At 62.1% G+C, this 115,343-nt stretch carries 88 protein-coding genes and 2 tRNA genes (1 of these 90 only partly in view); 56 read left to right on the top strand and 34 right to left on the bottom strand.

What is annotated here, in order from left to right; all coding sequences use genetic code 11:
• The 12 genes in view from GSQ75_RS06340 to GSQ75_RS06285 are tightly spaced (at most 51 nt apart) and all read left to right on the top strand, a layout consistent with a single transcriptional unit that may run on beyond the window.
• Nucleotides 1-776, top strand: the 3' portion of a protein-coding gene (locus GSQ75_RS06340; protein ID WP_158753609.1) for an N-acetylornithine carbamoyltransferase. 232 nt of this gene lie to the left of the window's left edge; only the last 776 of its 1,008 coding nucleotides appear in the window; the start codon falls outside the window, past its left edge; the stop codon is at nt 774-776.
• Between the two features lie 19 nt (nt 777-795).
• Nucleotides 796-1,425 (top strand): FMN-binding negative transcriptional regulator, encoded by a 630-nt coding sequence (locus GSQ75_RS06335; RefSeq protein ID WP_158753608.1) that lies wholly within the window; start codon nt 796-798, stop codon nt 1,423-1,425.
• The gene (locus GSQ75_RS06330) at nt 1,422-1,901 is read left to right on the top strand and encodes an OsmC family protein (RefSeq protein WP_158753607.1); all 480 of its coding nucleotides are present in this window, start codon (nt 1,422-1,424) and stop codon (nt 1,899-1,901) included. Before GSQ75_RS06335 ends, GSQ75_RS06330 begins: the two co-directional genes overlap by 4 nt.
• Nucleotides 1,902-1,929: 28 nt before the next feature.
• Nucleotides 1,930-3,123, top strand: a complete 1,194-nt coding sequence (locus tag GSQ75_RS06325; RefSeq protein WP_158753606.1) for an argininosuccinate synthase — start codon at nt 1,930-1,932, stop codon at nt 3,121-3,123.
• A complete protein-coding gene (locus tag GSQ75_RS06320; RefSeq protein ID WP_158753605.1) occupies nt 3,120-4,220 on the top strand; it encodes an acetylornithine deacetylase in 1,101 nt (366 codons plus the stop codon). Before GSQ75_RS06325 ends, GSQ75_RS06320 begins: the two co-directional genes overlap by 4 nt.
• Nucleotides 4,207-5,523, top strand: a complete 1,317-nt coding sequence (locus tag GSQ75_RS06315; protein ID WP_158753604.1) for an acetylglutamate kinase — start codon at nt 4,207-4,209, stop codon at nt 5,521-5,523. The genes GSQ75_RS06320 and GSQ75_RS06315 overlap by 14 nt, the downstream gene beginning before the upstream one ends.
• Before the next feature lie 3 nt (nt 5,524-5,526).
• Nucleotides 5,527-6,498 carry an N-acetyl-gamma-glutamyl-phosphate reductase gene (gene argC / locus GSQ75_RS06310; RefSeq protein ID WP_158753603.1) on the top strand — a complete coding sequence of 324 codons (972 nt, stop codon included), beginning with the start codon at nt 5,527-5,529 and terminating at the stop codon, nt 6,496-6,498.
• 51 nt (nt 6,499-6,549) lie between these two features.
• Nucleotides 6,550-7,917 carry a proline--tRNA ligase gene (gene proS / locus GSQ75_RS06305; RefSeq protein ID WP_158753602.1) on the top strand — a complete coding sequence of 456 codons (1,368 nt, stop codon included), beginning with the start codon at nt 6,550-6,552 and terminating at the stop codon, nt 7,915-7,917.
• Nucleotides 7,910-9,205 (top strand): argininosuccinate lyase, encoded by a 1,296-nt coding sequence (gene argH / locus GSQ75_RS06300; protein ID WP_158753601.1) that lies wholly within the window; start codon nt 7,910-7,912, stop codon nt 9,203-9,205. The genes proS and argH overlap by 8 nt, the downstream gene beginning before the upstream one ends.
• Nucleotides 9,206-9,219: 14 nt before the next feature.
• Nucleotides 9,220-9,582 (top strand): cupin domain-containing protein, encoded by a 363-nt coding sequence (locus GSQ75_RS06295; protein ID WP_158753600.1) that lies wholly within the window; start codon nt 9,220-9,222, stop codon nt 9,580-9,582.
• Nucleotides 9,579-10,733, top strand: a complete 1,155-nt coding sequence (gene proB, locus GSQ75_RS06290; RefSeq protein WP_158753599.1) for a glutamate 5-kinase — start codon at nt 9,579-9,581, stop codon at nt 10,731-10,733. The genes GSQ75_RS06295 and proB overlap by 4 nt, the downstream gene beginning before the upstream one ends.
• A complete protein-coding gene (locus GSQ75_RS06285; RefSeq protein ID WP_158753598.1) occupies nt 10,730-11,992 on the top strand; it encodes a glutamate-5-semialdehyde dehydrogenase in 1,263 nt (420 codons plus the stop codon). Before proB ends, GSQ75_RS06285 begins: the two co-directional genes overlap by 4 nt.
• Nucleotides 11,993-12,035: 43 nt before the next feature.
• Here the strand turns inward: GSQ75_RS06285 and GSQ75_RS06280 are convergent, their stop codons facing one another.
• Nucleotides 12,036-12,926, bottom strand: a complete 891-nt coding sequence (locus GSQ75_RS06280) for a LysR family transcriptional regulator (RefSeq protein WP_158753597.1) — start codon at nt 12,924-12,926, stop codon at nt 12,036-12,038.
• Between the two features lie 128 nt (nt 12,927-13,054).
• Here GSQ75_RS06280 and GSQ75_RS06275 point away from each other — a divergent pair, with 128 nt between their 5' ends.
• The 4 genes from GSQ75_RS06275 (at nt 13,055) to GSQ75_RS06260 (ending at nt 16,412) form a co-directional block, all read left to right on the top strand.
• Nucleotides 13,055-14,038, top strand: coding sequence for an aldo/keto reductase (locus tag GSQ75_RS06275; RefSeq protein ID WP_158753596.1), 984 nt, complete (start codon nt 13,055-13,057; stop codon nt 14,036-14,038).
• A 26-nt stretch (nt 14,039-14,064) separates the two neighbouring features.
• Nucleotides 14,065-14,817: a carboxymuconolactone decarboxylase family protein gene (locus GSQ75_RS06270; protein WP_158753595.1), complete on the top strand. Its 753-nt coding sequence runs from the start codon at nt 14,065-14,067 to the stop codon at nt 14,815-14,817.
• 100 nt (nt 14,818-14,917) lie between these two features.
• A complete protein-coding gene (locus GSQ75_RS06265) occupies nt 14,918-15,325 on the top strand; it encodes a cupin domain-containing protein (RefSeq protein WP_158753594.1) in 408 nt (135 codons plus the stop codon).
• Between the two features lie 34 nt (nt 15,326-15,359).
• Complete coding sequence (locus tag GSQ75_RS06260) at nt 15,360-16,412, top strand: NAD(P)-dependent alcohol dehydrogenase (RefSeq protein WP_158753593.1); 1,053 nt, start codon at nt 15,360-15,362, stop codon at nt 16,410-16,412.
• Between the two features lie 128 nt (nt 16,413-16,540).
• Here the strand turns inward: GSQ75_RS06260 and GSQ75_RS19155 are convergent, their stop codons facing one another.
• The 9 genes from GSQ75_RS19155 to GSQ75_RS06215 form a co-directional block, all read right to left on the bottom strand.
• The gene (locus GSQ75_RS19155; RefSeq protein ID WP_254058457.1) at nt 16,541-16,951 is read right to left on the bottom strand and encodes a hypothetical protein; all 411 of its coding nucleotides are present in this window, start codon (nt 16,949-16,951) and stop codon (nt 16,541-16,543) included.
• Between the two features lie 129 nt (nt 16,952-17,080).
• A complete protein-coding gene (locus GSQ75_RS06250; RefSeq protein WP_158753591.1) occupies nt 17,081-18,331 on the bottom strand; it encodes an FtsX-like permease family protein in 1,251 nt (416 codons plus the stop codon).
• A gap of 10 nt (nt 18,332-18,341) precedes the next feature.
• Entirely contained in the window at nt 18,342-19,607 is a 1,266-nt protein-coding gene (locus tag GSQ75_RS06245) for an ABC transporter permease (protein WP_343160912.1), read from the bottom strand.
• Between the two features lie 643 nt (nt 19,608-20,250).
• A complete protein-coding gene (gene kynU, locus GSQ75_RS06240; protein WP_158753590.1) occupies nt 20,251-21,531 on the bottom strand; it encodes a kynureninase in 1,281 nt (426 codons plus the stop codon).
• Nucleotides 21,532-21,624: 93 nt separating this feature from the next.
• Entirely contained in the window at nt 21,625-22,149 is a 525-nt protein-coding gene (locus tag GSQ75_RS06235; RefSeq protein WP_158753589.1) for a hypothetical protein, read from the bottom strand.
• Nucleotides 22,146-23,180 (bottom strand): amidohydrolase family protein, encoded by a 1,035-nt coding sequence (locus GSQ75_RS06230; RefSeq protein ID WP_158753588.1) that lies wholly within the window; start codon nt 23,178-23,180, stop codon nt 22,146-22,148. Before GSQ75_RS06230 ends, GSQ75_RS06235 begins: the two co-directional genes overlap by 4 nt.
• Before the next feature lie 69 nt (nt 23,181-23,249).
• On the bottom strand, nt 23,250-25,355 hold the full coding sequence (locus GSQ75_RS06225) for an FUSC family protein (RefSeq protein WP_158753587.1): 2,106 nt from the start codon (nt 25,353-25,355) through the stop codon (nt 23,250-23,252).
• Nucleotides 25,356-25,460: 105 nt separating this feature from the next.
• Complete coding sequence (yeiP, locus tag GSQ75_RS06220) at nt 25,461-26,024, bottom strand: elongation factor P-like protein YeiP (protein ID WP_158753586.1); 564 nt, start codon at nt 26,022-26,024, stop codon at nt 25,461-25,463.
• An 84-nt stretch (nt 26,025-26,108) separates the two neighbouring features.
• The gene (locus tag GSQ75_RS06215; RefSeq protein ID WP_158753585.1) at nt 26,109-26,876 is read right to left on the bottom strand and encodes an SDR family NAD(P)-dependent oxidoreductase; all 768 of its coding nucleotides are present in this window, start codon (nt 26,874-26,876) and stop codon (nt 26,109-26,111) included.
• Between the two features lie 249 nt (nt 26,877-27,125).
• Here GSQ75_RS06215 and GSQ75_RS06210 point away from each other — a divergent pair, with 249 nt between their 5' ends.
• Both GSQ75_RS06210 and GSQ75_RS06205 read left to right on the top strand, forming a co-directional pair.
• Nucleotides 27,126-27,455: an RcnB family protein gene (locus tag GSQ75_RS06210; protein ID WP_158753584.1), complete on the top strand. Its 330-nt coding sequence runs from the start codon at nt 27,126-27,128 to the stop codon at nt 27,453-27,455.
• A 158-nt stretch (nt 27,456-27,613) separates the two neighbouring features.
• A complete protein-coding gene (locus GSQ75_RS06205) occupies nt 27,614-28,012 on the top strand; it encodes an RcnB family protein (protein WP_254058456.1) in 399 nt (132 codons plus the stop codon).
• Between the two features lie 76 nt (nt 28,013-28,088).
• On the opposite strand, the gene GSQ75_RS06200 is transcribed toward GSQ75_RS06205, so the two are convergent.
• The 6 genes from GSQ75_RS06200 to GSQ75_RS06175 all read right to left on the bottom strand — a co-directional run bounded on the left by GSQ75_RS06200 (nt 28,089) and on the right by GSQ75_RS06175 (nt 33,812).
• Nucleotides 28,089-28,652, bottom strand: a complete 564-nt coding sequence (locus GSQ75_RS06200) for a GNAT family N-acetyltransferase (RefSeq protein WP_158753941.1) — start codon at nt 28,650-28,652, stop codon at nt 28,089-28,091.
• A 5-nt stretch (nt 28,653-28,657) separates the two neighbouring features.
• Nucleotides 28,658-29,260: a YdeI/OmpD-associated family protein gene (locus GSQ75_RS06195; RefSeq protein WP_158753582.1), complete on the bottom strand. Its 603-nt coding sequence runs from the start codon at nt 29,258-29,260 to the stop codon at nt 28,658-28,660.
• A gap of 11 nt (nt 29,261-29,271) precedes the next feature.
• A complete protein-coding gene (locus GSQ75_RS06190) occupies nt 29,272-29,760 on the bottom strand; it encodes a GNAT family N-acetyltransferase (protein WP_158753581.1) in 489 nt (162 codons plus the stop codon).
• A gap of 32 nt (nt 29,761-29,792) precedes the next feature.
• Nucleotides 29,793-30,692, bottom strand: coding sequence for a hydroxymethylglutaryl-CoA lyase (locus GSQ75_RS06185; RefSeq protein WP_158753580.1), 900 nt, complete (start codon nt 30,690-30,692; stop codon nt 29,793-29,795).
• 143 nt (nt 30,693-30,835) lie between these two features.
• Nucleotides 30,836-32,824 (bottom strand): biotin carboxylase N-terminal domain-containing protein, encoded by a 1,989-nt coding sequence (locus GSQ75_RS06180; RefSeq protein WP_158753579.1) that lies wholly within the window; start codon nt 32,822-32,824, stop codon nt 30,836-30,838.
• Between the two features lie 187 nt (nt 32,825-33,011).
• Complete coding sequence (locus tag GSQ75_RS06175) at nt 33,012-33,812, bottom strand: enoyl-CoA hydratase/isomerase family protein (RefSeq protein ID WP_158753578.1); 801 nt, start codon at nt 33,810-33,812, stop codon at nt 33,012-33,014.
• Between the two features lie 117 nt (nt 33,813-33,929).
• Between GSQ75_RS06175 and GSQ75_RS06170 the strand changes: the two genes are divergently transcribed.
• The 3 genes from GSQ75_RS06170 to GSQ75_RS06160 are packed head-to-tail and all read left to right on the top strand — an operon-like array spanning nt 33,930 to nt 36,306.
• Nucleotides 33,930-34,172 carry a FeoA family protein gene (locus GSQ75_RS06170; RefSeq protein ID WP_158753577.1) on the top strand — a complete coding sequence of 81 codons (243 nt, stop codon included), beginning with the start codon at nt 33,930-33,932 and terminating at the stop codon, nt 34,170-34,172.
• Complete coding sequence (locus GSQ75_RS06165) at nt 34,169-36,007, top strand: ferrous iron transporter B (RefSeq protein WP_158753576.1); 1,839 nt, start codon at nt 34,169-34,171, stop codon at nt 36,005-36,007. Before GSQ75_RS06170 ends, GSQ75_RS06165 begins: the two co-directional genes overlap by 4 nt.
• The gene (locus GSQ75_RS06160) at nt 36,004-36,306 is read left to right on the top strand and encodes a DUF6587 family protein (protein ID WP_158753575.1); all 303 of its coding nucleotides are present in this window, start codon (nt 36,004-36,006) and stop codon (nt 36,304-36,306) included. The genes GSQ75_RS06165 and GSQ75_RS06160 overlap by 4 nt, the downstream gene beginning before the upstream one ends.
• Nucleotides 36,307-36,419: 113 nt before the next feature.
• Here the strand turns inward: GSQ75_RS06160 and GSQ75_RS06155 are convergent, their stop codons facing one another.
• From GSQ75_RS06155 to rpsT, 3 genes are all read right to left on the bottom strand, one after another.
• Nucleotides 36,420-37,385 (bottom strand): sel1 repeat family protein, encoded by a 966-nt coding sequence (locus GSQ75_RS06155; protein WP_254058455.1) that lies wholly within the window; start codon nt 37,383-37,385, stop codon nt 36,420-36,422.
• A 67-nt stretch (nt 37,386-37,452) separates the two neighbouring features.
• A complete protein-coding gene (locus GSQ75_RS06150) occupies nt 37,453-38,382 on the bottom strand; it encodes a sel1 repeat family protein (protein WP_158753574.1) in 930 nt (309 codons plus the stop codon).
• A 316-nt stretch (nt 38,383-38,698) separates the two neighbouring features.
• Nucleotides 38,699-38,962 (bottom strand): 30S ribosomal protein S20, encoded by a 264-nt coding sequence (rpsT, locus tag GSQ75_RS06145; RefSeq protein ID WP_072760571.1) that lies wholly within the window; start codon nt 38,960-38,962, stop codon nt 38,699-38,701.
• A gap of 425 nt (nt 38,963-39,387) precedes the next feature.
• On the opposite strand from rpsT, the gene GSQ75_RS06140 reads away from it, so the two are divergent.
• The 6 genes from GSQ75_RS06140 to GSQ75_RS06115 all read left to right on the top strand — a co-directional run bounded on the left by GSQ75_RS06140 (nt 39,388) and on the right by GSQ75_RS06115 (nt 45,865).
• Nucleotides 39,388-40,341: a bifunctional riboflavin kinase/FAD synthetase gene (locus GSQ75_RS06140; RefSeq protein WP_158753573.1), complete on the top strand. Its 954-nt coding sequence runs from the start codon at nt 39,388-39,390 to the stop codon at nt 40,339-40,341.
• A gap of 101 nt (nt 40,342-40,442) precedes the next feature.
• On the top strand, nt 40,443-43,304 hold the full coding sequence (gene ileS / locus GSQ75_RS06135; RefSeq protein ID WP_158753572.1) for an isoleucine--tRNA ligase: 2,862 nt from the start codon (nt 40,443-40,445) through the stop codon (nt 43,302-43,304).
• 77 nt (nt 43,305-43,381) lie between these two features.
• Nucleotides 43,382-43,882 carry a signal peptidase II gene (gene lspA / locus GSQ75_RS06130; RefSeq protein WP_158753571.1) on the top strand — a complete coding sequence of 167 codons (501 nt, stop codon included), beginning with the start codon at nt 43,382-43,384 and terminating at the stop codon, nt 43,880-43,882.
• A gap of 64 nt (nt 43,883-43,946) precedes the next feature.
• On the top strand, nt 43,947-44,909 hold the full coding sequence (gene ispH, locus GSQ75_RS06125) for a 4-hydroxy-3-methylbut-2-enyl diphosphate reductase (protein ID WP_158753570.1): 963 nt from the start codon (nt 43,947-43,949) through the stop codon (nt 44,907-44,909).
• A gap of 81 nt (nt 44,910-44,990) precedes the next feature.
• Nucleotides 44,991-45,066: transfer RNA gene (locus GSQ75_RS06120), tRNA-Thr, on the top strand.
• Nucleotides 45,067-45,643: 577 nt separating this feature from the next.
• The gene (locus GSQ75_RS06115) at nt 45,644-45,865 is read left to right on the top strand and encodes a hypothetical protein (protein WP_158753569.1); all 222 of its coding nucleotides are present in this window, start codon (nt 45,644-45,646) and stop codon (nt 45,863-45,865) included.
• A gap of 192 nt (nt 45,866-46,057) precedes the next feature.
• Here GSQ75_RS06115 and GSQ75_RS06110 read toward each other — a convergent pair whose 3' ends face one another.
• Nucleotides 46,058-46,876, bottom strand: coding sequence for a transglycosylase SLT domain-containing protein (locus GSQ75_RS06110; RefSeq protein ID WP_254058454.1), 819 nt, complete (start codon nt 46,874-46,876; stop codon nt 46,058-46,060).
• 703 nt (nt 46,877-47,579) lie between these two features.
• On the opposite strand from GSQ75_RS06110, the gene GSQ75_RS06105 reads away from it, so the two are divergent.
• The 6 genes from GSQ75_RS06105 (at nt 47,580) to GSQ75_RS06080 (ending at nt 54,890) form a co-directional block, all read left to right on the top strand.
• Nucleotides 47,580-48,224, top strand: coding sequence for a GspH/FimT family pseudopilin (locus GSQ75_RS06105; RefSeq protein ID WP_254058482.1), 645 nt, complete (start codon nt 47,580-47,582; stop codon nt 48,222-48,224).
• Between the two features lie 38 nt (nt 48,225-48,262).
• Nucleotides 48,263-48,742: a type IV pilus modification protein PilV gene (gene pilV / locus GSQ75_RS06100; RefSeq protein ID WP_158753938.1), complete on the top strand. Its 480-nt coding sequence runs from the start codon at nt 48,263-48,265 to the stop codon at nt 48,740-48,742.
• A complete protein-coding gene (locus GSQ75_RS06095) occupies nt 48,739-49,776 on the top strand; it encodes a prepilin-type N-terminal cleavage/methylation domain-containing protein (RefSeq protein WP_158753567.1) in 1,038 nt (345 codons plus the stop codon). The genes pilV and GSQ75_RS06095 overlap by 4 nt, the downstream gene beginning before the upstream one ends.
• A gap of 1 nt (nt 49,777) precedes the next feature.
• Complete coding sequence (locus GSQ75_RS06090; protein WP_254058452.1) at nt 49,778-50,407, top strand: PilX N-terminal domain-containing pilus assembly protein; 630 nt, start codon at nt 49,778-49,780, stop codon at nt 50,405-50,407.
• Nucleotides 50,408-50,474: 67 nt separating this feature from the next.
• Entirely contained in the window at nt 50,475-54,365 is a 3,891-nt protein-coding gene (locus tag GSQ75_RS06085; protein ID WP_158753566.1) for a PilC/PilY family type IV pilus protein, read from the top strand.
• 12 nt (nt 54,366-54,377) lie between these two features.
• Nucleotides 54,378-54,890 (top strand): type IV pilin protein, encoded by a 513-nt coding sequence (locus GSQ75_RS06080; protein ID WP_343160911.1) that lies wholly within the window; start codon nt 54,378-54,380, stop codon nt 54,888-54,890.
• Between the two features lie 88 nt (nt 54,891-54,978).
• Here the strand turns inward: GSQ75_RS06080 and recD are convergent, their stop codons facing one another.
• Genes recD through recC form a run of 3 tightly spaced genes read right to left on the bottom strand, consistent with a single transcriptional unit; the run spans nt 54,979 to nt 63,898 of the window.
• Complete coding sequence (gene recD / locus GSQ75_RS06075) at nt 54,979-56,814, bottom strand: exodeoxyribonuclease V subunit alpha (protein ID WP_158753565.1); 1,836 nt, start codon at nt 56,812-56,814, stop codon at nt 54,979-54,981.
• Nucleotides 56,811-60,437, bottom strand: coding sequence for a UvrD-helicase domain-containing protein (locus GSQ75_RS06070; protein WP_254058451.1), 3,627 nt, complete (start codon nt 60,435-60,437; stop codon nt 56,811-56,813). The genes recD and GSQ75_RS06070 overlap by 4 nt, the downstream gene beginning before the upstream one ends.
• Nucleotides 60,434-63,898 (bottom strand): exodeoxyribonuclease V subunit gamma, encoded by a 3,465-nt coding sequence (gene recC / locus GSQ75_RS06065; protein ID WP_158753564.1) that lies wholly within the window; start codon nt 63,896-63,898, stop codon nt 60,434-60,436. Before recC ends, GSQ75_RS06070 begins: the two co-directional genes overlap by 4 nt.
• A gap of 203 nt (nt 63,899-64,101) precedes the next feature.
• On the opposite strand from recC, the gene GSQ75_RS06060 reads away from it, so the two are divergent.
• The 8 genes from GSQ75_RS06060 to GSQ75_RS06025 all read left to right on the top strand — a co-directional run bounded on the left by GSQ75_RS06060 (nt 64,102) and on the right by GSQ75_RS06025 (nt 74,294).
• Nucleotides 64,102-64,527 (top strand): YciI family protein, encoded by a 426-nt coding sequence (locus GSQ75_RS06060; RefSeq protein ID WP_158753563.1) that lies wholly within the window; start codon nt 64,102-64,104, stop codon nt 64,525-64,527.
• Between the two features lie 43 nt (nt 64,528-64,570).
• Nucleotides 64,571-64,984, top strand: a complete 414-nt coding sequence (locus tag GSQ75_RS06055; protein WP_158753562.1) for a VOC family protein — start codon at nt 64,571-64,573, stop codon at nt 64,982-64,984.
• 89 nt (nt 64,985-65,073) lie between these two features.
• Nucleotides 65,074-66,360: an RNA polymerase sigma factor gene (locus tag GSQ75_RS06050; protein ID WP_158753561.1), complete on the top strand. Its 1,287-nt coding sequence runs from the start codon at nt 65,074-65,076 to the stop codon at nt 66,358-66,360.
• Between the two features lie 734 nt (nt 66,361-67,094).
• Nucleotides 67,095-68,636, top strand: coding sequence for a DUF4331 domain-containing protein (locus GSQ75_RS06045; RefSeq protein ID WP_216840616.1), 1,542 nt, complete (start codon nt 67,095-67,097; stop codon nt 68,634-68,636).
• A 56-nt stretch (nt 68,637-68,692) separates the two neighbouring features.
• Nucleotides 68,693-69,997 (top strand): hypothetical protein, encoded by a 1,305-nt coding sequence (locus GSQ75_RS06040; RefSeq protein ID WP_158753560.1) that lies wholly within the window; start codon nt 68,693-68,695, stop codon nt 69,995-69,997.
• Nucleotides 69,994-71,253 (top strand): HupE/UreJ family protein, encoded by a 1,260-nt coding sequence (locus GSQ75_RS06035; RefSeq protein WP_158753559.1) that lies wholly within the window; start codon nt 69,994-69,996, stop codon nt 71,251-71,253. The genes GSQ75_RS06040 and GSQ75_RS06035 overlap by 4 nt, the downstream gene beginning before the upstream one ends.
• 152 nt (nt 71,254-71,405) lie before the next feature.
• Nucleotides 71,406-73,601, top strand: coding sequence for a TonB-dependent receptor (locus GSQ75_RS06030; RefSeq protein ID WP_158753558.1), 2,196 nt, complete (start codon nt 71,406-71,408; stop codon nt 73,599-73,601).
• Between the two features lie 333 nt (nt 73,602-73,934).
• A complete protein-coding gene (locus tag GSQ75_RS06025) occupies nt 73,935-74,294 on the top strand; it encodes a hypothetical protein (protein ID WP_158753557.1) in 360 nt (119 codons plus the stop codon).
• A gap of 87 nt (nt 74,295-74,381) precedes the next feature.
• Here GSQ75_RS06025 and GSQ75_RS06020 read toward each other — a convergent pair.
• Nucleotides 74,382-74,456: transfer RNA gene (locus GSQ75_RS06020), tRNA-Val, on the bottom strand.
• A 161-nt stretch (nt 74,457-74,617) separates the two neighbouring features.
• Between GSQ75_RS06020 and GSQ75_RS06015 the strand changes: the two genes are divergently transcribed.
• A complete protein-coding gene (locus tag GSQ75_RS06015) occupies nt 74,618-74,959 on the top strand; it encodes a lipid-A-disaccharide synthase N-terminal domain-containing protein (protein ID WP_158753556.1) in 342 nt (113 codons plus the stop codon).
• Between the two features lie 110 nt (nt 74,960-75,069).
• Here the strand turns inward: GSQ75_RS06015 and metH are convergent, their stop codons facing one another.
• From metH to GSQ75_RS06000, 3 genes are read right to left on the bottom strand one after another with little or no spacing between them, the layout of a single operon-like run.
• A complete protein-coding gene (gene metH / locus GSQ75_RS06010; RefSeq protein ID WP_158753555.1) occupies nt 75,070-77,760 on the bottom strand; it encodes a methionine synthase in 2,691 nt (896 codons plus the stop codon).
• 1 nt (nt 77,761) lies between these two features.
• Nucleotides 77,762-78,856 (bottom strand): homocysteine S-methyltransferase family protein, encoded by a 1,095-nt coding sequence (locus GSQ75_RS06005; RefSeq protein WP_158753554.1) that lies wholly within the window; start codon nt 78,854-78,856, stop codon nt 77,762-77,764.
• Nucleotides 78,857-78,890: 34 nt separating this feature from the next.
• A complete protein-coding gene (locus tag GSQ75_RS06000) occupies nt 78,891-79,820 on the bottom strand; it encodes a metalloregulator ArsR/SmtB family transcription factor (RefSeq protein WP_158753553.1) in 930 nt (309 codons plus the stop codon).
• 204 nt (nt 79,821-80,024) lie between these two features.
• Here GSQ75_RS06000 and GSQ75_RS05995 point away from each other — a divergent pair, with 204 nt between their 5' ends.
• The gene (locus tag GSQ75_RS05995) at nt 80,025-81,185 is read left to right on the top strand and encodes an acyl-CoA dehydrogenase family protein (protein WP_158753552.1); all 1,161 of its coding nucleotides are present in this window, start codon (nt 80,025-80,027) and stop codon (nt 81,183-81,185) included.
• A gap of 138 nt (nt 81,186-81,323) precedes the next feature.
• Here the strand turns inward: GSQ75_RS05995 and GSQ75_RS05990 are convergent, their stop codons facing one another.
• Nucleotides 81,324-84,575: a multidrug efflux RND transporter permease subunit gene (locus GSQ75_RS05990; protein WP_158753551.1), complete on the bottom strand. Its 3,252-nt coding sequence runs from the start codon at nt 84,573-84,575 to the stop codon at nt 81,324-81,326.
• Between the two features lie 12 nt (nt 84,576-84,587).
• Nucleotides 84,588-85,802: an efflux RND transporter periplasmic adaptor subunit gene (locus GSQ75_RS05985; RefSeq protein ID WP_158753550.1), complete on the bottom strand. Its 1,215-nt coding sequence runs from the start codon at nt 85,800-85,802 to the stop codon at nt 84,588-84,590.
• Between the two features lie 611 nt (nt 85,803-86,413).
• Between GSQ75_RS05985 and GSQ75_RS05980 the strand changes: the two genes are divergently transcribed.
• The 4 genes from GSQ75_RS05980 (at nt 86,414) to GSQ75_RS05965 (ending at nt 94,381) form a co-directional block, all read left to right on the top strand.
• Complete coding sequence (locus tag GSQ75_RS05980; protein ID WP_158753549.1) at nt 86,414-91,345, top strand: NAD-glutamate dehydrogenase domain-containing protein; 4,932 nt, start codon at nt 86,414-86,416, stop codon at nt 91,343-91,345.
• 105 nt (nt 91,346-91,450) lie between these two features.
• Complete coding sequence (locus GSQ75_RS05975; protein ID WP_158753548.1) at nt 91,451-92,212, top strand: NAD kinase; 762 nt, start codon at nt 91,451-91,453, stop codon at nt 92,210-92,212.
• A 99-nt stretch (nt 92,213-92,311) separates the two neighbouring features.
• A complete protein-coding gene (locus GSQ75_RS05970) occupies nt 92,312-93,235 on the top strand; it encodes a 5'-nucleotidase (RefSeq protein ID WP_158753547.1) in 924 nt (307 codons plus the stop codon).
• 36 nt (nt 93,236-93,271) lie between these two features.
• On the top strand, nt 93,272-94,381 hold the full coding sequence (locus GSQ75_RS05965) for a DMT family transporter (protein WP_343160910.1): 1,110 nt from the start codon (nt 93,272-93,274) through the stop codon (nt 94,379-94,381).
• A 128-nt stretch (nt 94,382-94,509) separates the two neighbouring features.
• On the opposite strand, the gene GSQ75_RS05960 is transcribed toward GSQ75_RS05965, so the two are convergent.
• Nucleotides 94,510-95,385 (bottom strand): DMT family transporter, encoded by an 876-nt coding sequence (locus tag GSQ75_RS05960; protein ID WP_158753545.1) that lies wholly within the window; start codon nt 95,383-95,385, stop codon nt 94,510-94,512.
• Nucleotides 95,386-95,527: 142 nt separating this feature from the next.
• On the opposite strand from GSQ75_RS05960, the gene GSQ75_RS05955 reads away from it, so the two are divergent.
• The 4 genes from GSQ75_RS05955 (at nt 95,528) to GSQ75_RS05940 (ending at nt 100,155) form a co-directional block, all read left to right on the top strand.
• Nucleotides 95,528-96,697, top strand: coding sequence for an acyl-CoA dehydrogenase family protein (locus GSQ75_RS05955; RefSeq protein WP_158753544.1), 1,170 nt, complete (start codon nt 95,528-95,530; stop codon nt 96,695-96,697).
• Nucleotides 96,698-96,780: 83 nt separating this feature from the next.
• Nucleotides 96,781-97,329, top strand: a complete 549-nt coding sequence (locus GSQ75_RS05950; protein WP_158753543.1) for a GNAT family N-acetyltransferase — start codon at nt 96,781-96,783, stop codon at nt 97,327-97,329.
• The gene (locus GSQ75_RS05945) at nt 97,326-97,784 is read left to right on the top strand and encodes a hypothetical protein (protein WP_254058450.1); all 459 of its coding nucleotides are present in this window, start codon (nt 97,326-97,328) and stop codon (nt 97,782-97,784) included. The genes GSQ75_RS05950 and GSQ75_RS05945 overlap by 4 nt, the downstream gene beginning before the upstream one ends.
• Nucleotides 97,785-97,887: 103 nt before the next feature.
• Nucleotides 97,888-100,155, top strand: coding sequence for a thiamine pyrophosphate-dependent enzyme (locus GSQ75_RS05940; protein ID WP_174236693.1), 2,268 nt, complete (start codon nt 97,888-97,890; stop codon nt 100,153-100,155).
• A gap of 22 nt (nt 100,156-100,177) precedes the next feature.
• Here GSQ75_RS05940 and GSQ75_RS05935 read toward each other — a convergent pair whose 3' ends face one another.
• Both GSQ75_RS05935 and GSQ75_RS19150 read right to left on the bottom strand, forming a co-directional pair.
• Nucleotides 100,178-101,860 carry a diguanylate cyclase gene (locus GSQ75_RS05935; protein ID WP_343160909.1) on the bottom strand — a complete coding sequence of 561 codons (1,683 nt, stop codon included), beginning with the start codon at nt 101,858-101,860 and terminating at the stop codon, nt 100,178-100,180.
• 580 nt (nt 101,861-102,440) lie between these two features.
• Nucleotides 102,441-102,605, bottom strand: a complete 165-nt coding sequence (locus GSQ75_RS19150; RefSeq protein WP_254058449.1) for a helix-turn-helix domain-containing protein — start codon at nt 102,603-102,605, stop codon at nt 102,441-102,443.
• On the opposite strand from GSQ75_RS19150, the gene GSQ75_RS05925 reads away from it, so the two are divergent.
• Complete coding sequence (locus tag GSQ75_RS05925) at nt 102,538-103,404, top strand: TonB-dependent receptor (RefSeq protein ID WP_254058448.1); 867 nt, start codon at nt 102,538-102,540, stop codon at nt 103,402-103,404. The two genes, GSQ75_RS19150 and GSQ75_RS05925, sit on opposite strands and share 68 nt — an antisense overlap.
• Before the next feature lie 174 nt (nt 103,405-103,578).
• Here the strand turns inward: GSQ75_RS05925 and GSQ75_RS05920 are convergent, their stop codons facing one another.
• A complete protein-coding gene (locus GSQ75_RS05920) occupies nt 103,579-105,567 on the bottom strand; it encodes a S9 family peptidase (protein ID WP_158753539.1) in 1,989 nt (662 codons plus the stop codon).
• Between the two features lie 216 nt (nt 105,568-105,783).
• Between GSQ75_RS05920 and GSQ75_RS05915 the strand changes: the two genes are divergently transcribed.
• Nucleotides 105,784-105,987, top strand: a complete 204-nt coding sequence (locus GSQ75_RS05915; RefSeq protein ID WP_158753538.1) for a hypothetical protein — start codon at nt 105,784-105,786, stop codon at nt 105,985-105,987.
• Here GSQ75_RS05915 and GSQ75_RS05910 read toward each other — a convergent pair.
• Nucleotides 105,977-107,491, bottom strand: coding sequence for an oligopeptide:H+ symporter (locus tag GSQ75_RS05910; RefSeq protein ID WP_158753931.1), 1,515 nt, complete (start codon nt 107,489-107,491; stop codon nt 105,977-105,979). The genes GSQ75_RS05915 and GSQ75_RS05910 overlap by 11 nt on opposite strands.
• A 529-nt stretch (nt 107,492-108,020) precedes the next feature.
• Between GSQ75_RS05910 and GSQ75_RS05905 the strand changes: the two genes are divergently transcribed.
• From GSQ75_RS05905 to GSQ75_RS05895, 3 genes are all read left to right on the top strand, one after another.
• The gene (locus GSQ75_RS05905) at nt 108,021-109,067 is read left to right on the top strand and encodes a helix-turn-helix domain-containing protein (RefSeq protein WP_158753537.1); all 1,047 of its coding nucleotides are present in this window, start codon (nt 108,021-108,023) and stop codon (nt 109,065-109,067) included.
• A gap of 684 nt (nt 109,068-109,751) precedes the next feature.
• Nucleotides 109,752-111,602: a protease pro-enzyme activation domain-containing protein gene (locus tag GSQ75_RS05900; RefSeq protein WP_254058447.1), complete on the top strand. Its 1,851-nt coding sequence runs from the start codon at nt 109,752-109,754 to the stop codon at nt 111,600-111,602.
• Between the two features lie 288 nt (nt 111,603-111,890).
• A partial coding sequence (locus GSQ75_RS05895; RefSeq protein WP_216840615.1) for a hypothetical protein occupies nt 111,891-115,343 on the top strand: 3,453 nt, incomplete at its 3' end.

The following is a 115,343-nucleotide window of genomic DNA, read 5'->3' as shown; positions in this document are numbered from 1 at the left end:
CGATCGAGTTCGAGGTCGGCAGCGTGATGGATGGCGATACCGAGGAGCACATCGCTGAAGTAGCGCGCGTGCTGTCGCGCTACGTCGACCTGATCGCGGTGCGTGCGTTTCCGAAATTCCAGGACTGGGTGGTGGATCGCGAGGACAAGGTGATCAAGGCGTTCGCGCAGTACGCCACCGTGCCGGTGATCAACATGGAGACGATTACCCATCCGTGCCAGGAGCTCGCCCATGCGCTGGCGATGAAGGAACACCTGGGCAGCCTGCAGAACAAGAAGTACGTGCTGACCTGGACCTATCACCCGAAGCCTCTGAACACCGCGGTGGCGAACTCGGCGCTGTTGATCGCGACGAAGATGGGTATGGACGTGACCCTGCTGTGCCCGACGCCTGACTATGTGCTGGACGAGCGCTACATGGCGTTCGGCGAACAGAACGCGAAGGAGAACGGCGGCTCGTTCAAGGTCAGCCACAACATCGAAGAGGCCTATACCGGCGCCGATGTGGTCTACGCCAAGAGCTGGGGCGCGCTCCCGTTTTTCGGTCGCTGGGAGCAGGAGAAGCCGATCCGCGAGGCGAACAAGCACTTCATTGTCGACGAGGCGAAGATGGCGTTGACCAACCATGGCTTGTTCAGTCATTGCCTGCCGTTGCGTCGGAACATCAAGGCCACCGATGCGGTGATGGATTCGCCCGCCTGCATCGCGATCGACGAGGCCGAGAACCGCCTGCACGTGCAGAAGGCGGTGATGGCGTCGCTGATGGCCGGTCGCTGAAATTCTTCAGGAAAAGTCCATGTACACACCCAGCTACTTCAAGGAAACGCGGATCGAGGCCCTGCACGGGCTGATCCGTGATTTTCCGTTCGCCACGTTGGTGACCAACACTGATGCCGGGCTAGTGGCCAACCATCTGCCATTCGAGTTGGTTGGTGACAACGTGCTGCATGGGCATGTCGCACGCGGCAATGAACTGCGGCAGGCCGATGGCGCCGAGGTGCTGGTGATTTTCCGCGGACCGGACGGCTATATCAGTCCGAACTGGTATCCGAGCAAGCACGAGACGGGTGGTCGCGAAGTGCCGACCTGGAACTACGCGGTTGTGCATGTACATGGCCGCCTGCGCGTGGTCGAGGATGCGGTCTGGCTGCGCAAGCTGCTGGAGACGTTGACCGACCGGCATGAGGCGGGATTGCCGGCGCCATGGAAGGTCGCGGATGCACCGGCCGATCACATCGAGAAATCGTTGCACGGCATCGTCGGCCTGGAGATCGCGATCGAACGCATCGAGGGCAAGTTCAAGCTGAGCCAGAACCATCCCGAAGCCAATCGTCTCGGCGTGATCGGCGGCTTGCGGCAGCGCGATGGCGATGGCGACGCGGAACTGGCCGACCTGATGGCCCAACAAGAGGACACCCACTCGTGAGCAGCGGACATCAGCACCACTATCGCGTCGACGTGGTGTGGACCGGCAACCTCGGCAGCGGTACGGATGGCTATCGCAATTACAGCCGTGACCACGAGATCCGTATCGCGGGCAAGCCGACGCTCGCTGGTTCGTCTGATCCCACGTTCCGCGGTGACGCCGCCAGGCACAATCCCGAAGACATGCTGGTAACCGCGCTGTCGACCTGCCACATGCTGTCGTATCTGCATATGGTCACGGTGGCGGGTGTGGTGGTGACTGCTTACAGCGATGCTGCCGAAGGCACGATGGCAACCGAAGGCGATGGCGGTCGCTTTGTCGAGGTCGTGCTGCATCCCACGGTGACCATCAGTGCCGGCAGCGACCCGGTCAAGGCCGAGGCCGCACATGAGGCTGCCCACCACGCCTGTTTCATCGCCAATTCCGTGAATTTTCCGGTGCGCTGTGAGCAGCGCATCATCGTTGAATCCGTCTGACCGTTTTCATTTCCAGGATATGCAAGCCATGAGCAAAGATATCGTTCTCGCGTTTTCCGGTGGCCTCGACACCAGCTTCTGCGTGCCATACCTGCAGGAGCATGGCTGGGCCGTGCATACCGTGTTTGCCGACACCGGTGGTGTCGATGCGGAGGAGCGCGCGTTCATCGAGCAGCGCGCGGCCGAGCTGGGCGTCGCCTCGCATGTCACCGTCGATGGCGGCCCGGCGATCTGGGAAGGCTTCGTGAAACCCTTTGTGCAGGCGGGCGAGGGCTACCAGGGCCAGTACCCGCTGCTGGTCTCCGATCGCTACCTGATCGTCGAGGCCGCGCTGAAGCGCGCCGCCGAGTTGGGTACCAAGGCGATCGCGCATGGATGTACCGGCATGGGCAACGACCAGGTGCGCTTCGACCTCACGGTGAAGGCGCTGGGCGACTACGAGATCGTGGCGCCGATCCGCGAGATCCAGAAGGAGCACACCCAGACGCGTGCCTACGAGCAGGCTTATCTGGAGCAGCGTGGCTTCGGCGTGCGCGCCAAGCAGCAGGCCTACACGATCAATGAGAACCTGCTTGGCCTGACCATGTCCGGCGGCGAGATCGACCGCTGGCAGGCGCCAGGCGAGGGCGCGGCAGGCTGGTGCAAGCCGCGCGCCGAATGGCCGTCCAAACCGCTGCGCGTGAAGATCGGCTTCGTCAAGGGCGAGGCAGTAACACTGGATGGCGAGAAGATCGCCGGCCACATCATGCTGGCCAAGTTGAACGGCTTGTTCGCGCAGTACGGCGTGGGTCGCGGCATCTACACCGGCGACACCACGATCGGCCTGAAGGGCCGCATCATCTTCGAGGCACCGGGCCTGACCGTGCTGCTCGCCGCACATCGCGCGCTGGAAGAAGCCGTGCTGTCGAAGCAGCAGAACCGCTTCAAGCCCGAGGTGGCGCGCAAGTGGGTGGAGCTGGTCTACGAGGGCTTCTTCCACGACCCGTTGAAGACCGACCTGGAAGCCTTCCTTGCCTCCAGCCAGTCCACCGTCAACGGCGAAGTGACGCTCGAAACCAGCGGCGGCATCGTCAGCGCCGTCGCGGTCGAGTCCAAGCACATCCTCAATGCCAAGGGTGCCACGTACGCGCAGTCGGCCGATTGGGGCGTGGAGGAAGCCGAGGGCTTCATCAAGCTGTTCGGCATGAGCAGCACGCTGTGGGCCGAGGTCAACCGCGGATGAGCAGCTTGCTCGATGCCACGCTGGAGCATCTGAAGGCGCTGGTCGGTTTCGACACGCGCAATCCACCGCGTGCGATCGGCACGGATGGCATCTTCGATTATCTGCGTGCGCAATTGCCCGGCTTCGACGTCAAGGTGACCGACTACGGCGCCGGTGCGGTGACCCTGCATGCGGTGCGTGGCCAGCCGAAATACCTGTTCAACGTGCATATGGACACGGTGCCCGATTCGCCACACTGGAGCGCGAGCCCGCACGAACTGCGGGTCACCGCGGATCGTGCGATCGGCCTCGGTGCCTGTGACATCAAAGGTGCGGCGGCAGCGTTGCTGGCGGTGGCGAATGCCACCGACGGCCCGCTGGCGCTGCTGCTGTCCACCGACGAGGAGGCGAACGACCCACGTTGCATCGCCGGTTTCCTTAGCGAATCGCGCGACTACCAGGCGGTGATCGTGGCCGAGCCGACCAGGGCCGAGGCGGTGCTGGCACATCGTGGAATCCAGTCTGTGCTGATGCGTTTCGCCGGCCATGCCGGCCATGCCTCGGGCGAACAGAAGCCCAGCGACAGCGCGCTGCACCAGACAGTGCGCTGGGGTGATGCGGCGCTGGATTTCGTCACCGCGCTATCGCATGAGCGCTTCGGTGGACTCACGGGTTTGCGCTTCAATATCGGTCGTATCGAAGGCGGCATCAAGGCGAACATGATCGCACCGACGGCGGAAGTGCGTTTCGGCTTCCGCCCGCTACCGACGATGGATCCGGACCAGTTGCTGCAGCGGTTCTCCACGCTGCTGGAGCCCGCGCCGGTCGAGTTCACCGAGACCTTCCGCGGCGCCTCGCTGCCGGCCGGCGATACCGCGCGGGCCGAGGAGCGCCGACTGGCCGCCCGCGATATTGCCGACGAACTGGAGCTGCCTATCGGCAACGCGGTGGATTTCTGGACCGAGGCCGCGCTGTTCTCGGCTGCCGGCTATACCGCCTTCGTCTATGGCCCTGGCGACATCGCCCAGGCGCACAGCGCCGACGAGTGGGTCGCGCTCGACCAATTGCAGAAGTACGCAGAATCTATTTATCGGATCATCAACAGTGGAAACGCATAAGCACACCCGCAAGACCATCGTGCGCCTGCTCTCGAGTATGGGCAGCGCGAAGGAAATCCAGCAGTACCTCAAGCGCTTCTCCGAAGTCGACGCCAAGCGTTTCGCGGTGGTGAAGGTGGGCGGCGCCGTGCTGCGCGACGAGCTGGCCGATCTCGCCTCGTCGCTGACCTTCCTGCAGCAGGTCGGGCTCACCCCGATCGTGCTGCACGGCGCCGGCCCGCAGCTGGACGAGGAACTGTCAGCTGCGGGTATTGAGAAACATACGGTGGGTGGCTTGCGGGTCACCTCGCCGAAGGCGCTCGGCATCGTACGGCGCGTGTTCCAGCAGCAGAATCTGAAGCTGGTCGAGGCACTGCAGTCGATGGATACGCGTGCCACCTCGGTGGCGACAGGCGTGTTCATGGCCAGCTATCTGGATCCCGATACCTACGGCATGGTCGGTAAGGTCGACAGCATCAACCTGGCGCCGATCGAGGCCAGCCTGCGTGCAGGCTCGATCCCGGTGATCGCCAGCCTTGGCGAGACCGACGAAGGACAGATCCTCAACATCAATGCGGACTTCGCGGCCAACGAGCTGGTGCGTGTGCTGCAGCCGTACAAGATCGTATTCCTCACCGGCACCGGCGGGCTGCTCGACGAGCAGGGCAAGCTGATCGACTCGATCAACCTGTCCACCGAGTACGAACACCTGATGGCGCAGCCGTGGATCAACGGCGGCATGCGCCTGAAGCTGGAGCAGATCGCCGACCTGCTGGCCGACCTGCCACTGACCTCGTCGGTGTCGATCACCCGGCCGGCGGAACTGGCCAAGGAACTGTTCACCCACAAGGGTTCGGGCACCCTGGTACGGCGCGGCGAGAAGGTGCTGACGTTCGATTCGTGGAAAGATATCGACCTTGAGCGGATGCGTACACTGATCGAATCGAGTTTCGGGCGCACCCTGGTGCCGGACTATTTCGAACGTACCCGGCCACTGCGCATCTACGTGAGCGAGAACTATCGCACCGCGATGATCCTCACCGAAGAAGGCGGTTTGCCGTATCTGGACAAGTTCGCCGTGCTCGATGACGCACAGGGCGAGGGTTTGGGGCGTGCGGTATGGCACGTGATGCGCGAGGAAAACCCGCGGCTGTTCTGGCGCTCGCGCCACGGCAACCCGGTCAACCCTTTCTACTACGCCGAGTCCGATGGTTGCCTCAAGCAGCCGCACTGGAAGGTGTTCTGGTACGGCATCCACGACTTCGACACCATCGCCCGCTGCGTGACGCATTGCGCACAGCGGCACCCGACCTTGACGGACTGAAGCATGAGCACGAACAGGAAACGCATCGGCATCGTCGGCGCGCGTGGGCATACCGGCGCGGAGCTGATCCGCTTGATCGCGGCACATCCAGCGCTGGAACTGACCTTCGTCTCCTCGCGCGAGCTGGACGGTCAACGCGTCGACGCGCATGTGTCCGAGTACCGTGGCGAGCTGCGCTACAGCGCACCGGCGCATGAGGACCTGCCGAAGCTGGGCGCTGACGTGGTGGTCCTGGCGTTGCCCAATGGCAAGGCCGAGATCTGTATCGCGGCGTTCGATGCGGCGGGTGTCGATCCGCTGATCGTGGATCTCTCCGCCGATTACCGCTTCGACGGGCACTGGTATTACGGCCTGCCTGAGCTGACCCGCGACAGGTGGCACGGCCAGAAGCGCATCAGCAATCCCGGTTGCTATGCCACCGCGATGCAACTGTCGATCGCACCGCTGAAGGACCTGCTCGCCGCACCGCCGGTGTGCTTCGGCGTGTCCGGTTATTCCGGTGCCGGTACCACCCCGTCGGACAAGAACGATCCGGACAAGCTGCGCGACAACCTGATGCCATATGCGCTTACGGGCCACATGCATGAAAAGGAGGCGTCGTTCCGGCTCGGTGTGCCAGTGGAATTCATGCCGCACGTGGCGCCGCATTTTCGTGGCCTCACCGTCACCACCAATCTGTACCTGTCGCGCAAGATGACGCGCGAGGAAGTACTTCAGCGTTTCCGCAGCGCTTACGAGGCCGAGCCACTGGTGGTGGTGGTCGACGATGCGCCGTGGGTCAGCCGCATCGCATGTCGGCATCATGCCGAGATCGGCGGCTTCGCGTTATCCGCCGACGGCAAGCGCGTGGTGATCGTCGCGACGCTGGACAATCTGCTGAAGGGCGCCGCCACGCAGGCGATGCAGAACATCAATCGTGCCATCGGCTGCGCAGAGCTGGCCGGCATCGATCCGGAAACGACTGGGCGACCGTGAAAGGGCCTCGCACCCTCCCACTGTCGTCCAAGTCAACTACCGGAGTTCACTATGCGCTTGTCCCGCTATTTATTACCTGCCCTGAAAAACGATCCCGCCGAAGCGCAGATCGTTTCGCATCGCCTGATGCTGCGCGCCGGCATGATCCGTCAGGAAGCCGCCGGCATCTATGCTTGGCTGCCGCTGGGTTTGCGCGTGCTGCGCAACGTCGAGCGCATCGTGCGCGAGGAAATGGACCTCGCCGGCGCAGTCGAACTGCTCATGCCCACCCTGCAATTGGCTGATCTGTGGCGAGAGAGTGGCCGCTACGATGCCTATGGCCCGGAAATGCTGCGCATTACCGATCGCCATGAACGTGAGTTGCTCTACGGGCCGACCAACGAGGAGATGGTCACCGAGATTTTCCGCAGCTATGTCAGTTCCTGGCGAAGCCTGCCGCTGAATCTCTATCAGGTGCAATGGAAGTTCCGCGACGAGCAGCGTCCACGTTTCGGTCTGATGCGCGGACGCGAGTTTCTGATGAAGGATGCCTATTCGTTTGATCTGGACGAAGCCGGCGCGCAGCGCTCCTATCGCCGCATGTTCGTCGCCTACCTGCGGATGTTCGCGCGGATGGGCCTGAAGGCCATACCGATGCGTGCAGAAACCGGCCCGATCGGCGGCGACTTGTCGCACGAGTTCATCGTGTTGGCACAAACCGGCGAGTCTGCCGTTTACTGTGATCGTGATGTATTGGACCTGCCCGTTCCCGCATCTGACATCGACTACGCCGGCGATCTTCAGCCGGTGATTGATGCATGGACAAGGCTCTATGCAGCTACCGAAGATGTGCATGACGCTGCGCGTTTCGAGCGCGAGGTGGTGCCAGCAAACCGTGTGCAGACGCGCGGTATCGAAGTGGGGCAGATTTTCTACTACGGCACCAAGTATTCGCTACCGATGAAGGCGACGGTGACCGGTACGGACGGCGTGGCCCGGCCGATTCACGGAGGCTGTTATGGCGTGGGCATATCGCGCCTTATCGGTGCCATCATCGAGGCCAGTCACGACGAGCATGGCATCGTGTGGCCTGCATCGGTATCGCCTTTCGATCTTGGCTTGGTCAACCTGAAGTCCGGCGATGCGCGCACCGACGCAGCCTGCGAAACGCTGTACGCACAGCTCCAGACAGCAGGCGTGAGTGTGCTGTACGACGACACCGACGACCGTGCCGGCGCGAAGTTTTCCAGGATGGATCTGATCGGGCTGCCCAGGCAACTCATCGTTGGCCCACGTGGCCTCGACACGGGCATGGTAGAGCTGAAGCGGCGCGCCAATGGCGAACGGCACGAGCTTTCCATCGAGGCGGCATTGCAATTACTGACGGCATCGCATTCAAATCAGGCCGCAACTATTCAGGCGAAACAAGCTCATGACTGACCTCCTATGGCAAAAAACGGGCGTGACCACAAACGCACGAATCATGGCGTTTCTCGCCGGTGACGACGTGCTGCTCGATCGCGAATTTTTCCTGCATGACATCACCGCCAGCAAGGCGCATGTGGAAGGGCTGGCGAATATCGGCGTGGTCAGTGCAGATGAGTCTGCGGCGCTGAAGCGCGAACTGGATACGCTGGCTGAGGATTTTCGCAGCGGTTCGTTCGTGCTGGACGATCGCTATGAAGATGGCCACTCGGCGATCGAGGCGCGGCTTACAGAACGACTCGGTGATGCCGGCCGTCGGGTGCACACCGGCCGCAGCCGCAACGATCAGATCCTGGTGGCCACCCGGTTGTGGCTGAAGGATCAACTGACCACGCTGCAGACGCATTGCCGCGCGATTGCTCAGGTCTGTCTTGAGCGTGCAGCACAGCCGGCGCTGCCGTTGCCTGGCTACACACACTTGCAACGTGCCGTGGTGTCGTCCACCGCGATGTGGTTTGCCGGTTTCGCCGAAGGCTTCATCGACAATGCGCTGCGTGCGCAGCAGACGTCTCTATGGATCGACGCCAATCCACTCGGCACAGCTGCCGGCTACGGCGTGAATCTGAAGCTGGACCGAGAGCACACCACGCAGGCACTCGGCTTCGCACGCATGCAGATCTCGCCGATCTACGCGCAGCTTTCACGTGGCAAGTTCGAGATGGCGGTGCTGGAGGCGATCGCCAGCGCACTGCTCGATCTGCGCCGGCTGGCGTGGGATCTGTCGCTGTTCACCACGACTGAATTCAACTTCGTGAAGCTGCCCGCCGAATACACCACCGGCAGCTCGATCATGCCGAACAAACGCAATCCGGATGTGGTGGAATTGTTGCGTGCCAGCTACGCCAGCGTGGCCGCTGCACGCACCGAGATCGAGCAGCTGCTATCACTGCCGTCCGGTTATCAGCGCGACCTGCAGTTTTCCAAGGGCTCGCTGTTTCATGGTTGCCGCCACGGCCTTGGTGCGCTGGAACTGGTGCCGGATCTGCTGGCACGGCTGCAGTGGAATGAGGGTGCCATGCGCGCAGCGATCGAGCCGACGATGTACGCCACCGATGTGGCGATCGAACAGGCCGCCGCCGGGGTGCCGTTCCGCGATGCCTACCGTGCGGCGGCGGAAACCGCAGCCTCGGCCGGACAGGGCCGCACACCCGAAAGCAGCCTCGCTGCGCGCGTGTCGCCTGGTGCGGGCCATGACCTGCGACTGGACGAACTGCATCAACGCTTGAGCACACTCGACGACTGAACGGAGTATCCGGCATGGGAGCGATCAGCACGGGGAATGCCGAACACTATGGTTGGGGTGAAACCTGCGACGGCTGGCATTTGCTCGCCAGTGACGACCTCAGTGTGATCGAGGAACGCATGCCGCCGGGTACCGCCGAGCAGCGGCATCGACACGTGAAGGCACGGCAATTCTTCTATGTGCTGGAAGGCGAAGCCATGCTGGAGCTGGAAGACTCGCGGCATCGACTGCTGCGCGGCGAAGGCCTGCATGTGCCGCCCGGCGTGGCGCACCAGATGCACAACGCGAGCAACGCAGATGTCCGTTTTCTGGTGGTCTCGGCGCCGAAGAGCCACGGTGATCGCATGCCGGCGCCCTTGTCGGAGGATGCCGCATGAGCGTCCGATCCACCTTGCCCGCACAGGCGTTGCCAAACTGGCGTCGTGCCGTACTGAAGGTAGGCAGCAATCTGCTTGCTGCCGACGGTGGCGGCCTTACTCCGTGTTACGCAGAGGCCTTGGCTGGTTTCATTGCCACCAGTCATGCTGCTGGTCGTCAGGTGGTGTTGGTGTCTTCGGGCGCGGTGGCGGCGGGATGTGCGCTGCTGCGAAAGCATGCAGCTGATGGCGATGGCCTCGCGGCGCGCCAGGCGCTGGCCGCCCTGGGTCAGGCGCCGATGATCGGGCTGTGGCAATCGCTGTCTGCGCGACCGGTGGCGCAGGTGCTGCTCACCCATGACGATCTGCGCAACCGTCGTCGTTATCTCAACGCGCGCGCCACGCTACGCGAACTGCTGGCGCTCGACGTGCTACCGGTGGTGAACGAGAACGACACTGTGGCAGTCGATGAGCTGAAACTCGGTGACAACGACAATCTCGCGGCGATCGTCGCGGCGCTGGTCGATGCCGATCTGCTGCTGATCGCTTCCGACGTCGACGCGCTGTACAGCGCCGATCCGCGTCGGGATCTGGCGGCCACGCCGATCACTTACGTGCCTGTGCTGACGCCATCGATCCTGGCGATGGCTGGCGGAAGTGGCAGCGCGGCCGGGACCGGCGGCATGCGTACCAAACTGGAGGCGGCGGCCAAGGCGGCTGCAGCAGGGATTCCAACCGCGCTGTTCAATGGCCGTGACGCCACAACGGTGCACGCGCTGCAGCATGATCGTTTGCACGGCACGCTGATCGCCGCAGCAAGCAGCCGCATGCAGGCGCGCAAGTATTGGCTGCGCCACGCACCGGCCGCACCGGGGCGTATCCGCATCGACGCCGGTGCTGTGCAGGCGCTGGCCGGTGGTCGTGTCTCGCTGTTGCCGGGCGGCGTGCTGGGTGCTGAGGGCGAGTTCCATCGCGGTGATCTGGTGGAGATCGTCGATGTGAATGGGCGATCGGTCGCCCGTGGTCTCTGCCAGTACGGTGCTGTCGAGCTGCGACGGCTGGCCGGGCGGCACAGCCGCGAGATCGAGGGTGTGCTCGGTTACAGCTACGGCGCCGAGGTAGTACACCGCGATGACCTTGCCACCGTGAGCGACATGGAGGCAACCGCATGAGCAGCATTCGCCAGCAGGCACTGGATTGCCGCGATGCTGCGCAAGTCATCGCTACGCTCGGCAGCGAGGCCAAGCGCGCGTTGCTGCGCGACATGGCGGCGGCGCTGGAAGCGCAGTGCGCCGCGGTACTGGTCGCGAATGCGCGCGACATGCGGCAGGCCGCAATGAATGGCGTACAGGGCGTCATGCTCGATCGCCTGCGGCTGGACGAGACGCGTGTGACCGGCGTTGCCAACGCCTTGCGCGAAGTAGCCGAACTGCCCGATCCGGTCGGCGTGGTGACGCGCCGCGAGACACGGCCGAACGGATTGTCGATCGAACGCGTGCGCATCCCACTCGGTGTCATTGTGATGATCTACGAGGCGCGCCCCAACGTCACCGCCGACGCCGCGGCGTTGTGCCTGATGGCGGGCAACGGCGTGATCCTGCGCGGTGGCACTGAGGCGATCCATTCCAACACGGCGATTGCAGGGGCGTTGAGATCGGCACTGGAAGCACACGGCATACCGGCTGCTGCGCTGACCCTGGTCGAGGATCTGCGCCGCGAGACAATGATCGAGCTGCTGCAGCTGAGCGACATTGTCGATCTGGCCATTCCGCGTGGCGGCGAAGGCCTGATCCGTTTCGTCGCCGAACACGCGCGCGTGCCGGTGATCAAGCATTACAAGGGCGTCTGCCACCTCTATGTTGATCGTGCCGCCGACCCCGCGCTGGCGCTGGATCTGCTGATCGACGGCAAGACCACGCGCCCTGGCGTATGCAACGCGCTGGAGACGTTGCTGGTGCATCGGGACATCGCCGCTGCGTTTCTACCCGCGGCTGCGGCGTCATTGCAGCAACATGGCGTGCAGCTGCGCGGTTGCGAGCGTAGTCGCGCCTTGGTGCCATCGATGAGCGCTGCGAGCGAGGATGACTACGCCGCGGAGTTTCTCGACCTGATCCTTGCCGTGCGCGTGATCGACGACCTGGACGCAGCGATCGAGCATATCCGCCGCCATGGCTCTGACCATACCGAAGTGATCGCCACCCGTGACGAAGGCGCGGCGCAGCGCTTCGTGCAGGCACTGCGCTGCGCAGTAGTGATGGTCAACGCGTCCTCGCGTTTCAGCGATGGCGGCGAACTGGGTCTCGGCGCGGAGATTGGCATCTCCACCACACGCTTGCACGCCTACGGGCCGATGGGGGCCGAGTCGCTGACGGTGGAGCGATTCGTGGTGAGAGGGGAAGGGCAGGTACGGCATCCGCAGAGTCGGACGTGAAGTTTTCGAATGCTGGCTGCTGGCTGCGGATTCAACCGAGGGCTCACGGATAACGCAATGCTTCCACCAGCAATGAAAACGCCGGCGAGTGCTGGCGCCTGCTCGGGTAGTAGAGGTGATAGCCGGGAAACGGCGGACACCAGTCGCCCAGCAGGCGCTGCAGCTTGCCGGCCGCGATATCCGCCAGGACCATGTCTTCCGGAAGACAGGCGAGGCCGAAGCCATCGAGCGCCGCCGTCCGGATCTGCCGGCTGTTGTTGAAGGCCAGCCGACCCTCCACGCGGACGTTCAGGGCATGGCCGTCCTGCTCGAACTCCCACGCGTAAAGTCCGCCGTGGGTAAGGAAGCGGATATTGATGCAGTCGTGTCCGGTGAGATCGCGCGGGGTATGCACCGGCGGGCGTGAGGTGAGGTAGTCGGGTGCACCGATGACGGCCATCCGCATCGGCGGACCGATGGGCGTGGCGATCATGTCCTTGGCCACCTGCTCACCCAGACGGATGCCCGCGTCAAATCGCTCGGCGACGATGTCGGTCAAGACAGAGTCGCTGATGACCTCGACGTGGATGTCCGGGTATCCCGGCAACAGCTTGCGCAGTGTCGGCCACAGCACCGTCGTGGCGGCGTGTTCGCCGGTGGTGATGCGCAGTGTGCCGCTGGGCTTGTCGCGCAGCTCGCTCAGGTTCGCCACGGCCGCATCGATGTCTCCAAAGTTGGGTGCCAACTCCCTGAACAGGCGATCGCCCGCCTCGGTGGGGGCGACATTGCGTGTGGTCCGGGTCAGCAGGCGCAGGCCCAGCCGAGCCTCCAGCCCGCGGATGGTGTGGCTGAGCGCCGATTGGGACACACCCAGTTGCGCAGCAGCGCGGGTGAAGCTGCGTTCGCGCGCCACCGCCAGGAAGGCCAGCAGATCGTTGTAGTTCTCGCGGGGCATGGGCGGACCCAGCTTATTAATGAGCACAGATCATAAAAGCATTCGTATTGCCCCGTCTAATCAAGGCAAACATCCGCGCGCAAACTATCTGCATCCCAATCCTCGGCCATCCACGGCAGGAGTACCTCATGCAAACGCGCACCCTTGGCCATAGTGGTCTCAACGTCTCCGCCCTCGGCTTCGGCTGCATGGGCCTCAACTTCGGCTACGGCCCCGGCCCGGGCAAGCAGGAGGCCATTCAACTCATCCGCGAGGCGTTCGACGCTGGCGTGACCTTCTTCGACACCGCCGAGACCTATGGCCCGTTCACCAACGAGGAACTGGTTGGCGAGGCGCTGGCACCGATTCGCGACAACGTGGTCATTGCCACCAAGTTCGGATTCAAGGATGGCGATTCGAAAACTGGCATGGACAGCCGGCCAGAGCGTATCCGGGCCGTTGCCGATGCCTCGCTCAAACGTCTCCGGACCGATCGTATTGACTTGTTCTATCAGCATCGCGTCGATCCCAACGTGTCGATGGAAGACGTGGCCGGTACCGTCAAGGAGCTGATTGCGGAAGGCAAGGTCAAGCACTTCGGCCTGTCGGAAGCGGGCGCGCAGTCGATCCGTCGCGCGCATGCGGTGCAACCGGTCGCTGCGCTGCAAAGCGAGTATTCGCTGTGGTGGCGCGAACCCGAGCAGGACGTGCTGCCGATGTGCGAGGAACTGGGCATCGGCTTCGTCCCGTTCAGCCCGCTCGGCAAGGGCTTTCTCACCGGCAAGATCGACGCGAGCACGTCGTTCGCCAAGGACGACTTCCGCAACATCGTGCCGCGCTTCTCGCCCGAGGCGCGCCAGGCCAACCAGACACTGGTCGATCTGCTCGGCAGGATCGCTGCCGCCAAGCAGGCGACGCCCGCGCAGATCGCACTTGCGTGGCTGCTTGCGCAGAAGCCGTGGATCGTGCCGATTCCGGGCACCACCAAGCGGCATCGCCTGCTGGAAAACATCGGCAGTGCGGCGATCGACATGGATAAGGACGAACTGCGCCAGATCGAAGACGCCGTGGCGCAGATCCAGGTACAGGGCGATCGCTATCCAGCCCATCTCGCCGCACGCGCGGGCAAGTAAACAAACAGGATCCATGAGGCAACCCGATGGCAATCACTGAAGTAGCGCAGCGCAATCACGACCAACTGTTTCCCAACCACGTCTCCACACTGAAGGTCACCGACCCCGAGTTGATCGAGATCTTCGACAACTGGGCCTTCGATGAAGTCATCGAGGCCACCGAGATGGATGTTCGTCTGCGCCTGATGGTTCAACTGGCGGCCTTGATCGCCTGCCAGGCGGTGAACGAATACAGCGTCATGCTGGGCGGCGCGCTCAACGTCGGCGTGACGCCGGTGGAGGCCAGGGAAATCCTTTATCAGGCCGTGCCTTATGTGGGCATGGCCAAGGCATTCGATTTCCTGCATGGCACCAATGAGGTGTTCAAGAGTCGCGGCATAGCGTTGCCGCTGCCGGAGCAATCGACCACGACGGCAGCAACCCGGTTCGAAAAAGGTCTGGCAGCGCAGAAGCAGATGTTCGGTGATCGCATCGATGCGATGGTTGCGCAGTCGCCGAAGGATCAGCTGCACATCCAGCGCTTTCTCTCGGCTAACTGCTTTGGCGACTACTACACACGCAACGGCCTGGACTTGCGGACACGCGAGCTGCTGACGTTCGCCATTCTCGCGTCCCTCGGCGGCTGCGAACCGCAGCTGGCCGGTCACGTCGTGGGGAATCTGGCCGTCGGCAACGACCGCCAAATACTTATCGCCACCATCACGCAGCTTTTGCCCTTCATCGGTTATCCACGCACATTGAATGCGCTGAGGGTGATCAACGAGGGCACATCGGCCTGAGCAAGCTGGACTGATCAAACATGAGCGGAGCCTCCTGAAGCCTCGAGGGGCTCCGTGTTCGCATTCTGCACATCAAGCATCATCTACAGGAACATTGACCATGGAAATCATCCGCAACGGCTCGCAGCCCTCCGTCACCGGACCGGCCGAGTACTTCACCGGCAAGGTCCGCATCGATTCGCCGTTCAAGGGCATCGGTGGCGCGAACGTGTCCGGCGCCATCGTGACCTTCGAGCCGGGCGCGCGCAGCGCCTGGCATACCCATCCGCTGGGGCAGATCCTGATCGTCACCGCCGGCAAGGGCTGGACCCAGTGCGAAGGCGGCCCGATCGTGGAGATCAACGCCGGCGACATCATCTGCTGCCCGTCGAACCACCGGCATTGGCACGGCGCCACACCGACCACCGCGATGACCCACATCGCCGTCCAGGAAGCGAAGGACGGCAAGGTAGTCGAATGGATGGAGAAGGTGACCGATGAGGAATATCTTGTAGGGCCGGCTCCCTGATTTTGTTCAACCCTCCCCCAGCAAGGAAAACCCCATGACCACCAAAGCCTACGGCGCACATGCCGCCGACAAGCCGCTGCAATCCATCGACATCGAGCGTCGTGCACCCGGCCCGCAGGATGTGCAGATCGATATCGCCTATTGCGGCGTCTGCCACTCCGACCTGCATACCGTGCGCTCCGAGTGGGGCGGCACACTGTATCCCTGCGTGCCCGGCCACGAGATCGTTGGCCATGTCAGCGCCGTCGGCAGCGCCGTGACCGGCTTCAAGGTCGGCGACACCGTAGGCGTGGGCTGCCTGGTGGGAAGCTGCCAGCATTGTGCGGCCTGCGACGAGGGGCTGGAGCAGTATTGCGAGAACGGTTTCGTCGGCACCTACAATGGCCCGACCCCGGATGCGCCCGGGCACACGCTGGGCGGCTATTCGCAGCGCATCGTGGTTGATAAAAAGTTCGTGCTGAAGATCCGCCATCCTGAATCGCAGCTCGCCGCGGTCGCGCCGCTGCTGTGCGCGGGCATCACCACCTACTCGCCGCTACGGCACTGGAAGGTCGGCCCCGGCAGCAAGGTCGGCGTGGTTGGCATCGGCGGACTGGGCCATATGGGCGTGAAGCTCGCGCATGCCATGGGCGCTCACGTGGTGGCGTTCACCACCTCGGAAAGCAAGCGCCAAGCTGCACTGGACCTGGGCGCGGACGAGGTGGTGGTTTCGCGCAACGCTGACGAGATGAAGGCGCACGCCAACAGCTTCGACTTCATCCTTAACACCGTAGCCGCCAGCCATTCGCTGGATGCGTTCACCGGCCTCCTCAAGCGCGACGGCACACTGGTGCTGGTCGGCGTGCCGGAGCATCCGCATCCGTCGCCGAGCGTGGCCAACCTGATCTTCAAGCGCCGGGCGATCGCCGGCTCGCTGATCGGCGGCATCGCCGAAACGCAGGAGATGCTGGATTTCTGCGCGGAAAAGGGCATCGTCTCCGACATCGAGATGATCCCGGTACAGAAGATCGACGAGGCCTACGACCGCATGGTGAAGGGTGACGTGAAGTACCGCTTCGTGATCGACAATGCGTCGCTGGCCAAGTGAGGGCTCACTAAGCAATAAAGAGGGCCGCTGGATGCGGCCCTCTTTTTGTCTCTTCACGGATCGAGCCGAGCACAAAGCAACTTCTCGATCCATAACTGCGCCGGAAACGACTCAGGCGCGCAAGTCGGCTATTTCTTTGCCGGGCTTTTCTTTGCCGGATGCCGGGCCGTTTTGGCCGTGCTCTTTTTTGCCGCGATAGGCTTGGCATTCTTCGAAGCAGGCGCCTTCTTGACGCTGCTCTTCTTGGTCGCGGGCTTTTTCGCGGCTGTCGCGGCCTTCGGCTTCTTCGATACCGGTGCGGCTTTCGCAACAGGTTTTTTTGCGGACTTGGCTGATCGAGTGGCCTTCTTCGCAATCACCGTCTTCGCAGCCGCATCAGTATGTGCGGCTTCGTTACCCTTGTGCGCAAACAGCTTAGGCGTCCAGGCATTCTGGAAATGCGCCACCATGTCCCTGAAGACTTCACTCTGCTCCTGCATCAACGAAAACAGGTCGTGCTTTTTCGACTTGTCCTTCTTGTGCGATTTGTCTTTGCTCATGATCGGGCCTCAGCAGTGGTGTGGGCCCACTGTAACCGAGGTTGGGCTGATCCTGCTTGCTATTGGCCGAAGAAGATCAGGCATTCAATTACGTCGTCAACTCCAAATCAGGGCAATCAATATCACCGTTCACTCCGTACGAATCGCGACCACGGGTGGCACCTTGGCGGCAAAGCGTGCCGGTCCCCATACGGCCAGTTGACCGAGCAGCCACAACAGCAGCGCACCCAGTAGTGGTACGTAAAGCGGCATGCGTGGCAATTCATAGACATGCATCAGGCCGAGATTCGCTAGGAACGCCAGCAACGCGCCGAGCAAGATGCCGCCGCTGACGATCAGGAAATTCTCGGCATGGAAGTAGCGCAGGATATCGCCCGTCGTGGCGCCGAGCGAACGGCGGATGCCGATCTGTCTGCGCCGCTGGCTGACCCAGAAACTGCTCAACCCCACGATGCCGCCTGCGGTAGCCAGTAGCAGCAATCCGCTGAGGATGCTCATCAGCAACGCCACGCTACGATCCTCTGCATAGGCGCGCTCACGTACCTGGGCCATGGTAACGATGCCATCTTTGAGATCGATGATGCGTACGCCGCTGCGCTCCTGCAGCGCTTTCAGCGTTGCAGCGATCACCGGTTTCATGGCGGTGGAGTCGGTACGCACCAGATACACGACACCCGCTGGATCGAGATAATGCGTCGGGACCAGCACGGTATAGCGGTCCAGGCGATCCGATTGTTTGAGTGGCCCCTGCAGGCTGGCGAGGATACCGATGATGGCGGCAGGCCCATCCGGCAGGTATACCGTCTTGCCCAGGGCCGAACCATCGGGAAACAGCTGATCGGCAAGACTGCGGGTGACGATGATGCTGGCAGGAGACATCTTTTCGTTGGGGCCGCTGACGGTGATTTCATCGGGACGAAAATTGCGCCCAGCGACCAGCGATATACCCAGCGTATCGATCGCATGCCCGTCCGAAGCAAAGAACGTGACCAATTGCCCGTGCGTCTTCTGGTCCGGCTTGAGCTTCAGTCGCAGGATGATGTCGTCTTTGAACCCGCCCAGTGGAAACCCCTGGCTGGGGAATGCGTCACGCACGCCTGCGACATGACGCAGGGACTCCAGGTCGGCGCGAATATTCGCATCGATCTGGGCCGCAGTCTGACCCAATTTCCAACCATTGCGGATCACGAAGAGATGAGCTTCGTCCGTGCTGGTAGGGCGCGACAGGTGGACGATGCGCGTTGACACGATAAACAGTGCGTTGGATGCCACCGCCAGCGTCAGCGCCACCTGCAGGACGATGAGCGCGGTGGCCACCTTGTGTCGACCCAATGCAGCAATGATTGGCCGCAGCTGCATGAATGTCCTGGTGAATGCCATGAAGGGAACCTCAATTGATCTTGATTTGCCAGGCGGGCTGGGTTTGCGCCGCGCGCCAGGTCGGGTACAGGGCGGAAACCACCGTGGCAGCGATGGCGAGCAGCACGGTCAGTGCGATCAGCGAGGTATCGGCATGCACGAGGCGTGCAATGTTCGGCTCGAAAAGTGCTCCGGCACCCCATACACCCAGCAGCGTCAGTGCCACGCCGAGCAGGCCGCCGACGAAACCCATGCTGGCCGCCTCGATCAGGAACTGCCGGTAGATGGCCGTTCGCGAAGCGCCGAGGGCGCGGCGAACGCCGATTTCCGGTGCCCGCCGCATGAATCGGGCAAGCATGAGCCCGACGACGTTGACCAGGACAATCAGCAGAAAGCTGGCAGACACCAGGATAGACAAGCTGGATGCCCTGGGCGTGACCTGCAAGAACGTCAGCCAGTCCGTCAGATTGCGCAGGCGTATGTTGGGCGGCCAGGAGAATCGCCCGAGGCGTTGCTGTTCCGCGGCATAGTGGCGCAAATATTCGCGGTAACTATCCACGTCGGCGGGTGTCGCCAGCTCCACCCAAGCAACGATCCGGTCACATTCGCTGTGCAGGTAGGCATCCCAGTTGGACTCATCAAAAGCCTGCGAATCCGTCGGGCACAATGAGAATGTGCTGTCCTTCTTCATGTCGGTCGCGCGGGTGAACGGGATGTAGATGTCCCCCACGTCATCGAATGGGCGCACGTCATCGCCAAGGTCAAAAAAGCGAGGCCTCGGGTTCCAGTCCTCCAGCACACCGCCGATCCGGAAGAGTTGGCCATCCAGCCGGATCTCCTGTCCAACACTGTTATGTCCGCCAAACAGCGCTTCGTTCAAGTGCCGACTGATGACCGCCACCGTGGCGTGCTGGGCATCGTCATCTGCCGTCCACCCGCTGCCAAAGCGGAAAGGCACGTCGAACATGGAGAAGAAATCGGCGGTTACCGCGTCGCCTGTTTCGGTCATGGCGGGAACCGATGGATTATCCGATTCCACTTGCCATTTCGTGGGATAGAGCAGTGTTTGCCGGCTGGCTTTGTGGGCATGCCACAACGCCATCGCATCCATGTAGCTCAGTGTTTCATTGGGTTCGCCAAGGTAGTTGTAGGACGGACCAATATTGTCAATCAGCGGCACGTAAAGCCGGGATGACTTGCCGGGGAGCGGGTCGCTCGTGGTCGCACGGAACACGGCATAGCTCACCATGCAGGCCGACACCCCGAAAGCCAGCAGCACGATCACCAGCGCGGTCAAAGCCTTGCTTCGCGCGCTGCTTCGCAACGCCAACACAACGTAATACCCCCACATAACGCTCCCCTGTGATGTCACTCGATAGTTGGAAGATGCTCGATGTATCGAGCGCCCCATCATCCATGTGTCATCGCCAATGCGATGCCCACGCCAGTGCTGAGCACCATCAACGCTGTGAGTACCGGATTACGCTGAGTCTGCGTAGTGCGAGATCAAGTAGTAGCTGAACAATGTAATGCCCCTCGGATGGTACACACTGCCGCACCCAAGCCCCTTTCTGGTTGAAGCGAATATCGTGCCAGCTATGCGATAAGCATTTTTCGATGTTCTTTCAGCCTGTTATAAATCATCGCGGCGCGCGCCTTCTGTCCGCGGACAGAGGGCGGACACTGCGGGGACACCGCGAGGCGTGTTTATGCTGGTGTGCCGTGCGTCATCTGCACCGCCCGGTTTCCACACATTCGGTGAATACCTTGTTGACGGGGTCGTTTGCGCGGTCTCATAGCGGAGGCGGGCGTTGAACTCGCGACCGGTGATGTGGCGTTGCGTTACAGGCCTCCTCCGAGAACGGACGGTCGCGAATGTCGACTCGGGGTGGCGGATTCAACCGGTGGATGCAGTCATTCCATAAACAGCCGGTTTTGAGTCAGCCGATATGGCTCCAGGCCTGCACCGCTTCCGCGAACGCCAGGCAATCCGCGAACCGGTTGTACAGCGGTGCGGGGGAGATGCGGATCACGTCGGGTTCGCGCCAGTCGCCGATGATGCCGTGTTCCATCAAGTACTCGAACAATGCACGGCCGCGCTCGCGGCCACCGATCACACGGATCGACAACTGGGCGCCGCGACGTTCCGATTCGGCGGGTGTCACCACGTCCAGCACGTTCTCCAGCTGCGTGCGCACCAGCCACTCGAGATAACCGGTGAGCTGTAGCGACTTCTCGCGCAGGCGCGCCATGCCGGCGCGTCGGAAGATTTCCAGCGAGACGCGCAGCGGCGCCAGCGCGAGGATGGGCGGGTTGGACAATTGCCAGCCGTCCGCGCCGGCGGTCGGCACGAACTCCGGGCCCATCTGAAAGCGGGTGTTCTTATCGTGGCCCCACCATCCGGCAAAGCGTGGCAGCACAGCCTTGGCATGGCGCTCGTGCACGAACGCGCCGCCGACTGCGCCGGGACCACTGTTAAGGTATTTGTAGCTGCACCAGATGGCGAAGTCGGCACCACTGTCGTGCAATTGCAGCGGCAGGTTGCCGACGGCGTGGGCGAGGTCGAAACTCACGGTGCAACCATGTTGGTGTGCAAGTTCGGTGATGGCTTTGAGGTCAAGTGCCTGGCCGCTTCGATATTGCACGCCGGGGAGCATCACCAGTGCGATGCGCGAACCGTGCTCGGCCAACACGCGTTCGATCGCTGCCAGCGAGATGGTGCCGTTCGGCTCGTCGCCCTGCAGTTCGATCAGTGAAAGTGCAGGGCTGAAGCCGTGGAAGCGGATCTGCGATTCCACCGCATAGCGGTCGGTGGGGAAGGCGCCAGCTTCGATCAGGATCGCATGGCGTTCAGGCGTGGGGCGATAGAAGCTCACCATCATCAGGTGCAGGTTTACCCCGAGGGTATTCATCGCGACGACTTCGGAGGGCTGCGCGCCGACTACTTCGGCAAGGCCGTCACGCACGAACTCGTGGTAATCCATCCACGGCAGGCGGCCCTTGAAGTGGCCTTCCACACCCAGTTCGCCCCAGTAGTCCAGCTCCGCATTGACGGCTTCGCGTACGGCGCGTGGCTGCAAACCCAGCGAATTGCCGCAGAAGTACACACTGTCGTGGCCCTCGTGCGGCGGGATCAGGAACTCGTCGCGGAACGCGCCCAACGGGTCGGCGGCGTCCTGGGCGTGGGCCCAGTCGAGGTTGGCTTCGTAGGCTGGAAACATCGAGCGATCTCTTCGGGGATGTGGGTTCCACTCCCTGGCTTGTCCGAAAGGGGGACTCCTTTCGGTCGCTGGGGGGAGGAGCCGATGCGTGGCTTACTTCAAGCGTGCGGCGATTGCAGCGCAGCCCTTGTCGAACTCGGCTTTCCATCCAGCGCCGGCGAGGCTCTCCACAGGGCGCATGCAGCGCAGCTGGATCGCATGGCCGTTCTTGAACCAGTAGTGCTCGACGTAGTTGAACTGGGCGCCGTTTTCCTGTGCGGTATACAGGTTGCTGTTCGGCGGCGGCAGCATGGCGGCAGCCTTGTAGCCAGGGAGCGCAAGCGCTTGTGCGGTGGCATCGCTCTTGAACTGATTGAAGGCATTCACGTCGGCGGCCTGGGCCACGGTGACGGTGATACGGGCGAGGCTGGTCTTGCCGGTGGCCGACGGGTCGGGCACCTGGAACACGCGTGTTTCAGGATCGCCCTGGGTTTCCATGATGTCCAGCCAGCTATCCGGCGTGCTGAAACTCACGCTGCCATCGGCCATGCTGACATCGGTGGCATGGACGCGACCTGCCAGCAGCAGGGTGGTGGCCAGGGCCGTGGCGATAATGGCGGTGCTGCGCAGGAAACTCATGCTGACTCCAGGGAGGTGTTGTCGGGTGCGAAGCGATGCCTGGGCAAGCCCAGCCATTCCAGTGCGGTGCCGTGAAACAGTCGGGCGCGGTTGACCTCGTTCAGGCCCAGCGCTTCGATGCCACTGCCGGGTTCCTGTTCGCCCAACGGGAAAGGATAGTCGGTGCCAAGCATCACCTGATCGACGCCCGTCACATCCAGCAGATAGCGCAGCGCCAGATCGTCGTGCACGCAAGAGTCGAAATAGAAGCGTTTGAGGTATTCGCGCGGATTGCGTGGATTGTCGGTGGCGACCAGGTCCGGACGCATCTTGAAGCCGTGCTCGATGCGGCCGATCGTCGAGGGGAAGCTGCCGCCGCCATGCGCCAGCATCACGCGCAGCTTCGGCAGCCGCTCCAGCACACCACCAAACGCAAGGCAGCAGGCGGCTCGCGACTGTTCGGCCGGCATGCCGACCAGCCACGGCATCCAGTACTTGGGCATCGTCGACGCACCCATCATGTCCCACGGGTGCACCAGCACCGCGGCACCGAGATCGGCGGCTGCCTCGAAGAACGGGAACAGCTCCGGCGCATCCAGGTTCCATTCGCCGCAATGCGAACCGACCTGCACGCCTTGCAGACCAAGCTCGTCGATGCAACGTTCCAGCTCGCGGATCGCCAGATCAGGTGCCTGTAGCGGCACCGTGCCGATGCCGGCGTAGTGGCGCGGATAATCGCGGCAGATGCCGGCCATGTGGTTGTTCAGATGACGGTGCAACTCCAGCGCCTGGTGACCCGGTGCCCAGTATGAGAACAGCACCGGCACGGTGGAGATCACCTGCACGTCGACGCCGAAACGGGCGTAGTCGTCGATGCGCGTCTGCGGATCAAACGCCGAATCCCACACCTCGCGGAAGAACCGGCTGTCCTTGTAGATGCGGTGGCGCCCATCGGTATGCGTCATCACCGGAAAGCGGTCGTCACCGTACTTGGCTGCCAGATTTGGCCAGTCGCGGGGCAGGATGTGTGCGTGGGAATCGATCTTGAGCATCCACGCAGTGTAAAACCTCTGCGGGTCGGCGTCGTGCTGCAGTCGCACGATGGTGGCCGGGTTCGCAACTCAGGGCTGGGCGTGGCTGCGCCGAGGTTCGGTGTTGGATTCCTGCTGCGCACGATTGACCACATGCGCCAGCGTGTTGACGTTGTCGACCAGGCGGTCACTGAGCCGCGCCAACGATTCGGCGGCGGCGCGGTCATCGGCACCCTCTAGCAGGGCTACCAGTGTGCGTTGCCGGGTACGCAGGTCTGGCAGCGTGTCCATGCCGCGCTGTTCGCGCAACGCCGTGGCGATGGCCTGCACGGTGTTGGCGCACTGCTCCACGAAGTGCCTGATCTCAGCCGGTGCGGGCAGCGTGGCGAGATCGTCAACCATCGCTTCCAGGGTCATCGCGGTGCGTGCCAGTCGATTGCCATTGGCGAACAGGGTACGGGCCAGCGCGAGCAGTTCCGGTGGCGTGGCCGGTTCGCTGCGCATGCGGTCGAGCGAAGCCTGTGCATTGGTGCGGGCGGTACGGGCTGCGCTGCGTGTCTCGTGGTGAGCGTTGCGCTGGTCCGGTCGCGCCAGTGCGCGCAGGTAGCTGGCATAGGCATCAAGCATCACGGCCAACGCAGCACGTGCCCGGCCGCGCTCCCAGGTCGGCCACGCCACATACGCGAGCAAGGCCATGCCGCAGCCGAGGGCGGTGTTGATCACCCGATCCACCACGGCGGCGCTGGAGCCAACGCCTTCGTAGGAAAGCAGGATCACCACGGTGCCGGTCAGTGCGGCCACCGCAATGCCGTAATGCGCCGTGGCCAGGTAGCGGAACGCCATGCACAGCACGGCCATCAGCGCGAGATGTGCCCATGGCTCGCTCGGGGTGAAGTGCAGCAGTGCCGTGGTGAGCACCAACCCGAGCACGGTGCCGAGCACGCGCAGCAGGCCGAAATTGAAGGTGGCGGCAAAGTCCGGTCGCAGCACGATCGCCGCGGTCATCGGCAACCAGTAGCCGTGCGGCAGCTGCAATAGTCGCGAAATCCACAGTGCAGCACTGAGGCAGACGGCCATGCGCAAGGCATGCCGGAATGCCACCGATCGTGGGGTGAGGCTGGCGCGCAGCGTGGCCCAGGCGGAACTGCTGCGCAGCGCCTTGGGCAGGCGGGTTTCCGCCGCGCTGGCACGCAGCTCGCCGCGGCTGCCGGCCCAATCGGCGTTGCGCACCGCCGCGGCCAGCTGGCCGGAGAGGGCGTGGATATGCGCGGCCAGGCTACCCGTGCTGGTGCTGCCATCAAGCAGGGCGCGTTCGCTGGCTTGCAGGGTTTGCAACGCACGCGCCGCCTGTTCGGGTGATTCACCCTGTTCCAGTGCACCGGCGATCGCGGCAAGCACACGGGCCGCATCATCGCGGAACATCGCGTGGGCGGCCGGGTTGGCATGCAACTCGGCCATCGCGGTGAGCTCCAGCCGGATGCGTTCGGCCAGCTCCAGCAAAACGCCGAAGGCCTCCATCGCACGACCATGGGCGCGATGCTCACCCAACAGGGTCTGCTGCAGGGTGGTCATCGCTTCGGTCAGAGCCGGTACGTCGGCGTCGTCATGCTTCTGCTGTCTGGCCAGTATGGCAAGCCCGGCATATACCTTGGCCAGCGCATGCCGCTCCGGCAAATAGCGGTGCCATGGCCACGCTGCCAACGAGAACAGGGTAAGCAGCAGGCCACCGCAGAAAATCAACGCGGCGCCGCTCAATGCGCCGACCAGCGAAGTCGGCGTCGATGCAGTGACCACCAGCAGGATCATGCTGGTCATGCCGACCCGTGCGGTATCGGTACCGAACACCACCAGGAGGCCACCGAAGAAACCACAGGCGGCCGTGGCCAGCAGCATCGGCAGCAACTGAGCGCCGATCAGCAGGCCGCACAGCGAAGCAAGCCCCGCCGCCAGCGAGGCAAGCAGCAGCTGGCGCAAGCGCTGGCGATAGGGCCCGGGCTGATCGGAGAACATCGTATCCAGCGCGCCAGCGCCGATAGCCAACCCAATCTCCGTGTGTCCCGTAGCCAGCCCGATGCCCAGCGGCAGTATCACCGCGGCGGTGTTGCGCAATACCACCTGCCACGGCACGTCCGGCCGCTTGATCGCGGTCAGGCTTTCGATCGCATGGGCGCTTAGCGAATAACCGCTGGAGGGCATGGGGCGAGAAGTGAGTGGCGAGGACTGAGAAATGAGTATGGCAAAAACCGTGCGTCTCTCACGCTTTCACTCTCGTTTCTCACTCCTCGCCACTCGTTCCTGCTCTCAGGCCCTGCCCGCGAACTCGCCGGTCAGCGTGTTCACCCACACTTTCTCGTCGTTGCTGATGTACTCGGGCACCTGCACTTCGATGCCGGTATTGAGCTTGGCCGGCTTGTTGCGCTTGGTGGCGCTGGAGCCTTTCATTTCCGGCGCGGTGTCGACCACGGTCAGGATCACGCTGCTCGGCACCTGCAGGCCGACCGGCGCCTCGTCGATCACTTGTACGTAATAACCCTCGATGCCTTCGACGATGTAGCCGGCGTTGTCGCCAACCAGTTCGGGCGAGAGCAGATACTGGGTGTAATCCTCGGCGTCCATGAACACGAAGGCGCCGTCGTCCATGTATGAGAAGTTCGCCGCACGACGCACCAGGTCCATTTCGCGCAACTCATCGTCGGCGCGCAGGCTCAGGTCGAACTTGCGTCCGCCGGGGATTGAATACAGGGTGAAGCGGAAGGTGACGTTGCCACCACGCGCGCTCGGCGAGCTGCGCTCGATGTCGCGCACCTGGTAGACGGTGCTGTCGTGCTCGACCACGTTGCCTTTCTTGACGTCGGAAGCTTTCATAGGTCAGAAGTGAGTTCAGAGGAGTGAGAGGTGAGAGAGAAGCAGTGGCGGAGCGAGGCGAGCTTTCACTCGTTTCTCACTCCTCTACTTGGATTGCAACCGCACCGCGCCATCGAGGCGGATAGTCTCGCCATTGATATAGCGGTTGCCCAAGATGAAGGCGACGGTGCTTGCATACTCGTTCGGTTGGCCGAGGCGCGCCGGGAACGGGATCGAGGCGCTGAGCGACTCCTGCACCTGCGGCGACATACTGTCGACCATCGGGGTCCAGAAGATACCCGGTGCGATCGTCGCCACGCGGATGCCGAAGCGTGCCAGCTCGCGCGCCATTGGCAGGGTCATGCCGACCACGCCACCCTTGGATGCCGAGTAAGCGGCCTGGCCGATCTGGCCTTCGTAGGCAGCAACACTGGCGGTGTTGATGATCACGCCGCGTTCGCCGTCTTCGCCTGCTTCGTTGCCCTGCATCAGCGCTGCCGCGGCCTTGGCCACGTTGAAGCTACCGACCAGGTTCACCATCACGGTGGTGGCGAAGTTCGCCAGCGGCATCGCGCCTTCCTTGCCCAATACGCGGCCAGCGCCGAGGATGCCGGCGCAGTTGATCAGCACGTTCAGGCCGCCCATCGCGTCGCGTGCGGAGGCCACGTTGGCGACCACGCCGTCCTCGGAGGTGACGTCGGTACGGAAGAAGCGCGCGACATTACCCAGTTCCTTCGCGGCGGCGTGGCCCTTGTCCTCATTCACATCGAACAGCGCGACCTTGCCGCCGTGCGCGACGAGGTGTTGTGCCACTGCGTGGCCGAGACCGGAGGCGCCGCCGGTAATGATCGCCTTGACCTGATTGAGCTGCATGGGGGTCTCTCTGATACCTGAAACATGAATGGTAACCGAGAGGGATGGCCACCACGAACCTCCCGACGACCAAATGTGAAGGCCGTTCACCGGAATATTCACGCGGCCTTGGGGGTTGAGCGGTGATGTTGCAGGCAGGGCAGCGATGCTTGGGCTTCTTCTGCTCGGGTCGCCGTATCGGGCAACCCACGGAAACCTTGGAGTAGCACGGTTCCTCAGGCTTTACACCTTTACCAACGGAGTGTCTCTATGAAGAAGCAATTGGGTACGTGGTTGATCTGCGGTGCATTGCTGATGTCTACCTCGGCCGTCGTGGTGGCTCAGCCCCAGGGCCAGGATCACCAGGATCAGAACAAGCGCAGCATGTCCGAGCGCGGCCATAGCGAAGGCTGGTACAAGAAGGGTGGCCATATGCCGGCCGAGTACCGTGGCGGTTCTTATGCTGTGACCGACTGGCAGAGCGAGCACCTGCGCGCACCGCCGCGCGGCTATCACTATGTACGCAGTGACAACGGTGATTTCATCCTGGTCGCGATCACGACCGGCGTGATCGCCAGCATCATCGCCGCACAGCATTGATCCTGCGTATACGGAACCACCCGCACCACGATGGCCATCGGCAGAACGCGAGCGGCCTTGGGTGGAATATTTATCCGCCATTGAACGTGGTGCGGCAATCCTCCAGCATCAGTCGTATTGATGTGGATGTGGCTTGAACGGTAAATATAAATAGGCGCGTGGATCCACCTGCCATCCTTGGCACGCAGTTCGGCAAGTACCTTGCCATCAATCAGGAGCTCGACATGAAGAAGCAGTTGGGGATGCTTGTTATCTGTGGTGCCGTGCTGATGTTCAGCGCGCCGCTGCTGGCGCAGGACTACGGCAACGATCACCATGATCATGACCATGGCCAGTATCAGGGCATGCATGATCGCGGCCAGCACGAAGGCTGGTACAGGAAGGGTGGACGTGTGCCGGACGATTACCGGGGTCGCCGCTATGTGGTGACCGACTGGCGCCACGAGCATCTGCGTGCGCCGCCGCGTGGTTATCACTGGGTGCGCAGCGACAACGGCGATTTCCTGCTGGTCGCGATCACCACCGGCGTTATTGCGGACCTGCTCCTGCATCATTGAGCGATCGGTTTGCTGTTGTCTGATAGAAAAAACCCGCCATGGTTGGCGGGTTTTTTTCGGGTCGCTGTCGGGTGGATCAGGAGAGCAGGGCCTGCAGCTGCGGCGAATCCACCAGTTGCGGAAATGGAATGACCGGGGACGGCGTCGCGACCACTGCCTGCAGCTGCTTCTGCCACACGCCCACGTCCCACCACTGTCCCAGCTTGTAGCCGCACTGGCGCCATACACCGGCGGCAGAGAAACCCATCGTTTCGTGCATCGCCACGCTGACCGTACCAGGCAGGGTGATCACGCCAACGGCCTGATTGATGCCCTGCAACCGCATCGTATCCAGCAGCACACCGTAGAGCCGGCGCGCAATGCCGCGGCGATGTGCATCAGCACGCACGTAGATCGAGGTCTCGGCGATCCAGTCGTAGGCGGCGCGTTCGCGGAAGCGGCCGGCATAGGCATAGGCCAGCACTTCGCCACCTTCGTCCCAGACCAGCCAAGGGTAGTGCTGCAGGCGGGTGCGGATGCGTTCGCGCATGGTCGCTACCCCAGGCAGTTCGGTCTCGAAGGTGGCTACACCGTCGGTGATCGAAGGTGCGTAGATCGCGTGGATGGCGGCGGCGTCTTCGTCGCGGGCGATGCGGATCATCGGGTTCAGCACGTCAGGTATTTCCAGTTGCGCGGCTTGCCCTCGGCCAGCCATTCCAGGGTGGTGGCGATGCGTTTCTGGCGGGTGGTGTCGGTCTTCGCCTCGGCGATCCAGTCGGTGTATTCGCGTTGCGCGCTGGGGCTGAAACCCTGGTAGGTCTTGTGCGCGGCGGCATGATTCTTCTGCGCGAGCAGGGCGGCAAGGTCGTCCGGTAAAGTCGGCGCTGGCTTCGCAGCGGCTTTCGGGCGCGCCAGTTTCACGCCGGCTTCGTTCAACGCCATCGCTTTCTTGATGAGAATAGTGAGTTCCTTTTTAGACGGCAGATCCTTCAGCGTAGTGAGCTTGCCGAACTGACCCATGCCGTCTTCAGCCGTACTGCCCACGACTTGCCTGGACAGCCAAAAGCCGAAGCCGCAGTGCTGCTTGAAGGCTGCCATCATGCACATCGGCGCGCTCTTGTAGCTGAAGAATGGCATGCTCCATTTCAGACTTTCCTCAACTTCGGGGCAGGCGGCATGCACTACCGCGCGCAGGTGTTCGAGGATTGGCCTGGCGAATTCGGCCGACTTTGCGATATAGGCATCGATGCGCGGGTCGTGACTGCTCATGGCCGCTCCGTTCAAAGTTCGAGGATGAAGAACCGGTCGCAGCTGAAATGGCCGGTGCCGCCCATCGGCGCGCACAACGCCGTGAAGCCGCTGCGCTTGTACAGCGCCTGGGCTGCGTCCATGCCGGTCAGCGTTTCCAGGTAGCAGCGACGGAAGCCGAAGGCGCGGGCCGCATCGAGACAGCGCTGCATCATAGCGCTGCCGGCACCGATGCCGCGGGCCGCGGGCAGGAAATACATCTTGCGCAATTCGCATACGTCCGCGTCGCCATTCTGGAGTGGGGCCACGCCGCCACCGCCAACGACCTGGCTGTCACGTTCGACCACGAAGTACGCGCTGCGCGGTTGTGCGTAGGCCTCGCACATACGGTCGACTTCCGCATCGTGGATCGCAAAGCCGGGGCCGTCGGCGCCGAATTCGGGCATGACGTGGCGGATGATTGAGGCCATCGCGGCATCGTCGCTGGCAGCGATCGGGCGGATCAGGAAAGACGTAGGCATCGGGCGGTTGCGTGCGAGGAGTAAGGACAGTTTCAGTTGGCCGTGCGGGCGCGGGTGACCCGGCTGGCGGTTTCCTTGTGCAGTTGCGTAGCCAGCCATGCGCCGGTGGCGACCAGCAGGTCCAGGTCGATCCCGGTCGTCATGCCCATGCCATGCAGCATGTACACCACGTCCTCACTGGCGACATTGCCGGTAGCTCCCTTGGCGTACGGGCAGCCGCCGGTGCCGGAGACCGAACTGTCCACCACGCGCACGCCTTCTTCCAGGCAGGCGAGGATATTCGCCAGTGCCTGGCCGTAAGTGTCGTGGAAGTGCACGGCGAGTGCGCTGATCGGCACTTCCTGCGCGACCGCATGCAGCATCGCGCATGCCTTCGCCGGTGTGCCGACGCCGATGGTATCGCCCAATGAGATCTCGTAGCAGCCCAGTTGGTACAGGCGCGTGGCGACACGTACCACGTCGCCGATCGGTACCTCGCCCTGATACGGGCAGCCGAGTACGGTGGAGACATAGCCGCGCACTTTCACTTCGTCGGCTTGGGCCTGCTCGATCACCGGAATGAAGCGCTCGATCGATTCATCGATCGAGGCATTCGTGTTCTTGCGGCTGAAGGTTTCCGAGGCGGCGGTGAACACCGCAATCTCGGCAGCACCGACTTCGCGCGCGCGCTGATAACCCTGCAGGTTCGGCACCAGCACCGGATAGCTAACACCGGGTACCTTGCGGATGCGGGTGAAAACTTCCGCCGCGTCGGCCAGCTGCGGTATCCATTCCGGGCTGACGAAGCTGGTCGCCTCGATCGTCTTCAGGCCGGTCGAGGACAGCCGGTCGATCAGCGCGATCTTCACATCAGCAGGTAGCAGCGTCTTCTCGTTCTGCAGGCCGTCGCGGGCACCGACTTCGACGATGCGGACGTGGTTGGATGGGCTCATCGGATGCTCCGGAAATTGTTTCCTTCTCTCTCCGGGAGAAGGTGCCCCGAAGGGGCGGATGAGGGTTCGGTCTTGCCTCGGCGTGTCGCTCAGGCCGAACCCCCACCCCAACCCCTCTCCCACATGGAGAGGGGCTCAAAAACTCAACTGGCGAAACGCACCAGCACGGCATCCGCCTCGACGAACTCGCCTTGCGTGGCGTTGATGCTTTCGATGGTGCCGGCGCGGGGTGCCTTCAAGGCCAGCTCCATCTTCATCGCCTCCATCACCAACAGCTCCTGGCCCTGTTCGACGACATCGCCGGCTTTCGCCTTTACCAGCACGATGCGGCCCGGCATCGGCGCAATGACCTGGTTGCCGCCGGCAGCGTCCTTTGATTCCCACGCGAACGCAGCGGCGCGGGCAAAGCTGTAGCGCTGGCCGTTGGCGTCATGAAGCAGGACATGGGTCGCGTCAGTGCGTAGTGGTATGCGCAGCGCTTCACCGTCGAAGCGGGCACTCAGGTCATCGTCATGCAAGCGTGCACCTCGCACCTCGCAGGTCGCCTCGCCGTGGCGCAGCTGATAGCTGCCATCGTGGCCATGCGCCTCGATGTCATGACGCTGCTCGCGCAGTGTCAGCGCGACGATGCGCTTGCCGGCGTGGCCGATACGCCAGGCGTCGGCTTTTGCCCAGGGTGAATGCGGATCAGTGGCCGAGCTGTCCACGCTCAATTCGTCGTGGAGCAGAGCGGCGGTGGCGGCAGCGAACAGGACCTGGTCGGAGGGTGCGACATCGCCAACCAGGAACTCTTCCAGATGGCGATCCAGATAGCCGGTGTCGATGCGGCCTTCGACCACGGCCGGATGGCGGACAAGGCGTTCGAGAAACGCGATATTCGATTTCGGGCCGACGATCTCGCTCGCCGCCAGTGCCTCGCGCAATCGCTGCAAGGCTTGCTCGCGGGTGATGTCGAACACGATCAGCTTGGCGATCATCGGATCGTAGAAGATCGTCACCGTATCGCCTTCGATCACGCCACCGTCGAGGCGCACATGTTGCGAGGGCGCAGGCAGGCGCAGCATCAGCAACTTGCCCGAGCCTGGCAGGAAATTCTGATCGGGGTCTTCCGCATACAAACGCACTTCGATCGCGTGCCCATGTGCATGAACCTGTTCCTGCCGTAGCGGCAACGGCTGGCCGGCGGCGACGCGCAGCTGCCATTCGACGAGATCCAGACCCAGCGTCAGCTCGGTGACCGGGTGTTCGACCTGCAGGCGCGTGTTCATCTCCATGAAGAAGAACTCGCCGCTCTGCGCGACGATGAATTCCACGGTGCCGGCGCCGACGTAATTCACCGCTTTCGCGGCCGCGACCGCGGCCGCGCCCATCGCGGCGCGGCGCGCCTCGTCGAGGAAGGGCGAGGGCGTTTCCTCCAGCACCTTCTGATAGCGGCGCTGCGCCGAGCACTCGCGTTCGTTGAGATGGATCACGTTGCCCAACATATCGCCGAATACCTGGAACTCGATATGTCGCGGATGCTCGACATAGCGTTCCAGGATCACCCGCGTATCCCCGAACGAGCTGGCGGCTTCGCGCTGTGCGGAGGCGAGGGCGTCGGCAAATTCCGCTGCGCTGCGGACGATGCGCATGCCCTTGCCACCACCGCCGGCCGTGGCCTTGATCATCAGCGGAAAGCCGGTCTTGCCGGCCTGTTCGGCAAGATAGGCGGTGTCTTGATTCTCGCCGTGGTAGCCGGGCACCAGCGGCACGACGTGCTGTTCCATCAGCGCCTTGGCGGCGGCCTTGGAGCCCATCGCGTCGATACTTTCCGGGCGCGGGCCAATGAACGTTATGCCGGCATTTGTGCAGGCACGGGCGAAACCGGTGTTCTCGGACAGAAAGCCGTAGCCGGGGTGGATGGCCTGTGCGCCGGACTCCTTCGCCACCTCAAGAATGGCATCGCCACGAAGGTAGGAATCGGCTGGACGCGGGCCACCGATCGGCCATGCCTCGTCGGCGAGGCGCACGTGCTGCGCGTCCCGGTCCGCTTCCGAGTATACCGCGATGGTATGGATGCCGAGCCGGCGACAGGTGCGGATCACGCGGCAGGCGATCTCGCCACGGTTGGCTATCAGTACGCGTTCGAACATTCAGTATCCTTGAAGCTGTTCGTATCGATGCAAAGCCAGTAAAACTAGCAGATTGACGCGCTGCCGCCGATGCGCAACGCAGCATGGCACCACGATTCCATGCCGATCCGCCGCGGTTACCGGATCACTCGCCGTCCCAGTATCCAGCGACCCGTCGGGGGGCGGGCTACGTGGCGGAGATAGAGAGTTACGGTACCGCGTTGCCGGCCCATGCCGGCGCACGCTTGTCGAGGAACGCGCTCAGACCATGCTGGCCTTCTTCCGATACGCGCAGGCGGGCGATCAGTGCGGCATTGTCCTGATCGATGCGTTCGGCCTGGGCGACATCGGCGCCACCCATGCGCAAGGCTAGCCGCTTGGCTTCGCGCTGGGCCTGTGGGCCGGCCTTGGCCAGCAGGTAGAGCTGGCGCTCGATCGCCTCGTCCAGTTCGGGTACCGATACGACGGTGTGCAGCAGCCCAATGCGCGCGGCGGTGGCGGCCTCGAATACCTCGCCGGTGATGAACAGCCGGCGTGCCTCGCGCAGACCGATTGCGGCGATCACGTACGGTGAGATCACTGCCGGCACCAGACCCAGTTTTACTTCCGACAGCGCGAACTTGGCGGTATCGACGCCGATCGCGATGTCGCAGCAGGCGACTAAGCCCACACCGCCGCCGTAGGCTGCGCCGTTGACCCGCGCGATGGTCGGCTTGGACAGGAACTGCAGGTTGCGCATCAGCCGCGCCAGCCGCAGCGAGTCCTCGCGGTTTTCCTGTTCGCTCGCACTGGCCATGCCGCGCATCCAGTTGAGGTCGGCACCGGCGGAGAAGCAGCTGCCGTTGCCGCTCAGCACCACGGCACGTACGGCTGGATCGGCATCGGCCTGCGCCAGCGCGTCGGTGAGTGTGGCGATCAGGGCGTCGTCGAACGCGTTGTGGATCTGCGGGCGGTTCAGGGTGAGCCAGGCCACCGCGCCGCGGCGCTCGTTCAGGATGGAATCGGTCATCGGTAGCCCCTGCAAAGAACGCCATGATAGATGCTGCCGCCAGCGGGAAGTTCGACCTGATGCAGCAATGCGACCAAAGGGTTACAATGCGAACAATTCTTATTTGTGAAGCCGCCCGTGCGTCTGTCCGAACTGCCCAAAGGTGCCCCCGCCGTGGTCGATCGCGTGCACGATGCGCATGCGGCGGATCCGATTGCGCAGCGCTTGCGCGATCTGGGGTTTGTCGACGGTGAACCGGTGCGGGTAGTGGCAATCGGGCCGATGGGCGCCGATCCATTGTTGATCCAGATCGGTTCGACCCGGTTTGCGCTGCGCCGCAGCGAGGCACATCGGGTCACCGTGCGGCAGGAGGCGGCATGAGCGCCTCAACCCTGCGTATCGCCCTGGTCGGCAACCCGAACTGCGGCAAGACTGCGCTGTTCAACCAGCTCACCGGTGGCCGGCAGAAGGTGGCGAACTACGCCGGCGTTACCGTCGAGCGCAAGGAAGGCCGCTTTACCGCGCCGTCCGGTCGGGTGCTCCAGATCCTCGATCTGCCGGGGACCTACAGCTTCGATGCAGCCAGTCCCGATGAGCAGATCACCCGTGACGTACTGGAAGGCAACTATCCAGGCGAGGCGGCGCCGGATCTGATCATATGCGTGGCCGACGCCACCAACCTGCGCCTGCACCTGCGCTTCGTGCTCGAGGTCAAGCGCCTCGGTCGTCCGGTGGTGCTCGCGCTGAACATGATGGATACCGCACGTCGCCGCGGTGTCGTGATTGACGTGCCGGAGTTGCAGCGGCGACTCGGCGTGCCGGTGGTGGAAACCGTCGCGGTGAAACGTGGCGGTGCGCAGGCGCTGATCGAGCGGGTTGATGGCGAGATGCCGACAGCCGCGCCGGTGCAGCCGGATGACGCCGACAGCCGCAGCGATCTGCACGCGCAAGTGCGCGAATTGCTGGCCGCGACCGTGACGATGCCGCGAGCCACCGCTGAGATTGACGATGCACTCGATCGCTGGGCACTGCATCCGGTGTTCGGGTTGCTGATCCTCGCGGTGGTGATGTTCCTGGTGTTCCAGGCGGTGTATGCGGCTGGCAAGCCGATGAGCGACGCGATCGGTGACGGCTTCGGCTGGATGGGTACGCAGGTCGCCACACTGCTGCCAGCAGGTCCGCTGCAGAGTCTGGTCGTCAACGGCCTGTTTGGCGGCCTCGGCACCGTGCTTGGCTTTCTGCCGGAAATCCTGGTGCTGTTTCTGTTTATTCTGGTACTGGAGGAATCCGGCTACCTGCCGCGCGCGGCGTTCCTGCTCGATCGCCTGATGCTTTCGGTGGGCCTGACCGGGCGCTCGTTCATCCCGCTGTTGTCGAGTTTCGCCTGCGCGATCCCCGGCATCATGGGCACGCGCAGCATCCAGGACCCCCGCGACCGTCTGGCAACGATCCTGATCGCACCGCTGATGACCTGTTCGGCGCGCCTGCCGGTTTATGCGTTGCTGATCGGTGCCTTCATTCCGATCCATTATGTGTTCGGCGTGTTCAATCTGCAGGGTGTCGTGCTGTTCTCGCTGTATCTGGTGGGCATCCTCGGCGCGATGGCGGTGGGCTGGGTGATGAAGCGCGTCCGTCGTGACAAGAGCGAACATGCCTTGCTGATGGAGTTGCCGTCGTATCGGATGCCGAAGCTGCGTGACGTGGCGATCGGCCTGTACGAGCGCGGCGCCATTTTCCTGAAACGCCTGACCGGCGTGATCCTGGGCCTGACCGTGCTGATGTGGTTCATCTCCACCTTCCCGTCGGCTCCGGTGGGCGCACCAGGCCCGGCCATCAACTACAGCTTCGCCGGCTATATCGGGCGTGGCCTGCAATACATTTTTGCGCCGATCGGCTTCAACTGGCAGATCAGCCTGGCGCTGATTCCAGCGTTCGCCGCACGTGAGACGGCGGTCGCGGCGCTGGCCACGGTCTATCTGGTGGGCGGTGATGCGGGTGGCGGCCTGGGTCACGCGCTGGCAGGGCAGATTTCGCTGGCCAGCGCGCTGTCGCTGCTGGTGTGGTTTGCGTATGCGCCGCAGTGCATGTCCACGCTGGCCGTGATCCGCCGCGAGACCAACTCCTGGCGCAACGTGGCGGTCTCGTTCGGCTACATGTTCGGCATGGCTTACGCCGCGTCGTTCATCGTCTACCAGGTGACGAGGATGCTGACATGAGCACGGGCCTGCTGGTGCAATACCTGGTGATCGGCCTGATCGTGCTGGCCAGTGTGCTGATCGTGTTCCGCAAGCTGGCACCGAAGCTCAGCAACCGCTGGCTGGCAGCGGCCTCGATCCATTTCAGCCGGCCCGGGCATGCCGCATGGGTACGCAATGTCGGGCAGCGCCTGCAGCCGAAGCAGGCCACCGGCAATTGCAGCGACGGCTGCAGCACCTGTGGCGCCTGTGGCCCGAAACCGCCAGCGGCGGCACGGGCGGCTTCGATGCCGCTGGAGTTCCGCTCGCGCGCCAAGTAATGGGTGTTTCGTGTTGACAGGTGGCGTATGCGCGTTCCCTCTAGAGCGGAATACACAGGCATGTTCGAGTGCTGCGCGAATTCACCGTGAAACACCCCCATCAGCAACCGGAATTAATGAGCTGGCGTGGGAGCGGTGCCTGATGCTGCAGGGTTCTGCACGTCACTCTTTTTGACCGGGGTCAATGGCTCGACCGTTACCGTTCCGGTTGCACCAGGATGCCACTCGAATTTCGGGTCGTACGGGTTATTGCTTTCGCGCAACTGCTGATACGCGAGGGCGCCATCCGTCTGGTGGACCCCGGCCACTTCAGCTGCGGAGAACCCGACGTGGCCACCATCGTGGACATCGTAGTTCGGAGATTGCATGTGGCTTCCGCCTCCGTCGCCACCTACTTCCACGTGGCCAGCTGCCGATCCTACACGCGTGCCGGTGGTGGCGGCGCGGACCTCACGCCAGCGCGTTTCGGCGCGGGCCAGCGCTACCTTGTCGCCGTAAGTTGGCAACAGCTGGGCCATGATCACATTGGCCTGGTTGAACTGTGCATCGTTCAGGTGCGCATTGATCAGGTCGCGCGCCTTGACGTACTGCGGGTCGTTGCGTTCGGCAGCGAGAGCCATCCATGCCAGCGCGCGCGGTAAGTCCACCGGGGTGCCCTGGCCATTCAGATACATCACGCCCAGGTTATATTCGGCCGGTTTGTAGGCCCATGACGCCGCAACCTTGTACATGGCGATGGCATGCGCATAGTCTTTGTGTTTGACCGCCTGCGCGCCGAGGTCGAAATAATATTCGCCAGGTCGGCCATCGGCTTCCGGTGTATTGAAGCCGGACGACTGCACCCGGCCGATGTCGACGTCTGAATCGTAGAGTGGTGCCTCTTTGGGTTGAGGCGGAGTTGTGGTGTCGCTGCTTGTCTGGGGTGCACCGCTACCGCTGGCTTGCCCTGCGCCCGGGAGCAGGGCAAGCCCGATCGAAAGACAGAATGAAAAGAACATGGGCAGCTTTGACGTAGTCATGTTTTTTCTCTCATTAGCTTGAGCTTGCGTGAAATGCGGGTTAACGCCAGCACGGCGCAAACTTAAGCGTATGGCTGCAGAAGTGACTCAGCGTGATCCCTCTTGAATCCGTGAAGTGTTTGCAGACTCAGGATGGGTTACCGGCTTCTGGCATGACGGGATCAGCTGATTTCTTCGCGCTGACGGCGTCCTTCGTCTTGACGGGTTTCAAAGCGCCTACCGTGACCGTTCCGGTTGAACCAGGATGCGACTCGAATTTCGGGTCGTACGGATTGTCGCTTTCACGCAACTGCTGATATGCGACGGCGCCGTCCGTCTGATGGACTCCGGCTACTTCAGCCCCCGAGGCACTCATGTGGGCGCCATTGCTCGGGTCATGCGGGTCATGGTCGCCCCCGACATCATAGTTCGGCGGCATGTAGCCCCCCCCGACGGCGCCAACCACCACATGGCCCGCCGCAGACCCCACGCGCGAGCCGGTTTCGGCAGCGCGGACCTCGCGCCAGCGCGTCTCGGCGCGGGCCAGTGCCACTTTATCGCCGTAGGTGGGCAAGAGCTGGGCCATGATCACATTGGCCTCGTTGAACTGCGCATCGCTTAGGTGCGCACTGACCAGGTCGAGCGCTTTGACGTACTGCGGATCTTTGCGTTCGGCAGCCAAGGCCATCCATGCCAGGGCGCGCGGCAAATCCACCGGCGTGCCTTGGCCACTCACATACATCACGCCGAGGTTGTATTCGGCCGGTTTGTAGGCCCAGGACGCCGCGACCTTGTACATGGCGATGGCATGCGCATAGTCCTTGTGTTTGACCGCCTGCGCGCCGAGGTCGAAATAATATTCGCCGGGTCGGCCATCGGCTTCAGGTGTATTGAAGGCGGACGACGGCATCCCGCCGATGTTGGCGTCTGTATCGTAGAGTGCCGCCACATGACTGGCTGGCGCTGGAGCGCTGGCCTCGGCGGGTGTGGCGCTGTCCTGCGCCTTTCCGATTCCAGGAAGGGCAAATGCAGCGATGGCGAGAAGAAAAAGAGGCGCGGCGGACAAGCTAACGGTCATGGCAATCACTCCCTAATTGATGCACCGGCTTTCCAGTCGGAAGTTATTCCAATACCGGAAGTTGCGCAATTAGATACCACGGGCGACCTGGTCATTAGCTCGGTGGTACGGGCAAGTTGACGGCAGCGGAACTGCCAATCCCATGGCCGAATGTGAGTCCAGCCTGGCTGGCTTGTAGGTAGGAGTGACGCGCAAATCTGAAAGGTGTTTCGATGCATCGACTCACGAAAAGGCTCGGTTGTGCCGGCGGCGTTTCCCGCAAACGAAAAAGCCGGCTTGCGCCGGCTTTTTCTTCAACTCGAAACGCGTCGCCGGCTTATGCCAGTTCGCGGATCTTCGCGTTGAGGCGGCTCTTGTGGCGGGCAGCCTTGTTCTTGTGGATCAGGCCGCGGGCGGCATAACGATCCATCACCGGCTGGGCAACGGTGAAAGCGGCGATGGCGCCGGCCTTGTCCTTGGCCTCGATGGCCTTGACGACCTTTTTCAGGGCGGTACGGACCATGGAGCGGGCGCTGATGTTGCGCAGGCGACGCTGCTCGGACTGGCGCGCGCGCTTCTTCGCGGACTTGATGTTGGCCAAGGTAGAACTCCGGAATGCAGTGGTGAGGGTGGAAAAAGACGCCAATTATGCGGTCGATTTGCCGCTGCGTCAATCATTTAGCGACGTGGCAGGCCGCCGACGAGGGATTCGCGGTCAATCGGGACGGCTATGTCGCCCATATTCTGCCACATCCATGCGGTCACTCATGGCCACAGCGGCTGTCGCTTACGGGTCTCGCGTCTTTTTGTAATGCCTCATGTTGTAGTGCCCCATGCCACGCTACCCGGCTTACCGAAGGTAACGGCATCGCGCGAGATTTTCCGGCATGTTTTTTGGGCTGCTTTTGTTCAACCGGATGATGCTGGTCCCATGAGTGCTCGGCCTGGTCCGCAGCATGTCGATCCATGCCAAATCCGGCGCCAACGCGGTCTTAACACCACCGTTTCGCCCGTTATACTCACGCGATGATGAAACTTTCCAGGGATGTCGCCGGCCCTTGCCTGGCGCCGCGCGGCAGCGTGATCGCGGTCGGCGCGTTCGATGGCCTGCATCGCGGGCATCAGGCGTTGCTAACGCAGGTGCGCGAGCGTGCGCAGGCACTCGGCTGCAGCCCGCTCGTAGTGAGTTTCGAGCCGCTACCGCGCGCGTTTTTTTCCGCCGAGCCGGTGCCGCGCTTATCCAGCGTGCGCGAAAAGCTGCGCGGCTTCGCTGCCGCTGGCATGGAACAGACCTTGCTGCTGCGCTTCAACCAGGCCTTGACCGCGATGTCGGCTGAGGATTTTGTGCGACGCGTACTGGTCGATCGGCTGGCTGCGCGTGAAGTGTGGGTGGGTGGTGATTTCCGTTTCGGTCATAAACGGGGCGGTGATGTCCCGCTGCTGGAGCGGATGGGGGCTCAGTCGGGCTTCGTCGCCTGCACGATGCCGCCGGTGCAACTCGACGGCGCCCGCGTATCGGCCAGCCGGGTGCGGGCACTGTTGGCAGCCGGTGAGTTTTCCGGCGCGGAGCCCCTGCTCGGCCGCCCGTTTGTGATCGACGGCAAGGTGGAGTACGGCAACCAGCTTGGCCGCACGCTCGGTTATCCCACCGCCAACATCCATCTGCAGCAGCGCGTCAGTCCGGTCCATGGCATCTTTGCGGTGCGTGTTGGGTTGGGTGAAGGCGAGTGCAGTTGGCCTGGCGTGGCCAGCCTCGGCGTGCGCCCGACCGTGAACCAGGTCAGCGAACCCTTGCTGGAAATCCATCTGTTCGATTTCGATGGCGACCTGTATGGCCAGCGCATGGCGGTGGAATTCGTGGCGAAGCTGCGCGACGAGCAGAAGTTCGACGGGCTGGAACCACTCAAGGCGCAGATGGCACTGGATTCCCGCATGGCGCGCGAGCTGCTGGGCATGAATCCGCGGCTGGTTGGGGCGTAATCGACGTCGAGCGGTATTCCGGTAAGCGCACCAATCAATTAACTTTGAACTCTTTGCCCGCCAACTGGCGGGCGGCAACACTTAAGTGACGGCATCCAGCAATGACCCACGATTACAAGAGCACGATCAACCTGCCGCAGACGGATTTCCCGATGCGCGGCGACTTGCCCAAGCGCGAGCCGACCTGGCTTGCCGAATGGGAGCGGGTCGACCGTTATGCGCAGATCCAGCAGAAGACCGCTGATCGCGACAACGTCTTCGTGCTGCACGACGGGCCGCCGTATGCGAACGGTTCGATCCATATCGGCCACGCGGTCAACAAGATCCTCAAGGACATCACAGTCAAGTCCAAGCTGCTGGCCGGCCATCGCGCACCGTACGTGCCCGGCTGGGATTGCCACGGCCTGCCGATCGAGATCGCGGTCGAGAAGAAGTTCGGCAAGCCGGGCGACAAGCTCGATGCCGCCGCGTTCCGGCAGAAGTGCCGCGAATACGCAACCGAGCAGGTCGATACCCAGCGCATCGACTTCAAGCGGCTGGGTGTGCTCGGTGACTGGCAGCGGCCGTATCGCACGATGGATTTCAAGTACGAGGCCGACATGTTGCGCGCGCTGGCGCGCATCGTGTCGAACGGTCACGTGGTGCGTGGTGCGAAGCCGGTGTACTGGTGCTTCGATTGCGGCTCGGCGCTGGCCGAGGCAGAGATCGAGTACGGCGACAAGCAGTCGCCCGCGGTCGATGTGGCCTATGACGCCGTCGATCCGAAAGCGCTGGCGGCGAAGTTCGGCGTGGATGCGGACGATACGATCGTCGCCATCCCTATCTGGACCACCACGCCATGGACATTGCCGGAGAGCCAGGCCGTGTCGCTCGGCGCCGGGCTGGAATACGCATTGATCGAAGGGCCTTCCCGCGAAGGCCAGCGCGTGCTGCTGGTGATCGCCAGCGCGCTGGTCGACAAGGTGGCGCAGCGCTACGGACTTGAGCATGCAACGGTGCTTGGTCATGTGGCCGGTTCGGCGCTGGAAGGTTTGAAGCTGCGGCATCCGTTCTATCCGCGCGAAGTACCAGTGATCCTCGGTGACCATGTCTCGGCCGAGGACGGTACCGGTGCCGTGCACACCTCCCCCGATCACGGCGTCGAGGACTTCGTGGTGGCGCGTGAGTACGGTATCGACCTGCTCAACTACATCGAGTCGCGCGGTACTTATCGCGCCGACACGCCGGCTGCGGACGAGCTCGAGCTGGCTGGCATGCACATATGGAAGGCCAACGACGCGATCGTCGAGCTGTTGCGCCATCGTGGCGTGCTGCTCGCGTTCGCGAAGATCGAACACAGCTACCCGAATTGCTGGCGCCACAAGACGCCGGTGATCTATCGCACCACGCCGCAGTGGTTCATCTCGATGGAGCAGGCGAGTTTGCGCGAGACGGCACTCACCTCGATCAAAAACGTGCGCTGGGTGCCAGGCTGGGGTGAGGAGCGTATCGCCGGCATGGTTGCCGGTCGCCCTGACTGGTGCATCTCGCGCCAGCGCACTTGGGGCGTGCCGATCGCGCTGTTCGTGCACAAGGCTACGCAGGAGCCTCATCCGGATTCCGTCGAACTGCTGGAGCAGGTCGCCAAGAAAGTGGAGCAGGGCGGCGTCGACGCGTGGTTCACGCTGGATGCGGCCGAACTGCTCGGCGATCAGGCGAACGACTACGAGAAAGTCACCGATGTGCTGGACGTCTGGTTCGATTCGGGCGTCACCCACTACGCGGTGATCGGTCAGCGCCCGGAGCTGCAACAGGGCACGGCCAAGCATTACAAGGTGATGTACCTGGAAGGTTCCGACCAGCATCGCGGCTGGTTCCAGTCGTCCTTGCTGACTTCGTCGGCGATCCACGGTCGCGCACCCTACAACGACGTGCTCACCCATGGCTTCGCGGTCGATGCGAACGGCCGCAAGATGTCCAAGTCGCTGGGTAATGTAGTCGCGCCGCAGAAGGTGATGGACACGCTCGGCGCCGACATTCTGCGGCTGTGGGTGGCCTCGGCCGACTACCGCAACGAGATGACCGTCTCCGACGAGATCCTCAAGCGCGTTTCCGACACGTATCGGCGCATCCGCAATACGGCGAAGTTCCTGCTCGGCAATCTGGACGGTTTCGACCCGGCGAAACATCTGGTGTCGGTCGAAGACAGCCTGCTGCTGGACCAGTGGGCGATCCAGCAGGCGTATGACGTGCAGCAGGCTGTGCTGGCCGCGTACGAGCGTTACGACTTCCCGGAGATCATGGCGCGCGTGCAGAACTTCTGCACCAACGAGCTGGGCGCGCTGTACCTGGACATCACCAAGGACCGGCTGTACACGATGCCGACCGACAGTCATGGCCGACGCAGCGCGCAGAGCGCGATGTACCGCATTGCCGAGGCGCTGGTGCGCTGGCTGGCGCCGGTGCTGAGTTTCACGGCTGAGGAGATCTGGCAGCAGTTGCCGGGCGAGCGTGGCGACAGCGTGCTGTTCGAGACCTGGTACGACGGACTCGCCGCCACGCAGAACTCACCGGAGCAGCGTCGCTACTGGGCCGACCTGCTGGCGATCCGCGACACCGCCTCGCGCGTGCTCGAGGGCATGCGCAAGGCCGAGCAGATCGGTGCCGCGCTGGAGGCGAAACTGGCGATCCATGCCGGTGCTGCCGCCGTGGCGCGTTATGCGCCAGTGGCGGATGAACTGCGCTTCTTCTTCATCACGTCGGAACTACACCTCGATCTGGCTGGCGGCCAACCAGCCAATGCGGTGCTGACCGAGCTGGAAGGTGCTGATGTATGGGTGTCGGCTACCGTCAGCCACGCGGCGAAGTGCGTGCGCTGCTGGCATCGTCGCAATGACGTTGGTAGCCATGCCGAACACCCCGAGTTGTGCGGCCGCTGCGTCAGCAATGTCGAAGGTCCGGGCGAAACGCGGCGCTGGTTCTGATCTTGATGTGCTTCGTCCCCTGCTTCGCAGGGGGCGTAGATTTCTGAGTTCGCCTATCACCGAGTCTTCAACGCCCCATGACCACCAAACCCAACGCACTCATCTGGCTGTGGCTGTCCACCGTGGTCATCGCACTCGACCAGCTCAGCAAATGGTGGGCGATAAACGCACTGCAGCCGGTGGGTGTGCCACATCCGGTGATTCCGGGCTTCCTGAACTGGACGCTGGCGTTCAACCGCGGCGCGGCCTTCAGCTTTTTGGCCGATGGCAGCGGCTGGCAGCGCTGGTTCTTCGTGCTGCTGGCGCTGGTGATCAGCGGGGTGCTGGTGGTGTGGCTGGCGCGTACCCCGCGGCGCGATTGGCGCACCGGCATGCCGTTGGCGCTGGTTGTCGGTGGGGCTGTCGGCAACCTGATCGATCGGCTGCATGCGACCCAGGTCACCGACTTCATCCATGTGTATTTCCGCCAGTGGAACTACCCGGTATTCAACCTTGCCGACTGCGGCATCACCGTCGGTGCCGTGCTGCTGGTCGCATTCGGGATGTTCGCCGGCAAGTCTGCGGGCAGCGTGCGATAATTCCAACTTCTCGTCATTCCGGCGTAGGCCGGAATCGCTTATCGAGATTCCATCGAGGTCTGTTTTGGACATCCTGCTCGCCAATCCCCGTGGCTTCTGCGCTGGCGTTGATCGTGCCATCGCCATCGTCGAGCGCGCGCTGGAATCGTGGGGTGCACCGATCTACGTGCGGCACGAAGTGGTGCACAACCGCTATGTGGTCGACAAGCTGCGTGCTGATGGCGCGGTGTTCGTCGAGGAACTGCACGAAGTGCCCGACGGTGCCACCGTGATCTTCAGCGCGCACGGCGTGTCGCAGGCGGTGCGTGAGGAGGCCGAACAGCGCCATCTCAAGGTGTTCGACGCCACCTGTCCGCTGGTCACCAAGGTGCATATGGAAGTGGCACGGCTTGGTCGTATCGGCCGTAGTGTGGTGCTGATCGGCCATGCCGGTCATCCGGAAGTCGAAGGCACCATGGGCCAGTGGAATACAGCCAACACTGGCGAGATCCTGCTGGTCGAGTCACTGGAGTGCGTTGACACGCTGACGCCGAAGTTTCCGCATCAACTGTCGTATGTCACCCAGACCACGTTGTCGGTGGATGACACCAAGGCCATCATCGAAGCGTTGCGCGTGAAGTTCTCCGATATCGAGGGGCCGCGCAAGGACGATATCTGCTATGCCACCCAGAATCGCCAGGACGCCGTGCGCCGGCTCGCCGATGCGGTCGACCTGATGCTGGTGGTGGGCTCGGTCAACAGCTCCAATTCCAACCGTCTGCGCGAGCTGGCCGAGAAGCAGGGCGTACGCTCGTTTCTGATCGACGGTGCCGAACACATGGAACGCAGCTGGCTCGACGGCGTCAGGCACATCGGCCTCACGGCGGGTGCCTCGGCTCCGGAAAAGCTCGTGCGTGACGTGATCGCCCGCCTGCAGTCGTGGGGTGTCGGCGAAGTGCGGGAACTGGACGGCGAGCCGGAGAACATCACGTTCGCGCTGCCCAAGGAGCTGCGTGTGATCGGTGGCAGTAGCTCGGCCAGCATTTGATATCTGCCAGCTGTGTTTCTTGCCCTCTCATTGACTGCGCTTGCGCCATATCGCGCCGCACCGTAAAATCCGCGGCTCTTTGCCGGAATAGCTCAGTTGGTAGAGCGGCGCATTCGTAATGCGTAGGTCGTAGGTTCGATTCCTATTTCCGGCACCAGAACTTCAGAGGCCCGCGCAAGCGGGCTTTTGTTTTTGTTGGGGTTTCCAGTTGGATCACCCTTGCTTGCGGATGCTCTTCATCCGAATACTGTTTCTCGGGCGGTCCTGGTTTGCACTTGCGGTCACCTATGAGAAACGCGGTGCGTGTCCAGTTGACCCTTGATCAGGCGCGCGCGTTCCGATGCATGAGGTCAACCGGCAGGGATTCCCAGTATCGCTAAATCGGAGTAGCCCAACTGCGCGCCAAGAGCAATCCTGCGACGATCTTAAAAAAACCCGCAGAGGGGAGTCTGCGGGTCGGGGGGTTCCATCTAATTGCATGGCACGGAGGGGAAGCCACGCCATACGGTGGGAGCGATGTCTCACGACATGGGTTTAATGTACCTGATAGTTCGTTAATGAAGTGTGACCGGCTTAGAAGGTGGGCTACGGCGCTCAAGCAGGTTGATCCGCCCGCGTTGCAAGACGGCAAAGCATGACTGTCATCGATTGGCAAGTATTTTGCTTCGTAACTCAGGTGCCGAGTGAGAAATTGATGCTGACGCGGACCATTGGCGTAGATACGAGCAAGGAAAATGAAGAAGGCCACCTATACGCGCTTTCAAGGGAAGCGCTACACCTATGAGATCGTGTATGACCATGCCGGGTACGAAGTGACCAGGAATGGCGAAATCAAACGAATCGGCTTTCTGCCGAAAGCTTATGACAGGGCACTCCTGACGCTCGACGAGGCGATGGATCGAGGCCTTTTCTCTGCCGAGATTGATATCGAGGGATTGATTGGAATGGACGAGTAGGTGAGCCGTCATTCCTCCTCAATGCGCGAATCCGGCAAGTAGTCCGAAAGGTGTCACGCCTGTAACAAGTACGCATTGCAAAGGCTCCGAGGGAGAGCGCCGGGATTTTTCGCGGGTATGCACGGATGATCGGGTTCGTCCGGTGTCCCGTGGAGGTGCTGGCAGCCGGCTTGGGTACTTCTGGCGATCGAGCTAGCGAGCAATTGCCTGGCGTGCTTTTCCTGGGTGGTAGAGGATTTTAAGTCGTTGGTAAACCGTCAGCACGGCGGTGCCGTAATCCTTGGCCAACTGCGGCGTATGACTGTGGTAATAGCCCACGCCCAAGACAGGATCGCGTGTTTCGTGCATCCCATCGTGCAGGATCTTGGCTGCAACCGAGATGTTCGTTCTCGGGTCGAGCAGGGTCAGCGGATCGCGAACTGCATCCCTGTGCATCGGGTAGTAGACCTGCATGATCCCGACATCCTGAACTGCGGAGCCAAGCTGGCTCGCGGTCGCCATTTCGAGCTGCACATGATGCCGTTCACCGAGAACCAGGTGATCGTTGACTCTGAACAGCCACGGAGTCGGTCCGACCTTGCCGCCGGGAAGCAGCGATCGTGATTCAACTAGCGCGACACTGTATAGAAGCAGTGGATCCACGCCGGACTCCTTGCCCACTTGAGCCCACAAACTCTGCTGGGATGCGATGTCCAGATCAGGCTCGGCGATGGGCATCGTCAGGTCCATCGTGCTGACATCGGATAGCAGCGCGGCTTGAGGGTTCGTTTGTTTAGGCTCAACTGCGAGCGGTTCGGGCGGCGAAGCAGATGATGCAGGCGTCGTCAGACGCGATGTAGGGGCAAGCACGGCCACCGGCGCGATGGTGTTGCGGCTTGAGGGGGCTTGCCACGCGCCCCGTGCACGCGCGATGGAAGGTTTCCCCGGTTGCCACTGGGAATAAGCCACACCCATTGCAACCGGGATAGCTGCGACACCAAACACTGCGCATAACGAGATCGCAGTCAGCATCCTTCGCCGACCAGTCTGATTCCAGGTCAGCCATCGCGTCGCGAGAACCCTTGGGGCAGATGCGATTTTTGCGAAGTTCAGCTGGCTCAAGCTCAAGGCGGAGAGAGTCCGCACGCGCAAGCTTTCAACCCGAGATGCCGCGAATATGCGGAGCACCGTCAGGCTCCCTATACGCAAGGAGGGCGCAGACCGGTGGGACGGCGTGCTCCATTCATGGGTACGCCGAGCTGGAGGCGATACCGCTGTCGACCAATTCATTGCCTTGGTACGAGCCGATCTGGCAGATCGCCAGTTCGCAGGCGCCATCAGATACACGCGTTTCGGCTCATGCCCGGCTGTGATTGGACCCACGCGAGTTGCCGTCAGCGGCTCGCTCAATGTAAGGCGAGGGACCTTGCTCCCCGGCTGGCGGCTTCTCATACGTTGGGCAATGACGGACTTCACGGGCGCCAAGTGTAGATGCCCGGGCCCGTTTTGAGTCGAATGTGGCTATTGGAAGCGTGCTTATGCTCGGCCACCGGCCATTGCGCGTGACTCCAAATCGTCTGTCGGCAAGTGCTGCTGGCCGCTTGTCGGGCAAATGCTACCGCCTGTCACGTAAAATCTTGACGTAATAAGTTGCGACAACTAGGGTGCATGGCTTACCTCTGGGAGAGCCTTCATGCAAGTTTTGTCGTGTCAGCGAGGAGTTTCGTTGATCGAAGTGCAGAAGCCGCAAAACGCGGTTGCTCACTCGAGTGGACGCGGCCCCGATGCTGACGACGCACTGCGGCGCACTGCGCTTGCACAGGTCCGCGCACGGCGGCATGCCTATGGCTTCACCTTGGTCGAGTTGATGATCACCCTCGTCGTGGCGTTGGTGTTGATCATGATAGCGGTGCCGAGTTTCAGGACGATCACGCTATCCAACAAGCTCACCACCACCGCAAACGATGTCGTCGGCGCGATCAATATTGCGCGGATGGAAGCGATCAAGCGCAATGCCAGCACCCAGCTTTGCAGCAACTCGGCCAGCGGCAATTCGAGCGACCCATCGAGCAGCGCATTGGGTGGCGGGTGTGGCACAAAAACCGGGGCGGTCTACGCGCTGAACGGAACTGCGCCGGTGGAGGTGCTGGCCGGCACGGTCGGCATCACCTCGCCGATCCAGCTCAACGGGGACATGACGGCGCTGCGTTTCACGGCGCAGGGGTTGGGACGAAAAGTCGGCGAGACAACCCCGTACGGCAAAACGGTCGCGGACATCTGTACCAGCCAGATGAGCACCAATAACCATCGCGTGATCATGATGACGGCTGGTTCGATCCTCGAGACGAAAACCATCAGCGGAGACTGCCCTTCGTCATGAATAGCCCGATCGCGCTTACCTCCCAGATTCAAGCAAGCATGCACGGTGCGTCGCGTTGCGCTCGCCGGCGACCCAGCCAGTCTGGCGTCGGTCTTATCGAAGTACTGGTAGCCGTGCTGGTGCTCTCGATCGCTTTCCTGGGCATCGCTGCCTTACAGGCCATGTCGATGTCCACCAACAACAGTGCAATGGCGCGAAGCATGGCCACGATCGCCAGCTACTCGATCCTCGACGCCATGCGGGCGGACACCGCTGCTGCCAAGACGGGCGGATACAACAAGACGGTCAAGGCCAGCGCATGTCCTGCAGCGGCAGGGTCCCTGGTCGATGCCCAGCTCAACCAGTGGTGTACCCAACTCGGCCATAGCCTTGGCGCAGCGACCACCACCACCGGTGCGATTGACTGCAAGGCCATCGACGCGACTGCAGATTGCACCGTGACCATCACTTTTGACGACAGCCGGGCAGGGGTGGGTGGCAGCAGCATTCAGAAAGTCATTACCAGGGCCATGCTATGAGCCATCGCTCCGCATTTTTCCCCGGCCATAAGCGACATGTACCCAGGCGGATCGGAACGGCATCCGGTTTCACCCTGATCGAGCTGATGGTGGCCATGCTGCTGGGCCTGATCGTGATCGGTGGCGTGGTGAGTGTGTTCCTGGCCAACCAGCGTTCCTATCGCACCAACCAGGCGCTGAGTGACGTACAGGATGGTTCGCGCATCGCCTTCGAGATGATGGCGCGAGATATCCGTGATGCGGGGCTTACCGGCTGCAGCAACGGCGGCCGCGTCGCCAACGTGCTCAATAACGGTCCAGGTGCTGGCGGCACGGCGTGGTGGGCCAACTGGAACAACGCACTGGTCGGCTACAACGGGAACCAGACGGATCTGGCGGTATCCACTGGGACGGGAGAAGGGCAGCGGGTGAGCGGCACGCATTCGCTCATGCTGGTCGGGGCCGAAGGCTCGGGCGTGAGCGTAAAGGCCAACAGCGAGCCGGCAGCCAGCTTCACCCTCAACGAAGCAAGCACTGACCTGCAAGCCGGCGACGTAATCATCGTGTGCGATCCCGACCACGCGACTCTCGTGCAGATCACCAACTACAACGGCGGCACTATCACCCATGCCGCCAGTGGATCGCCCGGCAACTGCACCACGGACCTGAACTTCCCCACTGTATGCAGCAGCAGTAGCAGCTACGTCTTTGCGACCAATTCGTATATTGCCAGGCTGGGAGCGTCCGACTGGTACATCGGCAACAACCCGGTCAACGGTCGTTCGCTTTATCGCAAAGCACTGGTGACCAAGACTGGCGTACCCACACCGGAAGCCCAGGAAATGGTGCGCGATGTCACCAATATGAGCATTGCCTATCACCAGTCAGGGAATACCGGTTTCGTATCGGCCAGTGAGGTCGGCAACTGGACCTTGGTCGACGCTGTGCAAGTGAATCTGGCACTGGAAAGCGTCGACAAGCGCGCGGGCACCGACGTCAAGCCGCTCACGCGCAGCTTTACCGCCACCACCACTGTGCGCAACCGGGTGAATTGAAATGAATCACGTATTCGCATCCAACCCGCTCGATCCCGCTAGTTGCGGGCGTCGCCGGCTTACGGAGAAGTCGTTGCATCGCGCTGGCCAGCGCGGCGTGGCCTTGGTCGTAGCGCTGTTGTTGCTGGTGGTGATCACCCTGGTCGGCCTTGCAGCCGTGCGCGGCACGATCATGCAGCAGAAGATGGCATCCAACCTGCTCGACCGGCAGATCGCCTTCCAGAGTGCGGAGGCGGCGATGCGTGCCGCGCAGGCGCGTATCGCCGCTTATCCGGGTGACATCGCGCGCAATTGCCAGGCCGGTGGTGTGTTCTGCCAGGCTAATCCGTTCGACGACAGGGCCCTGGACACCAGCAAGATCATCACGGTTGCCTCGGGCACGGCACCAGGCCAGTTCAAGGCCAGCAAGCTGGCGACCAGCCAACCGCAGTACGTCGTGGAGAACATGGGCAATTGGTACAACCCAAGCACCAGTACGGGTTTCGGCCAGAGTGCCAACGCCCACAACTATGGTGCCCAAGGTACCTCCACCACTGCGGTGTATTACCGGGTGACCGCCCGCAGCGGCGATCCCGCCCAGGTGGGAAACCGCGCCGTGGTCGTCCTGCAGGCAATGATCAAACAAGGTTGAGCCGCAGCTTCAAGTTGGCCGGGCGCATGGCCCTTTCCCTGACGCATCATTCGAGAGCGCAATCGTCATGAGCACATCATCCCGTCCACGCAGCACACTCAGTGGTCTGCTGGGCAAGTTGCTGTATACCAGCCTTTCTGTCTGGATGCTGGGCGCCATCTATACGCCGGCACTGGCGGCCGTCACCGTCGACCAGTCGCCGTTGATCATCCAGCGTTCGCTGCCGCCGAACGTGGTGCTGATGCTGGATGATTCGGGGTCGATGGCATGGGATTACATGCCGGACTGGGGCTATTTGAGCAGCACCACCAATGACGCTGTGCGCAACGCCAGCATCAACGGTACCTACTACAACCCCAGCGTGACCTATTCGCCGCCACCCAAGGCGGACGGGACCTTTTATGCGGCACCAACCAGTATCACGGGCGCCTACACCGATGGCTTTGCGGGCACCGGTGCCACCGACGTTACCAAATTCACCGGTGGAAACAGCAGTAATGCGAAGACTTTTCCGTATTACACGATGTTCACGATCATCACGACGAGCACATATGGAGCAGCAGGTACCACTAAGTACTCATGCCCAACAGGCTACTCTGGTCCTGACGGCAGTAATAACTGCACGAAAACAAATACCCCCAATAAGGGGACGGTCGTTCCGGCTACGGGCAACACTACCTATAGCTGCAAATCGGGTGACGCGCTTAGTGGTGCGCAATGCACGACGACCACGACGACCTACAAGTATTTCTTCACTTATACGACCGGCACCAACAACGTCCAGCATTATGTTGGCGTGACAGGAGACTGCGCCCCCCTGACCACAGCTCAGCAAGCGGTTTGCGACGACAGCGTGGCAAGTCAGCAGAATGTGGCGAACTGGTTTTCGTTCTACCGTACCCGCATCCTGATGGCTAAAAGTGGCCTGATGAACTCGTTTGCCACTTTGGACCCGACTTTCAGGGTGGGTTTTGGTTCGATTGATGGCGGTACCGGTAACGGAAACGGAAGCTATAAAAATCTTCCAGCATCCCTCTATAGCTACACGGACACCTACAACAAGGGTACAAATTATATTGCGCAGGTCCAGCCTTTTGGCGATGGCTCAAATTCCACAAGCCAGAAGAGCCAGTTCTGGAACTGGATAGCCAAGGCTCAGGCCAATGGTGGCACCCCGTTGCGCCAGGCACTGGATGCGGTCGGCAAATATTATTCGGATAGCGGAAAGCAACCCTGGAACGGGATGTCCTCCGATCCGGATTACACCACCGCTGCTGGTAATACCCAGCTTGCTTGCCGCCAGTCCTACACCATCCTGACCACCGATGGTTTCTGGAATGACAGTTTCAGCGGCGCGGGTGACGTCGATGGGAGTGCCGGCACGACAGTGACCGGAGCCAATGGCCAAGCCTACACCTATGCATCTGCTGCTCCCTATGCGGACAGTGGTCAAACGACGGACATTACCAACACGCTTGCGCAAACGCCGACATGCGGTTCTGGCTACACATTTCAAACCACTGGAACCTACAAGGGTAAATGCCTGAAGGGCACCAGTACCACCGCAAGCCCAAGTTGCGGCAGCGGCTACAGCTATAACAGCACTTCGCTTCAGTGCGAAAAGAAAGTGGTCACGCCCGGGATTACCTATGGCGACACGCTTGCAGATGTCGCCATGAAGTATTGGCGCACCGATCTGCAGCCCGGCATGTCCAATGAGGTGCCAGTCAATGCCGATGATCCGGCGTTCTGGCAGCACATGACGACCTTCACTTTGGGGCTTGGTTTCACTCCTCAATATGCAAATGGCACGCAGATACCGGTGGACCAGGTCTTTGCCTGGGCAAATGGCGACAACAGCAAGGCGATCTCGAGCTTTAGCTGGCCAAGCCCCACGGGTGACTCGATCAATAACATCGCTGATCTGGCCCATGCTGCGGTCAACGGCCACGGTGGTTTCTATTCCGCAACCAGTCCGGATGCGTTCGCCGATGGTCTGAAGGAAGCGCTGAAACGTGCCTCCGAGCGCGTTGGCACCGGCGCCAGCCTGGCGGCCAATTCCACCCAGCTGCAGACCGGCACGGTGGCATACCAGGCGAATTACTGGACGGCCAAGTGGAAGGGCGACCTGAAGGCGCTACAGGTAGATTCCGCCAGCGGGAAAATCGCCACCAATCCGGACTGGATGGCTTCGAACAATTTGCCGGTGCCTGCCAGCCGCAATGTCATGACTTACAACACCGACCCGTCGGCGACCGGCAAGTTCGTGGCGTTCAAGGTCGCGGCGAACGGCACGTTGCCAGCGATTTCGAGCGCGCAACTCGGTGCGTTGGGCGGCAGCGGTGCCGCCCAGACCAGCATGATCAATTACCTGCGTGGTGATGCCTCGCTGGAACAGGCGAATGGCGGCAGCTACCGCAACCGCGATACGGCGATCAGCGATATCGTCAACTCGCAGCCAGTCTATGCGGGGGCGCCGAACCCGAACCAGTTCTATACCGAATCGTTCACGGGATCCTCGGTCTTTGCCCAGTACGCGAGCAACAACGTCAAGCGTGCGGGGACAATCTATGTAGCCGCCAATGACGGCATGTTGCATGCGTTCGATGCCAGCAGCGGTGCGGAAAAGTTTGCCTATCTCCCCGGTGCGGTCATCACCGCCGGTGTGAGTGTACTGTCGAGCCCGGATTATGGTGGCAACGTGGCGCATGCCTTCTTCAACGATGGTGAGCTGACGGTGGCGGATGCCTATATCGGAGGGCAGTGGCGCACCGTGTTGGTGGGCACGACCGGCCGCGGCGTGGCCAAGGCGGTCTACGCGCTCGATGTCACCGATCCGGCCAATGTGAAGTTCCTGTGGGAGCGCTCCGCTGGCGATGGCAACAGCGACGGTAACAGCACCTACATCGGCCAGATGACGGGCAAGCCGGTGATCGCGCAGACCGCGAACGGCACCTGGTCGGTGCTTATGGGCAATGGCTACAACAGTACGGCGGGACTGGCTGCACTGTTGCAGTTCAATCTCGCCGACGGCAGTCTGAATGTGCACACGACCACCGATACCAGCGGTCTTGCCGCGCCGGCCATGTGGATGGATCCTTCGGGCAACGGGGTCAGCACGATGGCCTACGCTGGCGATGCGAATGGCAATGTATGGTCGTTCGCGATCAACACCGCCGCGGGCAGCACCGCGACAGCCACGCCAAGCAGTTCCGGGGTGCGGCTGTTCACCGCCAAGGATGCCAGCGGCAATGTGCAGCCGATCACGGCCGGCATGCTGGCCGGCAAGGATCCGAATACCGGCAATGTCTGGTTGTTTTTCGGTACAGGCCAGTACCTGACGACGGCGGATCTTGCGAACCTGAAGGTGCAGAGCTGGTATGGCCTGATCGTGCAGTCGGGTACCAGTGGCCTGGCGGTGATGCCGACCATGACGCGTGCAGGCAATCTTGCACAGCGTTCGATCACTGCAGAGGTAGGCACGGGCCGCACGGTGACGACCCTGGCGCAGGCTGCTGCCGCCAATGCAGCCATTACCGGAAAATCCGGCTGGTACATGGATCTCAAGTCGCCGGTCAACGGCGCCGAAGGCGAGCGGTTGGTCACACCCAACCAGTTCCAGGGCAACCTGCTGCTGGGTACCACGCGAATTCCCCAAGCCAGCGACCCCTGCAATCCGTCCGGTCGTGGCTGGATCATGGCGATCGATCCGTTTACGGGAACCAATCCGGCAGCCAATTTCTTCGACATCAGCGGTGACGGCAAGGTCGATACGTCTGATTCGGTCAACGGCACGCCTGCCGCTGGCATCGGCTTCACCTCGTTGCCCAACAACCCGATCTTCGCTGGCAGCACCATGCTGACCAGTTTCGACAACGGCTCGACGAGCAGCATCCAGACATCGAGTTCGACCGGCGATATTCAGCGGGTGTCCTGGCGAGAGCTGATCAACCAGTAAAGGAATGACACGATGAAACAGCTCTTGCCGACTGATGGCGGTGTTCTGTTCGAAGGCACATCCGCCCCATCATTTGCGCGCCATGCCATGTTGGCGCGCATCTGGCGCAACCTGGGGTTCACCCTGATCGAAATGATGATTGTGGTGGCGATCATCGCCATCTTGGCCGCGATCGCCTATCCCGCTTATACCCACTACATCATCAAGACCCGCCGGGCCGCAGCGACTGCGTGCGTGTCGGAATACGCCAATTACATGGAGCGGTACTACACCACCAATATGGCGTACGACAAGGCCGTTACGGACAACGATAATACGGTCAATAACGAATTGCCGGACCTGGATTGCAAAAGCGCCCAGCAAACCGGGAACTATTACGACTACGATTTCGGGACGCCGACTGCGTCCACCTACACCATCACTGCTACGCCCAAGGGGCTACAGGCCACGGATGCCTGTGGTGCACTTACGCTCGATCAGACTGGCGCCCGTGGCCCGGCCGCAAGCGTGGCCAATTGCTGGTGACTGGATGTGCAGGCCCAATCCCGGGCTGTACGCGATGGCACTGCGCCACAAACGACCCGCATAGATGACGCCGATGCGGATGTGCTCTCTACGGTGCTCCCAGCCTTTCGCGCAAGCCGCCCAAGCGCCGGATCGGTCGGCTCAACGCTGCGCGGAGCGAGTCATCGGTAGTCCATAGTTCGGCGTGTTCGCGCGCACGCGAGATGGCGGTGTAGACCAGTTCGCGGGTGAGTACGCGGTTGTCCGCATCCGGCGGGAGCACAACCGCCACGTCGTGGTATTCCGAACCCTGGCTGCGATGGATGGTGATCGCCCAGGCGCTTTCGTGGGCGGGCAGGGCACGCGGCGAGAAATTGCGCAGGCCAGCGCGGCCGTCACGATCGCTCAGTTCGAACCACACGCGCAGTCCTTCCGCGCCTTCCAGTGCGATGCCGACATCGCCGTTGAACAGGCCACGCGCGTAGTCGTTGCGGGTGATGATGACCGGACGGCCGTGGTACCACGCATGGCTGGTGTCGATCCCAAAACGAACCGCAAGCCGGCGTGCGACCAGCGCGTTGATGCCTTGCGCACCGAACGGGCCATCGCGCAGTGCACACAGGATCTGCAGCTGGTGCAGGCTCTGCAATGCATCGTTGGCACCAATGGTTGGTACCAATAACGACTGCAGTAGTCTGGCATGGCGCTCGATCCAGCCATCGACGCAGGCGCGTATGGCATCGTTGTCGCCGCAGCGGAGCAGGTGCAGGTCGCCATCGACACGGCGCATCAGCAATGCGTCCAGCCAGGCAGGATCAGGGGTGCCGCGCAAGGCTTCGATGCCGCGCTGCAGTCCGCTGCCGGCGCGCCAGCTGTGGGTGAGTGTCAGTACCTGGCCAGCGAGTGGCGCGTTGGCGATGCTCGCATCCGGCGCATGCTGCAGCAGCGGAGCTAGCATGCTGACTATCGCTGGTGGAAGCTGGTTCGGCGGTGTGCTGGCGACGATGTCGGCCAGTACCGAGCCGGCATCGACCGAGGCGAGTTGTCCCGGGTCGCCGAGCAGGATCAGGACTGCGTCGGGGCGCAGTGCCTCCAGCAGTTGGCGCATCATCGCCAGATCAACCATCGAAGCCTCGTCGACCACGACGATATCTTCGGCCAGCGGATTGTGCGGGCCGCGGCTGAAGGTGTTTTCCGTGGGCCGATAGCCGAGCAGGCGATGCAGCGTGCGCGCGTCGGCGTGCGGAATGTGCGGCAGCAGATCGCGAAAATCTGTGGACGGCAGCGAAGCCTGCAATTCCGCCTTGCCCCTGGCGATAGCCTGCACCAGCCGCTGGGCGGCCTTCCCGGTCGGTGCGGCCAGCGCGATCGACGGCAGTGCCGGTAATCCACAGACCGTGGCATGGCGCAGCAGCATCAGCAGCATGCGCACGACGGTGGTGGTCTTGCCGGTGCCGGGGCCGCCGGTGAGTACGAAGAAGCGTGCGCCGGCTACCGCAGCCACCGCGGCGCGTTGCCAGTCGCTGGTGCCGCGCGGCATGCCGACGAACAGCGCATCAAGATCGCCGGCCAGGGTGTCGATAGGAATCGGCAACGAGCGCTGCTCACAACGTTGCAGGATCGTTGCGGCCAGCCTCGACTCGTGCTGCCAGTTGCGCCACAGGTAAAAGCGGTTCTGCGCATCGAGCACGAATGGCGTGAAGCGCGATCCATCGCCAACCCATTCGTGCTGGTGCAGTGCGGCCAGTGCATCGGCATCGAAGCCGACGTCTGTGAATGGATCGGTCAGCCATGCACAGGAATGGCCATGGCCCTCGGCGTTGCTGGCTGCGCGTACGGCCGCGGCGAGCAAGGCCGAGCCGGTGCGCTTGAATACCCATTGCGCCAGCGCCTGGTCGATCGCGCGCTCATCGGCATCCGTGGGCAGGGTCGATGGCGAGTTCATGCGGCAGCCTCGTGCACGCCGGCGAAGGCATCATCCAGTGCTTCGATCAGCGCGGCTGGCCAGCGATGTCGCCAGACACCTGGGTGTGGTCGAAGATCTGGCTCCAAGCCCAGCGCCCGCACAAACAGATACCAGCTGTCGCCGAGCTTATGTATGGCCGTATAGCCGTCCATTCTTTGACGAAGATAACGGTGCAAGGCTACGGTGTAGAGTAACGCCTGCAACGGGTAATGATGCTCGGCCATCGCCGCGTCGAGCGCGCTTCCCTGGTAGTCGCGCAACCGTGCGCCGAGCCAGTTGGTCTTGTAGTCGAGCACGTGGAAGCGGCCATCCCATTCGATGATCAGGTCGGCGAAGCCGGTGAGCATGCCGTTGAGTGTCGTCGCATCGAGGCTGGCCGGTACGACATCGCCCTGGCCATGGGCGATGCAGAGCTGGCGCAACCGGGCCAGTGGCACGTGTTGTACGGGGAACTGGAATTCAAACTCGACAATGCGCCGGTCGGTCGGTACGTCGAGTAGTCGCAAGCCATTGCCGAGGTCAGTCTGACGTATGCGGTCGATCAGCCGGCCGACCCTTTCCAGTGCTTCGTCCGGTGCCACGCTATTGGCCTTGATCGCCTGCGCGGTGAGTTGGTTTTGCAGCAGCTGGCGCTGATCGGGCCATACCAGGCCGGGTTTGGCCAGCTCCAACACGTGATGCACGGCATCGCCGAAGCGCGGGCCGCGCAAGGGATACAAGGCCAGCAGGCGGCTGTCCTCGGCGGTTTCGACGGGTTCGCCGGCGCTGGTCACGATCTCTTCCGTGCCGGTTTCATCGGCGGCGCCACTATCGCCGATCACCACGGCGGCGGCCGCATAGCGGGTCAGCCCGCTGAAACTGTGCAGCCACTGGAATGGACGGGAGCGCGGTAGTGGGGCCTGGGTGGCCCTCGGCGAAGGCGCTTCGGTCGGTACCTGATAGCGGACGAACGCATCGGAGAAGGGCGCTGACAGCTGCATGCCACCCAAGGCTTCGGTCATGGCGTGGAGCGAGGCTTCGCCTTCGACCAGCTCCAGCTTCTGCTGTGCTTGCTCGATCAGCAGGTCAACCGCCGCACACTCCCAGGCATGCTCGTCGTCGCGGAACAGCACGTTGCGATCCACCCAGTACACGTGCACGGCATGCACGGCGCGGGTCAGTGCGACGTAGAGCAGGCGCAGGCGCTCTTCGAGTTCTTCGCGGAAATGGCAGCCGCGATGTTCGACGAAAGCCACCGAACCCAGGTCCACGCAACGCTGACCGGTGTCGTCGTGATAACGCAGCAGCTTGGGCGAACGTACGCCAGTGCGATCACCGACACGCCAGACAAGTGGCAGGAACACGATCGGGAACTCCAGCCCCTTGCTGGCATGGATGGTGAGCAACTGCACCCGGTGGGCATCGCTTTCGATACGCAGCTGGCGTTCGTCGGCTGCATCCGCGTCGCCATCGCCACCTTCCTGGCGCATCTCGGCCAACCATGCGTACAGGCCATCCAGCCCCTGCCGTGAGCCTTCTTCGGCGGCCAGCAGTTCACCAAGATGGCGCAGGTCGGTAAGCACGCGCTCACCTTCGGGCAGCGCCAGCAAGTCGATGGCACGTGTGACCAGCAGTGCTTCGATCAGTGCCAGCACGCCACGGGTACGCACCAGCACGCGCCAAGCCTCGAAACGCTCCAGCTCCAATTCAAACGCAGCTGGCTGCGTTTGCCATGCGCTGAATTGCGCGAGGGTCACACCAAGCAAACGGGTGGCCAGCGCGCCGCGCACGGCTTGATCGTCGTCGGGGTGCAGCACGGCGTACAGGATCAGTTCCAACTCGCGTGCCACTTCGCCGGCAAAGATATTGCCGCGACCGCTGCCGACGCAGGGCACGCCACGGGCGATCAATCGCGTGCGCAGCCCCACGATCTGCGTGTTGGTCGACAGCAACACGGCGATGTCGCCTGGCGTGACACGCTGGCCGCCGATTTGTTGCTGGGGATCGTTGAGCAGTTCGGCGATGCGATTCGCGCAGTCGTCCAGCGCCAGTGCTTCCAGTTCTCCAAGCGCCTTCAGCGGTTTGCCATCCTTGCCCATCGCATCACCACGGAACGGATGGATCACCAGCGGTTGTGCTTCCGCCTCACCGTTCACTGCATAGGGCTCATCGTCGGCCCGGCCGGCTGGAGTGACTTGCTGATAGCGGATCTGGGGATGGCGGAAACCGCCCTCGGTATGGCCATACCAGGCGTTCAGGGCTTCGACAAGCGCACGGCTGGAGCGGTGGTTGGTGGCCAGCGAAAAGCGCTGGATGGCCTGTGCGCTGGCGCGCAGGTAGGCAGCGATATCGCCACCGCGGAAACTGTAGATGGCCTGCTTGGGGTCGCCGATCATCACCAGCGTGCCGCGCTCGCGGTAGATCCGGTCGAAGATCGCGAACTGGCGCTGGTCGGTGTCCTGGAACTCGTCGATCAGAGCTGCCGGGAAGGCCTCGAACAGCCGGTCGGCCAGCACGTCGTCGGCCTGCTCGCCGCACAACCTCTCGTAGACAGCGTCGATCAGCATCGAGAACGTGAGTACATGACGCTGGCGTGCGCGCCGCGGCATCTCTTCGCGACAGGCTTGCACGGCCTGGGCCAGCACGGCGCCGCGGGTGAAAATGTCGCGCAGCCCAATCAGTGCGCGTAGTGCTTGCAAAGCATTAATCAAGGGATGTGTGGCGAGTTCACCTGTGCTATGAGCGGCTTCCTGCGCGAGCAGTTTTTCAGGCTCGAATACGTCATTAAGTGACTTGGCAAGTTGCGCCTCATCGTTGTTCTTAAGCGCCGGAACGATCTCTCCCAGCCGGGAGCGCAATGCAGCGTTGCTCCGCTTGTACAGCGTTGCGTCGTCGACCAGTCGTTGCAACTCTGCGATGCTTTCATCTGTGCGCAGCTCGGCGATCCGGCGTTCGAGTTCGGCCAGTCCGCCTCCCTCGATCCGCGCATCGGCATTGTTCGACAAGCCGCCAAGATCACGTAGCAAACCTTCCGGTCCGTCCTTCAACAGCAGCTCGGCCTCGCGCGGGTCGACGCTGCCGGTCAGGTAGCGACGGCGCCAGAAGTCCTCCACGCATTCGCGCTGCAACTGCTGTTCGTCGAACAACTTGTCGTTGGCGAACGCAGCGCCGCTTTCCAGCGGGTAGTCGCGCTGGATGCGCTGGCATAGCGCGTGGATGGTCGAGACGGGTGCGCGATCGAGATCACTGCGGGCCAGCTGGATCTTGCGCAGTGCATGGTGGCGACTGTCTTCGTCATGGCACAGCGCAGACAGATAAGTTTCCAGCGAGTTGTCGTCGGTTGCCGGCCCAGTTGAAGCGGACTCAAGCAGGCGCTCGGTTTCGATCAGGCGCCGACGCAGGCGTTCACGCAGTTCCTGTGCCGCAGCATCGGTGAACGTGGTTACCAGAATCTGTTCCACCCGCAGATCGTGTTCCAGCAGCAGACGCAGATAGATCAGGCCGATGTTCCAGGTCTTGCCGGTGCCGGCACTGGCTTCGATCAGGATGCGGCCATGCAGCGGCATGTGCTGCCAGTCGAGCACGGGCAGGTCGGTGCTGGCGGCCATGTCGATGGTGCTCAAGCCTTTTCCCCGGCAGCAGCGGGCTCGGATACCGATGCTTTCAACAGCATCGTGTGCTGAGGATCGAGTACTTTGCAGACCAGTTCGGTGGCAGCCAGGAACGAGCGATGAGCCGGACTGTGCGGTTCGAAAAGCTCCATTCCGCGACTCAGCAGGGCGGCATAGCCGGGTGCGTAATCGCGCTCGCCACTGTTGAAATCATCGCCTTCCCATGTGGCGGCGGCTTTGCCGAGACGTGTTTCGGGGTCGTTGAGCGCATAGGTTTGCGCGGTGCGTGGAAAGAACAGTAGCGGCTGCTGTTCGGCCGCCAGATATGCTTCGATCAGGCGACGCAGTCCGCGACGTAGTTGGTCGGTGTCCTGTGCCTGCAGGAGGGCAAGCAGCTTCGATGTTTGCGCTCCTCTACGATTGTAGGTGGGCTCCAGAAAATCTGCCTGCACGGTATCGGCGTGTGTCAGTCGCAGCGCAGCCCAATCGATATAGAAAGACAGCATCTCCTTCAGCCCGGCAGCGCGCGTCGGCTGGGCATCGAACAGCAGAAAATTGTCGTCGATGCCTTTGAACGCCCGATCGACCACGCCGGTCAGGCGCAGACCATCACCGAGATCCAGGTCGATCGCCTGTGCCAACGGTTGTGCAATGCCGCTGGCGAACAGCTTGTGTGCACGCTCGAGCAGGCTTTGCAACGAGTCGCGCAATTGCGCATAGGCCTCGACGCCAATGGCGCCTCCAGCCAGCATGCCGGAACGTGCCAGCCACGCCGGTGGCTCGGCGGGCAGGCGGTCGTGTCCGGCGGCGAGCGTCTCGAACAGCAGTCGATGGTCGACGCGTTCGATCCGCTCGAACCGGGTTTCCAGTGGTTCGCGATCGGACCAGCCGACGCTGTCGAGCGCCTGCAGGCTGATGCCGCGACCGCGCAGCAGTGCATCCTTGGACGGATCGCGCCAGTAGCGTTTGAGTGCGCCTAGCGTGATCTCGCCGATGGCCGCAGGCTGTGCGTGCGGGGTGATCGCCATTTCGTCGAGAAAGCGTTGGGTTTTAGCGCTGGACGGGGCAGCGAGAAACGCCGGATCGTAGGAAAACATCCGCAGGTCATGGCGAGGCTGCCCATATGCATCCCGCTCGTAATAGCGCGCGTCGAACGGCTGCAGCGGATGATGGATAAGCCATGGTCGGTCGATTTGCTCGTTGTCAGCGATACCGTGCTGCTCGTCGAGAAATTGCAGCAGTTCGGCCAAAGGCGCCGCCGGATTGCGCGGTTTGCCGTCGCGTACACCTTCGCCGACATAGCTGATATGCAGCGCGTCGCGCGCCGACATCATCGCTTCCAGGAACAGGTAACGGTCTTCGCTGCGGGTGTCGCGGTCACCGCGGCGCGGCTGGCTGAGGATGAGATTGAGGCCGGCATCATGGCCCGGGCGTGGGAACTCGCCCTCGTTCATGCCGAGCAGGCAGACCACGCGAAACGGAATCGAACGCTGCGGCACCAGCCCGCAGAACGTCACACCACCAAGCAGGAAGGCCTGGCGCTCCGGTACTGCATCCAGCGCGCCGCGCACGGCTTCACGCACGACGCTCCACGGCAGCGGCGTGCGGATGCCGACTTCGGCGGCCTGGGTACCGAGGCCGGCGGCGAGTCGACGCAGCGCATCGAGCGCGTTGTTCTCGGCGTCGTCGCGCAGGTCGGCAACGAACAACGCGTCGATCAGCTCCAGCAGCCATTGGCTCCATGCGGCCAACGGGCGCGCCACGGCAAATTCCCCACGCGCCTTGCGCAATTCGCCGAGCAGGCGATCGAACTGACCCAGCGCTTCGACCGCGCTGCCGGAAACGCCATCCAGCGGCAGGATGCCGTCCAGCAGCTGATCGTCGGGCAGCTCGCTACCGGCGTCCTGGCCGACGATCAGTCCGGCGTACATGCGGTCGAAGCCAAACTGCCACGAATTGGCATCGACCGCGGCTGCGCCAGATTCGGCCTTCATCTCGGCATCGAGGCCCCATGCCACGTGGGCGCGATGCAGCCAGCGTTCCAGTGCATCGCAGCCGGCGGAATCGATCGCGAAGCGTCGCGCCACCGCCGGCACGTCGAGGAAATCCAGCACTTCGCTGACCGTGAAACGGCTTTCGGCCAGATCCAGCACCTGCGCGAATGCGCTCATCAATGGATGCGCACGCGACAGCCCGACATCAGCCAGATGCCAGGGAATATGCAGCGGATCGCTGCGGTATTGCGCCGGTTCGCCGAACACCGCTGCCAGATAGGACGCATAGGCGCCGATATCCGGTGCCATCACCACGATGTCGCGATGCTGCAGCGTGGGATCGTCGGCGAGGCAGCGCAGCAAGCTGTTCTTCAACACCTCCAGCTCGCGCAGGCGGGTATGGCAGGCATGCACGCGCAGGCTGGGATCGCCACGCAAGGCGGGCAACAGCACGTCTGCGTCGACGCCATCGGCGAGTCGCTCGCGGCTGGCGGCACCGACCAGCTCTGGTTGCAGGCAGCGGATGCTGGATTGCAATTGCGCCAGCAGGGAGGTTTCGCCGGGCAGCGGTTCAGCATCATCGAGCGGATCGCGCTCGTCGATGGCGTCGCATTCGTCGAGGGTGAGGCAGAAATCCTGCGCGATGCGGCCGAGTGCCACTAGCAGCGGGTGGCCCACCTCGTAGTACAGCGCTTCCGGATCGTCCGCGTGGGTCAGCAGAAAGCGTTGCTTGCGCAGATACACCCAGTGCTCGCGGCAGGGATCAGGGAAATACAGATGCACCGGCCTGTGCAGCGCAGTCGCCTGCAGCGCCTGCAGCACATCCGGCGGCAGATGGCTGACACCGAATACGTGCAGCGGGGCTTCTTCCGCGGTGTTTTCGACACGCAGGGCATCGAGCAGGATGGCACTGCGCTGGGCACGGTGCGGACGATGGATGGCGGCCCGCAGCTGGTGCCACAAGCTGGCCTGCCAGTCGCGACCATGCTGGCCCGGATGCTGTTCCCAATCGAGGATCCAGTCCGGTCGATAAATCAGGTACTGGGTGTACAGGCCAGCCAGATGCTCGGCCAGCTGGAAGCTGCGTCGCGCGGCATCGTCACCAGCCAGGTAGGCGCTGATTTCCGGCGCACTCAGGGTAGGCAGCGTCATCAGCAGGCGCCAGCGCAGCAATTCATGCCGGTAGGCACCGCCGATCAGCGCCTCGTCGCCCAGTACGCGACGGGCGGTCTGCTCGAACCACTGCCACGGCAGGATCATCTCGTAGTTGGCAGCGATGCCGTGGCCACCCTGCGCGCCGCCGCGCTGCGCGAAACGGCCGAGCAGCCAGCGCTGCAGGCCTGGATGTGCCACCACCACCGTCTGCGCGGCCAGCGGATTGGCCGGCCGCTGGGCTTCCAGTCGCTGCGCCAGTTCGTCGGCCAGCCGTTCGGTGCGGCTGCCGCGATGGACGATCAGCCCGCCTGGGTTTTCCTTCATCTATTCCAGCCCTGGATATTTCGGTGACGCAATGGGTACAGCATACCGAGAGGCAGTCCCATCGCTTGAGAATATTTTCCGGAAAGTGTTCCTGGGTATGTCGATCCGGGGATTGCCCGTTCGTCGCTGGGATAGAGCGAGGGTTCGAGGCACGGGCTTCGTCCGCATGGGCTCCCGGTTCGTAACCTGAAGGAGAAACGACAATGCGATGCATCGTGATGGTCAAGGCCACTCAGGCTTCAGAGGCCGGTGTGATGCCCAGCGAGAAGCTGCTGACCGAGATGGGCCGGTTCAACGAGGAGCTGGTCAAGGCCGGCATCATGCTGGCGGCTGAGGGACTGCAGCCCAGTTCGAAGGGTACAAGAGTGAAATTCTCCGGCAGCCAGCGTAGCGTGATCGACGGGCCGTTTGCCGAGACCAAGGAGCTGGTTGCCGGCTTCTGGCTGTGGCAGGTGAAGTCGATGGAGGAGGCGGTCGAATGGGTCAAGCGCTGTCCCAACCCGTTCGAAAGCGAATCGGAAATCGAGATCCGCCAGGTGTTCGAGGCGGATGACTTCGGTGCCGAGCTCACGCCGGAGCTGCGGGAGCAGGAGGCGCAGTTGCGCGTGCAGGCGGCGGTGAAGTCATAGTCCAGTATCGGACCCAGTCCAAGATTGATTGGTGGAGTACCTCATGCAACTGACCAACTACCTCATTTTCAACGGCAACGCCGAAGCGGCATTCAAGTTCTACGAGCAATGCCTGCGCGGCAAGATCACCATGATGATGCGTTTCGGCGAAGCGCCCGGCTGCGAGAACATGCCGGCGGAAAGTCGCGACTGGCTCATCCACGTACGGCTGGAAATTGGCGACCAGGTGCTGCTGGCTTCCGACTGCCCGCCCGATCGTCCGTACGACGGCATCAAGGGTTGCTCGGTGTCGATCCAGATTCACGACAAGGCAGAAGGGGAACGCATTTTCAACGCGCTGAAAGAGAACGGCACGGTGCAGATGCCCTACGAGAAGACCTTCTGGGCCGAGCGCTTCGGCATGTTGGTCGATCAATTCGGCGTACCGTGGATGATCAATTGCGAAAAGGAGCAATGAACTCGCGCGTTGCCAGCAACGGCCGAGAAGCAGACGGAGCCACACACGGGCTTGCATCAAGGAGTGGCAGGTGATGTGATCGGCCGCCTATGCCAGCGACCGACACCCATCGCACCATCGATGCCGTATGGCGGATCGAGTCTCCCCGGCTCATCGCCGGCCTGACCCGCATGCTGCGCGACGTCGGCTTGGCCGAAGAGCTGGCGCAGGATGCGCTGGTCGTCGCCCTGGAACAGTGGCCGACGTCGGGCGTACCGGACAATCCCGGCGCGTGGCTGATGACCACGGCGAAACGCCGCGCGATCGACCGCCTGCGCCGCGGCAAGCTGCTTGAGCGCAAGCATGTGGAACTGATGCACGAGCTCGAAGCTGCGCAGGAGGATGCCGTGTCCAAGGTTGAAGCGGCTCTCGATGATCCCATCGGCGACGACCTGTTGCGGCTGATGTTCATCGCCTGCCATCCGGTGTTGTCCGTCGAGGCGCGCGTGGCGTTGACTTTGCGCCTGCTCGGTGGCCTGACTACCGAGGAAATCGCCCGGGCATTCCTGGTGCCCGAACCGACTATCGCGCAGCGTATCGTCCGCGCCAAGCGCAGCCTGGCCAATGCGCAGGTGCCATTCGAGGTGCCGCGCGCCGAGGAGCTGCCAGCGCGGCTGTCTTCGGTGCTCGGTGTCATCTATCTCGTCTTCAACGAAGGCTATTCCGCGACGGCAGGTGACGACTGGATGCGGCCAACGCTGTGCGAAGAGGCATTGCGTCTTGGCCGAGTACTGGTCGGACTGGTGCCGCGCGAAGCGGAGGCGCATGGTCTGGTTGCGCTGATGGAGGTCCAGGCCTCTCGCGCACATTCGCGTGTGAACGCAGCAGGCGAGCCGATCCTGCTGCTTGAGCAGAACCGTGCGCAGTGGGACCAGCTGCTGATCCGCCGCGGACTGGCAGCGCTCGATCATGCAGAAAAGCTGGGTGGTGCGCTCGGCCCTTATGCTCTGCAGGCCGCTATAGCTGCCTGCCACGCGCGCGCAATCACCGCAGAGGACACTGACTGGACGCGGATCACAGAACTCTATGCAATGTTGGCGCAGCTGGCCCCCTCTCCAGTGGTGGAGCTCAATCGTGCCGTGGCGGTGTCTATGGCGTTCGGTCCTGTCGCGGGCCTCGAACTCGTCGATGCGCTGACCGCTGAACCCACACTTGCGAATTACCACCTGCTGCCAACCGTGCGGGGCGACTTGTTGTTCAGGCTCGGTCGGTTCGACGAAGCGCGCCCTGAATTCGAGCGCGCCGCCTCACTTACTCAAAACATGCGCGAGCGTGAATTGTTGCTGGGACGCGCAAGGGCGTGTGCGCGCGAACCGGCATCCCAAAATCCACGATGATCGACGCGAAGCACTTTATTTTTCACGCTGATATGCGGGGTCAAGACGTGTGCGTTTGCGAATGGCTTCGGGTTGCGAGCAATTACCGTTTGCACCATGGCTTTGTGATGTGAAATATGCGTTGGGGTGAGCGCGCCAGCCGCACCCGACGCAGTGAATGTCAGCTTCGGATGGCGGATGTTGCCGGCATGCGTCGCCCTCCCAAAGTGGCAATACATCGCCAGCTGCCGAAAGTTGATGAATTGACCAGCTTGGCTTGACTGATTGATCGAACTACCGTGACCCATCTCAGATGCGTCATCTGAGATGGGTCAAAAGTCCATACTCGTCTGGAGAGCTGTGGTGAAGTGGCCCGCAGCTTGGCTCGCCGCTGTTTCCAATCCTGTTAACAGCCATGAATGTTCGGCTTCATTTCATTTTTAATGAATGCCAGATGAATAGTCACTGACAGTATTCACCTCTCCCTCAGGCTTTTGCATCCGCTCATCGCATCGATGCGTACCTCCATGTGTCTCCAAGGAAGTGAGATGGCCCAGGGGGTCAGCGTGAAGATCAGCCATCCGATGTGCATGCCATCGCGTCAGATACGCACGTTGGCAACACCACCGTTTCTGCCTTACGTCGAACAGATCACACAGGAGCCGCATGTAATCGGGAGCCGCGTAGTGTCGCTTTAGCCTCAAGCCCGAGAGAACTCCGCGGAATTGAATCATTCAGTGCGACGAGGTAACACCATGAAATTGAAATTGAAACCCATAGTTCTGCTCTTGAGCTTGCTGCCCGTAGTCGCGATGGCGTCAAGCCATCGCGAGGCCCCGTTCATCAGCACCATGCCGCAGCTCGATGCCAGCGACTTCTACATGTTCATGAGTTATGAAACAGGACGCACCGGATACGTAACTTTGCTGGCCAATTACAATCCGCTGCAGGACGCTTACAGCGGTCCGAACTTCCACACGTTGAGCGACCGGGCTGTATACGATATTCGCATCGACAACACCGGTGGTGCGACAGCGAATCTCGCTTTCCGGTTCACATTCACCAACACGTACAACAAGCTCGCTGTTCCCACCGGTGGCGGCACATCAACCACGGTGCCATTGATCAACATCGGACCGATTACCGCCAGCAATCAGAGCAATCTAAACGTCACCCAGACCTACAAGGTGGAGTTAGTGCGGGACGGTGGCGTTGGACAACCGATTACCAATGCCACAGGTGGGTCGGGCACGTTTACCAAACCCGCGGACAACATCGGCAACAAATCAATCGCCGACTATGCCACGTACGCCGGCAACTACGTCTATAGCATCATCATCCCCGGATGCGCTTCGCCTGGTCGCATGTTTGTCGGTCAGCGCAAGGATGGTTTCGTCGCCGATCTGGGCGCGATTTTCGATCTGGTGAATCTCAACCCGCTCGGGGGCGTAGGCTCGACTCCCAATGCGCTTACCGACAAGAATGTCGACACGCTGGCGCTCGAAGTTCCTGTCGCCTGCTTGCGCGATACCGCCGGCGATCCTGTGATCGGTGGCTGGACAACTTCATTCGTGCAGGACAACTGGGTCTTGAGCCAGACCGGCACGCAATCGGATTATTACGCACCGAACAACTTCTACAGTGACCGTTACACCCAGGTATCCCGATTGGGTTCGCCGCTGGTCAATGAACTGGTCATTGGTCTCAAGGACAAGGACAATTTCAATGGCAGCGTGCCAAGCGCTGATGCGCAGTTTGCCAGCTATGTAACCAATCCGACGCTGCCGGTTCTATTGAATGCATTGTTCGGCACAGCGGCGGTGGTGCCACAGACGCCACGCAACGATCTGGTAAGTGCTTTCCTTACCGGCCTGCCCGGGCTCAATCAGCCGGCCCACGTTGTCCCTTCCGAAGAGTTGCGACTGAACACCACCATCGCACCCACGGCGCCCGCATCGCAAAATTACCTCGGTGTGCTCGGGGGCGATCTGGCGGGCTTCCCGAACGGGCGTCGTCCTTATGACGATGTCGTCACCATCGCGCTTCGTGTGGTGGAAGGTGCCATTTGCAGTACGACGTACGGCACCTGTGGCAACGAGACTTCCGATCCGAACAATGGTGCGGCTTATACCGACGGCGCGAATTCACCGGGGCCGACGGCTGCGACTGAAAACGTGGTGGGCGACGAGAACGCAGCGGACACTTATCTGGCTGTGTTCCCGTACCTCAACACACCGGTTCCGGGTTCGGTCAATGCGACGGCACCCAGTGCAGTCAATGCCAGCGTCCATCATTGATATCTTGCAAGTTTCCAGCTGATTTATTGCAGTAAGCCGCCTTCGAGTATGACTCCATGAATGACACACACGAAGGCACGGTCGACGAAGTACGGCGCAGTTCATGCTGCGTCGTACTTCGTCTTTTTTTCCCATTGCTGTTCATGTTGCCAATTCCTCTCGCTGCTCAAACGGCTCGGGACGCTCCCTACATTCCCGCCAATGACAGCGTTGTCCTGCAGCTCGTACCTCCGCGGACTGATCCTCGTGTGCGTCAATTCGACCAACTGCGCAGCGATTTCAGTGCTCACCCTCAAGATGCGACAAAGGCCGTGTTGCTTGCCACAGCCTATGTGGACTACGGCCGTTCGACTGGCGATGCCCGTTACTTGGGCCGCGCAATGGCAGTGATTCAGCCATTCATGGCATTACCGACACCGCCTGTTCCGGTCATGCTCATACACGCGACGATCCAGCAAAGCCGGCATTTTTTCCAGGCATCCCGCGACGAACTTACGCAGATTCTCAAACGTGACCCGGGCAACGTTCAGGCACTGCTGACGTTGGCCACGGTTGCGATGGTTCAGGGCGACCACGCTCTGGCAAACCGCCTATGTGTCGACCTAACCAACAATGCCGGCAATTTCATGGGCATGATCTGTAGCGCCTCATTGCGCAGCCTCAGCGGGCAGGGCGCGCAGGCTGATGCATTGTTCTCGTATGTGGAGAACCCAGGCCCCAAGGCCCCCCCCGCCATCCCGGCGTGGATTGAGGGTTTGATGGCCGATAACGCGGCACGCATGGGCCTCGCCGATCAGGCCGATGCTCATTTCAAGAAAGCCCTGCAACTGACGCCAGGTGACAACTTTTTGCTGGCCGACTACGGCGAATTTCTGATTGATCATGTCCGCGCCAAAGAGGCGATTGACCTGGTCGGCGGTGATACCCAATCCGACACATCGTTTCTGGTTCTCGTGACAGCGGAGAAAGCGCTCGATTTGCCAAAAGCCAAGGCCGACATGGCGGAAATGGATGCCCGGTTTCGGTCCATGGACCAACGCGGGGATCACGTCTTCATGCGCGAGGAGGCGAGCTATCTGTTGCATGTCGAGCATGATCCAAAGGCCGCGTTGGATTTGGCCATGCAAAATTGGCGGGTACAGCGCGCACCCAAGGACGTGCGCGTCTATCTCGAGGCTGCGCTGGCCACGAACGATCCCGCGGCAGCAAAGCCTGCGCTCGATTTCATCGATAGTACGCATCTCAAGGATGTGACCATCGATCCACTCGTGGCGCAGCTGAGGGCGGCTCAGCCGGATCGATCAGCGTTGAACGTGTCCGCCTCAGCCAGCCGCTCTTTCTCGCGCGGGAGCGATCGATGAACCTGCAAAGATGGCTGTATGCCTTGTTCGTCATCGCCATTGGCTTCAGCCCGCTGAGTGCCTATGCACACAAGGAAAGCGATGCCTACCTCACCTTGCGCACTGACACTGCCAACGATCACGTAATGCATGGCCAGTGGGATATCGCCCTGCGTGATCTCGATTATGCGATCGGTCTCGACAGTAGGCACGATGGAGCGATCACCTGGGGCGAGGTCAAGGCGCAGCGCAAGGTCATTGAGGACTATGCGCTGTCGCGACTAGAGGTCAAGGGCGACGGCCTGACCTGCGCGATGCAGCCGACTGGACAGAAGATCGACGAGCACACCGATGGTGCCTATGCAGTCATCCTGTTCGATGCGGTCTGCGACAAGAACATCCCGAGCAAGCTCACGGTCGTCTATCGCCTGATGTACGACCTCGATCCTTATCACCGCGGCATTGTCACCATTCACGCGGGCGACAAGATCGCCGGCGCCGTGCTCGGGCCGAGCGACCCCGTGGCCAGCCTGAACTTGCGCGAGCCGGATCGCTGGGGGGAATTCAAGAGCTTTGTCACGGACGGTATCTGGCACATCTGGACCGGTATCGATCACATATTGTTTCTGCTGTCGTTGTTGTTGCCGGCGGTCCTGATCAGGCGCCGCTTGCAGCCGCGAGGTGATGGATGGCGCGCAAGTGCTGCCCTGGCCGAGACCAGCGGCGCGTTGATGGCGCTTACGGCACAACCCCCGCAATATCGCTGGGAGGCTTCGCCGAGATTCTGGCCGGCATGCCTGGATGTCATCAAGGTCGTATCCGCGTTCAGCCTATCGCATTCGGTGACGCTGTCGCTGGCCGTTCTTGGCATCGTGCACTTGCCCGATCGATTGGTGGAATCCGGTATCGCCCTGTCGGTGATGGTCGCGGCTCTGAACAACATCTATCCGGTTGTACACAAGCGCGTCTGGTTGATTGCCTTTGCCTTCGGTTTCATCCACGGCCTGGGTTTTGCCAGCGCCCTGGCCGGGCTGCAGTTGCCGGCCGGCGCCATGGCAGCGTCCCTCGGTGGTTTCAGCGTTGGCGTGGAGATCGGCCAGGAAGCCATCGTGCTGGCCTTCCTGCCGCTGGCGTACATGCTGCGCAAGACATGGTTCTATCAAGTGGTGCTCTTGCGCTGGGGGTCGCTGTTGATCATCGCTCTCGCTACTGGCTGGTTGGTGCAGCGAGCCTTCAATATCCTGATTCCAGGTTTCAGCGCGATCATTCCAAATTGATCCAGCGCTACGGAGCCAGCGCTGACATGTTGTCCGTATTAAACCCGTACTTACTTTGACTTGAACGCTGCAAATTGTTCGTGCGACTTTCGGGATATGGCCAATATCACTATCGATCTTGGTTTGCCGCGGTGCACGTATGGAGTCAGTCCATGGATACGTTGCACTCTTGTCGGGTTCTTGCGAAGAGTTTGTCGAGGTGGTTCGTCGGCTTGGTGTTATGCGCTGCTTCGATCGCTAACGCGCAGCCTGCCGACACGCCGGCGAGCCAGCCAATCAGCGATACCGCACCAGCCAGCGCATCATCAGCGACCACGCTGACGCCGGTCGACGTGGTTGGCCACTACAACAACGGTATTGGCACCAGCAGCGCCGCGTCGCAGGGCGTCATTCTCGGGTCGCTGCTGCAGGATATTCCGCTGCTGCGCCCGGGCGAGGTGCTGGAGGCGATTCCAGGCATGGTGGTGACCCAGCATTCCGGCGATGGCAAGGCCAACCAGTATTTTCTGCGTGGCTACAACCTCGATCACGGCACCGACTTCGCCACCAGCGTGGACGGCGTGCCGGTCAACATGCCGACCAATGCACACGGCCAGGGCTATTCCGACCTCAATTTCCTGATACCCGAGCTGGTGCAGCAGATCGATTACCGCAAGGGCACCTACTTTGCCGAGAACGGCGATTTCTCCGCTGCCGGTTCGGCCGACATTCTTTACCGCAACGTCCTACCCAGTCCCATCCTCGACCTTACCCTCGGCAGCTTCGATTACCGTCGCATGCTGCTGGCCGGCTCCACGCCAGTGTCGCTGCCGGCTTGGGCCACGACCGACAGTGGCAACACCAGCGCCGCCGGCCCCACCTTGCTGGGTGCGGTGGAGGTGCTGAGCGAAAACGGACCGTGGCGGTTGCCCGAGGACATGCACAAGTTCAACGGACTGACGCGCCTGAGCGATGGCGATGCCGCGCGTGGCTGGTCCATCGACCTCAACGCCTATGACGCCCATTGGGATTCCACCGACCAGGTGCCACTGTCGCTCATCCAGTCCGGGGCGCTGTGCCAGTTCTGCGCGTTGGATACCAGCGATGGTGGCTATAGCGGCCGCGACATCCTCTCCGGCGAATGGCATACCCAGGACGCCAACGGTTACACCAAGGTATCGGCGTATGCCGAGCACTACCGACTGCAGCTGTTTTCCGACTTCACCTATTTCGAGCTGCGACCGGACACTGGCGACCAGTTCGAGCAGGCAGAGTCGCGCAACCTGGTTGGCACCAAGATCGCCCGCGGCTGGACCGGGAGCCTGTTCGGCCATGATTCCACCACCGAGGCCGGCTTTCAGCTGCGTCACGATCATATCGATGTCGGTCTGTTCAACACCGAGGACCGCATCCCGTTCCAGACTGTCAACGACAATCGCGTCAACGAAACCGAAGCAGCCGTGTATCTCGAGAACACCACCGTGTGGAGCGACTGGTTTCGCAGTCAGATCGGTATACGCCAGGACGATATTCACCTGGGCCTGACCGAGTTTAATATTCCGCAGAACACCGGCGACGCGTCCGGGAGCCGCACATCGCCAAAGCTCGCGCTGGTCTTTGGCCCGTGGGCCAAGACCGAGTTTTTCCTCGATGCTGGTGACGGCTTCCATAGCAACGACGCGCGCGGTGTGATCTACCGGATCGACCCGACCACTGGTGGCTCGGCATCGCCCGTACCGCCGCTGGTCGGTGCCTTCGGTCAGGAGATCGGTGTACGCACCGAGATCATTCCCGGCCTGCAAAGCTCGCTGTCGCTCTGGCGTTTGAACAGTGAATCCGAGCTGGTTTACGACGCGGATTCGGCAGTCGGCAGCACCACGCCCAACGGTGCCAGCAAGCGTTACGGCGTGGAATGGAACAATCACGCGGTGATCAACGACTGGTTGCTGTTCGACGCCGATCTGGCATGGACGCATGCGCGCTTCGCCAACAACAACGACAATGGCGAGTTGGGTGATCACATACCCAACGCAGTGCCGAAGGTCGCATCGTTGGGCTTGACCGTACACGACGTCGACAACTGGTCGGGCGATATCAAGCTGCGCTACATCGGCAAATATCCACTATCGCAGGACAACACGCTGGTCGGTTCGTCAGCGATCGTCACAAACCTGCGTCTGCAGCGCACGCTCACGTCTTCGGTATCGCTGACGCTGGACGTACTCAACCTGTTTGACCGCAGGTATTACGACATCGAATATGAGCAGGACTACCGTGCTTCGCTTGCCAGCGCGCCAGTGCCCGATGGCATTACCGTGCATCCCGGCGAGCCACGGGAGGTACGTCTCAGCCTTGATCTAAAGCTCTGATGCTTCCTGCCGCGCGGTTGTATTTCAAGGATGGACGTTGCGGAACAAACGGTTTAAGAATGCTTGCCTGGACTGAAAAGTCATTTGAAGTGCTCGATACAACCGGCGGTCGTTGCCAACAGGGTGACAATGACTTTCTTCTCGCAACCAAGTCGCCAGACCGGTTCCACTCCGGAGTAGCGAGAATGGCATCGCAGGTTTCGTTTGGTATGTTCAGGTGGAGATGTGCGAGCCGGTGATAGCTACCCGGCTATGCGGTTTCAGTCGAAAGCGGAAGCCAGATACACTGATGATGGTCTGGCACAACATGAAAACCCACGGATACAAATGATCATGAAACGATATCTGGCCTTCATTGCTGTTGTTGGGCTCCTGTCCGCATGCACCGAGGTACAAAGCCTGCGCGATTCACCCGCGACCGGTTACTACGTAGGAGACAGAAGCGTGGATGAGGTTGTCGCCTGTGTTTCTGGAAGCTGGTCGAAAAGATCGGCTCAGATGGCCGTCGTACCGATGTTCGGGGGAACCAGTATCCAGCTCAGGGATGGTGCGGGCGGCCCAATGGTCGCACTGGTAGATATCGTCGCCACTGGGCCAACCACTACCGCAAAGTATCATGCGAACGCTGGACAGGACGCCTGGTTCTCCGAACAGGTCATGGACTGCATGCACGCGACCTCATCCATCGATTAGTCGAGGCAGGTAAGTGGCGTTTGCCGCTCTGACGTTCATGCAACGAAAAAGGCCACCTCATCCGGTGGCCTTTTTCGTGGAATCTAGTGGTGGGCGATGCAAGGATCGAACTTGCGACACCTGCCGTGTGAAGGCAGTGCTCTACCGCTGAGCTAATCGCCCGCCGAGAACGCGGAATTCTAGGGGGAGTCGTCGCGCGGGTCAATGGTTGGCGCCGGTTTTCGTCCCCGGACAGGGCGACTGGCAGGCTATGGGCCGGCTCGGCGGTGGTGCGTGTGGAGGGTTGTAAACTCGCCGTTCTTCCAACGCCAAAGCACCCGACCATGGATTTTCTCAGCACTCAACTTGCCCATATCCTGCACGCGTTGCAGCATTTCCAGCTGACACCGTGGAAGGTTGTTGGCTTGCTCGGCTCGGTGATGTTCACCAGCCGCTGGTTTGTGCAGCTGTACTACACACGCAAGCACAAGCGGGTGGTGATGCCGCTGTCGTTCTGGTGGCTGTCGGTGGTGGGCAGTGCGTTGTTGCTGGCTTATTTCACGGTCGGCAAGAACGATTCGGTGGGCATCATCTCGAATTTCTTCCCGGCGTTCGTCTCGGTCTACAACCTGGTCGTGCATCTGCGTCATCACAAGAACAGCATTACCGGTGACACGATTGCCTGACCTGGAGTCGTAGGAGCGCACCTACCCACAAGGGACTTCCTTCGGTCGTGCGCGATGGCCTTTCGCGAGGTACACGCAAAAGCATCGCGCACAGTGTGTATTCCTACCGGTCATTCGGGGTCGTAGTCGAGGTTGGAGGCGAGCCAGCGTTCGGCTTCGACCAGTGTCCAGCCTTTGCGTTTGGCATAATCTTCGACCTGTTCCTTGCTGAGCCGACCGACCACGAAGTACTGGCTTTCCGGATGCGAGTAGTACCAGCCGGAGACGGCAGCCGTGGGGTACATCGCGAAGCCTTCGGTCAGTTCGATGCCGGTGTTGCGGGTGACGTCGAGCAGGGCGAACAGCGCAGTCTTTTCGGTGTGGTCGGGGCAGGCCGGGTAGCCGGGAGCCGGGCGGATACCGCGGTATTTTTCGGCGATCAGCGCGTCGTTGTCGAGTGATTCGTCCGGCACGAAGCCCCAGAACTCGCGCCGTACACGTTCGTGCATATGCTCGGCAAAGGCCTCGGCTAGGCGATCGGCGAGTGCCTTCAGCAGGATCGACGAATAGTCGTCGTAATCGGCCTCGAAGCGCGCCAGATGTTCTTCGATGCCGATGCCGGCGGTGACTGCGAAGCCGCCCAGCCAATCGGGCTTATCGAATTCTTTTGGTGCAATGAAATCGGCCAGGCAGAAATCGGGGCGCTCGACGGGTTTGTCGACCTGTTGACGCAGGCTATGCAAGATGGCGAGCCGCTGCGTGCGATCGGTGTCGGCATACACTTCCACATCGTCGCCGACATTCGCCGCAGGCCACAGGCCGATTACGGCGCGGGCGGTCAACCACTTCGCGGTGATGATCTTGTCGAGCATTGCCTGTGCATCGCGGAACAGTTCGCTGGCCTGGGTGCCGACCACGGCGTCGGTGAGGATGGCAGGATAATGGCCTGCCAGTTCCCACGCCTGGAAGAACGGCGTCCAGTCGATGTAGGGACGCAGCGTGGCGAGATCGTAATCGTCGAACACGGTGACGCCTGGCTTGTTCGGCTGCGGTGGCGCGTAGGTGGCCCAGTCGCAGCTGAAGCGCTGGGCGCGCGCCTTGGTCAGCGATACCAGCTGTTTGCCGGGGCCGCGGTTGCGATGGCGTTCGCGCACGTCGGCATAGTCGGCGCGCACCTTGGCGAGAAAGTCGTCGACCAGATCCTTGCTGACCAGCGACTGCGCCACGCCGACGGCGCGCGAGGCGTCCTTCACCCAGACCGTGCCGGCCTTGTAATGCGGCTCGATTTTCAGCGCGGTGTGCGCACGCGAGGTGGTGGCGCCGCCGATCAGCAGCGGGATGTGGAAGTCCTGCCGCTGCATCTCGCGCGCGACCTGGCTCATTTCCTCCAGCGACGGCGTGATCAGACCGGACAGGCCGATCATGTCGGCCTTTTCTGCGATCGCGGCCTCCAGAATTTTTTGCGCCGGTACCATCACGCCGAGATCGATCACCTCGAAGTTGTTGCAGCGGAGCACCACGCCGACGATGTTCTTGCCGATGTCGTGCACGTCGCCCTTGACCGTGGCCATGATGATCTTGCCGTTGTTCTTGCCCATGTCGCCGGTGCGCAGCTTTTCCGCCTCGATGTACGGCAGCAGGTAGGCCACCGCCTTCTTCATCACGCGGGCGGACTTCACCACCTGCGGCAGGAACATCTTGCCGGCACCGAACAGGTCACCGACCACGTTCATGCCGTCCATCAACGGCCCCTCGATCACGTCGAGCGGGCGCGTCGACAGTTGGCGGGCTTCCTCGGTGTCTTCGACCACGTACTGGTCGATGCCGTGTACCAGCGCGTGGCTGAGTCGCTCGCGTACGTGTTTCTCGCGCCAGGCGAGCGTCTCGACCACGGCTTCGCCACGCTTGCCCTTGTAATTGTCGGCGATCTCCAGCAGCCGTTCGGTGGCGTCATCGCGGCGATTCAGCACCACGTCCTCGACGCGCTCACGCAGCGGCGGATCGATGTCGTCCATGATCGTCAGCGCGCCGGCGTTGACGATGCCCATGTCCATGCCGGCTTTGATGGCGTGGAACAGGAATACCGAATGGATCGCCTCGCGCACGATGTTGTTGCCGCGGAACGAGAACGACACGTTGGAGACGCCGCCGGAGATATGGCAATCCGGGAAGCGCCTCTTCAATTCGCGGGTGGCTTCGATGAAATCCACCGCGTAGTTGTTGTGCTCCTCGATGCCGGTGGCGATCGCAAAGATGTTCGGGTCGAAGATAATGTCTTCGGGCAGGAAGTCGAGTTCCTTCGTCAGCAATTCATAGGCGCGCGAGCAGATCTCCACCTTGCGCTCGCAGGTGTCGGCCTGGCCTTGTTCGTCGAATGCCATGACCACCGCGGCGGCACCGTACTGCTGCACTTTGCGCGCGTGTTCGAGGAACTGTGCTTCGCCTTCCTTCATCGAGATCGAGTTGACGATGCCCTTGCCCTGCAGGCAGCGCAGGCCGGCCTCGATCACCGTCCATTTGGACGAGTCGATCATGAATGGCACGCGGGCGATATCCGGCTCGGACGAGATCAGGTTGACGAAACGGGTCATCGCCGCCTCGGAATCGATCAGCCCCTCGTCCATGTTGATGTCGATGATCTGCGCGCCGTTTTCGACCTGCTGGCGGGCTACTTCGACCGCCTCGTCGTAGCGGTCTTCCTTGATCAGCTTCTTGAACTGTGCCGAACCAGTGACGTTGGTGCGCTCGCCGACGTTGATGAACAGCAGGTCGGGTGTGATGACCAGCGGTTCGAGGCCCGAAAGGCGGGTATGACGCGCCATGTTATGCGGCCTCCACTTTGGTGGCCGATGGCAATGTACGCGGCGGATGGTTGCGCACCGCCTCGGCAATCGCCTTGATATGCGCCGGCGTGGTGCCGCAACAGCCGCCAACCAGGTTCAGCAGGCCATCGCGGGCGAAACCGCCGATGACGCCAGCCATGTCCTCGGGGGTTTCGTCGTATTCACCGAAGGCGTTCGGCAGGCCGGCATTCGGATGGGTGCTGACATAACTCTCGGCGATACCCGCCAGCGTCTGGATGTGCGGGCGCAGGTCGTCCGCGCCGAGTGCGCAGTTGAAGCCGACCGACAGTGGCCGCGCGTGGCGCACCGAGTAATAGAACGCCTCGGCGGTCTGGCCCGACAGAGTGCGGCCGGAGCGGTCGGTGATGGTGCCGGAGATCATCACCGGCATCCGTGCGCCACGCTGGTGGAACAGCTCGCTCAACGCGAACAACGCGGCCTTGGCGTTCAAGGTGTCGAAGATCGTCTCGACCATGATCACGTCGGCGCCACCGTCGATCAGGCCGTTGGTGGATTCGGTGTAGTTCTCGGCCAGCTCCTCGAACGTGACGTTGCGGAAGCCCGGGTCGTTGACGTCCGGCGACAGCGAGGCGGTGCGGCTGGTGGGCCCGAGCACGCCGATCACGAAGCGCGGCTGGTGTGGCGTTTTTGCAGTCATCGCATCACAGGCAGCGCGGGCGAGGCGGGCGCCTTCGAGGTTCAATTCGTAGGCCAGATGCTGCAGCTGGTAATCGGCCTGGCTGATGCGGGTGGAGTTGAACGTGTTGGTCTCGACCAGGTCGGCGCCGGCCTCGAGGTAGGCCTCGTGCACGCCGCGGATGATCTCCGGCTTGGTCAGGGTGAGCAGGTCGTTGTTGCCCTTCAGGTCGCAGCCACCGGGATGGGCATGATTATCGTGGACATGCGCATGACCGTCGTGGCCATGCTCGAAACGCTCGCCACGAAAGCCGCCTTCGTCCAGCTCATGCGCCTGCAGCATGGTGCCCATGCCGCCGTCGAGGATCAGGATACGCTGGCGCAGCGCCTGCTCCAGCAGGGCGACGCGATCGGGGTGGATCCAGGGCAGGTTACTCATCAAACGTCCTTCGGTTATGCGGTGAAGCGGTAGTTCAAGATGACTTGCGTGCAAGCAGGCTGATCACTTCGAAATGAGGCGCCTTGCGTTCGCGACTGAGCCGGATGCAACTCAGCACGTCCAGTTCGGCGGCGACGGCGAAACCTTCCAGCTGCTCGCTGCTGAAGCCGAGGTTGCGATGGTCGAATGGCTCGACCGCGGTGCGATGGTCGTGCTGGCCCAGCGTGACGGCGAGCAGCCGGCCGCCGGGGCGAAGCAGTCGTGCGGCTTCGGCGACGGCCTGGGCAGGATGTTCGGCGTAGGTCAGTGCATGCAGCATCAGCACCAGGTCAAAGCGCTGCTCACCCAGGTCCAGCGCATGCATGTCGCCCTGGCGTACCTGCACGTTGGCGAAGGAGTGCAGGCGCTTTGCTGCAGCCTCGACCACGCGTTCGCTACTGTCGACACAGACGATGGAGTGCGCGTGCGGTGCCAGCAATTCGGCGGTGATGCCATCGCCAGAGGCAATATCGAGTACGTCGCCGGTGCCCAGCAATTGCAGCAGCGACCGTGCCAGCGTCTCCCAGGTGCGACCGGGCGAATAGTGGCGCTCCATGTCGCCAGCCACGGTGTCGGCCCAGCCTTCCTCGCGTGCACGATTGGCCAGCACGCCGGGCAGGCGAGCGCTGTCTTCGCGTAACAAGGCATCGTCGATGCTCTCGCGCAGCGAGCCGAGCAAGCTGTGCTGGGCCTCGTCACCCTCGTTGTTGGCGCGGTAATACGCGGACACGCCGGCGCGCCGGTCGCGCACCAACCCTGCCTCCTTCAACTTGGCTAGGTGCGTGGAGACACGCGGCTGTGCCAGATGCAGCACGGCGGCCAGCTCGGCGACGGTGAGTTCTTCGTGCTCGAGCAGCGCCAGCAGGCGCACGCGGGTGGGGTCGGCCAGCAGCCGGAGCACGCTGGAGGCGGTCGCCAGATCCATCGGGCATCCTTATATCGCGATACAGAGATAACAAGTCTGGCCTTGGTTTGCCGGGGCGTCAAGCGGCAGACAGGGGCGCTGCCTCTGGCGATGTCTGCGCCGGGGGCACGACGCAGATGACATGGATAGTTACAATAGCCGGCTGGCCTTTGGCCAAAGGTTTCGTCTTGATCAGCCGCTACATGCGGTGTCCGGGAGTAGCGCATGGATTTCCGTTTTACTGAAGACCAGCTGTCGATCCAGTCGATTGCCCGCGATTTCGCGCAGAAGCGCATCGTGCCGGTGGCGGCGGAGCTGGATGCCAAGGGTGAGTTCCCGCTGGAGAACATCCGCGAGATGGGCCAGCTCGGCCTGATGGGTATCGAGGTGCCGCATGAATACGGCGGCGCCGGCATGGACCCGATTGCCTATGTGCTGGCGATGATCGAGATCGCCGCGGCCGATGCCGCCACCGCGACCATCATGTCGGTAAACAATTCGCTGTTCTGCAACGGCATCCTCAAGCATGGCAATGAGGAGCAGAAGCAGAAGTACGTGCGCGCGATCGCCACTGGCGAAGCGATCGGCGCCTATGCGCTGACCGAGCCGCAGTCCGGTTCCGACGCTTCGGCGATGCATACCCGCGCCAGCAAGAACGCAAACGGCGACTGGGTGATCAACGGCAAGAAGAGCTGGATCACCTCCGGCCCGGTGGCGCGCTACATCGTGCTGTTCGCGATCTCCACGCCGGGCATCGGCGCCAAGGGCGTGTCGGCCTTCATCATCGACACTCAGTTGCCAGGCTTCCATGCCGGCAAGAGCGAGCCCAAGCTCGGCATCCGCGCCTCGGCTACCTGCGAGATCGAGTTCACCGATTACGTCCTGCCGAAGGAAAACCTGCTGGGCGACGAGGGCAAGGGCTTCTCGATCGCGATGGGCGTGCTCGACGCGGGCCGCATCGGCATCGCCTCGCAGGCGGTCGGTATTGCCCGCGCCGCGTACGAGGCGACGTTGCAGTGGTCGCGTGACCGCAAGGCGTTTGGCGTACCGATCGGCACCTTCCAGATGACCCAGTCGAAGATCGCCGACATGAAGTGCAAACTGGATGCGGCAACCCTGCTGACCCTGCGTGCGGCATGGACCAAGGGCGAAACCGAAAAGCACGGCGGTCGGTTCGGTACCGAGGCAGCGGTGGCCAAGCTCACCGCGTCGGAAGCGGCGATGTGGATTAGCCACCAGGCGGTGCAGATCCACGGCGGCATGGGCTATTCGAAGGAGATGCCGCTGGAGCGTTATTTCCGCGACGCCAAGATCACTGAGATCTATGAAGGCACCAGCGAGATCCAGCGCATGGTGATCGCACGCGCGGAAACCGGTTTGCGTTAAGTCGGCATCAGTTCAATAAAAAGCCCGGACGGGGAAACCTGTCCGGGCTTTTTATTTATTGGCGTTGTTGAGAGGGAAGGACGAGCGCGTTTCCCTCGTCCCGACCCTCTCCCCGAGGGGGAGAGGGAGGAACTCGACTCAATGCCCGCGACGTGGATCCGAATCGAACGACTGCATGCCGCCAGAGGTTGGCGTGGCCGGCGGCGTATCGCCATCCAGCTTGTCGCCCAGCATGCGCCGCACCACCACGTAGAACACCGGGATCAGCAGCAGGCCGAGGAAGGTGGCGAAGATCATGCCGCCGATCACGCCGGTGCCGATCTCGTGACGGGATACCGCGCCTGCGCCGCTGGAGATGACCAGTGGGAACACGCCCAGGATGAAGGCCATCGAGGTCATCAGGATCGGCCGCAAGCGCAGTCGGGCTGCAGTGAGGACGGCCTCGAACAGGGGCTTGCCGGCGGCCTGCTGCTCCACGGCGAACTCGACGATCAGGATCGCGTTCTTGGCGGCGAGACCCATGACGGTGACCAGACCGATCTTGAAGTAGATGTCGTTGGGCATGCCGGTCAGCATGTCGAACGTCACCAAGCCCAACAGGCCAAGCGGCACCACCAGCAATACGGCGAGCGGGATCGACCAGCTTTCATACAGTGCCGACAGACACAGGAATACGACAAGGATCGACATCAGCAGCAGTACCGTGGCCGAGTTGCCGGCCAGCACTTCCTGATACGACTGACCGGTCCAATCCGAGGCGAAGCCGCCCGGCAGGTCCTTGTCGATGATGTTCTGCAGCGCCTGCATGGCCTGGCCGGTGGAGTAGCCAGGCGCCGAATTGCCCACGATTTCCACCGCGGAATAGCCGTTGTAACGCGGCAGCGAGACCGGTCCCATACCCCAGTCTGCCTTCACTACGCTGGACAGCGGCACCATGTTGTACGGGCTGATCGAGTTATTGCTCACCGAGGGATTGACCTGGGTGAGATAACCGCTGGCGTTGGTCGTGGTACTGGCGGCACTGCTGACGCCACTGGGCGTATAGATGTGTTGCAGTGCATCCAGCCCCATGCGGTACGGCGCATCCGCCTGCATGTAGACGCGCTTGATGCGGCCCTGGTAGGTGAACTGGTTGATGTAATTAGGTGCCAGCAGCAATTGCAGGGCGCTGTACACATCGGTGAGTGACAACCCCATCGCCTGGGCCTGCACGCGGTCGACGCTCATCTGCAGCTGCGGCGCTTCCGGCAGCGAATTGGGACGGATGCCATAAAGCGTGGGGTCCTTGCTGGCCTTGGCCAGCAGGGTGCCCATGGCCTGGGCCAGTTCACCGCGCGACTGACCGGCACGTGCCTGCAGATACATGTCGACGCCGCCAAACTGGCTGAGGCCACGAATGGTCGGCAGGTTCACCACGAAAATCTGCGCGTCGGTGATGCTGTGCAAGATCCCGTTGGCCTGCGGGATCAATTGCATCGCGGTTTGCGAGCGCTTGTCCCACGGAGTCAGCTTGATGAAGGCCATGCCGACGTTTTCCGCGTTGCCGACGAAGCTGAAGCCTTCCGGCTGGAAGATCGCCACGATGTCATTGCCGATCGGACTGTGCTCCAGCTTGTTGCGAATTTCCGTCATCACCTGGTCGGTGCGCTGCAAGGTGGCACCCGGCGGCAGGGAGATCACCGCCAGCATGAAGCCTTGATCTTCGTCGGGTACGAAACTGGTCGGCACACGGGTGTACAGAAATCCGGCCAGCACGGTGACCAGCGCGAACGCCAGCATCCAGCGCGGGGCGTGGCGTACCGCACTGCCGACATGGCCGTGATAGGTATGTGTCACCCAGTCGAAAGTCTTGTTGAACCAGCGGAAGACGACGTTCTTCTTCTCGTTATGGGTCGGCTTGAGCAGGCTCGCGCACAGCGCCGGAGTGAACGACAGCGCCAGGAACGCCGAGAACGCCATCGACATGGCGATGGTCAGCGCGAACTGGGCATAGACGATGCCGGTGGCGCCCGGCTGCAGGGCCGAGGGCACGAACACGGCCGTCAGCACCACGGTGATCGCCACGATCGCGCCGGTAATCTGGCTCATCGCCTTGCTGGCGGCGGCCTTGGGCTCCAGGTGCTCCTCGCTCATGATGCGTTCGACGTTCTCGATCACCACGATCGCGTCATCCACCACGATGCCGATCGCCAGCACCATGCCGAACAGGGTGAGCTGGTTAAGCGAGTAATGCAGTATGTACAGACCGATGAAGGTGCCCAGCAAGGCCACCGGAATCACCAGGGTAGGGATGATGGTGGCCCGGATGTTCTGCAGGAAGATCAGCATCACCAGGAACACCAGCACGATCGCCTCGAGCAGCGTGTGCACCACATCGGTGATCGAGGCAATGATGAACGGGGTGGTGTCGTAGGGCACGTCCCATTCCACGCCGGCCGGGAGATCCTTGGCCAGGACCGCCATTTGCGCTTTTACCGCCTGGGCCACGGAAAGCGCATTGGCGCCGGGCAGCAGGAACAGCCCCAGGCCGCCAGCTGGCTTGCCCTTGTAGATCGCCGCCGAACCATAGCTCTGCGGCCCGAACGTGATGCGGGCGACATCGCTCAGTCGGACTACCGTGCCGTCGCTATTGGCCAGCACGATGATGTTGCGAAACTGCTGCAGCGAAGAAAACAGCGTGTCGGCGGCGACAGTGGCGGTGAACTCCTGGCCCTTGGTGGATGGATCGGCACCCAGGGAGCCAGCGGCGAACTGGGCATTCTGCGCACTGACGGCGTTCAGGACCTGGCTGGACGAAAGTCCGTAGCCCTGCAACTTGTCCGGATTGAGCCAGATGCGTACGGCGTACTCCGAGCCGAGCTCGAAGGTGTTGCCGATGCCGTTGACACGGGAGATCACCGGCTGAATCTGCGAGGCGACGATATCGGCGAGGCGAGCCGCGTCGATCGATGAATTGTCGGAGGTCAGCCCGATAAACATCAGGATGTCGGGGCTGGCCTTGGCCACCACCACGCCCTGCTGGGTCACCGAGGACGGCAACAGCGGCTGCGATAGGGTGACCTTGTTCTGTACCTGCACCTGGGCGATGTCAGGGTTGGTGCCGGTGGCGAAGGTCAGGGTGATCGTGCTGGAGCCGCTGGAATTGGACGACGAGCTGAAATACAGCAGGTTGTCGATGCCGGTGAGCTGCTGCTCGATCACCTGGGTCACCGTCGACTCCATCGTCGCGGCGCTGGCACCGGGATAGCTCGCGCTGATCGTTACCTGGGGCGGCGCGATATCCGGGTAGGAATCGATGCCCAGGTTGAGCATCGCAATGATGCCGCCCAGGGAGATCAGGATGGCGACCACCCAGGCGAAGATCGGGCGTTCGATAAAGAAACTTGGCATGAGACGGCTTCCTTACTGCTTGCTGCTGGCGGATTGACCGTTTTGCCCTGAGGCGGACCCTGCCTTAGCCGGAGTGGCCTGCGCTGGCTGCCAGGGTGACGCTTGAGCGGGACTGCCTTCCTTCACACCTTGCAGGCCCGACACAATCACCTGGTCGCCTGCACTCAGGCCGCTGGTGACGATCCACTTGTTGTTGTAGCTGTCACTGGCGCTGACGTCCTTGCGTACAACCTTGCCATCCGGTCCCATCGCCAGCGCATAGGCGCCAGCGGAATCGCGCAGCAATGCCTGCTGCGGGACCAGGAACACGTTATTCAGCTGGCCGAGGTTGACGGTGAGGGTTATGTACATGCCTGGCAGCAACTGGTGCTTCGGGTTGGGCACCAGGGCGCGCAGGTTGACGGCACCAGTGGTTGCGTTCACCGACACATCGGAGAAGTCCAGTGTGCCCAGCTGGTCGTATTTGCTGCCGTCGGGCAGGATGACCTGCACGGTGGTCTTGTTTTGCGCGGAGAGCGCGACGCTGCCCTTGCTCTGCGCCTGTTGCAGCATCGACAGATCGGCGGCACTGGTGGTGAAGTTCACGTACAGCTGGTCGATCTGCTGGACGGTGGTCAGCAAGGTGCCGCCAGAGCCGACATCGCTGGTGCCATTGCCCACGGTGGCGCCAACTGTGACCTGCTGCTGGCCGGCGATGCCATCGATCGGCGAAGTCACCTTGGTATAGCCCAGATTGACCCGCGCGCTGGCCACGCCCGCCTGGTCAGCCTGGACCTTGGCGGCGGCTGTGCGCACGGCGGCGTCGTCGTTGTCCACCTGCTGTTGCGACACATAGCCTTTGGGTATCAGCTTGTGATCGCGTTCGGCGGTGACGCGGGCGTTCGTATACGTAGCCTGGTCCTGGGCCAGGATGCTCAGGGCGGTGTTGAGCTGGGTCTGGTAGTAGGCCGGATCGATTTCAAACAGCAATTGGCCCTGCTTGACCGCGCTGCCTTCCGTGTAATTGCGCTTGAGCAGCACGCCGGAGACGCGGGCGGTTACGTTGGCGCTGTAATAGGGCGACAGCCGGCCGGACGTATCCTTGGTCAGCGGTGCGTTTTCGGGTTGCACCGTGATGACGCCTACCTGCGGGGTCGGCATCTTCGGCGGTCCCTGTTGCTTGCCGCAGGCGGCCAGCGCCAGCAGGCTCAAGCACAGCACGGGTGTGTGCAAAAACGAGGACTTCATGGGAGCTCCAGGACGTGGCTTGATCGGGAATGAGGGGCGTGGCCGGGACGCGGTGCAGCAAGTCGGTTGACTAGTTACTGCATCGAGACCCGCGTGTCTTGTGTCATTGGTTGGTCGGGCGGTCAGTTGCCCGATCGTCTACCTGTTCATGTAGTGCCGCCAAGAGGCCATGTCTGCGGCCCTTGCGTAAGACTATACCGTCCAGTTTACATTTTATTGGCGACATGAATCCAGTCATTGACAGGTGTGGCTGCGGTGTGAACGGTTTGCTGCCGATGTCGTGCGACGTAACACCACCGATCGCGGTCGATAGGAGACGCGCAAGTCGGTGGCCTGCCTTTGCAAGGCATGCGGACCCCTGCAGGTTTGCGGGACACGGGCACTAAGTAGCTGGCGTGATGGTATCGATGGTAGACGCCTACGTCGCGTACCTGTCAACGCAATGCGGCTTCCTGTGCGCAATCTGCACAGACGTGACAAACCGCTGAATCCATGCGCACGGGCATGGTGCGGCCGCGCCGTCGCGGGTGGATTCGTCATGCAGCGCAGCGTATCCTTCCAAGGCTTTATTACCCCCATTCTCACGCTGTCTCCACCGACCAGTAGATGCCATGAATGCGATCCATGCAGTGAATGATCTTCCCCTCTCGTCTGATGTGCTTGAAGAGCTGAAAAAAAGCGGTTTGTCGCCCCAGCATCTGGATGAGGCGCAGGTTTTCTGCCAGGCCTTCTTCGCCCGCATCGCCGGCAGCGATGCGAGTCTGCATACCCCGACGCAGTGGGCGGCGCTGGTCGGTGGCCTGCTGAACTTCATGCAGCAGCGCCAGGGCGGCCGTGCCTCGATCCGGATACTCAATCCGGTGAATGCCCACGCTGGCCGCAGCCTGCTGCAGATCGTTACCGATGACATGCCGTTCCTGATCGACACGGTGAGCATGATCGTCTCGGCCAAGCTGCAGATCCACGCGGTGATCCATCCGGTGGTGAAAGCGGTGCGTGATGCCTCCGGAAAGCTGCAAAGCCTGGGCGATGAGGCTGGCGCATCCGAATCCGTCATGCATTTCGAGATCGACCGGGTGGCCGACGAGGCCGAGCAGGCTGAGTTGCAGTCACAGGTCGAAGCCGCGCTGGACGATGTGCGCATAGCCGTAACCGACTGGGCCGCGATGCGCGACAAGGCGTTGGCGATCGCCACCGATCTGCCCCAACGCAAACTGCCGCTGGATGCAGCCTCGGTGAACGAGGCCAGCGAGTTCATGCGCTGGATCGCCGATGACAACTTCACCTTCCTAGGCTATCGCGAATACGAAGTCGCCGAGGCTGATGGTGAGCGGGTACTGCGTTCGATCGAAGGCTCCGGCCTGGGCATCCTGCACAAGAATGACCGCTCGATGGCGCCGCGTTCATTGCGTACGCTGGCCGCCAGCGAATTGCCGCAGTCCGGCTCCACCGACGCGATCATCCTGACCAAGACCAACGCGCGCTCGCATGTGCATCGCGCCGGCTACATGGATTACATCGGCGTACTGAAGTTCGGCGCCAACGGCAGGGCGGTGGCCGAGCAGCGCTTCCTTGGCCTGTTCTCCTCCAACGCCTACATGGCCCGCCCGCAGGACGTGCCACTGGTGCGCCATAAAGTCGAGGCAGTGCTGGCCCGTTCCGGGCTCAAGCGCGATTCCTATTCGGGCAAGTCACTGCGCCACATTCTGGAAACGCTGCCGCGCGAGGAGCTATTGCAGAGCAGCGAGGACGAGCTGTTCGCCACGGCGATGGGCATCCTCGAACTGCGCCAGCGCGCCCGCACGCGGCTGTTCGTGCGTCGCGACCGCTATGGTCGCTTCTTCACCTGCATGGTGTTCGTGCCACGCGACCGCTTCAACACGTCGGTGCGTGAGCGCATCGAGACCTTGCTGGGTACGGCGCTGCACGCCGAGCAGAGCGACTCGTCGGTGCAGATGGGCGAAGCCGCGCTGGCGCGACTGAACATCGTGGTGCGACCGAAGATCGGCGACCAGCCACCGTATGACCTGGCCGCACTGGAGCAGGGCGTTGCCAGCATCGTGCGCAACTGGCACGACGAAGTGCGCGATGCGCTGGTGAGTTCGCGCGGCGACCACGAAGGTGTGGTGCTGGCCAATCGTTATGCCAAATCGCTACCGGCCGGCTATGTCGAGGACGTGAGTCCGGCAGTTGCAGCCGAAGACGTGCATCAACTGTCGCTGCTGGATGGCGACAACGCGTTGCGGATGTCGTTCTACCACCCGCCGAAGGCGCCCGAGACCCTGCGCTTCAAGGTGTACCGCTCAGGTGGCGACATCGCATTGTCCGAAGTACTGCCGCAATTGGAGAACCTCGGCCTGCGTGTGCTCACCGAGCATGTGTATGAGATCCCGGGCGATGCCGCGCCGCGTTCGATCCAGGATTTCGAAGTGCAGCCGGTGGGCAAGCTCACCTTCAGTGTCGAGCAGGTCGGTGCACTGTTCGAAGACGCGTTCGAGCAGATCTGGCGTGGCAACGCCGAAAACGACGGTTTCAACCGCCTGATTCTTGGCGCCAAGCTCAACTGGCGCCAGGTGTCGATGCTGCGCGGCTACTGCAAGTACCTGCTGCAGGCGGGCGCGACGTTCTCGCAGACGTACATGGAAGAAACCCTCAACCGTTATCCGGCGGTCGCCGGCCTGCTGGTGGAACTGTTCCTGGCCAAGTTCGATCCGCGTCGCGAGGCGCTTTCCGCGGACGAGCAGAAGGCTGCCGGTGCCACCTTGGCGGCCGAGATGACGGCATTGATCCCGGCCGACGTGCAGAGCGCGCAGCCGGCACTTATCGATGGATTGAGCACGGCGCTGTCCCGGCCGCGTGACGAGCAGATCCAGGCCGTCGAGAGCGCCATCAAGGTGCTGCTGGAGAACGTCGCCAGCCTTGATGAAGACCGCATCCTGCGTAGCTTCGTGGCACTGATCCGCGGCACGCTGCGCACCAGCTTCTTCCAGTTGTGGGATGGCGCGCATCGCGACTACATCAGTTACAAGCTCGATTCGCACAAGGTGCCTGATCTACCCAAGCCGGTGCCGTACCGCGAGATCTGGGTCTGCGCACCGCGCGTCGAAGGCATCCACCTGCGCTTCGGTGCGGTGGCGCGTGGCGGCCTGCGCTGGTCGGATCGCCGCGAGGATTTCCGCACCGAGGTGCTGGGCCTGGTCAAGGCACAGATGGTCAAGAACACGGTGATCGTGCCGGTCGGCTCCAAGGGCGGTTTCTTCGTCAAGAAGGCACCGGTTGGCGGCGACCGTGATGCGCAGCTGGCCGAGGGCATCGCCTGCTATCGCCTGTTCATCAACGGCCTTCTCGACATCACCGACAACCTGGTCGAAGGCAAGGTAGTGAACCCGCACGACGTGGTGCGCCATGACGCGGACGATCCGTATCTGGTCGTCGCGGCCGACAAGGGTACTGCCACGTTCTCCGATATCGCCAACGCGATCTCGATCGAGCACGGTTACTGGTTGGGTGATGCGTTCGCTTCCGGCGGTTCCAATGGTTACGACCACAAGGGCATGGGCATCACCGCCAAGGGTGCGTGGGAGTCGGTCAAGCGTCACTTCCGCTCGCTCAACCGCGATTGCCAGACGCAGGACTTTACCTGCGTCGGCATCGGCGACATGTCTGGCGATGTGTTCGGCAACGGCATGCTGCTGTCCAAGCACACCCGTCTGCTGGCAGCGTTCGATCATCGCCATGTCTTCCTCGATCCGAACCCGGATACCGCGCGCTCGTTTGCCGAGCGTGAGCGTATGTTCAAGCTGCCGCGTTCGAGCTGGGACGATTACGACAGGTCGCTGATCTCCACTGGCGGCGGCATCTATCCGCGCAGTGCGAAGTCGATCCCGGTCTCGCCGGAAGTGCGCGCGATACTGGGCCTCAAGCCTGACGTGACGCAGCTGGCGCCGAGCGACCTGCTCAGCGCGATCCTCAAGGCCCCGGTCGACCTGCTGTGGAACGGTGGTATCGGCACCTACGTGAAATCGTCTGCCGAGACGCATGCGGATGTCGGCGACCGCGCCAACAACGCGCTGCGCGTCAACGGCGCCGAGCTGCGCTGCAAGGTGGTCGGCGAAGGCGGCAACCTGGGCATGACCCAGAAGGGTCGCATCGAGGCGGCGCAGCACGGCGTGCTGCTGAACACCGACTTCATCGACAACTCCGCTGGCGTGGACACCTCCGACCATGAGGTGAACATCAAGATCCTGCTCAATGACGCGGTACAGCGCGGCGAACTCACCGAGTCCGCGCGCAATACCCAGCTCGCTGCGATGACCGACGAGGTCGGTGAGCTGGTGTTGTGGGACAACTACCGGCAGAACCAGGCGATCACCCTGATGGAGCACCAGTCGGTGAGCCGCCTCGGTTCGATGGCGCACTTCATCCGCACGCTGGAAGCCGAGGGCACGCTGGATCGACAGGTCGAGAACCTGCCGTCCGAAGCCGAGCTCACCGAGCGCAAGAGCCGTGGTCTGGGCCTGACCCGGCCGGAGCTGTCGGTGCTGCTGTCGTACGACAAAATCCGCCTGTACCAGCAGATGCTGGATTCGGACGTGCCGGAAGACCCGTATCTGTCCAAGGAGCTGGTGCGCTACTTCCCCGAGCCGTTGCACGTGAAGTATGCCGAGCACATGCAGCGCCATCGCCTGAAGCGCGAGATCATCGCCACCGCGGTGACCAACTCGACGATCAACCGCATGGGCGCCACCTTCATGATGCGCATGCAGGAAGACACCGGCCAGCGCCCGGCGGCGATCGCCAAGGCATACACCGCGGCACGCGAGATTCTCGAGGCGCGCGAGTTGTGGGCGGAGATCGAGGCGCTCGACAGCAAGGTCGCCGAGGACACCCAGATCGACGCGATCAAGCAGATATGGTCGCTGCTGCGTCACCTGACCCGCTGGCTGCTCAATCGTCCCGGTGGCACGCTGGACATCGCGGCCAACGTCGAGCGTTACCAGGGCGGCGTGTCGGCCTTGCGCAAGGCTTTGCCGGACGTGCTGACGCCGACCGGCAAGGGCGATTTCTCCTGCACCCAGGAGAAATGGGAAGGTCTTGGCCTGCCAGCCGAACTCGGGCTGCGGCTGGCCCGCATGCCGGAACTGCGCGCCGCGCTGGACATGGTCGAGGTTGCGCAGCAGAGCGGCCAGCCGATGGAGAAGGTGGCGGCGGTGTTCTTCGAACTGGGCGAGGCGCTGGACCTGGAGTGGTTGCGCGACCAGATCGAGGCGCTGCCGGTCGAAGGCCATTGGCATGCACAGGCACGCGGCTCGCTGCTGGATGAGCTCAACCACCAGCATCGCGCGCTGGCCCTGCAGGTGCTGAGCCTGACCGGCGACCGCAAGGACGTCTCTCCGGTACAGGCATGGCTGCAGCGCGACGATGCGTCGCTGCAGTACACCCGCAGCATGCTGGCGGAAATCCTCACCCAGAACGCGGACTACCCGATCGCCTCGGTGGCGGTACGCCGCCTGGCCCAGCTGGCGCAGGTGCCAGTGAGCTGAGCCAGCGCGGGTTGAGCAAGTGAACAATGAAGGCGCAGGATCAGACATGGTCTTGCGCCTTCATGCTGTGTAATCTCGGCAAGCCACATCAACGGGTTGCCGCATATGCGCTTTGCCTTCGTCGCCAGTGATACCAGCGTTGCCCAGCAGGCGCGACGCAAACTGGTGGATCGTTATGGCGACGTGCCACCCGAACAGGCCGAACTGATCGTGGCACTGGGCGGCGACGGCTTCATGCTGCGCACCCTGCATGCCCATCGCGCGCTGGAAGTGCCGGTGTACGGCATGAAGCTGGGCCGCGTCGGCTTCCTGATGAACAAGCACAAGCTCGACGACCTGCCAGGACGGATCGAACGCGCCCATACCGCGTCGCTGTTTCCGTTGCAGATGCAGGTCACCGATGCAGCCGGCAACGAACACACGGCACTCGCGTTCAACGAAGTCTCGCTGCTGCGTCAGAGCAATCAGGCCGCCCATCTCGAAGTGCAGCTCAACAACACCGTGAAACTCGCGACGCTGGTCTGCGATGGCATCCTGGTCTCCACCCCGGCCGGTTCCACCGCCTACAACCTGTCCGCGCACGGCCCGATCCTGCCGCTGGACGCGAACGTGCTGGCACTCACTCCGATCAGCCCGTTCCGTCCGCGCCGCTGGCGCGGTGCGATCCTGCCGCATCGTACCGAGGTGATCCTGCGCGTGCTCGATCCGGTCAAGCGCCCGGTCAGCGCCACTGCCGATTTCCATGAAGTACGGGACGTGCAGACGGTATCGATCCGGCAATCCGGCGGGCAGGGCGTGCGGCTGCTGTTCGATCCGGAGCACAGCCTCGAACAGCGCATCCTGGACGAGCAGTTTGCGGCCGAATGACAGTTGAGGAATGAGAAGTGAGAGAAAGGCCGGAGCCTGCTGTCTCTCACTTCTCGCTCCTCTCCACTCACTTCCTGCTCAATGCGGTAGATTCACGGCATGACCCAGCCAACCGTCTACGACTCCGCGTCGCCCACCGACAACCGGCTGGTGGTCGCGATCTCCTCGCGCGCCCTGTTCGATCTCGGTGACAGCCACGCGCTGTTCGAACGCGATGGGCTCGATGCCTACCGTTCGTTCCAGATCGATCACGAGAACGAGATCCTCAAGCCCGGCGTGGCCTTCCCGCTGGTGCAGAAGCTGCTCGGTCTCAACAAGCTGGCGGGCGACGTGCCGCCGGTCGAGGTGATCCTGCTGTCGCGCAATTCCGGCGATACCGGCCTGCGCATCTTCAACGCGATCCAGCACTACGGCCTGGAGATCAGCCGTGCCGCATTCACCAGCGGTGCGCCGACCTCCGACTACATCGCACCGTTCAAGGCCGACCTGTTCCTTTCTGCCAATGCCGAGGATGTCGGCCGCGCACTCGCGGCCGGTGTGGCAGCAGCCACCATCCTGCCCAGCACGGCGCCACCACGCGCCAGTGAACAACTGCGCATCGCGTTCGACGGGGATGCGGTGATCTTCGGCGACGAGGGCGAACGCGTGTCGCGCGAGGAAGGCCTGGAAGCGTTCCATCGCAGCGAAACCGAACATGCTGCCGAGCCGCTGTCGGTAGGCCCGTTCCGCGGCTTCCTCACTGCGCTGCATCGCCTGCAGATCGCATTCCCGGCCGAGGATTCGCCGATCCGCACCGCGCTGGTCACCGCGCGCTCTGCGCCCGCACACAAGCGCGTGATCCTCACCCTGCGCAAGTGGGGCGTGCGCATCGACGAGGCGCTGTTCCTCGGTGGACGCGACAAGGGCCCGTTCCTCGATGCTTTCGGCGCCGATATCTTCTTCGATGATTCACCAGCGAATGTTGAATCGGCGCGCAAGCATGTGGCGACCGGGCATGTGCCGCATGGCGTGAGCAACCGGTAACGCCCCCGTTAGCCTATGGGACGGAGACTGACCGTGATGGGTGGGGTATTTCACATGCAGGTTTCCAGGCATCAGCATTTGCGCGGTGTTTTCCAGGGACTCGCGGCGGCGGCGTTGTTCGGGCTGAGTACGCCGCTGGCAAAAATCCTGGTTGGCCAGATTTCTCCATTGCTGCTGGCGGGGATACTCTATGCCGGATCCGGTATCGGTCTTTCGATCTGGATGCTGATCCGACGTGTGGCCGGTAGGCCATCTGCAGAAACGTCCCTGGCTCGCACAGACCTGCCATGGCTGGCTGGCGCGGTGGCTTTTGGTGGTGTGTTAGCGCCGATCCTGCTTATGGTGGGCCTGTCATCCATGGATGGCGCCACATCATCGCTGCTGCTGAATCTCGAGGCGGTCCTGACGGCCCTGATCGCCTGGGTGGTATTTCGGGAAAACTTTGATCGTCGGATTGCCCTGGGAATGCTCGCCATCGTTGCCGGTGGCGTGCTGCTGGCATGGCGGCCGCATGCTGGCGCCATGATTCCGTTGGGTGCCGCGGCCATTGCTGGTGCATGTTTGTGCTGGGGCATCGACAACAATCTGACGCGCGCGGTTTCTGGCGGCGATCCGGTGCAGATTGCCGCGATCAAGGGTGTCGTGGCCGGCGTCATCAACATTGCCGCGGCGCTTCTCGTTGGGCATCGCTTCCCGGGTGTGCTGGTCACCCTCGCAACGGGCATCGTCGGCTTCGTGGGTTACGGTCTCAGCCTGGTGCTGTTCGTGCTGGCACTCAGGAGTCTTGGGACGGCACGTACGGGGGCTTATTTCTCAACTGCGCCTTTCCTGGGTGCAGGTGTCTCGCTGGTGCTTTTCGCGGAACAGCCAAGCCTGCTTTTCTGGTGCGCCGGTGCGCTCATGGCCGTGGGCGTCTGGCTCCATCTCGCCGAGCGGCACGAGCATGTACATGTGCATGAGACGATGACCCATGATCACCGGCACGTTCATGACGAGCACCACCAGCATGAACACGACTTTCCGTGGGACGGCAAGGAGCCTCACGCACATCCGCATCGGCATGCGCCACTGGTTCATTCGCATGCGCACTATCCCGATCTGCACCACCGGCATGGCAACGATCACGGTCCGGGCAAGGGCGGCTGATATCGCACCATGCCGCGCACGCTCACGGATCTGAAAGCTCGACGCAGCGAATGATGGCGAGCCGGGTAGTGCCAGTCGATGAGGATGTCCTGGCCGCGGTGGGTGTCGAGCGAGCGTGCGCGCAGTCGTCACACCATCCGCAAGCGTTTCCACCAGCGCGTGACCTTCTCCTCGCGTATCAAAGTGAACAGGCCGGCGCCGAGGATGATCGCGATGCCAACGGCCATCGGCCAGTCCAGCTTGTCGTGGAACAGCATGTAGCCGAGCAGCACCGCCCACAGCATCTGGCTGTATTGGGTGGGCGCGACGTGATTGGCAGGAGCTTTCTGCGTAGCCAGCATCAGCAGCACGCCGGCCAGCGCGGCGAGCAGACCGTAGCCAAGCAGCAGGCCGATCTGCGGCAGGCTGGGCCAGCGGAATTCCGCCAGCATCAGCACGCCGGTGAGCAGCAGCGGGCCGATCACGCCGGCGCTGTAGAGGGTGATGCGTTTTTCATGTGGGCCGGCCACACGTAGCGCGATCATCGAGATGGCGCCGGCGAGGGCGCAGATGGCGGCTGCCAGGTGGCCGATGCCGAGCGCGCGAAAACCCGGCCGCAGCACCACCAGCACGCCAACAAAACCAGCGACTACCGCCGACCAGCGGCGCCAGCCGACGTGCTCTTTCAACAACGCGACCGACAGGATGGTCACGAAGATCGGCAGCAGGAAGATCAGCGCAAACGCCTCGGCCATCGGCAGTGCGGTGAAGGCGATCACGGCGGCCGTGCCGCCGATGGCGCCTGCCAGGGCACGCACCAGGTACAAGCCAGGGCGCCTGGCGACCAGTACTTCGCGCCAGCGGTCACCGCGGGCCTTGATAAAGGGCAGCGCCAACAGCCCCAGTGCGGCGCCGAAGAACACCGCCTCGTAAGCCGGCAGCGAGCCCCTCAGCGACTTCACGAAAGCGTCGCTGAGGGCATATGCCGCAAATGCCATGAAGCCGAGCAATACACCTTTGAACATGGATTTCCGGTATTCAAGGGGGAAGGGCTGTGGGGCCGGTTTTGCTGGCCAATATTGAGCCCGGACTGGCTGGCGGGACGCCTGTGCAGGCCTGAGTCCCGCGCTACAATAGCGGTTTTACGCATCCGCTTCCGGAGCTTCCATGGCTGTCAGTCTGAATCCGCTCGATCTGTACGATGTCCGTTCGCTGCTTACCGACGAAGAACGCATGGTGCAGGACACCGTCGGCCGTTTCATCGACGAGCGCGTGCTGCCGATCATCGGCGATTGTTTCGACCAAGGCCGCTTCCCGAAGGAGCTGATTCCGGAGATTGCTGCCCTTGGCCTGCTTGGCGCGACGATTCCCGAGGAGTACGGCGGCGCCGGCATGAACGGTGTCAGCTACGGCCTGATCTGCCAGGAACTGGAGCGCGGCGATTCCGGGTTGCGCAGCTTCGCTTCGGTGCAGAGCTCGCTGTGCATGTACCCGATCTATGCCTACGGTAACGAGGAGCAGAAGAAGCAGTATCTGCCGCGGATGTCGGCCGGCGAAGTGATCGGCTGCTTCGGCCTGACCGAGCCGCACGGCGGCTCCGATCCGGCGAACATGAAGACCCATGCCAAGAAAGATGGCGGCGACTGGGTGATCAACGGCGCCAAGATGTGGATCACCAACGGTAACCTCGCACACATCGCGATCGTGTGGGCGCAGACCGAGGACGGCATCCAGGGCTTCGTGGTGCCGACTGACACAGCCGGCTTCAAGGCGCAGGAAATCCACAAGAAGATGAGCCTGCGCGCGTCGGTCACTTCGGCGCTGTTCTTCGACAACGTGCGCGTGCCGGACAGTGCACGGCTGCCGAACGTGAAGGGCCTGAAGGGCCCGCTGGGCTGCCTTACGCAGGCGCGTTACGGCATCACCTGGGGGCCGATCGGTGCTGCGCAGGCGTGCCTGAAGGAAGTGCTGGACTACACCAAGGAGCGCATCCTGTTCAACCGTCCGCTGGCCTCCAATCAGTCCGTGCAACTGAAGCTGGCTGACATGGCCCGGCGCATCACCGGTGCGCAACTGATATCGCTGCAGCTCGGTCGTTTGAAGGACGCTGGCAAGATGCAGCCGACCCAGGTGTCGCTGGCGAAGTGGAACAACTGCCGCATGGCGATCGATATCGCTCGTCAGTGTCGCGACATCCTCGGTGCCGCTGGCATCACCACCGAGCATTCGGCAATCCGCCACGCGCTGAATCTCGAATCGGTGATCACCTATGAAGGCACCGAGACCGTGCACGAGCTGGTGGTGGGCCGCGAACTGACCGGCATCAACGCGTTCTGAAGCGCTCTGATGCTTGCTCGTCATTCTGGCAAAAGCCGGCATGACGAGCCGCATGGGTGGACGTATCCGGAGAGTGATGCGGAATGGGTTTGCCAGACATCATCATCGAAACCGATCGCCTGATCCTCCGCCCGCCGCGGGTGGAGGATTTCGATGCTTATGCCAGCAAGATGGCGGACCCGGAAGGCACGCGATTCATTGGCGGCCCGCAGGTACGCGCGGCGGCATGGCGCAGCTTTCTCACGTCAGCGGGCGCATGGATGATCCAGGGCTTCTCCATGTTTTCGGTGATCGAAAGGGCCAGCGGCCGTTGGATCGGTCGCCTCGGTCCCTGGCATCCGGAAGGCTGGCCTGGCACCGAGGTGGGTTGGGGCCTGGCGCGTGAGGCGCAAGGAAAGGGCTATGCCTATGAAGGCAGCGTGGCAGCGATCGACTGGGCCTTCGCCAACCTGGAATGGACCGAGGTGATCCACTCCATCCACCCCGACAACCGTTCTTCGCAGTTGCTTGCCCAACGGCTCGGCTCCAGCCTTCAGGGCCTTGGCAAACTGCCGGCACCGTTTGAGGACAGTCCCATCGAGATCTGGGGCCAGACGCGTGAGCAATGGCTGCAGCGTCGTCGACCGGCATGAGCGATTTGTTGCACGAAACCTTTGCGATGGTGGTGCCGGATCTTCAACGGCACTGCCGCGATCGGTGGGTTTTGATCGGGAGTGCCGCTGCTCGCCTGATCGGTGCGGACGTCACGGTGGCCGACGTGGATGTGTTGACCAGCGTACGCGATGCAGAAAGCCTGATCGCGCATTGGCAGTCGCATCTTGACGGCGCCCATGCACCGGATGGTTCCGATCATTTTCGCTCGCGCTTCGCGCGTTTCCATTTTGCTGGGCTGCCGGTGGAAGTGATGGGCGGCCTCGAATTGAGCGGGGTGCATGGCTGGCAACCGGTGCAGGTGCGGGAGATCGTCACCGTGTCCTGTGGTGATATGGCCGTGCCGGTTCCCTCGCTGGCCGATCAGATTCGTGTACTGGAAAGCTTCGGCCGGCCCAAGGATCAAAAACGCGCAGGCTTGCTGCGTGCGCTATGAAGCATCTGATGGCGCCGCACTGGTGCGCGCATCAGCCTACGACAGATAATTCCCCGTTCGATGCCGCCGCAGCGGCACATCATTCACGAGAAACCTCACCATCATGACTGCCATGCCCATCGCCGCCCGCCACAAAGGCTTCAACCGCGCCGAAATTGTCGATCAGAACTTCACCGAGTTCGTGCAGCTGTGGCAGGGTGAGGCGCATGCCGCACCGCGAGACGATCAGCCCGTGCTGCCGGGCAGCGCTCTGGATGCGCGCGGCTTCCGCGAGCTGCTGGAATCGCAGCTGATCTCGCGTCACCTCGACCTGATGGCGCGCGTGCTGCGTGTGCAGAACAAGGTGTTCTACACGATCGGTTCGTCTGGCCACGAAGGTAATGCGATGGTGGCGCGGCTGACCCGGCATACCGATCCGGCCTTCCTGCATTACCGCTCCGGCGGCTTCATGGCCGAGCGTTTCCGCAAGCTGCCGGGGATGGATGCGGTGATGGATTCGGCGCTGAGCTTTGCTGCCAGCAAGGACGACCCAGCTTCGGGTGGCCGCCACAAGGTATGGGGCAGCAAGCCATTGTGGGTGCTGCCGCAGACCTCGACGATCGCCTCGCATCTACCCAAGGCGCTCGGTACCGCTGTGGCGATCGAGCAGGCGCGACGGATCGGCCACCAACTGCCAATTCCGGATGACAGCATCACGATCTGCTCGTTCGGCGACGCGTCCAGCAACCATGCCACGGCGCAGACCGCATTCAACACGGCGGCGTGGACGGCGTATCAGAAGCTCCCCGCGCCAGTGCTGTTTGTATGTGAGGACAACGGCATCGGCATCTCGGTGAAAACCCCGACGGGCTGGGTTGCCAGCAATTTCCAGCAGCGCTCCAACCTCGATTACTTCTTTGCCGACGGCCTCGATCTGGCCGAGGGCTACGCCCAGGTGCAGCGCGCGGTGGAACATTGCCGCACGACGCGTCGGCCGACCTTCCTGCATCTGAAGACCACCCGTGTGATGGGCCATGCCGGCACCGATTTCGAGATCGAGTGGCGCAGCATCGAGGAACTGTTCGCGGTGGAGGCGAGCGATCCGCTGCTGCGCTCGGCGGGTATCGCACTGGAGTCCGGCCTCTACAGCAAGGATGAGTTGTTGGATATGTACGAGGCCATGCGCAAGCGTTGCTTCGCCGCGGCCGAGGACGCGGACTCGCGGCATCGGCTGACTTCGCTCGAGGATGTGATGAGGCCGCTGGCCCCGTACACCCCGGCGGCCGTCAAGACCGAGGCTACGCGTGCAGACTACGCCGAAAAGCGACTCGCGGTGTTCGGTGGTGAGGCGAAGCTGCCGGAAAATCTGCCGCCGCGTCACCTGGCGATCCAGATCGGTCAGGCCTTGCACGACCTGCTGGCGAAGTATCCGCAGGCGCTGCTGTTCGGTGAGGACGTGGCGCAGAAGGGCGGCGTCTATACCGTCACCAAGGGCCTCAACAAGACCTTCAAGGGCAGCCGCGTGTTCAACACGCTGCTGGATGAGACGATGATCCTCGGCCTCGCCCAGGGCTACGCGAACATGGGCATGCTGCCCATGCCGGAGATCCAGTATCTGGCGTATTTCCACAATGCCTGCGACCAGATTCGCGGCGAGGCGGCATCGCTGCAGTTCTTCTCCAATGACCAGTATCGCAACCCGATGGTGATGCGGGTTGCCTCGCTCGGTTACCAGAAGGGCTTCGGCGGCCATTTCCACAACGACAACTCGATCACGGCGCTGCGTGACATTCCGGGCCTGGTCGTCGGCTGCGCCAGCCGCGGCGACGATGCGGCGATGATGCTGCGCACGCTGATGGCGCTGGCGAAAGTCGATGGCCGCGTGTGCGCGTTCCTCGAGCCGATCGCGCTGTACATGACCAAGGATCTGTACGAAGCCGGCGACGGCTTGTGGCAGTTCGATTATCCGTCCCTGGATAAGGCGATGACGCTGGGTGAGGGCCGCATCTACAACGAGACCGCGAACGACCTGGTGATCTTCACCTTCGGCAACGGCGTGCCGATGGCCTTGCGCGCGGCGAAGCAGATCGAGGCACAGCACGGCTGGCAGATTCGCGTGATCGACCTGCGCTGGCTGGCACCGCTCAACAACGCATTCATCGCGGCGCAGGCGAAGACGGCCAAGCGCATCCTGGTGCTGGACGAAGGTCGCAAGAGCGCTGGCGTGGGTGAGGGTGTGATCACCGCGATCGTCGAGGGCGGCTACGGCGCCACGCCAATGCAGCGCGTAGTCGGCGCGGATACCTTTACGCCGCTGGCCGGTGCTGCGCTGCTGGTACTGCCGGGCGAGGCTGAGGTGGTGGCAGCGGCGCGGGAGCTTGCAGCGCGCTGATCCTGGTCGTCATGTACCTGGTTCAGCGTTCGCGCGTTTCGACCACATGCAACTGTGGGCCGCTATGCGTGTTTGCCGACATGCGCTCAGCGTAGAGGCAGACCCGGTTGCGACCATTGAGCTTGGCGTCGTACATGGCCTGATCAGCGCGTTCGAGCAGTGACTCCACGTTGTCGCCGTCCTGCCGCATGGCGATGCCGATGCTGATGCTGAGCAGCTGTGAATCCGCGCTCACCGGAATTTCCAGCCGGTGTACGCGCCGGCACAGTCGGGTGGCCACCTGCATCGCCTGTTGTGCGACGGCGCCGTCGAGCAGTGCGACGAACTCCTCGCCACCGTAGCGGCAGAGCAGGTCGCTTGGGCGCAATTCTGTAGCCAGCGCCTTGGCTACGGCGATCAGTGCGCGGTCGCCGGTGTTGTGGCCTTGATAGTCGTTCAGCAGCTTGAAATGGTCGAGGTCGAGAAACAGCAGAGCGATCGACCGCGATGGTGTGCTTGCAAGCAAGGAGCTGGCACGCTCACTCCAGGCGCGACGGTTGAGCACGTTGGTTAGCGAGTCATGGTCAGCCAGCACCCGCACCGTGTCGCGATCATGGCGCAGCCTGAGTGCGCGGTCGGCCAGGCCCAGTGACAGCACGAGTGCCTCGAACGCACCACCTGCCAGGCTGGCGTCATTGAGCCAGTCCAGTTCAGGCAGTGCGCCGTTGACCTGGGCACTCGTCATCGCGGTGAGCAGCAGCAGCGGCGTCCAGCCGGCGAGGAAGAACCATGCCTGGCGCGAGCCGCGCGCGGCGGCGACGATGGCGGCGGTCAGCAACAGCGTTGCGCCGATCATCAGCAGCGGGTTCAGTAGAACCTGCGCCACGTCGATCAGCATGGCGATGTGGCTGCAGCGCATCAGCACCAACTGGATCATGCCGACGGCCAGCGCCACGATCGGTACCCGCAGCAGCGGAGCGTAACGCTGCAGTTCGCAGAAACGCATCATGAACAGCGCGGCGAACGCTACCGAGAGTGCAACCGCCGCCGAGCCTGCCATCACCATCATGCCGGACAGCCACGCCCATTCCAGCGGATGGAACAGGAAGCCGGTCTGGATACCCTGGATCAGCGCGTAGCAGACGATGTAGCCGGCATACCAGGCATAGGTGACGTCGCGCAGCATCAGCGCAAAGCACACGGCCATCAGCACCATTGCCAGCATCACTGCGAAGCAGGCACTGGCGAATACCAGCCACTGCGCGTCCTGCTGCAGGTAGTCGTTCCACGGCAACAACTGGAAACGCACCGGCGCGCTAAGCGACGCTGATGGCTCGAACTTCAGCAGGATTGGTGTGGATGCCGCCTGCTCGATAGGTACGTGCCAGGCCAGCCGGCCATGACCATGGGTTGGTGCGCTGAAATCATCCAGTGCCAGCGTCTGTGTCTTATCGTTGGCATACACCGTGACCGCGCCAAGCGGAGGCGGATAAACCGTCAGCACGCGTTCGCTGTTGTCCCATGGTGGTTGCGGTGCGATGACTACCCAGCTGCCTTGTGCGCTATGTGGAAACCGCTCCAGCAGTGAAGGGTTGAAACTCTGCAGCAGGCCGTTGCGATACTCGTTCATCACGGTTTGCGGCGTATCGCCGGCGCGGACTTCGCGCCAGGCGCCGTTCAACGGGGTAGCTGCGTGGGTGAGACCCAGCCATAGCAGGCTGAACACAAAACCGATCCATGACCGCCATAGGCGGCCGGATGTCGGTACTGTGACAAGCCTCTCCATCTGCCTACTCCTGTTCGGTGATACTCCTGCAGAGCTGCGAGCGAATGATGCGTATAGCGGTCAAAACCTCCATGCCGGTGACAGCCGCGCATTATTCCATACCGCGTCATCGATAGCAGACCACCGGTCGACTCGTTGATTATGGATCGAACTGGTTATCACACAGGCGTCCTGGTACCTGTGTGAAAATCAAGCACTGGTCGTGCCAGTGCGTTGCGGCATTGCGCAAACGCTGCCACCACACTATCCACAGACTATTGTCGTGCTGGCATTCATGCCGTGACGGTGTGGCCTGCCGGGTTCAGGCTGGACGCGGAGCGTCACCCAGGCTTTGATCGTGCGGGGTATTTCGGGGGCTGCGGCATCCGATGCAGCCCTCTACTTGGGGGATTCTGACGTCTGCACGAACAGAATCTGACCCGCCGAGATCAACCATGAGCTGGGGGGAGTGCGTCATAACTCCATGACGCGCAGGTCGAAGTGTTCACACGCAGCCTGGATTCGGCCGTGGCGCACCTGCTCAATGGTCATGCAGGCAGCTTTCGGCGTTGCCGGCGGTGATTGATGCGGGAAGGATTCCGCCCGGAGGTGTCTGTTCGCCTAGGCGCCGATAAATCGTGCTGCGGCTGACCCCCAGTTTGCGTGCAGCCGCGGCGACATTGCCGTCACAGGACGAGAGGGTCACATCGATCGCCTGTTGCTCGATGAAGCCGTGCCTGCTGCCTTCAAACCTGGCCGGCGATCCGCCGAACCTGCGCCAGGTGGTGGCACATACCGCCGAATTCGGTGTGCGTGGAAGAATTCCTGACGCGTCTGATGGGGGCCGCGGAATTTCCTGGAACCTGGGGGCGTTCCGGACCAATTCTTTCAACGATATCTATGGCATCGCAACCTCGGTCAGCAGCGGTTTTTACCAGAACATCGGCTCGACGCGACGCCAGGGCATCGAAGGCAGTTTCAACTACCAGGCCGATCGATGGTCGTACTACATCAATGCCAGTTACGTCGATGCGACGTTTCGATCGGCCGTACAGCTTCCTTCACCCTCGAATCCTTATCAGGATGACGACGGCAATATCCAGGTGCATCCAGGCGATCGTCTGCCAGGCATCCCGAAGAGCCGTGTCAAGGCAGGCGTAGACTACGCAGTTGCGCCGCAGTGGAAGGTGGGAGTTTCACTGATCGTCGTCAGCGACCAGTACTACTTTGGCGATGAGTCCAATCAGAATGCCCCGATGCCGGGCTATCACGTGGTGAATCTGCACACTTCGTATCAGCTTGGCCGGCACGTGGAACTCTTCGGTTCCATCGACAACCTCTTCAATGCCAGATACGCGACGTATGGCATCTACAGCGATCCCACGGGTATTGGCACTCCGGGAATTCCTGCCGATGGTGTCACGAACGGTCCCGGCGTCGACAACCGGTTTTTGAGCCCAGCTGCCCCGATCGCGGTATATGGCGGAGTACGGATCACTTTTTGAAGTGCTGCCGAAAAAGTAAGGCGGGGCAGGCTGCTCCACTTTCACGAACAGGTTGAATGGGCAACCTCTGCTGTGCGTCCGAATGCTGTATATGCAGAGATGGCTGCTGCCGGAGACGCGTTTGCGACTCCGGCGTTGCCGTTGCCAATCAGTCGATGAGGCCGTCCATCGAGATCATTTCAGGTGCTGCGTCATCCAGCCCACCCAGCGGCGGTAGACGTCGGTGGTACGCACGATGTCCTTGGGGAAATGCGTGTCGACCGGGTAGGCGTAGAACTCCACTTGCACCCCGTTATCGCGCAGCGCGTGGAACCACTCGTAGCTGTTCAACAGCGGCACGTTGGGGTCGCCCACGTCGCCCATGATCAGGGTCGGCGCGGTGACGTTGTGCGCATAGGCGATCGGCGACTGTTCGCGCCAGATATCCTTGTACTTCGCCATCCACGGCGAGCCACCGAAGAAATAGGTATCGCCTGTCTGGTAGTACGACACGGTGTAGTCCATCACCCAGTCGGTCAGCGCCGCGCCGGAGACAGCAGCCTTCCAGATCGGGTAATGGCCAGTCAACCAGGTCGTCATGTAGCCGCCGTATGACCAGCCGGTGACGCCGATGCGCTGCGCGTCGACAATGCCGAGCTTCTGCACCGCGGCCACGCCGGCCATCACGTCATTGCCAGGGCCCACACCGGTGTCGCGGAAGATCGCGTGCTGGTAGGCATCGCCGAGGTTGGTGCTGCCGCGGTAGTTCGGCTGGAACACCACGAAGCCCTGCGCGGCCAGCAGCTGCGGCAGCGGTGAGAATTTCACCGTGGAGGCCGCTTCCGGGCCGCCGTGGATGACCAGCACCAGCGGGTAGGACTGCCCGCGCTGGTAGCCCACCGGAAACGTCAGCGCACCATCCTCGTGGAAACCGTCCGGCCCCTGCCACTCGACCGATTCGGTGCGGCCCAGCGAGAGGCTGTCGACATAGGTATTGAGGTTGGTGAGCCGCCGCGGTTTGGCGCTCACCGAATCCATCACGTACAGCTCGCCTGGATGCGTCGTGGTGCTGCCGATGAAGGCGAGCGTACCGGTTTTCGAGACACTCACGTCCGTACCGGCTTCCACGTCACCGAGGTCAAGCTTCTTCGCTGCTCCCGACAGCGGCTGCTCCCACAGCACCGAGTGGGTGCCGTCCTCGGCGGCCAGCAGCAGCGACTTGCCGTGTGGCAGCCAGGCGTAGCCGTTGAGGTTGCGCGCCAGCGCCTGGGTGACGTCGCGTGTATTGCCGCCCGTCGTCACGTAGACCGCATTGCCATTGTTCTGGTCACCGTTGCGCGGGCGCACGAAGGCGAAGTTGTCGCTGTCCGGCGCATAGATGACATCGGCCGACCCTTCGTCCGTTACCAGCGTGCGCGGTTCGCCGCCGCTGGCATCCACGCTGGCAATTACCGAATGGAACGACGGTCCCCAGTACGGGCCGGGAAAGCGGACGAACGCGATGCTGCGACCATCGCGACTCCATGCCGGCTCCGGCGTATCGTCCTGTTGATCGGTCTGCAGGCTGTAGCTGCCCTGGGTGAGCCGTTTTGCCGTGCCGCCTGCACTGGGGACCACCCACAGATGCCACGGAGTGAGTGCTTCGCGGGTGAGAAAGTGGTTGTCGGTGACCTGGAACGCGTCGTCGTGTTCCTTGATGGCCTTCGCATTGGCCGGTTCGTCTTCGCTGACGAAGGCGATCTGCTTGCCGTCCGGGCTCCAGCTGAACGAGTCCACGCCGCGTTTGATCTCGGTGATCCGCTGCGCATCGCCACCGTCCATCGGCATCACATACAGCTGTCCCTGCTTGGTGTCCGCGTCGTCGGCGATGAAGGCCAACTGCGCGCCGTCCGGTGACCAGCGCGGTGACGAGATGCCCTCGCGCTTCCAAGTCAGCATGCGCCGTGCACCGCTGGAAGTGTCCACCAGATCGATTTCCTGCTTGCTCTTGTCGGCCTTCCAGTCCGGCGTCGAAACGATGAGGGCGACGCGCTTGCCGTCCGGCGAAACCTGCGGCTCGCCCAGGCTCACGATCTTCTGCAGGTCACTCAACTGGAACGCTGGCGCGGTCGTGGCGGCGAGTGCAGACAGTGGCAGCGCCAGGGCGCAGCAGGTCGCAAACGCGAAATATCCGGTGGACTTCATGAACGTTCTCCTGACCCAAACACACGGCCCGCACGACGGCGCGTCACTCACGCCATTAAACGGCATTAAAGATTGATATCTGCAGACAGATTCCCAGCGCAGAGATTGGCACGTTCCACCGTTCCTGGAGAAGTGCGTGTGGGCACATGTCTCTGAGTCAGCGAGCCTTACGTAGAGTACGATCCAGCCATCCAGGCCAAAACCCGTGGGGCAGCCTTGAGCGTATCGACATTATTCTGGGGCATCCTGTTCGGCGCGATCGGACTCGGCTTTTTCATATACGGCAAGAAGCAGCAGGCCATCGTCCCGCTGGTGTGCGGACTGGCGCTGATGGTGTTTCCCTATTTCGTGTCGGGCACGTGGCTGCTGATTGCCATTGGCGCTGCGCTCACGGCGATTCCCTATTTCGTCAGGGTGTGAGTTTGATCGCAGGCCGAGCGTGGCTGGCCGAAAGTTTTCTCATCAATGGAAGCATGGCCAACGCAATCGCAACACAGGCGATGCCTACGAAGCCAAGTTTGTTGAACAGGTTTACGAAGATCGCCAGTGACTGTACGGGGTCAGTAATGTCACGAGGGATGTGGGCGATATTGGCCACCATGCTGCCCAAATATTGCGACAAACCTACCGCAACGAAATAAGCGCCCATCATGAAGCCACCCATGCGGGCCGGCACGTAGCGTGCAATCATGGCCAGGCCCAAACTGCTCACCAGCATTTCGCCCAGCGAATACCAGCCATAGCCCCATACCATTGTCCATGATGACACCTGGCCATGGACGGCCGAATGCCCACCAATGCCGTACATGAAAAATCCGATCGCCACGGCAGCGAAACCCAGCGCGAACTTGAAGGCAATCGACGGATCCTTGCCGATACGACCCAGGGCGTTATAGATCAGCACTAGCACCGGGCTAAGGATCACGATCCAGATGGGATTGAGGTTCTGGAATTGCTCAGGAATCCAGTTGAACAAGTGCATGCCAAACGCGTCGAACGAAAGGTTCACGTTGTGCTGGGCGAAAAGATTCAGCGAGGTCGCCATTTGCGCGTAGAAAATGAAAAAGAAGATGGTCTGTACGGTCAGCACGAGTGCTGCGATCAGTCCAGCTCGCTCGCTTTTCTCGCTGCAGCGGATCAAGTGTGCAAACACGCCAAGGATCACGACAGCCGCCGTGTATACACATATTCTGGCTACGGCCTGACTTTGCAGAATAAAGGCAACGACGAACACCAGCACGATAGCCGCCGCGAGGACGGCCAATGCGCGGCGCATGTCTATCGGATGATTGTCTGTGGGCGAACCGATATGCGCCAGTGCGCGTCGCATCATTAGATAGTTACCCATGCCAAGCATCAGGCCAATCGAGCAGACTCCAAAGGCGGTATGCCACCCCACATCATCGCCGTAGCGTGCGCTGACCATATTGCGAATCCAGGGTGTCAGTGTCATTGACAAGAACGAGCCAATGTTCACCGACATGTAATAGATGGTGAAAGCACTATCTATGCGGGTTTCATCGCCTTCGTAGATCTTTCGGACCAGATTGCCAGCATTGGGCTTGAAGAAGCCGTTGCCAACTACGATGACGCCGAGGGCCACGTAAACCATGTAGGGATTGTTCGTGGGAATCCACAACATCGCATAGCCCAGCGCCAGCACAGTGGCGCCGACCAGCATGGTGCGGCGGGTGCCGAGCAGCTTGTCGCCAACCCACCCGCCTATTGCAGGGGTCGCGTATATCAATGCGGCTGCCGCACCCCAGACCAGATTAGCCTTGGTATCGGCGAAGCCGAGTTTTCTCATCAAAAATGTGACCATCAGCACCTGCATACCGCTGAAGCCGAAGCGTTCCCACATTTCAATCAGAAAAACGGCACTGAAGGAGAAGAGCTTCGAAGTAGGTGGATTCTGAAGAGTGATGTCGTTCCCCTACGTGATGCTAGATGCAGATGAGTTCAGGTTGCCTTGGGATTCTAAGCGCACGCGATCGAGAAAAGTCTACGAAGCGAAGTTCCTACGGGAGCGCTATTTTCCGTGGCGACGGGATGAAACGTAACAGGTGGCAAGTGCGACGCCGGAATTCCTGCGGAGTCCTCCTTGCCACAGGATAGTGCCTGTGACGATAAAATTTTGCCCGCGCCTCAATCTCCACAACAGCGCGTCAAGAACGCCGTTCTTCTTGGAAGTCTCCGCGTTGACGGAGTGCGGCCCAAGGTTCCAGTAATCTGGATGAAGCTTGGGATTCAAGGCTTTCCATTCCCAGGTTGTCTCAAGCCATCGTTTTGGTGGCCCGGAGATCACTCGAGAAATTGTGGCTGGTCCAGTCCAGGCTAAACATCGTCAAGCCGATGCAAATCCAAAGTGTTCAGCCACAATGAGTGGCCCGACAGAAAAGTGCTTGAATTGGAAAGGGCCCATCTAGGGAATTCCCAAATACGTGGAAACTGCGATGAACACACTACGTGCAGGAGCCGGTACCCCAAGAATGTTGGGGGCACTTGGCATAGACGAGATGGAAGAGCGCGCTTATTGCACTCTTTTATCGCGAGGGCTCGCGACCACGGAAGACGTCGCACACCTGCTCGACCTGTCGCCGCGCAAGGCGCAGCAGCTACTGGACAGCATCGAATCCAAAGGATTGGCCTCACACTCACCTGAACGGCCGCGGCGATACATTGCCGCGTCACCGGAGCTCGCTATCGAAGCGCTGGCAAGTCAGCGCGTAGCAGATATTGAGCGCGCGCGTGCCGCGATACCGGTGCTGAAAAAGCAAGTCATAAGTACAGGAAATGCGCAAGAAAGCGAACAGCTGGTCGAGCTCATCACCAGCCCCGCCGCCTTGGGCCAGATCGTGGTGCAGATGCTACAAACAGTTCAGAGCGAAATTGTTGGCTTCCAGCGCGCGCCAACGCTGCAAATCCAGGGATTTCCATATGAGATGCCACCTGATCTGCGCATACGAACTATCTCCGATGCGGGGTATCTTGCGCTGCCAGGTGCATTGAATTCGTTGCGGCTTGACATTGAAAAGGGCGAAGAGGCGCGCGTCTCCCCGACGTTGCCGGTCAAGATGCTGATCGTGGATCGACGTGTTGGCCTTGTCCCTTTGAATGTCGAAGATCAGGGCGGCCCGGTCATGTTGGTCCGCTCCTCCTCACTGCTCGACTCCCTTTATGCGCTCTTCGAACTCACCTGGGAGCGATCGACACCCATCGTCTTCACACGAAGCGGTAAATTGAAAGCGGGGAAGCCCGACTCTCGGTTGTCGGACGCGGCAGAACAGGTGATTCCCCTGTTGGCCGCAGGGCTCAATGACAAGGCGATTGCCTTTGAGGCCGGGATGTCTACCACGACGCTCAATCGCCGCATCGGCGAACTCATGAAAAGCTTCAACACGCGTACGCGATTCCAGTTGGGTTGGCGTGCAGCCATGGATACGTTTCCGCAGCAACCTGCTGCCAACGCGCGAAGCAAAAAGAAGCCCCAGGGCGGCTGAAACGGCCGCGTCGCGTGGCTTTGACGATGCCGCCTCTGCTTCAATCAACCGGATGAATGATTGGTTGATTTCTCCCAAGGGAGAGATCAACCAGTGTTTTCTATTGATACGTCTCGCGCTCGAGCCGATACTCGATCGCAATAGGGAACGTAGCTGGTCGATGTCGATTGCATGAAGATTAGATGACGAAATCAGCGCTGTGGCGATTCACCGCCAGGTTGGACCCGTATCTGTCACTGTGTAAAACGCACTTGCAACAAGTAAACCATGCTGCTGCGGCCACACGTGTGGCGCAGTTTTCAACTGCTACATGATGTACGTCCGGCTGACTACCGCCGATGCCCGGACGCTCGATTGCAAGGTTCGTTGCCGCTGGACATCGTCAGTGTCTTTGTTTGACGTAACCGCGGACACGCTCTGCAGTGATCTTGGCAGCTTCGCGAATCACCGCTGTTCCATAGGGTTTGTTGCAATCAGCGCTACTCGGTAAGTCCCGCCGTTTGCTGTGATGACAGCATCTGACGCGCAAGATCGTCTCTCCTCATATCGACATGGCGCCCGACGCATTACGACGTCGGGGCTTGGCCGTGCGCGCTTGTCGCAGCATGGGGCACGGATGCCAAGGTTCGGCGATTCAACAAATCCATCCTCGCCCTTGGGCATCACTAACCCTGTGTGGACCAAATGAAACTCACGACGCTTCGTACCTCTCCCGTTCCTGCGCTGGCGATGACCATCGCGCTCGCGCTCGCCGCCGCCGCCGTCATGTCTGCCCGGGCGAGCGATCTTCCCAATGGCCTAGACACCGCAGTGGCCGGCAGTACAGCGCTGCATCCCGGCGATGTCTTCACCGGCGTGCTGGCGCACACGCAGCCCATGCACATCGTGGTCGCGCTGAAGCTGCGCAACAGCGATCAGCTGCACAGCCTGGTCGCCGCGCACCAGACGCTGACGCCAACCCAGTTCTCGTCACAACATGAGCCGACGATCATGCAGGTCCAGGCGGTTGCCACTTACCTGAAGCAGATGGGCTTCACGAATATCGTGATTGCGCCCAATCATCTGCTGGTATCGGCGGACGGCACGGCTGGGACTGCGCAGGCCGCCTTCCAGACCTCGTTCGCCCGGGTGCAGACCCAGGATGGCCGTATCGCCTTCGCCAACAACAGCGATGCGCATATCCCCACGACCTTGCAGGACAGCGTGCTGTCGGTGATCGGTCTGCAGAATGTTTATCAGGCGCATACCTTCGCGCAACGTGCACAGGTGAAAACCCTAGCCGGTTCGGCCACCATCGCCCCGCATGACCCGACGGATTTCTCATCGATCTACGGTGGCACCGGGATACAGACCGCGGCAGGCGTCACCGTCGGCATCATCAGCGAAGGCGATATGACCCAGTCGGTTGCTGACCTTAATACTTTCACTGCGGCCAACAACCTGGCGACCATCAACTCGCAGGTGATCTATACCGGCGCGGACAGTGGCGATGAGAGTGGCAATGCCGAATGGAGCATCGACAGCCAGGACATCGTCGGTGCGAGCGGCGGCCAGGTCGGGCAGCTCATCTTCTACGCCACACCGAGCCTGTCCGACGCTGACTTGCTTGCCGACTTCAATACGGCCGTAACGGCCAATGTCGCCAAGGTCATCAATGTCTCGATCGGCGGTTGCGAAACCGATGCCAAGAGCGACGGCACGGCCGCCGCATCGGATCAGATCTTCGAACTCGGTGTCGCCCAGGGCCAGACATTCTCGATCGCATCCGGCGACAAAGGCGCTGACGAATGTTCAAACGGCGGCACCACGCCGAGCTGGCCGGCCGATTCACCGTACGTGGTTGCTGTCGGCGGCACCACGCTGGATGCGTCTAAGACCACGTGGAGCAGCGAAACGGTGTGGGTCGATGGGGGTGGCAGCCCGAGCGCGTTCGAACCCAAGCCGAGCTGGCAGAACGCACTTGTTCCCGGTACCAAGCGCGGCGTGCCTGACATTGCGATGGATGCCGACTACAACTCAGGTGCGCTGGTGTACGTCAATGGTGTGATCGCGCAATGGGGCGGAACCAGTCTGGCGTCGCCGATTTTTGTCGGTCTGTGGGCACGCATGATTGCGATCAAAGGCACCACCATCGGATTCGCCGCACCGTTGCTGTATCAGTTGCCGTCGGGGGATTTCCACGACATTACGGTGGGCAATAACGGTGGTGAAACAGCCAAGGTGGGCTACGATTTCGCCAGCGGTCGTGGCAGCGTGGTTCTCAGCGCTGTGGCTAGCCAGCTTGGCGTGCCTAGCCCGCTGGTGACGAACTTCAGCGACACTGACAATGGCCTGATCGTCAAATTCACGGACGAGTCCACCGATAGTGCGGGAACCATTACCACGCACGCATGGGTGTTCGGCGATGGCGGCACGTCCACCGCCGCGAGCCCCAGTCATCTCTATCCCAAGGCAGGTGCCTACACCGTTACCGAAACGGTGAGCGACAGCGCCGGCTACGTCATCGCGCAGACCACGGCCGTGACGGTCAAGTAAAAGGACGAACACATATGGGCGATCGCGGTGTCGTCGCCACCACCTGGCCACCCGGGCTCGGGAGCAGAGGTGGCGACGACACCGCGATCGCAGACATCCGGGGGATGTGAATACCACCGCAGTTTCGACCGGCGCACAGCGCGACGGGAACAGGCCGGCGTGGGCAAGGACTTCGTATCGAGCGGGACGTTCGATCAGCGCGGTCAATAAAGATTTGGGTTTGTTGCGCTCCGGCAAAGCGGAAGCGCGACATCAGCGTTTATCAAAACTTGAGGGGTTGGGTCAGTAATGAATGCAAACAAGAATGGCCGTCTGAATCAGGCCCATGAAATCCCGACCTTCACGGTCGCACCTGTCACCCGCGCTGTTCGCGCGGCACTCGCTATTTCGTTGACCCTATTGGCGCTGGGCGGCAGCAGTGCTGCTTTCGCCGCCGGGACGTGCGCGCCAGCGGCGCTGGCCACGACGTCATGTGACGGGGCATTCAACGTCACCGCCGGGCACCTCGACGTCACGCCGATCGACGATCTGGCGGTCGTCCAGGATCATCTTGTACCTCACAGCGTCACTCCGGCCACCGGCCTGATGGGTATCGACGCCCACTGGGGTGGCAACGCAAGCGCCACCCACGCCGACATCACCACCGTAAGTGCCGATGAACTCTTTGCGCACAGCCTCACGGTGGCAACCGCGAGCAGCGCGCACGGCACCATCACGCATGCACCCATGTCCCGCGCCCGGTCGCTGGGCACCGAGGCCTACGGCGATGTTAGCTACATCAATAACGGCCCCATTAGCGTCTACGGCCCCGGTGCCTACGACGTGACGGCGGTGTACTCCAACTCGGCAGCCGGCAGTGACACGGTCGACAACCAGTCGGCCGGTACCATCAACGCAGTTGCCCAGGACGGCAACGCCATCGCGGTCAATTCGTCCGGCTACGTGAATGCCACGGTCACCAACGAAGGCGCAATCACGTCGAGTTCGGTGAATGGCGTCGCCGTGGGTGTGATCGCGCAGGGCTACACCGGCAATGCCAGCGTCACCAACAGCGGCAGCATCACCGCGACGTCCACCAATTATCAGGCCGTGGGCATACTGGCCTCTTCCGCTGACGGCTACGCCTCGGTCACCAATTCTGGCTCGGTCACCGCCAATGGCGGACAAGATCAGGCGGTCGGCATCGAGGCGTTTGGCCAAACTGGCAGCAGCGTCTCCAACACCGGCTCGGTCACCACCACGTCAGCGACGGGCACGGCCATCGGCCTCCTGGCGCAGACGGTCAATGGCAACGCCACCGTCAGCAATACCTATAACGTTACGGTGGGCTCGAGCTATAACGCGGTGGGCCTTTCGGCGATCTCGGCCAACGGTGACGCATCGGCCAGCAGCACCGGCCACGTACAGGCCATCGGTCACGCTGGCCTAACCTCGGGCATCGAAGCCTATGCTGCGGTTGGCAACGCCAACGCCAGCAACTCCGGCTATGTGGTTTCGGGCTCCTACGGCGGCAGTGCCTCAGGTGTGTCGGCCAGCAGTGGCAATGGCAGTGCCACGGCCAGCAATGCAAGCGGTGGTTATGTGCGCGTGGTGGCGCTGACCGGTGATGCGACCGGCAACGTTAACGGCATTTCTGCCAAAACCTATAACGGTGACGCGACCGCCAGCAACGACGGCAAGTTAGTCGCATACTCGACCCTCGGCGAGGCCATTGGTATCAACGTCAGCGCCGAGGGTGGCAACGCCACGGCGACCAATACGGGAAACCTCACCGCATATAACGGGCTGTTTAACAAAGTCCGCGGTATCCAGGCGATCTCCTCGACCGGTGAGGCCACAGTCACCAACTCCGGTGAGATTCTGGCGGTCTCACACCAGGTTCTTGGCTATCCGTTCGCGGTTACCACGGTCGACGGCATCGGCGCGCAGGGCTATATCGGGAGTACCACCGTAACCAACTCAGGCTACATCAAAGCGGTCGGCCCGTGGTTTGTCAACGGCGAAGAGGGGATTTCCGTTTACGGTAGCGTTGCGGTGACCAACACGTCCACCGGCAAAATCACGACGACCGGTCTGCAGCCCACCGGCATCTCCGCCAGCGCCGACTATGGCGCGGGCCAAGCTGTGGTCAACAATGCCGGTAGCATCATCGCCAACCAGGAAGGCGATTGTCATTGCGGTGGTAATGGATTAACGCAATACGGCACCGGCATCTATGCCTTTTCCGACTTCGCCTCGGGTGTGCAGGTCACCAACTCGGGCAGCATTTCGGTCAACACACAGCATGGTGGGTGGGGCATCCTGGCGCACACCTATAACAATGTCGCGTCAGTAACCAACATCGGCAGCATTGCTTTGGCCACCACCGGCTACGGCGCTCAAAACTTTGGCATCTCCGCGTCCAGTGCATACGGCAACACTTCCGTCGTGAACTCTGGCGACATCACCATCACGACGGGCGCGATCCCCAACGTTTACCACCCAGAAAACATTGCCATCGGCATCTTTGCCGAAACGGGGAGACACCATGATGTGGGCTTCGGCGCCGGCTATTACGGCGCCGGCAATACCAGCGTCACCAACACCGGCAACATCAACATCGTCAACGCCGTCGAGGGTTATGGTATCCACGCGGTGGCCGAGTATGGGTCGGCATTAGTAAGCAACTCCGGCCACATCACCATCAACGACTCCCTCTCGGGCTGGGGCATCTTTGCCCAGACCGAAGCGTATAGCGGCACGGCAGGCACCGGTGCCGTGATCGATAATTCCGGCGCCATCACGATCACGGCCGCCGCCGACGCACGAGGTATTGATGCGCAATCCATCAATACCAGCGGTGCCACCATTACGAATACCGGCGATATCGCCGTCAACGCGGCGGGTGGGGACGCCTATGGCGCGTTTGTCAGAAATTATACTTACGGTGACACCAGTAAGCTGACCGTCAACAACAGCGGTACGATCAGCGCCAGTAACGTTGCCGGAAGCACTTACTTCAATGGGACTTTTCGTGGCGCTCAGGCCGATGGCATACGGATGTTCAGCTACGGCAACGACAACATCGTGAACAACTCCGGCTCCATCACCGCTGCCATGAGCGAGTCCTTCGCTGCAGGCTCGGCCATTGGCATTCTCGTGAAAAACGGTTATGGCAGTCACTATGGCGCCATCAGCATCACCAACTCCGGTTCGATCGCGGCGTCGGCACTGTCTAACAACTCCACCTCCAGTTTCCACGAGTATTACGCCCGCGGCGCTTTTGCCGGCGGTGTGGTCGTCGCGGCCACTTATGGCGATGTGGCCGTGGCCAATGCCGGTTCGATCACCGCGACGGCCAAAGGTGCCTACAACGCGGGTGCAGGCTTGACGACGGCCGATGGCATTTCGGTGATCAGCAAGGTCGGCAACTCCGCCACGAATAGCTTCAACCTTGGCGACATTACGCTGACAAACGTCGCCAACGGTTCGATCGCGGCGTCCGTCGAGTCCACGGAGGGAACGGGAGCGGCTGTAGCAAACAGCATCGCTGGAGTCGTATCTTTCGGTAGCCAAGGTGCTTACCTCGTGAGCCACGGGGATGGCATCACAGTGAACAACGCCGGTCTCTTGTCGGCTACGGCCCTTGTCGACGCGACGGCCCAAGGTTCGGCAAGCGCCTTTGGTATTTCCGCCATCAACGGCTCGCCCGCGGGCTTCGTCAATGTGCGCAACACCGGTACGATTTACGCCACCGCCACG

The sequence above is a fragment of the Dyella sp. S184 genome (assembly GCF_009766065.1).
Lineage (GTDB): Bacteria > Pseudomonadota > Gammaproteobacteria > Xanthomonadales > Rhodanobacteraceae > Rhodanobacter.
The sequence above is the reverse complement of the archived record's forward strand: the minus strand, read 5'-3'. Positions and strand labels throughout refer to the sequence as shown.

Excerpts from the sequence above, each read along its gene's own strand:
- GSQ75_RS06335 (WP_158753608.1), top strand. The coding sequence starts at position 796 with ATGTACACACCCAGCTACTTCAAGGAAACGCGGATCGAGGCCCTGCAC.
- GSQ75_RS06325 (WP_158753606.1), top strand. The coding sequence starts at position 1,930 with ATGAGCAAAGATATCGTTCTCGCGTTTTCCGGTGGCCTCGACACCAGC.
- GSQ75_RS06320 (WP_158753605.1), top strand. The coding sequence starts at position 3,120 with ATGAGCAGCTTGCTCGATGCCACGCTGGAGCATCTGAAGGCGCTGGTC.
- argC (WP_158753603.1), top strand. The coding sequence starts at position 5,527 with ATGAGCACGAACAGGAAACGCATCGGCATCGTCGGCGCGCGTGGGCAT.
- proS (WP_158753602.1), top strand. The coding sequence starts at position 6,550 with ATGCGCTTGTCCCGCTATTTATTACCTGCCCTGAAAAACGATCCCGCC.
- argH (WP_158753601.1), top strand. The coding sequence starts at position 7,910 with ATGACTGACCTCCTATGGCAAAAAACGGGCGTGACCACAAACGCACGA.
- GSQ75_RS06295 (WP_158753600.1), top strand. The coding sequence starts at position 9,220 with ATGGGAGCGATCAGCACGGGGAATGCCGAACACTATGGTTGGGGTGAA.
- proB (WP_158753599.1), top strand. The coding sequence starts at position 9,579 with ATGAGCGTCCGATCCACCTTGCCCGCACAGGCGTTGCCAAACTGGCGT.
- GSQ75_RS06285 (WP_158753598.1), top strand. The coding sequence starts at position 10,730 with ATGAGCAGCATTCGCCAGCAGGCACTGGATTGCCGCGATGCTGCGCAA.
- GSQ75_RS06280 (WP_158753597.1), bottom strand. The coding sequence starts at position 12,926 with ATGCCCCGCGAGAACTACAACGATCTGCTGGCCTTCCTGGCGGTGGCG.
- GSQ75_RS06275 (WP_158753596.1), top strand. The coding sequence starts at position 13,055 with ATGCAAACGCGCACCCTTGGCCATAGTGGTCTCAACGTCTCCGCCCTC.
- GSQ75_RS06270 (WP_158753595.1), top strand. The coding sequence starts at position 14,065 with ATGGCAATCACTGAAGTAGCGCAGCGCAATCACGACCAACTGTTTCCC.
- GSQ75_RS06265 (WP_158753594.1), top strand. The coding sequence starts at position 14,918 with ATGGAAATCATCCGCAACGGCTCGCAGCCCTCCGTCACCGGACCGGCC.
- GSQ75_RS06260 (WP_158753593.1), top strand. The coding sequence starts at position 15,360 with ATGACCACCAAAGCCTACGGCGCACATGCCGCCGACAAGCCGCTGCAA.
- GSQ75_RS19155 (WP_254058457.1), bottom strand. The coding sequence starts at position 16,951 with ATGAGCAAAGACAAATCGCACAAGAAGGACAAGTCGAAAAAGCACGAC.
- GSQ75_RS06250 (WP_158753591.1), bottom strand. The coding sequence starts at position 18,331 with ATGGCATTCACCAGGACATTCATGCAGCTGCGGCCAATCATTGCTGCA.
- kynU (WP_158753590.1), bottom strand. The coding sequence starts at position 21,531 with ATGTTTCCAGCCTACGAAGCCAACCTCGACTGGGCCCACGCCCAGGAC.
- GSQ75_RS06235 (WP_158753589.1), bottom strand. The coding sequence starts at position 22,149 with ATGAGTTTCCTGCGCAGCACCGCCATTATCGCCACGGCCCTGGCCACC.
- GSQ75_RS06230 (WP_158753588.1), bottom strand. The coding sequence starts at position 23,180 with ATGCTCAAGATCGATTCCCACGCACACATCCTGCCCCGCGACTGGCCA.
- GSQ75_RS06225 (WP_158753587.1), bottom strand. The coding sequence starts at position 25,355 with ATGCCCTCCAGCGGTTATTCGCTAAGCGCCCATGCGATCGAAAGCCTG.
- yeiP (WP_158753586.1), bottom strand. The coding sequence starts at position 26,024 with ATGAAAGCTTCCGACGTCAAGAAAGGCAACGTGGTCGAGCACGACAGC.
- GSQ75_RS06215 (WP_158753585.1), bottom strand. The coding sequence starts at position 26,876 with ATGCAGCTCAATCAGGTCAAGGCGATCATTACCGGCGGCGCCTCCGGT.
- GSQ75_RS06210 (WP_158753584.1), top strand. The coding sequence starts at position 27,126 with ATGAAGAAGCAATTGGGTACGTGGTTGATCTGCGGTGCATTGCTGATG.
- GSQ75_RS06200 (WP_158753941.1), bottom strand. The coding sequence starts at position 28,652 with ATGATCCGCATCGCCCGCGACGAAGACGCCGCCGCCATCCACGCGATC.
- GSQ75_RS06195 (WP_158753582.1), bottom strand. The coding sequence starts at position 29,260 with ATGAGCAGTCACGACCCGCGCATCGATGCCTATATCGCAAAGTCGGCC.
- GSQ75_RS06190 (WP_158753581.1), bottom strand. The coding sequence starts at position 29,760 with ATGCCTACGTCTTTCCTGATCCGCCCGATCGCTGCCAGCGACGATGCC.
- GSQ75_RS06185 (WP_158753580.1), bottom strand. The coding sequence starts at position 30,692 with ATGAGCCCATCCAACCACGTCCGCATCGTCGAAGTCGGTGCCCGCGAC.
- GSQ75_RS06180 (WP_158753579.1), bottom strand. The coding sequence starts at position 32,824 with ATGTTCGAACGCGTACTGATAGCCAACCGTGGCGAGATCGCCTGCCGC.
- GSQ75_RS06175 (WP_158753578.1), bottom strand. The coding sequence starts at position 33,812 with ATGACCGATTCCATCCTGAACGAGCGCCGCGGCGCGGTGGCCTGGCTC.
- GSQ75_RS06165 (WP_158753576.1), top strand. The coding sequence starts at position 34,169 with ATGAGCGCCTCAACCCTGCGTATCGCCCTGGTCGGCAACCCGAACTGC.
- GSQ75_RS06160 (WP_158753575.1), top strand. The coding sequence starts at position 36,004 with ATGAGCACGGGCCTGCTGGTGCAATACCTGGTGATCGGCCTGATCGTG.
- GSQ75_RS06150 (WP_158753574.1), bottom strand. The coding sequence starts at position 38,382 with ATGACCGTTAGCTTGTCCGCCGCGCCTCTTTTTCTTCTCGCCATCGCT.
- GSQ75_RS06140 (WP_158753573.1), top strand. The coding sequence starts at position 39,388 with ATGATGAAACTTTCCAGGGATGTCGCCGGCCCTTGCCTGGCGCCGCGC.
- ileS (WP_158753572.1), top strand. The coding sequence starts at position 40,443 with ATGACCCACGATTACAAGAGCACGATCAACCTGCCGCAGACGGATTTC.
- lspA (WP_158753571.1), top strand. The coding sequence starts at position 43,382 with ATGACCACCAAACCCAACGCACTCATCTGGCTGTGGCTGTCCACCGTG.
- GSQ75_RS06115 (WP_158753569.1), top strand. The coding sequence starts at position 45,644 with ATGAAGAAGGCCACCTATACGCGCTTTCAAGGGAAGCGCTACACCTAT.
- GSQ75_RS06110 (WP_254058454.1), bottom strand. The coding sequence starts at position 46,876 with ATGCTGACTGCGATCTCGTTATGCGCAGTGTTTGGTGTCGCAGCTATC.
- pilV (WP_158753938.1), top strand. The coding sequence starts at position 48,263 with ATGCACGGTGCGTCGCGTTGCGCTCGCCGGCGACCCAGCCAGTCTGGC.
- GSQ75_RS06095 (WP_158753567.1), top strand. The coding sequence starts at position 48,739 with ATGAGCCATCGCTCCGCATTTTTCCCCGGCCATAAGCGACATGTACCC.
- GSQ75_RS06090 (WP_254058452.1), top strand. The coding sequence starts at position 49,778 with ATGAATCACGTATTCGCATCCAACCCGCTCGATCCCGCTAGTTGCGGG.
- GSQ75_RS06085 (WP_158753566.1), top strand. The coding sequence starts at position 50,475 with ATGAGCACATCATCCCGTCCACGCAGCACACTCAGTGGTCTGCTGGGC.
- GSQ75_RS06080 (WP_343160911.1), top strand. The coding sequence starts at position 54,378 with ATGAAACAGCTCTTGCCGACTGATGGCGGTGTTCTGTTCGAAGGCACA.
- recD (WP_158753565.1), bottom strand. The coding sequence starts at position 56,814 with ATGAACTCGCCATCGACCCTGCCCACGGATGCCGATGAGCGCGCGATC.
- recC (WP_158753564.1), bottom strand. The coding sequence starts at position 63,898 with ATGAAGGAAAACCCAGGCGGGCTGATCGTCCATCGCGGCAGCCGCACC.
- GSQ75_RS06060 (WP_158753563.1), top strand. The coding sequence starts at position 64,102 with ATGCGATGCATCGTGATGGTCAAGGCCACTCAGGCTTCAGAGGCCGGT.
- GSQ75_RS06055 (WP_158753562.1), top strand. The coding sequence starts at position 64,571 with ATGCAACTGACCAACTACCTCATTTTCAACGGCAACGCCGAAGCGGCA.
- GSQ75_RS06050 (WP_158753561.1), top strand. The coding sequence starts at position 65,074 with ATGCCAGCGACCGACACCCATCGCACCATCGATGCCGTATGGCGGATC.
- GSQ75_RS06045 (WP_216840616.1), top strand. The coding sequence starts at position 67,095 with ATGAAATTGAAATTGAAACCCATAGTTCTGCTCTTGAGCTTGCTGCCC.
- GSQ75_RS06040 (WP_158753560.1), top strand. The coding sequence starts at position 68,693 with ATGAATGACACACACGAAGGCACGGTCGACGAAGTACGGCGCAGTTCA.
- GSQ75_RS06035 (WP_158753559.1), top strand. The coding sequence starts at position 69,994 with ATGAACCTGCAAAGATGGCTGTATGCCTTGTTCGTCATCGCCATTGGC.
- GSQ75_RS06030 (WP_158753558.1), top strand. The coding sequence starts at position 71,406 with ATGGATACGTTGCACTCTTGTCGGGTTCTTGCGAAGAGTTTGTCGAGG.
- GSQ75_RS06025 (WP_158753557.1), top strand. The coding sequence starts at position 73,935 with ATGAAACGATATCTGGCCTTCATTGCTGTTGTTGGGCTCCTGTCCGCA.
- GSQ75_RS06015 (WP_158753556.1), top strand. The coding sequence starts at position 74,618 with ATGGATTTTCTCAGCACTCAACTTGCCCATATCCTGCACGCGTTGCAG.
- metH (WP_158753555.1), bottom strand. The coding sequence starts at position 77,760 with ATGGCGCGTCATACCCGCCTTTCGGGCCTCGAACCGCTGGTCATCACA.
- GSQ75_RS06005 (WP_158753554.1), bottom strand. The coding sequence starts at position 78,856 with ATGAGTAACCTGCCCTGGATCCACCCCGATCGCGTCGCCCTGCTGGAG.
- GSQ75_RS06000 (WP_158753553.1), bottom strand. The coding sequence starts at position 79,820 with ATGGATCTGGCGACCGCCTCCAGCGTGCTCCGGCTGCTGGCCGACCCC.
- GSQ75_RS05995 (WP_158753552.1), top strand. The coding sequence starts at position 80,025 with ATGGATTTCCGTTTTACTGAAGACCAGCTGTCGATCCAGTCGATTGCC.
- GSQ75_RS05990 (WP_158753551.1), bottom strand. The coding sequence starts at position 84,575 with ATGCCAAGTTTCTTTATCGAACGCCCGATCTTCGCCTGGGTGGTCGCC.
- GSQ75_RS05985 (WP_158753550.1), bottom strand. The coding sequence starts at position 85,802 with ATGAAGTCCTCGTTTTTGCACACACCCGTGCTGTGCTTGAGCCTGCTG.
- GSQ75_RS05980 (WP_158753549.1), top strand. The coding sequence starts at position 86,414 with ATGAATGCGATCCATGCAGTGAATGATCTTCCCCTCTCGTCTGATGTG.
- GSQ75_RS05975 (WP_158753548.1), top strand. The coding sequence starts at position 91,451 with ATGCGCTTTGCCTTCGTCGCCAGTGATACCAGCGTTGCCCAGCAGGCG.
- GSQ75_RS05970 (WP_158753547.1), top strand. The coding sequence starts at position 92,312 with ATGACCCAGCCAACCGTCTACGACTCCGCGTCGCCCACCGACAACCGG.
- GSQ75_RS05965 (WP_343160910.1), top strand. The coding sequence starts at position 93,272 with ATGGGTGGGGTATTTCACATGCAGGTTTCCAGGCATCAGCATTTGCGC.
- GSQ75_RS05960 (WP_158753545.1), bottom strand. The coding sequence starts at position 95,385 with ATGTTCAAAGGTGTATTGCTCGGCTTCATGGCATTTGCGGCATATGCC.
- GSQ75_RS05955 (WP_158753544.1), top strand. The coding sequence starts at position 95,528 with ATGGCTGTCAGTCTGAATCCGCTCGATCTGTACGATGTCCGTTCGCTG.
- GSQ75_RS05950 (WP_158753543.1), top strand. The coding sequence starts at position 96,781 with ATGGGTTTGCCAGACATCATCATCGAAACCGATCGCCTGATCCTCCGC.
- GSQ75_RS05945 (WP_254058450.1), top strand. The coding sequence starts at position 97,326 with ATGAGCGATTTGTTGCACGAAACCTTTGCGATGGTGGTGCCGGATCTT.
- GSQ75_RS05940 (WP_174236693.1), top strand. The coding sequence starts at position 97,888 with ATGACTGCCATGCCCATCGCCGCCCGCCACAAAGGCTTCAACCGCGCC.
- GSQ75_RS05920 (WP_158753539.1), bottom strand. The coding sequence starts at position 105,567 with ATGAAGTCCACCGGATATTTCGCGTTTGCGACCTGCTGCGCCCTGGCG.
- GSQ75_RS05905 (WP_158753537.1), top strand. The coding sequence starts at position 108,021 with ATGAACACACTACGTGCAGGAGCCGGTACCCCAAGAATGTTGGGGGCA.
- GSQ75_RS05900 (WP_254058447.1), top strand. The coding sequence starts at position 109,752 with ATGAAACTCACGACGCTTCGTACCTCTCCCGTTCCTGCGCTGGCGATG.